Below are 109,846 nucleotides of genomic sequence, written 5' to 3'. Positions count from 1 at the left end.
GCCCTGAGTTCGCGCGACAGGGAGTGTTCCACCCTGAGCAGCCCGAAGAGCAGCAGTGCGAACGCCGCGCCGGAGATCAGCGCCAGGGCGAGCTGCCCCCAGGTCGCGGGTCCGCCGCTGCGCGCGATGGCCTGTGCGTACGCGCCGTAGACGATGCCGAGGAAGAGCGGTACCCCGATGGCGAGCGGGGAGACGCGCCGCCCGCCGCGCCCGGAGCGCACGCTGTGCGCGCCCTGAGCGGCGCGCCCGCCGTGCGCGCCCGCCGCTCCGTACGTACGGTGCGCCCCTGGCATCCAGGCCCCGGGCGTACGGGCTCCTGACGTACCGGGCGTACGGACTCCTGACGTACGGGCCTCAGGCGTACGGGCTCCTGGCGTACGGAGCGGGGCGCCGCCGTGCCGGCCGGGCAGAACAGGTGTGGCCATGACCGGGAACTCCTTCCCTCACACCCCCACGCCCCCCACTTCATCCAGAGCACACCCGCCCACCGTGCCCGTCAAGCCCGGCTTTCCTCTTATTGCCTCTCATTTCTCCCCTCTCCCTTCCTCCCGTCCCTCTCCTCACCGGGTCGGCGGCGCACCGCTCGCGCGGACCGGCCGGTCCGCGTTCCCTTGAGGGGTGCGGACCAACCGGACCTACCACCGGACCTCCCTCTCCCTGGCGCTGATCCTCCTGCTGACGGTCCTCACCCCGCTCAGCGCGTTCGCCGCCTGGTCCGATCTGGAGATCGGCGACACCCGCCGTTTCGTGGCCACCACCGCGCCGCTCGGCTCCGAGCCCGCCGTACGGGCGACCTTGGCGAACCGGATCACGGACCAGGTCATGGCGGAGATCGACAGCAGCGGATTCGATGTGGGGCCGTTCCAGGAGGACGCGCGGCGGGCGGTACGGGGTCTGCTGCACGACGCCGTGCTGTCCTTCACCGGGTCCGAGGCGTACGAGAACGCGTGGCGGACGGCCGTACGCGCCACCCACTCCACGGTGGAACAGGCCCTGACCAGCGGGCGGGGCAACGCCGTGACCCTTGATCTGGCGCCCGTGGTCCGGCAGGTGAAGGCCCAACTGGTGGCCGACGGGGTGCCGTTCGCCGATCGGATCCCCGTGAGGGACAGCCGGATCGTCGTCCTGGAGGCCAGCGGGCTCGGCGTCTGGCGCCAGGTCGCCGAAGGGCTGCGCGCCGCCGGGATCTGGCCGGCGGTCGGCACCGCGCTGCTCGCGGCGGCGACCGTACTGGCCGCCCCGGCCGGCCGTCGGCGCCGGGCGCTGACCGGTGTCGGTCTCGCGGCCGCGGCGGGCGGGGCGCTGCTGGTCGTGATCGTCGCGGTGGCGCGGGGGACCGTGCTCCAGGGCCTGCCGGCGGGCGGCGACCGGTCGGCCGGCGCCGCGTTCTACGACGCGCTGACCGGCTCGCTCCGTATCACCGGCTGGTCCCTGCTGGGCGCCGGGCTGCTGTTGGCCCTGGTCACCTGGCTTGCGGGGACCCTCGCGGGCCGCCGGGAGAGGCACCGTCAGAGCCGCCACGCCTGACTTTACTCAATCTTTATGCCGATACCACCCGGTCGAATGTCCCTTTTGTTCTGTTTGGAGCACCATGGGGATATGAGCCAGAACACAGCACAGCGGCCCCCCACCTCGGGCATGGGCACAGGCACAGGTACTGGTACTGGAATGGGCATGGGAACCACCGGCGTAGGACACGGCACCGGAGCCCATGCGGAAAGGAAGGCTGCCTGGGCAATGGGCGGTAGCCTCTTCGCCGGCGTCCTCCTGTTGGTCATGGGAGTGACGGACATCCTCCAGGGGATAGCGGCGATCAGGAGGAACGCGTTTCTCAACACCGCCGGTTACACCTACTCGTTCAACCTGACATCGTGGGGCTGGATCCATCTGGCGATAGGCGTTCTGCTCGCCCTCGTCGGTATGGCACTCCTCGCACGGTCCAGGTGGGCACGGTACCCGGCCATAGGACTCGCGGGGCTGAATCTGATCGCGCAGTTCATGTATCTGCCACACCAGCCGGTGTGGGCCGTCGTGGGCATGGCGATGTCGGCGTTCATCATCTGGGCGCTGGCCACGGATCGAAGCGCACTCGGTGCCGGAGCAGGAGCCGGATCGGGCATGAGAACCTGACGGTCCGGCACCCCCCAGGACAGAGAGTCCCGACCAACCTCGCGGGAACAGCGGTAGCCGTCGCTGTTCCCGCCTTCACGTGTGTGCGGTCTCCAGGCGTGCGGAAGGATGGTGACCTCCATCAGGCCGTGACTTCCCTCAGGCCGAGCGCGAGAGGCCCACCCCGTTGAACAGCCCGAACCGTACGGACGACGCCCCGTCACCGCCCGTCACCCGCCCCCTTATCCAGCGCCTGCTGCTCGGGGCCACCGGCCTCTTCCTCCTCGCCGCCACCGTCCTCCTCGGCTGCCGCGCCCTGGGCGGCGACGGCATCACCCCCGTACCGCAGTTCCTCGCGTTCCTGCCCTGGCTGCTCGTCCCGTCCGCCGTCGCCCTGCTCCTCACCGTGCTGCTGCGCTGGCGCGCCGGGGTGGTCTGGGCGCTGGTCGTGGTCGGCGCCGGGGGGTGGTTCCTGCGGCCTTACGACACGCAGGCCGCGTCCGCGGCCGGGTCCGGGTCCGGCCGGACCGGCGGCGCCGCGCCCGTCATGCTCAAGGTGCTGACGTCCAACGTCGAGTACGGGCAGGCCACCCGCGGCCTGATCGACGTGATCCGCCGCGAGAAGCCCGACCTCGTCTTCGTCCAGGAATGCGAGTTCCGCTGCGTGGAACTCCTCGACGAACGGATACCGGCGGCCGACTACCCGTACCGGAACGTCGTCAAGGCCAGCAGCGCCGAGGGCTCCTCGATCCTCTCCCGCTTCCCGCTCACCGACGCCGCGCGCATCCCGGGTCTCCTCGCGATGCCCGGCTCCACGGCACGCGTCGGGGACCGTACGGTGCGGCTCCAGCTCGCGCATCCGCTGCCGCCCATCCCGGGCATGGTCGACGACTGGCATACGGAACTGGGCCGTATCCGTACGTTCGCCGCCGCGCAGCAGACGGCCGGCGCGCCGCTGATCCTCGCGGGCGACTTCAACGCCACCCGCGACCACGCCGCGTTCCGCGCCGTCCTGGACGCGGGCGGGCTGCGCGACAGCGCGCTCCTGGCGGGCGCGGGCCGTACCCCGTCCTGGCCCGCCGGCCTGCCCAGACCGCTGGGCGCGCAGATCGACCACGTCCTGGTCAGCGACGACTTCTCCGTACGGAGTGCCCGCTTCCTGGACCTGGCGCACACCGACCACCGGTCGCTGCTCGTCGGCCTCGAACTCCACTGACCGCGGCTCGACGTGCGGGCGGGGCGGCCCGGCGTGACGATCGGAACATGAACGACGAACCCAATGCCGACATCCTGCGCGACATCGACACGCTCGTCGCGGAGGAGCGCGCGCTGCGCGACCGCTCGACGCGCCGGCTCGGCCTCGGGCCGGAGGAGGAGACGCGGCTGCGCGCCGTGGAGATCCAGCTCGACCAGTGCTGGGACCTGCTGCGCCAGCGCCGCGCCAAGTCGGAGTTCGGGGAGAACCCGGGCGAGGCGCGGGTACGGCCGGCGAGCGAGGTCGAGGGTTACCAGGCGTAGCCCCCGTCCCCCAGCCCCCGTCCCTCAGCCCCCGTCCCCCAGCCCCCCCGGTCCCGGCCCCCGCCGCAGTCGCAGTCGGAGGCGGGCGGAGCGCCGGGCCGGGCACCGGTGTCGGCCGCGCCGGGCCACGTACGTCACCCTGGCGCCATGGGAGAACACTCCGACCCGAGCGGTAAGCCGAGCGACGCCCCGAGCGCAGACCCGGCCCCCGCGGGCCCGGGCGCGGACTCCGCGACCCCACGCCCCCCGGCCCCGCCCTCGCCGCGCCGGCCCTCCGCGCCCCCATGGCTGCTCGCGGGCCTGCGCCCCAGCTCCGCCCCCATCCCGTGGGCCGCCGTCGCCCGTGCCTCCGTCGGCATGGCCGTCCCCCTCGCGGTGGGTTTCGCCGTCGATCAGCCCGCCTATGGGGCGCTCGCCTCGCTGGGCGCCCTGTACGGCGTCATCGGCGACACCGCCGACGCGTACCGGATGCGGATCTTCAACATCGCCGTTCCCCAGCTCTTCGGAGCCGTCGGCGTCACGCTCGGCGCGCTCGTCTTCGACCGGGGCTGGTGGGCCGTCGGCGTGCTCACCCTGCTCGCGCTCGTCTCCGGAATGATGTCCTCCATCGGCGCGGTCGCCTCGTCCTCGGGGCTCCAACTCCTCCTCTTCGCCGTCCTGGGCGCGGGGCTGGCGATGCCGGAACCCTGGTGGGTGGCGCCGCTGCTGTTCACCCTCGGCGGGCTCTTCATCCTCCTCCTGTCCCTGCTGGCCTGGCCCCTGCGCGGCCTCGAACCGGAACGCGCCGCCGTGGCCGCCACCTACCGCGCGGTGGCCGACCTCCTCGCCGCGGCGGGCCGCCAGGGAACCGGCGGCCTCCCCGGGCCGGGGCGGGACGCGTACGACACGAGGCGCCAGGCCGTCACCGACTCCCTCAACGAGGCGTACGACCTCGTCCTCGCCCGCCGCGCCCGCGAACACGGCCGCTCGGAACCGCTCGTACGGCTGCTCGCCCAGCTCAACGTCGTCATCCCGCTGGTGGAGGCCGCCCCCGCCGCCCATCTGCGCGGCCAGCCGCTGCCGGCCGCCGTGCCCGCCGCCGTACGGGAGTTGGCGGACGCGGTCGCCACGGGTCGTCCGCGCGCCACCGACGGCCCGGACGACCGCCCCCGCCCGCCCGGCGCCACCTCGGCGGAGCGCGCCGTCGACGCCGCGCTCCGCCACGCCACATCCGTCGTGCACCACGCCGAGCCCGACCCGCACAACGTCGACGACCGGCTCGGCCGCCCCGCCGCCCTCCGCGTCCGCGTCCGCCGCGCCACCCGCGACGTGCTGCTCTCCGAGGACTCCTGGCGGTACGGTCTGCGCCTCGCGCTCTGCATCGGGCTCTCCCAGGCGCTGGTGTCCCTCATCCCCGTACCACGCTCGTACTGGGTGGCCCTCACCGTCACCTTCATCCTCAAGCCGGACTACGGTTCGGTCTTCTCCCGGGCGGTGCTGCGCGCCCTCGGCACGGTGGCCGGGCTCGTCGTCGCGGCGGCGATCCTCTCGCACGTGGCGCGCGGCTGGTGGGACGTGGCGGTGATGCTGGTCATCGCGGGGATCGTGCCCGCGATGACGGCGAAGGGGTACGCCTTCCAGACGGCGGCCATCACCCCCGTCATCCTGCTCCTCTCCGACCTCCTCAGCCACGAGGGCTCCGGCCTGCTGCTGCCGCGCTTCGTCGACTCCATGATGGGGTGCGCGATCGCCCTGATCGCGGGGTATCTGCTCTGGCCGGAGAGCTGGCACACGCGGATCGGGGACCGGCTGGCGGACGCGGTCGAGGAGACGGCGGAGTACGTACGGTGCGCGTTCGCCGCGCCGCCCGACGCCGACCGTGCGGAGCGGGTGCACACGCGCCGCCGTATCTACCGTGATCTGTCCGTCGTCCGCACCGAGTTCCAGCGCGCCCTGACCGAGCCCCCGCCCACCGGCACGCGCGCCCGCGCCTGGTGGCCGCTGCTCGTCGCCGTCGAACGCGTTGTGGACGCCACGACGGCGGCCCGCGTCCGCGTCGACCACGGCGCCCCGCCGCCCGCCCCCGCCGAGATCGCCGCGATCGAGCGCCAGTTGCGCGAACTGGCGGACGGTATGCGGTCGAGCGCCGTCCTGGTGGAGGTACGGGCGGACCTCGGCGGCGACGAGAGGGGCGTACTGGCCCCGCTGCGCCAGGAGGTACGGGGCGCACGCGCCATCGCCTCCCCGCAGCGCCGCACGGGCCTCACCGGTCGCGCGCCGCGCCCCCCGGAGTGACGTCGGGCGTGACGTCGGGCGTGACCTCAGGCGTGGCCCCGGGCGGAATGCCCGGCGTGATCCCCGGGGTGGTCCCGGGCGAGACCCCCGGTGCGCTCCCCGACGGGAGCACTTCCGCCGTACCCCCGCCCGACGGCACCTTCAGCAGCGCCCAGACCCGCTTCCCCGGCCCCCGGCGCGGCGCCACACCCCAGTCGTCGGCCAGCGCCGCGACCAGGGCCAGCCCCCGCCCGGACTCGTCCTCCGCCTCAGGAACGCGCGGTCTCGGCAGGTGGTCCCCCGCGTCCTCGACCTCCACCCGCAACAGCCCCTCGGCACGGAACAGGGTGACGGCGATCTCCCGGCCCGGCGGACTGCCGTGCCGCAGCGCGTTGGTGACGAGTTCCGACAGCAGCAGGGCCGCGGTCGCGCCCGGATCCCCGGTCAACCCGACCCGCGCCCGCAGCACATGGCGCGCCCGGCCGACGCTACGGGGGTGGCTGGCGAGCCGGAAAGTGACGTATTGGCCCTGCGGATCGCGCTGTTCGTCGTCCTGCTTCATGGGGGCGTCGTGGTTCATGGGAAGGAACTTCCCCGTAACGGGACATTTACGTTTTCCAGACCGACATATCTCGCCCCAGGAGCCGCGTTTCGCCCTCCGCTCAATGGCAACGCCTGGCGCACCCGACCCATAGGGGAACGCACTTCCGGCCCTTAGGCTCTCTCAACCATGTCGCCCTCAGCGAAGCTGGTTCACCATCACGAGTTCTCTTGTCACCCCGTCAGGCAGGAGGTCTCCGGGTTCTCCGGTGACGACGAATCCGTTGCGCCGGTACAGCGCGAGGGCAGCCTCGTTGTCGGGGAACACCGCGAGCTTCAGCGCGGTGGCGCCCGACGTCCGGGCCCACGTCCGGACCGCCGCGATCAGCCGGTCCGCGACGCCGCGGCCCCTGGCGTGCGGGCTGACCCACACCGACCTCAGCTCGTATGTGCCACCGTCCCCGGGAAGGCCCGAGGCCATCCCGGCGGTCCGGCCGTCCAGCAGCGCGACGACGTTGTGGGCGGCGGGCAGCGCCAAGCGCGTACGCCACCGTTCCTCCCCGCCGCTGTGCCAGTCCGCGAGCCGGGACTTGAAGGCGTACGGCGCGTCCTCCAGCGCGGCCAGACGGACCTCCCGCCACAACGGCCAGTCGCTTGTCCTGAGAACCCGCAGGCGCACCATGGCGACGAGTCTGCCGGGACGCTCGGGGGGCGGTCCACCGCCCACCACGTACGGAATCGTCCGCGAGGAATGCCGGCCGGCGCGCTTGTCTCCGCATCCTTCGTCAGGGCCGGGTGGAGGCGCGGGCGACGGTGGTCATGGTCAGCCTCCGTGCACGGTGAGACGGTAGCCCTCGGGGCCGGTGAAGGAGAACATCGGGCCGAACGGGCTGTCCTGGAGGGGGCTGACGTCTTCCGTGTCCGCCCGCACCAGTTGCTCGCGCAGGGCGCTCGCGTCAGTGGTGCGCAGCCACAGGGCCACTCCCAGGCCGGGGCGCCCGCCGCCGTCCAGGTCGGTGCCCGGAAGCGGCTCGCGTACGGCGAACGGGACCGGGCTGGTGGTGAAGACCACCGCGCCGGGCGGCGAGGCGGGGGCTCGGCGGAGGCCGAGACGCTCCTCGAAGAAGGCGGCCGCGGCGGGCACGTCCTTCACCTGCAGAGCGATGAAATCGGGGCCTTCGACAGTGGCGGACATGAATACTCCCGTGCTTCGATACGAGGACTTGGGTGTCAGGACTTTGACATCGGTGACTGTAGGCACCGGCTCGGGCGTATGTCAAAATATTGACATGGAAGACCGTGTGCACGTGCCCTCGCCCCACCCCGCCTCCCACATCACCGAGCACGTGGGGTACCGCCTCAAGCGCGCCGCGGCCGCCCTGCGCGGCGCCATGGACAAGGCGCTGCGGGAGCAGGGCCTCACCGTCCCGCAGTACTCCTGCCTCGAACTCCTCGACGAGCGGCCGGGCCTCTCCAACGCCGACCTGGCGCGCGGCACCTTCGTCACCCGGCAGTCGGCCAATGTCGTCCTGCGCGGCCTGAAGGACGCCGGTCTCATCACCCGGGCGGACGTCACCGACCACGGCCGCGCCCTGCCCGTACACCTCACCCCGGCCGGCCGGCAGCGTCTGCACGCGGCCCGCACGGCCGTGTACGCCATCGAGGAGCGCATGATCGAGGCCATTCCCCGGCGGCGGCTAGCCGCCCTGCTCGCCGACCTCGACACCATGGCCGACGCCCTCGCCGAGTGAGGCCGGGCGGCGCTCCCGCGGGTCGTCCGGCCCGGCGGATCGCGCGTGTCCGATTCGTTCAAGAGGACGGTGACGGTGGCCCACTACCATCGCCGCCATGATCAGCACCGGTAGGGAATCACGCCACCTCGGCGTCCACATCGACCGCACCGTCGACGAGGTCTACGCCTACGCCTCGGACCCGGCCAACCTGCCCGCGTGGGCCCGGGGGCTGGGAAGCTCCATCGAGAGGGCCGGGGACCAGTGGGTCGCGCAATCCCCCATGGGGCGGGTCGTGGTGGCCTTCGTGCCCCGTAACGAGCTGGGTGTGCTCGACCACGACGTCACGCTGCCCTCCGGGGAGACCGTCCACAACCCGGTCCGTGTGATCGTCGACGGTGCCGGATGCGAAGTGGTGTTCACTCTCCGTCGGCAGCCGGGGATGGGCGACGCCGAGTTCGAGCGGGACGCCAACATGGTCGTTGCCGACCTGACCAGGCTCAAGGAGCTGCTGGAGTCCGCCCGGGACTTCTGAGCGGTCGGTACGGGCCACATGGGCCTGCGCTAACCGGAACGTAACCTTCGCAAACCTGCTCGTACTTCACAACTGGACGCCTCCCTTGTCACAGGCGTGTCTTAACGCCCCTCGGTGCGCAACGGGAACGGCGGGCGCCGGTGTCTGGAAGGGCAGGACGCCCGCTCATCAGGAGCACGGGCATATTCGGAGGAAGTCATGCGCGTTCGGAAGATCTCGGTGCTCACCCTGGCCGCTGTGGCCGTCGGCCTGTCGCTCACCGCCTGCGACCCCTCCGGCGGTTCGGACTCCGGCACCTCGGTTTCGAGCACCGCGTCGTCGGACAGCGGCAAGGACTCCACCGGGTCGCCGGACGGCTCCACCGGCGGCGCGGCGTCCGGTACGCCGAAGAAGGACGGCGTGAAGTGCACCGATCAGCTCAATTACGCGGGGGACTCGCGGTCGAACGCCGAGATCAACTCGATCGGTGAGGACACCGGCAACTGCCCTGCGCCGGAGCAGGACGGCGCCGCCGCGGGTACGTCGAAGAAGGGCGGCATGAAGTGCACCGATCAGTTCGACTACGCGGGGGACTCGCGGTCCAACGCGGAGATCAACTCGATCGGTGAGGACACCGGCACCTGCCCGCAATCGGATCAGGGCGGCGCCGCGTCGGGTACCCAGAAGAACGACGGGGAGAGCTGCACGGACCAGCTCGACTACACAGGGGACCCGCGGTCCAACGCCGAGATCAACACCATCGGCGACAAGACCGGGACCTGCCCGCCCGTCGAGCAGAAGTGAGCCGTTCGGCGGTACGCCGTTGACGCGGGAGGGCGTCTCCGGGGCCCGCCCACGCCCCGCACGCCCCCCGCGCCCCCCGCGCCTCAGATCACCGGCGGGCGGCCCAGCGCCGTCATACGCCGTACCGTCCGCCACCGGATCGGCCGGCGCGGCCCGCACGCCGTGCGCAGCCCCTCGGAGAATCCGCCGAACCAGGCGCGCAGTCCGCTCATCGACCGGGTACGCGCCACCGTGAGCAGGATCCACGTACCGAGGTAGAGCGGGACGAGGACGGCGGGGAGATGGCGGCGTGCCAGCCAGACGCGGTTGCGGGCGGTCATCCGGTAGTACTCGGCGTGCCGGGCGGGGGAGGTACGCGGATGCTGGAGGACCAGTTCCGGCTCGTAGAGGATCGACCAGCCCGAGTCCAGTGCGCGCCACGCGAGGTCGGTCTCCTCGTGGGTGAAGAAGAACGCGTCCGGCCAGCCGCCGGTCTCCGCCAGCATCGCCATGGACAGCGCGTGCCCGCCGCCGAGGAAGGTGGTCACCTCGCCGCCGCGCATCGGGTCCTTCGCGCGCAGCCGGGGGATGTGCCGCCGCGCGGTGTAGCCGGTCTCGTCCGCGATCCGGAAGCTCACGATGCCGAGCCGGGGACGCGCCTCGTACAGATCGGCGATACGGGTGAACACATCGGCCTCGACGAGCAGCCCGTCGTCGTCCAGGTCGACGAGGATGTCCACGTCACCGGCCTCGCGGAGCTTCTCCATGGCGACATTGCGCCCGCCGGAGACGCCGAGGTTCTCCGGCAGCTCGACCCCGATGACGCCCTCGGGCAGCTCCGGCAGCGGGGAGCCGTTGCCGACGACGACGATCCGGGTGGCGGCCTCCCGCTGCTTGGCCACGGAATCCAGCAGAGCCCGCAGCTCGACGGGCCGGGTTCCCATGGTCAGCACGGCCACACCCACACGCGGTCGGGACACGTCCAGATCACTCCAGCACTCGAAGGGCCGCGGAAGACAGCGGAGAACAGCGAAAGACGGACAAAGCGGAAAGGCAGTCAAGACGGCAAGGCAGTCAAGACGGAAAGGCAGTCCGTCGATGCTAACCGGCGCTCTCCATCCTCCGGACACCCGAAGATATTCCCGCGGACCCCGAAGGTTCACCTTCGCCGCACCGGAACGGGTGGTGTCGTACCGGCGGGCGCCGGGAAATGGCGTGACCTGGGGAGCGCGCGACCGCGAGACTTGGGAGGCAGGGAGAGCGAGCGCGCGTGAAGGGGACGAGGCGCTGTGCTACGGGACACATTCGACGAGGACGCCGGACGGTACGACCGGGCGCGGCCCGCCTACCCGGTCCCGCTGGTCGAGGAGCTGGCCGCGCGGGCGCGCCTCGGGCCCGGTCGGCGGGTCCTGGAAGTGGGCCCCGGCACTGGGCAGTTGACCGTACCGCTGGCCCGGTACGGCTGCTCGATCACCGCCGTGGAGCTGGGTTCGTCCCTCGCGGCGGTGGCGTCGCGCAACCTGAAGCCGTTCCCGGCCGCCGAGGTCGTGGTCGCGCCCTTCGAGACCTGGGCGCCGCCTCCGGAACCGTACGACCTGATGGTCGTCGCGACCGCCTTCCACTGGCTCGACCCCGCCGTACGGCTGGCCAGGGCGGCGGACGCGCTGCGCGACGGCGGGCTGCTGGCGCTGGTCACCACGCACCATGTGGCCTCGGAGACCACCCGGAGCGATGACGACTTCTTCGCGGACGCCCAGAAGTGCTACGACCGCCGGGATCCGGCGACCCCGCCCGGCCTGCGGCTGCGCCGCTCGGCGCTGGTCGCGACCGACACCGCGGAACTGGCCGGTTCCGAGCTGTTCGGGCCGGTTTCCGTGGCCCGCTGGACGCGGGAGATCACGTACTCCGCCGACGCCTACCTCGATGTGCTGCTGACCTACTCGGGGCACCGCGCCCTGGAGCCCGTCGCGCGCGGGTGGCTGCTGTCCGACCTCCGCGGTCTGATCGACGGCCGGTACGGCGGGCACATCACCAAGACGTACCTCCACGAGTTGATCACCGCCCACAAGGGACCCGAATTCCCCGGGAAATCCACGGTTTCCACGGGCTGAACACAGACCGCGGTCATATCCGCCGTGCCTGTGTCCACGATCACTTCCCTGTGGCACACTGCCCGCATGTCGGAGCTGGGGGGTGGGGCATGAGCGAGCCGCGGTCTGCCCCGACGATCGGACAACTCGTCCTCAGCAAGCAGCTCCAGGCGCTCCGTGAGAGAGCCGGCCTCGGCCGGTACCAGGCCGCCGGACTGCTGCGTGTCACGCCCGCCACCATCCGCCGGATGGAGATGGCCGAGGTCGGGCTCAAGATCCCGTACGTACAGATCCTGCTCACGGCGTACGGCGTGTCCGACAGTGAGGTGGAGACCTTCCTCCACCTCGCCGAGGAGGCCAACCGGCCGGGCTGGTGGCAGCGCTTCCACGACGTACTGCCCGACTGGTTCGGCGGCCATGTCAGCCTCGAAGAGGCCGCCAGGACCATCCGGTGCTACGAACCGCACTTCGTGCCGGGCCTGCTCCAGACCGAGGAGTACGCCCGGACGATCCTGACCAAAGGCGAGGTCGGGCGGAGCGATCCGGACCGGATCGACCGTCATGTCGCGCTCCGTATGGAGAGACAGACGCTGCTGACCAAACCCGGCGCGCCCGCCTTCTGGGCGATCCTGGACGAGACGGTGCTACGGCGCCGCGTCGGGACGCCCGCCGCGATGCGGGCGCAGATCGATCGGCTGCTGGAGGCGGCCGAGCGGCCCAACGTGACGCTCCAGCTGGCCGAGTTCGCCGCCGGGCACCACCCCGGCACGTACAGCCCCTTCGTCGTCTTCCGCTTCGCCGTCCCCGAGATGCCCGACATGGTGTACGTCGAGTATCTGACGGGCGCCCTCTACCTCGACGGCCGCCGCGAGGTGTCGGAGCACAAGGAGGCGATGGACCGTATGGCCGCGCACGCCGGGTCGGCGCAGCGGACCATGCGGATCCTCGCCGACTTCCGCCGGGAGCTGTGAGCCGGCGGGACCGGCCCGAGGAGCCGTTCAGCGCGGACAGCGCGGAGGGCGGTCGGACGTCAGAGCGACGTACGGTGCGCGGCCCGCGAAGACGGGGACGGCGACGGGGATATGCGCGCCGGGGGCGCGATGAGTATGTCGAAGAGAGCGCGGCCCGCGATCATGGCGTGCCGTATCGTCTCGGCGTCCCCGGGATCGGAGGCCGTCCCCGGGCTCGCGTCCGTGCCCGGGCTCGCGTCCGTGCCCGGGCTCGCGTCCGTGCCCGTACTCGCGTCCGTGCCCGTACTCGTGCCCGTGCCCGTACCGGCCTGGCGGGCCGCGGCGTCCAGCAGCCGCGCGCCTTCCACCTCTTCCGGGTGGTGCACGGACAGCGCCTCGAACTGGCGGGCACGGGACTCGGCGGGGTAACCACGGTCGATCGCGAGCTGGTTCAGCAGGACGTTCGCCTGCGCCGCGACCGCGCCGGGGCAGTCCACGAACTGCTCCTGGAGGCCGGCCCACCGCGCCCTGTACCGCGCGCGCTCAGGCTCCGACAGTTCCTTGAGGCGCAGACCGCGGAAGTGCCGCAGCCGCGCCGCCAGTTCCCGCTCGGCGGCCTTCGGGTCGCCGTGGTGGCGGGCGGTCACCCGGTCGAACTCGGGGCCGAAGCGGCGCCGTAAATCCTGCCGGAGGCCGCCCTCGCCGCCCGTCCGGTCCGAGACCGGGCGGGCGAGCAGCAGCGCGGTGATGATCGCCACCGGTACCACCAGGACGGCGAGGGTGATCACAGACATGGGTGCCGCCTTTCGCAGAGCCGCCGTGCTTTCGCTACAGAGTGTTACCGAGATCCGGGGCCGTAAACGCGTTCGGTCACGAGAGGTTGGCGCGGGGCACGAACGGATGATCGTGAAAGAGAGGGGGTTTGTCCCCCGGGCTCTCGGGCAGACGGGCTGGCGTCAGCGATTTCGACACGGTAGGGAGCGCGACATGACCGCCGACAAGAAGACCTCCGCGAAGACCGACCAGGTCAAGGGCGCGATCAAGGAAACCGTCGGTCGAGCGGTCGGCAACGAGCGGCTGACCGCCGAGGGCAGGGCCGAGCGCGCCAAGGGCGACATGCGCCAGGCGGGCGAGAAGACCAAGGACGCGTTCAAGCGATGAGCGCGCGGCCCGGCCCCTTCGGCAGAGGCGGTCGTGTGTGCAGAGTCCTCGGGCGGTGGCCCGGCCGTACGGCACTTCGGTGACCTGTACGGCCGGGCCATCGCCCTGTCGGGCCCCGGCCCCCCGGCCCTCTCACCACCCGGCCCCCGGCGCACCGTGAGAAAGGGAGGAGGGGCCCGGTCGGCTGTGCGCCGACCGGGCCCCTCCTCCCTGCGTTCGTCCGTCCCTCACCCCTCGCGGGAGGGCGGAACGTCAGTCCGTGACCTCGATACGGCCGCCCTGCGCCGCCCCGTTGGCCCCTGCCTCGGGCTTCGCCGCCGTGGCCGTGCCGGACCCGGTCGCCGCCGGGGCCGGGGTCGGGGTCGTCGTCAGGGACTTCCCCGCCGCCATGCCCTTCAGCAGCTCCGCGAGGTCGACGCCCGTGGTGGAGCTGAGGAGTTCGACGCCCTGGGCGACGTTGTCCGCGACCGTACGGGCGAGCTGGCCCGCGCCGTCCGTGGAGATGACCGTCATCTTGTCCACCGCGCTCAGCGGCTCGGACGCCTTGGCCACCACCGACGGCAGGACTTCGACGAGCATCTGGAGGACCGCCGCGTCGCCGTACCGCGCGAACGCGTCCGCCTTCTTGTGCATGGCCTCCGCCTCGGCCGACCCCTTGGCGGCGATCGCGGCGGCCTCCGACTCACCCTCGATCCGTACGGCGGCGGCGAGCGCGGCGCGGTGCGCCTTCTCGCCCTCACCGGTGAGACGGGAGCGCTCGGCGTCCGCCTCCGCCTGCTTGACCAGGGCGATACGGCGGGCCTCGGCCTCCTGCTCGGCCTGGTAGCGCGCGGCGTCGGCGGGCTTACGGACCTTCGTGTCCAGTTCGCGGTCGGTCAGCGCGGCCTGCCGCTCGGCGACCTTCTCCTGCTCCATCAGCACGTCCTGCTCGCGCGCCGCCTGGGCGAGCGGGCCCGCCGCCGCGGCCCGCGCCACGGCCTCGTCCGTCTCGGCCTTGATCTCGGCCTGCTTGAGCTGGAAGGTCCGCTGGGCGATCGCGATCTCTTCCTCGGCCTTCAGCCGCGCCTGTTCGGCGGCGCGCCGCGAGACGGCCTCCGCGATGTCGGCCTCCTGCTTGGCGCGGGCGGCCTCGGGGCGGCCCAGGTCCTCCAGGTACGAGCCCTCGGTCGTGATGTCCTGGATCTGGAAGGCGTCCAGCACCAGGCCCTGCCCGGAGAGGCTGGCCTCCGCCTCCTCCGCGACCTGGCCGGCGAAGGCCGCGCGGTCACGGATGATGTCCTCGACCGACATCCGGCCGACGATGGAGCGCAGCGCACCCGAGAGGACTTCCTGGGTGAAGCCGACAATGCCGCCCTGCTGCTGGAGGAAGCGCTGGGCCGCGGCCCGGATGGAGTCCTCCGTACCGCCGACCTTGACGATGGCGACGCCTTCGAGGTTGGCCTTCACACCGCGCAGGGTGACCGCGCCGCGTACGGCGATCGGGATGTGGCGGCTGGACAGGTCCAGGGTGAACTTCTGCTGGACGAACGGGACGACGAAGACGCCGCCGCCCACCACGACCTTCTGGCCGCTGTTGTCGATGGAGATCCGGCCTGTGTCGGGATCGGTCGACTTCTTGCCGCGCCGGCCGGTGACGATGAACGCCTCGCTGGGGCCCGCGACCTTGTAGCGCGTGATGACGACCAGTGCCAGCAGAACGACGAGTACGACGATCCCCAGCACGGCGATGACGACTGGACTCATGGGGCTCTCTCCCTTGCCTCCCGGGGGACGGCAGATCGGAACGGTTCGCACGGCGCCGATGCGGTATGTGCCGCGCGATGTACTGGGCGTGGGGAGTGTGCCGACGAGGCGCCCGGCCGGCCCCGGCGGCCGGAGTCGGACCGGCGTGCGGCGTCGGCCCGGGGTGCGGTGCCGGCCCGCGACCGGTCAGCGTTGGACCGGGCGTACGGAGACGGAACTCGCCGAGAGCGTTGCCTCCACCCAGACCTCCGTGCCGTACGCCACCGGCTCCGCGCACTTGGCGGAGAACTTCACCGGCTGCCCGCCGAGCCGCAGCAGCACCTCGCCGTACCCGGTGGCCGGAATCGCCGTGACCACCGTGCCCGACGACCCCACGAGGTCCTCGCCGCGCGGTGTGACGGACGTCTGGTCGCGCATCAGCGCCCTGCTGAACTTCCAGGTCAGCCAGCCGGCACCGACACCGGCCGCCGCCCCCACAGCGACGGCCGGGCCGGTACCGAGTTGAGTGGTGCCGAGGACGAGCGCGCCACCGAAACCGAGCATCGAGACGAACCCGGCGATCACGGGCAGCGAGAGCAGACCGTCGAAGAGCCCGTCCAGGACCCCGACCCCGTCGAAGAGCCCTTCGAGCACCCCGTCGAAGATCAGTGACAGGACGAGCAGCACGATCCCCGCGATGCCGATACCGAGAAACAAGGTCATCGGAGCAACCTCCCCCACTGGCGCGATGTCCTCGGCCAGGGCCCCATCGTCGCATGTTTGACCGGAACTCGACATTGCCGTTTTCCGGCAGTCTTAACGCGTTCTTAATGCCGGTAGCCGTGCCGTGGCCCCTCCGGTGCCCTGTCGGTGGCCGTAAGGAAACCACGAAGGTCCCGGGCGGATCACCGTTCGGTTCCCGGAAGGTCTCAGAAGGTCTTGGCCGGCCAGTCCATGAGCCTGGCCCCGATCACGGCCGTCTGCAAGGCATAACGGTGCATCGGATCGCCCGGATCGGCACCGGTGAGCCGGTGGATCCGCTCCAGGCGGTACGTCAGCGCCCGTACGCTCAGCGACAGCCGCCGCGCCGCCTCCGCCGCCACACACCCCGCGTCGAAGTAGACGGAGAGCGTATTGAGCAGCGGGCCGGCCCCGCCGCGCGCCGCCTCCAGCGGGCCGAGCGTGTTGAGCACCAGGTCCGTCATGGCCTGCCGGTCACGCGTCAGGACCGGATAGACCAGCAGATCCGCGGCGCGCAGCACCGGGCCGTCCAGATCGAGCCGTTCCGCGAGATCGAGCACGCTCAGCGCCTCCTCGTACGACTGCACCACCCCGCCCACCCCCGGCTGCGGCCGGCCGACCCCGACCCGCCCGCCGTCCGTCGCCGCGAACGCCTGCTTGGCGAAGTACGTCAGCACCTCGGCCTGGTCGCCGGGCGCGATGCACACCAGCCGCCCCGCCTTGGTCGTGAGCAGCACACTGCGGTCCCCGAACCGCCCGATCAGCGCCTGCTCCACGGAGCGCGGTACGGCGTCCTCCTCGTCGTAGGCCACCCATCCCTCCGCGACCGCCACGGCGTGCTCGTACGACAGGCGCAGCCCGAACCGCTCGGCGCGCTCCGCCAGCCGCCCCAGATCGCTGCGCCCGTACAGCAGGTCGTCGATGAACTCCCGGCGCGCGGCGGCCTCCTGGCGTACGGCGAGCCGCTGCGCCCGCTCGTACCCCTCGGCGAACGCGTCCACGGCCTGCTCGACGGCGGCGAGCACTTGGTCCGCCGCGCCGTTGTCGGCCCCGCCGGCGGGCCAGTGCGCCCGCGCCGCCGACAGATGCGCCCCGACGAGCGCCCGCAGGGCGAACCCGGCCTCGGCCGCCTGTTCCCCCACCTCACGCCGGGCCAGCAACTCCTCCCGGGTGAGCCTGCGCCCGGTGGCGGCGACGGCCACGAGGATGCGGGCGTACCCCTCCATGTACTCGTCGGGTATCCCGTGCCCTGTCACGCCTGCTCCCGGCCTGTCGACGACTTGAGGGACCGCGGAACCGGCCCCCGCCTTTCTAGCAAGGATTCCTCAAGGGTCCGTCAAGGCTTCCGTCCGCGGGACGGGGCACGAATGGGATGCACACGCACACAGGGGAGCACGAGCACACTCCGTCACACACTCACACGTACTACGGGGGGATCATGTCTGTGTTGGGTACGTCCGTCACATCGGCGCCGATGGCGGTGCCGGCGCCTGTCGAGCCGACGCTCGTCGAGCCGGTGCCGGTGGAGAACCGCCAGTGGCTGACCCTGGTGGAGCGCAAGAAGGTCCTCGCCGTGGCGCACACCGTCACGTACGCCAAGCGCCTGCTCGACGTCCTGGCGCTGCTGGAGTCGGACTTCCGCGTACAGGTGGTGTTCACGGCGCCGCCGCACGCCTTCGGCGGCGAGGTGCCGCAGTTCCTCGGGCGGCTCGGGAGCCCGCTGCTGCCGTGGGACGAGGCCACGCGGACGACGTTCGACCTCGCCCTCACGGCGGGGCCGCGCGGTGTCGAGCAGGTGCGCGGCCCGCTGATCACGCTGCCGCACGGCGCCAACTACCTGAAGCGGCTGACCGGTGGCCCGGACGCGGGCGTGGCCGGGCTGCGCCGGCGCGATCTGGTCCCGGGCGGGGTGATGCCCGCCGCCGTCGTCGTACCGCACCGCGACGATCTGCGCGAACTCCACCGGCACTGCCCGGAGGCGCTGCCGGTCGCCCATGTCGTCGGCGACCCCGTGCACGACAGGATCACGGCGAGCCTGCCGCTGCGGGCCGCCTACCGCCGTGCGCTCGGTATCGGCAAGAAGCAGAAGCTGGTGGTCGTCGTCTCGACGTGGGGGCCCGGTTCGGCGTTCGGCGGGTTCGAGACGCTGCTGCCGCGGCTGGTCGGGGAACTGCCGGCCGCGCGCTACCGTACGGCCCTCCTCGTGCACCCCAACGTCTGGTCGGGACACGGGCCGTGGCAGGTCAGGGCATGGCTGGCACGGTGCGTCCAGCGCGGGATCGGGCTGGTGCCGCCCGAGGCGGACTGGCGCAGTGTACTGATCGCCGCAGATCATGTCATAGGGGACCACGGATCCGTGACGCTGTACGCGACGCTCACGGGAGCCCCGGTGCTGCTGGCCTCCTCGCCCGAGCCGGAGATCAACCCGGAATCCCCGGCCGCCGCGCTCGCGGTCACCGCCCCCGCGCTCTCCCCGGCCCATCCGCTCGCCGACCAGCTCGACTACGCGGCGGCCGAGTACCGGCGGGACGAACACGCGGCGATCTCCGCCCGCATCACCTCGGAGCCCGGCCGCTTCAACCGGAACATGCGGCGCCTGATGTACCGGGTCCTGGGCCTCGGGCAGCCGGCGCACGAGCCGGTGACGGTCCCGCTGCCGGACCCCAGCCTTCCGGACACCTGGCGCACGGGAACGGGAGCGCGAGCGGGGTCGGGGTCTGGGTCGGGACCGGGGCGGCGGGAGGTGTCGGCGTGAGGGGCTTCGTCGCGCACTTCGTCGCCGTCGACTGGGCCGACCCGGGCGGTACGGGGCCTCGGCGGCCCGTGGACGGTACGGTGCTGGCCCTGCCCGGCCGGGCGCTCGTCGCCCGTATCGCCCCGGTGTGCGCTTCGGAGGGGCGGTGCGCCCCGCCGCTCGACGAGCATCTGGCCGTCGACGCCGAGGCCTGCCGGGATCCGCGCCGGCTGGAGTGCGCCGATGTGCTCCAGACGGGCCGGGCGCGGCCGCTCAGCGGCGCGCTGCGATGGCTCGCGGAGACCCGGGCCGCCCACCCCGGCGCCCGGCTGGTCGCGGCGCCGCTCCCCGGCGGGGGCTGGGTGGCGGCCGGGGAGCAGGACGGCGACGGGTGCGCCGTCCTCCCGCGCTGCGGCACGAACTCCCGCCGTACGCGGCCGCGGCCCAGGAACGCGAGGGCGCGGGCCGCGTCATGCGGGTCGCGCACGGCGAGCAGACCGACCCGCGCGCGGCCGAAGAGGGCGAGAGCGCCCGTGTGGTCGCCGTCCGCGAGGGCGAGTTCACCGAGCACGATCCGCGCCAGCGCCGCGCCGCGCGGATAGCCGCACCCCTCCCAGACCTCGATGGCGCGACGCAGGTACGGTGCCGCCTCGGCCGGGCGTCCCGCCTCGCGGTGGCAGGAGCCGAGGCCCAGGAGGGCCTGCCCCTCGTCCCGTACGTCGCCCGCCTCCCGCGCGGCGCCGAGGGAGGCCGTGTACCAGGCGGCCGCGTCCTCGGTCCGTCCGGCGGCGCTCAGGCCGATGGCACCCGAGTTGAGCATCTGCCGTTCGCCGTCCTTGTCGCCGGCGCGCAGGGCGGCGTCCCGGCCGATCTCATGGGCCTCGATCCACAGGTCGTAGTGGCGTAAACGGAGGAAAAGCGGCCACAGGGCATCGACCAGTTGCCAGGACATCGCGTACCAGCCGCGCTCCGCCGAGGCCCGTACGGCGGCCATCAGATTCATCCGCTGGGCGTCCAGCCAGCCGAGCGCCCCGATGTCGTCGGCGTACGGCAGCGGCAGCGGCCCCGGTTCCAGGGGCGGGTCGTAGGCGCTCCGTAAAGTGAACTGGTCTCCGCGACCGCGCGGTCGCGGGCGTGGATCCGGACCAGGTCGTGGAAGCGGCAGGTGTCCGGGCCGATGTCCTCGACCAGATTGGCCTCGATCAGTTCGTCCAGCCGCCGCTCCGCCCACTCCAGCGACTCGGCGCAGACCGCGGCGGCCGTCCACGCGTCGAAGGTACGTACGGGCAGCACCCCCAGGCGCCGGTAGAGGAACGCGGACTCGGTGGACAACACCGCGTACGACACGTCCAGAGCCTTGCGCACGGTGGTTTCCCCTTCCCCTGCCGCGTCGATCGCGGCCAGTCGGCCGGCCTCCTGGGCCAGTGCGCGGGCGAGTGTCCTCAGCGGCTGTCTGGGTCTCGACGCCAGCCGCGCGGAGGCGAGGCAGAGGGCGAGAGGCAGTCCGGCGCAGAGCGCCACCACCTGCTGGGCGGAGGGCAGTTCGTCGGCGACCCGCTCGGCGCCGATGCTCTGCGACAGCAACTCGACGCCCGCCGAGGCCCCGAGCACCCCCAGCGGATGGAACCGGGCCCCGTCGAGCCGCAGTCCGGTCAGCCGGCGGCGGCTGGTCACCACGACGAGGGTGCCGGGACCGCCGGTGAGCAGTGGTCTCACCTGGGCGGCGGTGAGCGCGTTGTCGAGCACCACGGCGATGCGCAGCCCGGCGGAGCGTGAGCGCCAGAGCGAGGCCAGCTCCGCCAGGTCGGTGGGGACCGACCGGGCGCCGAGCGCCCGCAGGAAGTGCCCCAGGATCTCGCCGGGCCGCACCGGGTCGCCCACCGAGTGGCCGCGCAGGTCGGCATACAACTGACCGTCGGCCCACCGTGATATCCGCCGGAAAGACCGGCACAGTGACGGCCGCCGCGGCCGTCACTGCCTACAGGCGCCCGATCATGATCCACTTTGACGCCCATGCCTGCCGGGACGCCGGCCCGGCAGGCCTACAGGCCCTTCGGTCCCTCCTCCACGAGGACCAGAAGGTCGTCCACCACCCCATGGCTCGCATGGGCCAGAGCCTCGCGCGGGGTGGGGCCTCCGGTGTAGCCGATGACCGGCATTCCGGCTGCCAGGGCCGCGGTGACGCCGGCCGGGCTGTCCTCGATGACCAGGCAGTCGGCCGGGGGGACGGCCAGGGTGTGGGCCGCGTGGAGGAAGAGGTCCGGCGCGGGCTTGCCGTGGGGGACGTCGTCGGCGCTGAAGACGCGGCCGGCGAAACGATTCCACAGGCCCGTGACCGTGAGCGAGTGCTCGATACGGTCGTGGCCGCCGCTTGACGCGACGCAGTACGGGAGCCGCCGGGCGTCGAGCGCGTCCAGCAGCTCCCGTACACCGGGCATGGTGAACGGGCGGGCCGTGAAGGCCTCGCGGACACGCGTGCGGTAGAGCTCCAGCCACTCCGGGCCCAGGGGAGTGCGGGCGTGGGCCCGTACCTGTTCGTAGAGGTACGGCTCGGGGCGGCCCAGGAAGCGGTCGCGCACCTCGTCGGGGGTGAGCGGCCACCCCGCCTCCGTGGCCAGTTCGGCGACGACGGCGGGACCGATGCGCTCGGTGTCGACCAGGACGCCGTCGCAGTCGAAGACGACCAGGCCGATGTCCCGCGCGGGGATCAACGGGAGCCCGCCGCGTCGAGCGAGGCGACGGCCGCCGCGACGACCGCGTCCCGCGTCATGCCCAGCGCCTTCATCGCGTCCGACGCGGACGCCGAGGTGCCGAACCCCTCGATGGTGACGGCCCGTCCGGCGTCCCCGATCAGGTCGTGCCAGCCGAAGACCGTGGCCGCCTCGACCACCACGCGGGCGCGTACGGCCGGCGGCAGGACCGTGTCGCGGTACGCGGCGTCCTGTTCGGTGAACCAGTCCTTGCACGGTACGGAGACCACCCGGGCCCCGATCCCCCGGCCGGCCAGCTCCTCCCGTGCCGCCAGCGCGAGCGCGACCTCGCTGCCGCTCGCCAGCAGCAGGACGTCCGGAGTGCCGGGCGCGTCGGCCACCACATACGCACCGCGCGCGACGCCCTCCCGTACCGCCGCAGGTTCCGTGCCCAGCACCGGCAGCGCCTGGCGGGCCAGGACGAGACCGACCGGGCCCCGGCGGCCGAGGGCGGCGTGCCAGGCGGCGGCGGTCTCGGTGGCGTCGGCCGGGCGGACCACGGAGAGGCCGGGCATGGCGCGCAGCGCCGCGAGGTGTTCGACCGGCTGGTGGGTGGGGCCGTCGGCGCCGAGCGCCACGGAGTCGTGCGACCAGACGTGGACGACCGGCAGCCGCATGAGGGAGGCGAGGCGCAGCGAGGGGCGTTCGTAGTCCGAGAAGACCAGGAAGGTCCCGGCGTAGACGGTGTCGTATCCGACGAGGGCGATGCCGTTCAGCGCGGCGGCCATCGCGTGCTCCCGTACACCCCAGTGGATGTTGCGCCCGGCGAGCCCGGAGGCCCCGGGGAGCCCGGAGGTCCCTGAGGTCCCTGAGGCCCCTGAAGTCCCGTCCTGGCCACGCTCGTTCGCCGGGAGGAAGGAGCCGCCGGACTTGATCGTCGTACGGTTCGAGTCGCCGAGGTCGGCGCTGCCGCCCCAGAGCCGGGGGAAGCGCTCCGCCAGCGCCTGGATGACCGTGCCCGACGCGTCGCGCGGGGCGATCGCGGTGCCGGGGGTGAAGGCGGGCAGCGCGGCGGCGGTGGCGGCCGGGTCGAGAGGGCGGATCGCGTGGGCGCGGGCGGCGGCGCGTTCGGGGTGGGCCAGGGCCCACTGTTCCAGCGCCTTGTCCCAGGCGCGGTGCAGCGCCGCGCCCCGCGCGAGGGCGCCCCTGGTGTGTTCCAGGACCTCCGCCGGTACGGTGAACGGCTCCCCCGCCACGCCCAACAGCGCCTTCGTGGCCGCGACTTCGGCGGCGCCGAGCGGGGCGCCGTGCGAGGCGGGGGTGTTGGTGGCGTGCGGCGCGGGCCACGCGATCTGCGACGCCAGCACGATGAGGCTGGGCCGGCCGCCGTGCGCCCCGCCGGTGGAGGCTGCGGTGAGCGCGGCGTCGAGGGCGTCGGTGTCGATGTCGCCGTCCGCGCCGAGCCCCACGCGCTGGACGAACCAGCCCTGCGCCGCGAAGCGCGCGGCCGTGTCCTCACGGGTCGTCAGATCGGTGGAGCCCTCGATCTGGATGCTGTTGTCGTCCCAGACGACCACGAGGTTGTCCAGGTGGTGGCGTCCGGCGAGCGCGCCCGCCTCGTACGAGATGCCCTCCTGGAGGTCGCCGTCGGAGCAGAGCACCCAGACCCTCCGGTCCGGGATCTCGTCGGCCGAGACCGGGCCCCCCGCCGGGCCCCCCGCCAGGTCCGTGCCGGTCAGCCGGTGCTCGTCGCGCTTGAGCGCCATCGCCATGCCCACGGCGGTGGCCACGCCCTGCCCGAGCGGACCTGTCGTCGTCTCGACCCCGGTGGTGTGGCCGAGTTCGGGGTGGCCCGGGGTCAGCGAGCCGAGCTGCCGGAAGCGCTTGAGGTCGGCCAACTCCAGTCCGTAGCCGGTGAGATGGAGCTGCGTGTACTGAAGGATGCTCGCGTGTCCGCAGGACAGGACGAACCGGTCCCGGCCCTCCCACGCGGCGTCCGCCGGGTCATGGCGTATGTGCCGCTGGAAGAGCAGATGCGCGACGGGTGCGAGGGCGAGCGCGGTGCCGGGGTGGCCGGAACCGGCGGCCTCCACGGCGTCCATGGCGAGGGCGCGCGCCACCGCCACGGCCCGGCGGTCCGCCGCGCCGAAGACGGAGGGGGCGGGGACGGAGGAGGCGGGGGAGGGCGCGGAGGGGGAGGGGGCGGTCACGGCAGCTCCTTGGAGGTCATGTCGTCATGATGACTTTGAACAACGTAACCCACCCCCGGTGACGCGCTCCTGAATCGATCGCGGCTGATCAGAGCTGATCAAGGTCGCTGTGGGCGTCCAGGGCGTAACGGGAAAATTGCCTATTGACGTCTTCTGGGGTTCTGGTCATTATGACGTCTTGACGACACTAGGGACTCGATGAGGAGACCATGGATGGCCGAGCACAAGTACGCACAGGTGCGGGATCACCTGCTGCGCAGGGTGAGCGGTCTCCCCGTGGGCGGTCAACTTCCTCCGGAGGCCGCGCTCTGCGAGGAGTACGCGGTGAGCCGCATCACACTGCGCCGCGCGGTCGAGGAACTGGTCAACGACGGACACCTCATCCGTGAGCACGGCCGGGGCACCTTCGTCACCCGGCCGCGGTACGCGCTGAAGCATCGCGAACGGTTCGTCAGCGAGGTCACCGGCTTCTTCACCCAGATGAGCAGGCAGGGCCACACGGTCACCTCCGAGGTGCTCGTCCAGAAACGGGCCCGGGCCGGCGCGCGGCTCGGCGCCGCGCTGGACATCAGCCCGGCCGCCTCGGTCGTACGGTTGGAGCGGCTGCGCCGGGTGAACGGTGTGGTGCACCACCTCGCGGAGTCGTACGTGGAGGAGGAACGGTTCGCGGACGTCCTGACCGCGGACTTCACCACCACCTCGCTCTACGCCCACCTGAGGGCGCACCACGACGTGCTGCTCGCGCGCAACGAGATCGTCGTCGGGCTGCACACGTGCGACCGGCGCGAGGCGGAGCTGCTGGAGGTCGAGGAGGGGTCGCCCCTGCTGCTCGCGACCTCACGGGTCTTCGACCTCAACAGGAAACCCGTGATCCACGGGACGTCGAAGTTCCTGCCGGAGACGGCCGAGCTGTCCTTCGACATCATCGCCGACGCCGAGTGAGCGTCCCGGCGCCGGGACGGCGCCGGGTGGCCGAGTCAAACGTACGGAGTGTGCTGCACATGCTCAGCGAACTGCTGACCGAGGAGAAGATACGTTTCTCCAGTGAGGTCCTGGACTGGCGCCAGGCCGTCACCCAGGTCGCGGAACCCCTTCTCACCGCCGGTGACATCACCCCCGGCTATGTCGACGCCATGATCGACTCGATCGCCGCGGGCGGCACGTACATCAACCTCGGGTACGGGATCGCGCTGGCCCACGCCCGGCCCGAGGCCGGTGCCGTGCGGACCGCGATCTCGATGCTGCGGCTCACCGAGCGGCCCGCCCCGCTGCTTGACCTGCCGGAGCACGCGGTCGACCTCTACTTCTGCTTCGCGGCGGCCGACACCGCCGCGCACAGCCGGGCCATGGCGTCACTGGCCCGGATCCTGTCGGACACGGAGACCCGCGAAGCGCTGCGCGACGCGCGTTCCGCGGCCGATGTCACCAAGCTGATCACTCGATTCGAGGAGCGTGCTTCGAAATGACGAAGTTCCTGGCCATGTGCAGCACCGGGCTCGGCAGCAGTTTCATGGTGCGGATGAACATCGAGGACATCGTGCGGGAGCTGCAACTCCCGGATGTCACGGTGGAACACACCGACATCAGCTCGGCCGGTCCCGAGAGCGCCGATGTGTTCTTCGTCGCCAAGGACCTGGAGGACGCCGCGCAGGGGCTCGGTGATGTCGTGGTGCTCAACAGCATCATCGACAAGGACGAGCTGCGCGACGCGGTCAAGTCCGCGGCAGGGCGGCACGGACTGCTCTGACCGCCCGTCCGTACCGTCCGTAGGCAGCTTTCGTACACAGCTCCCGTAGGGCAGCTTCCGTAGGGGCTCCCGTGGGCCCTCGGGCCACGGGATTCCCGTCCGTACCGCACCACCCGTCCCAGGAACGTCCTCGACCGGACCATGCGCCATGCGCGACACGCCATGCGCCATGCGTCCGGTGCGGCGGAGACCCACCGCCGACGTCCTGCCCCGTTGTGAGCCACCCCCCTGGTGGACCACCGCAGCGATCACAGTGACCCACCACACCGACCTCGGCTCCGCCGTGCCCGTGGAGAGGCGTTTCCGCCATGAACAGCGTTCTGAACACCCTGCTCGACATCTTCCGTGAGCCATCCGTCATCATCGGGCTGATCGCTCTGCTGGGGCTCGTGCTCCAGCGCAAGTCCCTCTCCGACACGCTCAAGGGCACGATCAAGGCATTCGTAGGATTCCTGGTGCTGGCGGCGGGCGCCGGGGTCGTTTCGGACGCCCTCACCCCGTTCGGCGACATGTTCCAGCACGCCTTCGGTGTCCAGGGCGTCGTACCGAACAACGAGGCGATCGTCGGCAAGGTCCTCACCGACTACGGCTCGCAGGCCGCGCTGATCTTCTTCTTCGGCATGGTCGTCAACGTCCTGCTGGCGCGCTTCACCCGCTTCAAGTTCATCTACATGTCCGGCCATGTCGCGCTCTACCTCTCCGCGATGATCGCCGTGATCCTCATCGCCAACGGCTTCAGCGCCTGGCAGGCCGTGCTCTGGGGCGCGATCGCCCAGGGGCTCGTCACCACCCTCTCGCCCGCGCTGGTGCAGCCGTGGATGCGACGGGTGACCAAGCAGGACAACGTCTCGCTCGGCCACACCGGTAACTTCGGCATCGCCACCAGCGGTCTGGTCGGCAAGCTCCTCGGTGACACCAAGAAGTCCACCGAGGACCTGAAGATCCCCAAGAACCTCGGCTTCCTCCGCGACACCACCGTGGTCATCGCGGTGTCGATGGGCGTCATCTACCTGCTCGTGACGCTGATCGCCGGTGCCGGGTACGTCGAGGACAAGCTGAGCGGCGGCCAGTGGTACCTGCTCTGGGCGGTCATGCAGGCCGGGAAGTTCTCCGCCGGTGTCTTCATCATCCTGGCCGGTGTCCGGGTCGTACTCGCCGAGATCATCCCCGCGTTCAAGGGCATCTCCGAGAAGCTGGTCCCCAACGCCAAGCCCGCGCTCGACGTCCCGATCGTCTTCACCTTCGCCCCGAACGCCGTGCTGATCGGCTTCCTCGCCAGCTTTGTCGGCGGTCTGATCGGCATGGGCGTGCTGGTCGCGGTCGGTGGGACGATCATCATCCCCGGCATCGTCGCGCACTTCATGACGGGCGCCGCCTCCGGCGTCATCGGCAACGCGACCGGCGGCCGGCGCGGCGCGGTGCTCGGCGCCATGACCAACGGCCTGATGATCACCTTCCTGCCGCTGCTCGTCCTGCCCTTCCTGGGCGATGTCGGCCTGGCCAACTCCACCTTCTCCGACGCGGACTTCGGCGTCTCCGGCTTCCTGCTCGGCAGCGCCGTACGGTGGGGCCACGCCGCGGTGATCGTACTGATCCTCGCCTCGCTGGTGGCGGTCTTCGTCGGCAGCGCGCTGGCCGGCCGCCGGGAAGCCGCGAAGGCCGCGGAGGCCGCCGCCGACACCGACTCGGACGACGGTACGGGTTCGGGTACGGGGGCCGGCACGGCGGAAGCGGCGCAGCAGCCCGCGCGTTGACGCCGACTGCCGGTGTGTCCGTCCGGTGACCGTCCTGTGTCCGCCCCTCCCCGGTTCAGGGGAGGGGCGGACCCCGCTTGTCAGGGCCGGGTGCCGCTCGTCTAGCCTCCCGTCCATGCTTTGGTACGAAGCGCAAGCGAACGACAACGCCTTGCTCGTCTTCGACGGCAGTGTGCTGGAGGTGTTCGGTCTCGCCGAGACCCACCGCTATCACATCTGGCAGGAGCCCCGGCTGGAGTTCAGCGACGGTGCCCGCCCCCGCGTGACGATCATCCCGCGCAAGGGACACCGCCTCTCCTTCGCGTACGACGCGCACCGGCTGGACGGGCTGCGCGCGCTCGCGGCCCGGCTGGCGAGCATCTGAGAAGAGAAGGAGAGGAGAGAAGCCGGAAAGGGGAAGAGAAACGGCCGGTCAGGCGTCGGCGTCGGCGCGGGAGGCTTCGAAGCCGCCGCGCGATGCCTCGATGTGGCCCAGGTACCGGTGGGTCCAGTCGCACATCGCGTCGACCGTCGCCCGCAGGGCCCGGCCCGGCTCGGTGAGGGTGTAGTCGACGCGCGGCGGCACGGTGGGGTGCACCGTCCGCTCGACGAGGCCGTTGCGCTCCATCATGCGCAGGTTCTGGGTGAGCATCTTGTGGCTGATGCCCTCGACCTCCTTGCGCACCTCGCCGAAGCGCAGGGTGCGCTCCCCCAGCGCTTCGATGATCAGGAACGCCCACTTGTTGGCGATGTCCGAGAAGATCTCCCGCGCCAGCGAGTCCGCGCGGGTCAGGTCCGCCTCGTCCGGCGAGCCGCTGAACTGCTTGGTCACCATCAGGTTCCCCCGTTACCGAAAAGTGCGTTCTTCCATGTCAGCGCACACTCTCCTACGGTTCCTGAGTAACCACAAGAGACCACAGAAGAGGCGGGCGGCATGGCCATCACCCTGGTGAACCCCAACGGATTGCCGGAGGTCGATCTCTACCGGCAGGTGTCGATCGCGACGGGTTCGAAGCTGGTCTTCGTCGCCGGGCAGGTCGCCTGGGACGCCGACGGGGGCACGGTCGGCGCCGGCGACTTCGCCGCGCAGGTCGAGCAGTGCTACCTCAACGTCGGCGCCGCCCTGGCCGAGGCCGGCGGCTCCTTCGACGACGTGACGAAGCTGACCGTCTACCTCGTCGACTGGACCCCGGACAAGATGCCCCTGTTCGCGGAGGGGGTCGCCCGCGCCGCCGCGAAGCTGGGGGTCACCCCGTCCGCGCCGCTCACCGGGATCGGGGTCGCCGCCCTGGCGGCGCCCGACCTCCTGGTCGAGGTCGAGGCCACGGCGGTCCTCGACTGAGCGGGCGTGAGCCGGCCGTTCCCGGCCGGCTCGTACCCCTTACGTAACCCCGTACCCCGTACCCCGTACCCCGTACCTACGGTCGCGGCTGCTGCGCCGGCGCGTCCCCGAAGTCCGGGATGGGGAGCCGTTCCCCGCCCTTCAGCGCGGACGCGTGCGCGACGATCCCCGGCAGGGTGTAGCGCGCCGCGACCCACGCGTTGACCGGCGGCAGTGTGCCCGTACCGACGGCGGTCACGAAGTCGTCCGCGAGGAAGTGGTGGCTTCCCTCGTGACCGTTGGACACGTTGGTGAACTCCTTCGGCAGCCGTGACCGGTCGTGCACCGGCGCCGAACCCGACGTGAACGCGTCCCGCAGCGCGGGCGAGACATGCGCGAGCGACGGGTCGTCGGGGGAGAGCGTCTGCTTCGGCCGGAGGTGGTCCGTGACGTCCTGGACCCCCTTCTTGTCCTGCCACACACTGACCGTGGCGAGCTGCTCCAGGCTCCCCTCCGTACCGAAGAACCGGAACCGCGACTCCCGGATGTGCGACGGGTAGCCCACGCGCCGGAACTCGTTGATACGGAACGAACCGCCGCCCGCGACCTCGAAGAGCGCGGTGGCGTTGGAGAAGTCGTTGTCGAACTGGCTGACGTCCTTGTCGAAGACGCCGTCCCCCCGCTCGTCCCTGACCCCGATCGCGGAGACGCTCACCGCGTGCGTGCGCCAGGCGCCGAGCACACCGCCCACCGAGTGGGTCGGGTAGAGCAGGGGCGGGTAGCTGGCGGTCGACTTCCAGGCCTCGCCGCCGCTGTACTGGTACGCCTCGTAGAAGCCCAGGTCCATGTCGTGGACGTAGTCGCCCTCGGCGTGGAAGATCCGGCCGAACGCGCCGTCCGCGACCTGGTCACGGGCGTACACGGTGGCCGGGTTGTACTGGCTGGTCTCGCCCATCATGTACGTCAGGCCGGTCTCCCGTACGGCGTCGATGATGGCGGCGATCTCCTCCTCGGAGATGGCCATCGGCACCGCCGAGTAGACATGCTTCCCGGCGCGCAGCGCCTTGACGACGAGCGGGCCGTGCGTCCAGCGCTGGGTGAAGACCGCGACCGCGTCGACGTCCGAGGCGAGCAGGGCGTCGAAGGACGGCAGGGTGCCGGCGAGGTCATGGTCCAGGACCAGTTTCTCGGCCCGCTCGGGGAGCAGGTCGGTCGCGAAGATGTCGCCGACGCCGGGGTGGAGCCGCCAGAGTTTCGCGAACTGGCCGGCGAACTGGCCGGCGCCGACGATGCCAAGGGAGAAGGACATGAAACACCTTTCACGGTGGTTGGTTGTGTTCACTGCCGTAATTCACTGCCGTAATTCACTGCCGAGGCCGAGGCGGGCGCTCAGCCGTCCTGCGCGAGGAGGAGGTTGATCTGCTCGTTGGTCGTGGTGAGCGTGCCCACCGGGGCGCCGTTGGCGTACACGTCCTGCATGGCGGGCCGCATGAGGGCCACCACGTCCGCCGCGTAGTTGGTGATCGGGTACGAGAACGTCGTGCCGTCCGCGACCGGCTTGGTGAAGGCGGTGACGTCGATGCCCTCCTTCCGGTACGCGGCGATCGCCGCCTCCGTACCCGCCTTGGTGGCCGGGAAGACTACGCCCTGCCGCCCGATCACCGTCTGACAGGCGTCGGAGGCGAGGTACGCCAGCCACCTCTGGGCGGCGGGCTTCTTCGCGCCGCGCTTGGTGAGGGAGTCGGCGAGTCCGTTCCGCATGGTGGCGCGCTTACCGGTGGGGCCGACCGGGGTCAGGGCGGTGCGCGCGTCGATGCCCTGGAAGCCGTAGATGGTCTTGGTCATCCAGGAGCCGTGCAGTGCGATGGCCGCCCGGCCCGAACTGAGCTGTACATCGGCCTGGTTGGACTCGGAGAAGACCTCGTACGGGGCGAGGTAGCCCTTCTTCGCGAGGCCGAAGTACCAGTCGATCGTGGACTGGAACGCCTTCTGGTCGTAGTTGTAGTGGGTCCCCCACGGCTTGTCCGTGTAGTTCCACCCGGCCGAGCCGGTGAAGGCGCTCCACTGGGTCTGGCCGTCGGCCATCCCGGCGTCGTTGCCGGCCAGCCCGTACGTCTTGACGTGGTTCTTGTCGAAGCCGGGCTGGTCGCCGCGCCGGCCCTTGGTGTCGACGGTGAGACGGGCGAGGGTCTTCTCGAAGGTGCCGCCGTCGACCGGGTTCCAGTCGAGGGTGTTCATGGTGCCGGCGGAGATCCCGGCGGCGTCGGTCTTCTTCTTGTCGTAGAACATCGCGACGGTGTCCCAGTCCTTGGGCGCGCCGTAGCGGTGGCCGTCCTGGCCGACCCACAGGGAGGCGAGGCCGGACTGGTAGTCGGAGTCCTTGATGGTCCGGGTGGCGGGCAGTTCGTCCAGTGGGGCGAGCACATCCAGGTCGGCGAACTGCGCGAACTTGGTGATGTGGTCGGTGAAGACGTCCGGCTCCGTGCCCGCGATCATGCTGGCGGTGAGCTTGGTCCAGTAGTCGTCCCAGCCGACCTGCGAGACGGCGACCCGGACGCCCGGGTTCGCCCGCTCGAACCCCTTGGCGCACTCCTGGTATCCGGGCAACTGGTTGGAGTCCCAGAGCCAGTACGAGACCGTGTCGGGCGAGGCCGAGGCGGACGAGGAGGCCCCTGAGCCGCACCCGGTGGCGAGGAGCGAGAGGGAGACGGCGCCGACGAGGGCGGCCGACGGAAGGGAGAACCGGCGGGAAGGTTTCACGGGGCTGTGCACAATCTCAACCTCTCTGTCCGACCTGGTCACTTGAGCCCGCTGAAGCCGATGGAGTTGACGATCCGCCGCGCGAAGACACCGAAGAGCAGGAGCATCGGCAGGGCGGCGACCAGCGTCGCGGCCATCAGCCCGGCCCAGTCCGTACCCGTCTGCGGGGTCTGCGAGCGGAAGACCGACAGGGCCACGGTCAGCACGCGCGAGCTGTCGCTGTACGAGACCATCAGCGGCCAGAAGTAGTCGTTCCACGCCGTGATGTACGTGAGGACGCCCAGGGTGGCCATCGGCGCGGACGCCATGGGCAGGGCGAGCCGGAAGAAGATCCGTATCTTTCCCGCGCCGTCCAGCAGCGCGGCCTCCTCCAGCTCTCGGGGCAGGTTCATGAAGAACTGCCGCAGGAAGAAGACCGCGAACGGCGTCATGAACATCGTCGGCAGCGCGATCCCGAGCAGCGTGTCCACCAGGCCGAGTTCCTTGATCAGGATGAAGTTCGGCAGCAGGGTGAAGATGGCCGGCACCATCAGCCCGGCGAGGAAGAGCCCGAAGACCTGGTCCCTGCCGCGCCAGCGCAGCCGGGCGAAGGCGTACGCGGCCATGGCAGAGAACAGCAACTGACAGATCGTCACCATTGCTGCTACGACAGTTGAGTTGAGGAGGTAGCGCCAGAAGTTCAGGGAGCCGCCCGCGCCGCCCTGGGCCAGCGCCTCCTGGGTGCTCTGCAATCCGAAGACCCGCTCGAACCCGCCCCAGCCGAAGTCCACGGGAAGGGGGTTGGCCGGGTCGGTGGTGAGCGCGGTGTTGGAGGAGAGGGCCGTCCGCGCGATCCAGTAGAAGGGCAGCAGGGTGATCAGCACGATCGCGGCCATCACCCCCCAGGCCACGACCCGTCCGGGCGACGGCAGACGGCGGCCGCGCCGTACGGATACGGCGGCGGGCACGGGTACGGACTCGGGTACGGACTCCGGTACGGACTCGGCGGGGGCGGGCGCGTCGGCCGGCGTGCGGGGGCCCATCAGCCGAGGTCCGTCTCGCCGGCCCGGGTGACCCGGTACTGGATGATCGTGATCACGCTCAGGACGGCCAGCAGCGCCACGGACATGGCGGACGCGTAGCCGAACTGGAACCGCCCGAACGCCGAGTCGTAGATGTAGAGCTGGAGAACGTTGCTGGCGTTGGCCGGGCCGCCGGGGCCCGTCGTGGCGACCGCCACGGTGTCGAAGACCTGGAACGATCCGATGACCGTCATGATCAGGACGACCGCGAGCACCGGCCGCAGCAGCGGCAGCGAGATCCGCCAGAACATCCGCAGCTCACCGGCGCCGTCCACCCGCGCGGCCTCGTACACATCGCCGGGGATGGCCTGGAGTCCGGCGAAGAGCAGCAGGGCCGTGTAGCCGACGTGCCGCCATACGTTGATCATCGCGATGCTGGGGACGACCCACTCCTCGCTCGCGAGGAAGGGGATGTGGTCGAAGCCGAGCGCCCCCAGGATCTCGTTGCCGATGCCGATCTGGGTGTCGAGGATCCAGAGGAAGACGATGCCCGCGACGACGTTCGAGACGAGATACGGGGTGAGGACGACGGAGCGCAGGAGGGAGGAGTTGGTCAGCCGCTGCATGAGTACGGCGATGCAGAGGGCGGCGACCGTCTGCACACCGATGTTGATGACGACGTACTCGACGGTGACGCGCAGGGACCCCCAGAAGATGGGGTCGTTGATCATCCGGCGGTAGTTGTCCAGCCCGACCCACTCGGCGGGCGTGAGCAGGTTGTAGCGGGTGAAGCTCAGATGGACGCCGCGCAGGGTGGGCCAGAGCAGGAAGACCAGGAAGCCGAGCAGGGCGGGGGCGATGAAGGCCGCCGCGAGGGGCCCGTCCCCGCGTCCACCGCTGCCGGTGTGCTTTCTGTTCCTGTCACCGCCCTTGCTCCGGCCGCGTGCGGCTTTCGCCAGGAGCGCGCGGCCAGGTATCGCGCGGCCAGGTGTCGCGGGGCCAGGTGTCGCGGGGCCTGGCGCCGTGGGGCCGGGAGGTGCGCCGTGTGAGGCGACCGTCATCAGAGACTCCCTTGTCCGTGACTCGTCCTCGGGGTGGTTACTTTCGTCGTGAAACAATCGCCACGTCAAGAGGTGTGCACATGTGGATCAGGGGGTCATGGATCACGACAGAGAGGCCGCGTTTCTTCCGTGGTGAAATAAAATAAGGCTGCCGAGCCTGGCTACGATGAACCGGGAGCACCGTCATGGACTCCAACGGGAGCGACAGGAACAAGGGGAACCCGCGCATGCTTGCCGCGAGTTGGTCACCGCTGAGCCCCGCCGAGCGGGCCGTGGCGATCGAGGTGCTGACGCACGGGCCGGTGTCGCGCAGCGAGATCGCGCGCAAGCTGAACCTGTCGGCGGGCAGCCTCACTCGGCTCACCAAACCGCTGATCGAGTCGGGCCTGCTGGTGGAGGACCCGGCCCCGGCCCCGGTGCCGCCGGCCGTCGGGGGCCCGTCCTCCGCCGCGCGGACCCCGCCCCCGGCCATCCGGCAGGGCAGGCCCTCCCAGCCGCTGGACATCGTCGCGGACTCCCGCTACTTCGCCGGCTTCAAGATCACGGAGGACACGGCCTACGGAGTCGTAACCACCCTCAAGAGCGAGGTCGTCGCCGCCCGCGCGCTTCCGCTGCGTACCCGCGATCCGGCCGACGTGGCCGACCTCCTGCACACGATGACCACCGGCTTCGCCGGCGACTTCCCGCGCCTCGCCGGGATCGGCGTGGGCCTCGGCGGCCATGTCGTCGGCCCCGGGTGCGCGGTCACCTCACCCTTCCTCGGCTGGGACGGCGTCCCCTTCGCCGACCTCCTCGAACAGCGCACGGATCTGCCCGTCGTGGTCGAGAACGACGTGGCCGCGCTGGTCGAGTCCGAGGCGTGGTTCGGCGCCGGCCGCGGTCTCGACCGCTTCGTCGTCCTCACCATCGGCGCCGGGGTCGGGTACGGCCTGGTCATCGGCGGCCAACTGGTCCGCTCAGGCGACGACGGCCGGGGCATCGGCCGCCGCTGGATCATCGACCCGCAGGGCCCCCTCACCCCGGACGGCGACCGGGGCAGCGCCGTCTCGCTGCTCTCCATCCCGAGCATCCGTTACCAGGTCGCGGCGGCCACCGGCCGGAACCATACGTACGACGAGATCCTCACCCTCGCCGCGGCGGGCGCCCCCCCGGCGTCCCGGGTGATCGGCGAGGCGGCCCGCGCGCTGGGCACGGTGGTGGCGCAGATCGCCAACTTCGCCATGCCGCAGAAGATCCTGCTCGCGGGGGAGGGCGTGGGCCTGGTGGCGGTGGCGAACCCGACGATCCACGAGGCGATCGCCGCCAACCGCCACCCGCTCGCGGAACCGGTCGCCCTGGAGACCAAGATCTCCGACTTCAACGACTGGGCCAGGGGCGCGGCGGTCCTGGCGATCAAAATCCTGGTCCTGGGCGGGCCGAAGCCTTAGGTGTACCGCCCCGGGAGGTTGGGGACGCGGGAAGGCCGAGGCCGGGTGCGGACGGATGTCAGTCGTCGTCGCGGCCGAGGGCGCCGGCCATGCGTTCGGCGATGGCATGCCGTAGCTCGGGGTCCAGGCGTTCGGCAGTGAGGGATTCGTACAGCCACAGGCCGTCGGCGGCCAGCCGGGCGATGAACTGGTCGAGCGTGGCGGGGTCGTCGGTGGGCAGGGCCGGTGGCGGTGGCGGTGCCCACCGTTCGATCACCGCGTTCCAGGGGGCCGCGTGTTCGGCGGTCGTCGCACCTTCGAGCATGAACAGCAGCTCGGCCCGTGTGGCGCTCTGGGTGGTGACGCGGATGTAGGCGGTGAGCCGTTCGGCGGGAGTGGCGTCCGCCGCGGGCTTCCCCGCCGCTGCCGTCATGCCCGCTTCCCACTGGTCGGCGAGGTACTGGTGGATGGCCTGGACGAGGTCTTCCCGGGAAGCGAAGTGGTAGAGGAGACCGCCCTTGGTGAGGCCGGCCTCGGCGGCGACGGAGTCGAAGGTGACGCTTTTGACGCCTTCGCGCTCCACGACGCGGGTGGCGGCTTCGAGGATCTGGGTTCGCTTGCTGGTCCGCATGGGGTGCTCCGGGGCCGGGTGTCAGTGGTGTGCTGGGGCTTCAACGGCGTGTACGGGGGCGGACAGTGCCGACCCGGGGCCATGGCGGCGCAGGAGGAGGCCCGTGGCGATCGCGCCGATGGCCATCACGGCGGTGACCACGACCATCACGCCGAAGTAGGCGCTGTCGAAGGCGTGTGAGGCGGCGGTGATCAGCGAGGGGTTGTCCTGCCCGGCCAGGGCGAGCGCGGCGTCGAGACTGTCGCGCGCCCGGTCGGGAGTCCCCGAGGGCAGGTCGACGGTCGCACTGTAGACGGCGGTCAGGAGACTGCCGAGGAGGGCGACCGCGATGAGGCTGCCGAACTCGTAGGACACCTCCTCGACGGAGGAGGCCATACCGGCCCGGCGGGCCGGGACGTTGCCCATGATCGCGCTGGAGGCGACGGACATGGCCGACCCGAGTCCGGCACCGGTGATCAGCAGCCCGGCGATGAGCAGTCCCATGCTGGTGTCGAAGCTGACCAGGACCACCACGGAACCGGCCGTGCCGAGGGCGAGACCGCCCGCGACGATGGGCAGCAGGCCGACCCTGTGCAGAACGGCACCGCCGACCATGGCCGTCGGCAGCGAACCCAGGGCGACGGCGGCGACCAGGAACCCCGCGCGCAGCGGGGTGAAGCCTTCCACGAGCTGGAAGCGCTGGGTGGTCACCAGTTGGACACCGGCGATGGCGAACATCGACAGCCCGGCGGCCAGTACGCCGGCGAGGAACGCCCGGTTGCGGAAGATCGCGAAATCCAGCAAGGGGTAGGGCAGGCGCTGCTGCCGCCGTACGAACGCCCACCCGCCCACAGCGGCCGCGAGGGCGGCTGCGGCGATGACGAGGAGGGTGGGGCCGGTCTTCGCCGTCTCCTTGATCGCGATCACCAGGCCGACCAGGGCGACGAGCGCGAGGAGCGAGGAGATCAGGTCCCAGCGCTTGGTGGGGTCCGCGTCGTTGGGGGGCGCCAGAACCAGGGTGGCGATGATCGCGGCGATGACGACCGGGACGTTGATGAGGAAGACCGATCCCCACCAGAAGCTGTTGAGCAGGATGCCGCTGACGATCGGGCCCAGCCCGCTGCCCACGATCGCCAGGCTTCCCCAGACGGCGATGGCGACGTTGCGCTCGCGCTCGTCCTCGAACGTGACCCGGATCAGGGCGAGGGTCGCGGGCATCATCGTCGCCGCACCCACCGCGAGAAACGCCCGTGCCGCGATCAGGCCTTCCGGAGTCGATGAGAACGCGGCCGCCAGCGAGGCGGTCCCGAAGACCACCAGGCCGATCAGGAACATCCGCCGGTGCCCCACCCGGTCTCCCAGCGTCCCACTGCCCAGCAGCAGCCCGGCCATCACCACCGGATAGGCGTTGATGATCCACAAGCCCTCGGAACTGCTCGCGCCGAGATCCTCCACCAGCGTCGGCAACGCCGCGTACAGGATGGAATTGTCCAACGTGATCAACAGCAGCCCCGCGCTCACCACCGTGAGCAGCAGCCGGCGCCGCTTCGTACTCAAAACCATCTCCGCACGCCTTTCAAGCGGACCCTTCTGATTCCGTAACTGTACCTTACGGAAGGTACAGTTATGAAGTCAGGGAGGCGACGGCAGACCGTTGACCTGCCCTTTTGTAACGAGAAGCCTGGCGCGGCCTGCCCGGGGTGATCCGCCAGGGCCTGCGTCTCAGTCCAGCGCCTCGATCGCCCGTACGATCAGGGCGCGCGCCTGGGCGCCGTACACGGCGAGGCCCTGAAGCTCCTCGAACGCCTGGAGGTAGAGGGCGATTTCGGACGGCTGGACGATGTTGACCTGTGCCGAGAGCAACTCCACGTTCACCAGCGTGTCGTCGAAGACGCTGAATGTCTCCTGTACCCAGAGCGGCCGACGTGGTGTGCTCATCGGGATCACGCCCAGCGATACGGAGGGAAGGGTTCCGGCGCTGAGGAGATGGCCGAGCTGGGCTGCCATGGTGTCGCTGTCGCCCAGTTGGAAGCGGAGTACGTGTTCCTCGACGAGGAGTACGAAGCGGTGCCCTGCCTCGTGGATGATCTGCGACCGCTTCACGCGGGCCGCGGCCGCCTCGGCGCCGTCGTCGGGGACATCCAGGAGGCGCGCATTCGTGCTGAGCAGAGCTTGCGCGTACCCCTCGGTCTGCAGCATGCCGGGTATCAGGCCCGTCGTGTAGACGCGGAATGCCTGGGTGGACTTGTACAGAGGTGTGTAGCTCTCCTGGATCTGGCGGAGGCCGGTACGGGCTCGGCGCCGCCACTCCATGTAGAGCGATTCCGCGTGCAGGGACGCGGCGATCAGGTCCTCCGCCTGGTCCTCGGCCGAGCAGGCCCGGCACCACAGGCGGATATCGGTCGGTGAGGGCGGAGTCCGCGCGTTCTCGACACGAGAGGTCTTCGCGTGATGCCAGCCGCACGCAGAGGCCAGCTCGGTACCCGTGAGCCCCGCGTCCCTCCTGATGCCGCGCAGCCGCCGGGCGACGTTCCTGCGGGCGGCTTGGGCGGAGGACGACGGAGATATGGGCACGGAGCTGGCCTACCGGTGTTCGTTCGTCAGCGGATCTCGTAGGTGCCGTGCGGGACGGCGCGCTCCCATACGGCTTCGAACGCGTCGACGCACTGCTTGACGACGTCCGTCCCCGACCGTAGCTCCATCCTCGGTTCGGCCCAATCCCCCTCTCCGCCAAAGTGGTTGAACATGACCTTCGCGCTGTCGAAGATCCACAGATCGCTGCCGGGAAGCAGGAGAGTGGCGGCCTTGCGCCGGGGCAGCCAGCGCACCTGCTCACCCGCGTGCACGTTGACGTCCGCCCCGGCGTGCTCGTAGCGGATGTAGTCGGTGACCGGTTCGGAGACCACACGGGCGCGCCGTACGACGACCCCGCGCGCGGTGGCCTTACCGATCAGGTCGACCCAGGGAGCCCAGTAGTCGGACCGGGGGTCGGTGTCGCGGCGGCCTGAACGCTTCCACTCGGTGAAGTCGTCGGCCTCGTCCCCGACACCGTAGACGTCGCGCATCTCCAGGTGGACGGCGGAGTGCTGGGCCGCCGCCAGGAGCTCCTTGAAGTTTGGCTTGTTCTGCGACATCGCACGCCTTCCGCGGCAGGTGGACCATGGGCGGATACTTCTTTCGGAGGTGTCCTGGCGCGGGCCCGGGGACTTCCGGGGCTCGCATGACTGTGCTGCTCAACGCATCGAGTCGTCTCCCGCGCCGGCCGGCCATCCGTGCATCGTGATGCCGAGGTCCCCTTCGAGGTACCCCAGCAGGCCGACTGCCGGGTAGGGGATCAATTCGCCGGGCAGGTCATGGACGGTGAACCACTGGAGTTGGAGGCACTTTTCCGGCTCCCGGTTGACCGGCTCACCGTCCCACTGGGTTGCTTCGAAGAAGAACCCGATCCGGTCGGGGGCGCCGTCGCCCTGGCGGTGGTGGACTGTGTGGACGAGCCGGATGTGGTCGGGGTCGACCACGGCTCCGGTCTCCTCGTACGCCTCGCGGACGGTGGCGACGGTCAGGGGCTCGCCGGGGTCGAGCTTGCCGGAGGGCGCGTGCCACTGGCCGTAGCCGTAGGGACCGCCGCGCTGGGACAGGAGGATCTTGTCGCCGTCGCGCAGGATCAGGTGCACGTCGATAACGGGGCTGCTGTGCGTCATGGTGGGTTATCCGGATTCGGGGACGGGGCAGTTGGTGGGACGGTAGCCGAGGGAATGTCGGCCGCGTGCAGAATCGCGGCGGCGGCACCCTCCGGGGTGACGGAGTCCACGTCGATGCTGACCACTCGTACCTGCATGGATTCGAGAACGAGGACCGCCTGCTCATAGAGGTCCAGCTCCCTCTGTACGTTGCCGAGGTCGTCCTCGAAGCGGTGGTGGGAGCCACGGGTGACCAGACGTCGGGCGATGGTGTCGGCCGACGCGGTGAGGATCACCGCCAGGTCGGGCAGGTCGATACCCGCGTTGATGGCCCGGATGAAGTCCAGCGGCACTCCGTCCAGGCGCTGGAGGACCAGGCTGGACGGCAGGTAGCGGTCGCAGACGACCGTTTGGCCGGTAGCCAGGCGCGGACGGATCTCCGTGGCCAGATGGTGGTTCCGGTCGGCGGCGACCAGCAGGGCCAGAGCGGGCCCCCGTACGTCGTTGGCGAGTCGGCGGGTGACTTGGCCGAGGGGACTGCTGGATGGCTCGGTGGTGGCGTGCACCGCATGACCGGCCTGCTGGAGCTGCTGGGCGAGGGCCGCGACGGTCGTGGATTTCCCGATCCCTCCTGGACCGTCCACGGCGAGGAAGAACCCGGGGGCGTTCACCGGTCGACCGCCGTGGCCTGGTTCCGGGCGTGCTGAAGGCGGGAGAGGTTGGCCAGGTGCAAGCGGATGACTGGCAGCGGGGTCTGGGAGAAGGGGATGCCGACGGAGAAGTTGAACTCGTCACGGCCCCGCATCGCCTCGTCGGCGCCGAACTCGGTCAGGTCGATGTCGTCGTATGCCTGCAACTGCTGCGGGTCGTGGCCGGCTTTGACGAGCTGGGCCCACACGGGAGAGCCGGGGTAGGGCCGGAACTCGAACACTGATGCCCTGAAACGGCCCGGCAGTCTGTCGGCCAGATCCCAGAGGCGCTGGATGTGCTCGACGGTGGCGGTGAGGTCGTCGGTGAGCTCACCCGGATACCCGAGGATGAAGTATCCCTTGACGCCGATACCGCGCTCCAGTAATCGGCGTGTCACGGAGGCCGTCATGTCGACGGTGATCCGCTTGTCCATCGCCTTGAGTACCCGGTCCGAGCCGGACTCGATGCCGAGCGCGACCTCCCGCAAGCCGTTGGCCGCGAGGGTGTCGAGCAGCGTGTCCTCCAGCCGGTCGAGGACGTTGATGCGGCCGGTGGCATCCCAGACGTAGCGTTCGCCGGTTCTGTCGGACGTGAAGGCGTCCATGGAGGTGCGGATGATGCGCTCGGCTCCGAGGAACAGATCATCGACGAACCGGTAGGCGGTCGTTCCGTAACAGGCGTTCATCTGATCGAGCTCGGCCAGGACGTTCTCCGGGGTACGGGTGCGGATCTTGATCTCCGGGTTCATGGAGGCTGCTGCTCCGCAGAACCCGCAGTCGTAGGGGCAGCCGCGCGAACCGACGATGTTGCCCTCCTTGCGGCCGTCGTCGGCCGTATAGGGATCCTGCGGGAGGAAAGCGCGATCCACGAAGGGCAGCGTGTTGATGTCCGGTGAGATCCACTCGGTGGGGTCGCCGTGGTGGATACCGACAGCGGTGGTACCGAGCAGGTGGTCGCGCCACATCACCTGCGGCAGGGCGGCCCGGCGGGTGTGGTCCTCCAGCAGGGCCGCGACGCGGGTCTCGCCCTCGCCGAGGATCAGTGCGGTCAGCCGCTCGAATCTGGGGTCGGTGAGGACGCCTTGCGGCATGGCCTTGGCGTGGTGACCGCCGACCATCACCTTGATGTCCGGATCGAGGGTGTGGGCGATCCGTGCGGAGATACCGTAGGTCGGGGCGAGCAGGTTGAACCCGGCCCAGCGCGGGCCGGCTTCGTTCACGATGCGTGCGGTCCGGTCGATGCCGAGCCCGTGTGCTTCGGCGTCCAGGAGGCCGACGTTGTAGCCGGCCTGCTGGGCGTAAGTGGCGATGTAGGCCATCCCGAGGACGGGCAGGGTGTAGTCGTTGACGCGCGGGCGCCGGGAGTAGTCCCGCAGCGGTGCGTTGACGAACACCGCGTCCAGCGGTCGGGACGGGTCGGCTCCGGCGATCAAGTCAGTCCTGTGGTGCTGTGCCTCCGTGCTGCCGGTCATCGGCATGGGTGGTCCCCCAGGTGAGTGTGAACAGGGTGAGGGCGTGCAATTGCCGGGTGTCGTCGGCCCATCGGCGCCAGGTGGTGCCGAACTCCTTCTCGGTGGTAGGCCATGGGTGATCGGGAGCGATCCGGCGGGCCCAGGTGCGTACAGCCAGGTCGTGGTGCGGGTAGACGGAGAAGTCGCCGCTGTAGTCGCTCGCCGCCGCCGAGGCAGTCCAGGGCCCGATTCGGGGTACGTCGTCCAAGGCGATGACGAGTTGGTCGGCCGTCAGGGTCCGCCAGCGTTCACCCTGATCGAGGTAGGCCGCCGCGGCAGCCTGCAATGCGGTCCGGTGGAACGCGGCTCCGACGTTCTTGAAATCCTTCTCCGCGAGGGTGAGGACGGCTTCGGGGCCGGGCACGACCGACAGCGGTCCGTGGATGGTGTTCAGGGTCGTGCCGTGGGTCTGGCACCAGGCGCGGTAAACCTTCCGGGCCTGCGCGGCCCTGACGACCTGCCGCAGAATCGCTGTACTGACGGCGTCCCACAGGGACGGGTTCGGCACTCGCAGCACCGTTCCCAGAGCTGCGAGCGGCGCGCCGAGGAGGCTTGGCAGGTGGGCCGGTAGCTCGTCTGCCCGGGTGCCGGACGTCGTCGGCTTGGTGTCTTCGCTGCCGGCGAGGTTGTCCAGACCGAAGCCGTCTTGCGGGGTGAAGGTGGCCAGCCACAGGCCCGAACCGGTGTCCATGAGACGCGTTTGCGTGCCGTCGGGTGCGGTGGTCCAGGCAGGGTGATCGGTAGTCAGAGCGACGAGTGTCACGGTTCCTCCTCGGCGATATGCACGGGCGTCAGGACAGCATGTCCCAGGGGCTCGTGGGCCGAGGCGGCTCTGTGTGACTTGGTTGACGCCGATCGTGTCGCTGAGCGGGGTCGCCCCTCCGGAGGCGACGCCGTGCCTCGCTGCGACAGCCGGCGTTGTCCGGTGGGGCCAAGGCTGGGGCCATGGCGGCGGTGCCCTTCTTCTGGGCGGTGGTACGGGAGTGGTGCGCCGCCCGGGGCGGGGGAACAGTGAGAGGCCTCGGTCGGCGACACACCGTGACCGTAGCGCTACTTACCCCACAGGATCAATGGAGCTACTCACAACGAGTGATTCTGCGGGACGGTGCGGAGGTGCCCGGTGCGGGCTTCCGTGCCGGGGTGAGGGAGGGGGCGGGTGCGCTGGATCAGGTCGTCGAACGTGCCCGTCTTCACGCCGAGAATGAGCGCCCGGAATGTGTCCGGCGTTGCGCTGATGGCCTCGTCCGGCTGCTCGCTCTCGCGTACCTGGACATCGGCCTCGGTGCGTCGGACGCTCACGCAGGAGTTCCCCGCCTGGCAGTACGACGATATTTGCCAATTGCTGTCTGACATCTTCTGTCCCCTCACATATGCGCTGCGACGGTGCGGATGAAATCGCGTGACTCGCCAGGAGAAAGCGCCTTGGCCTTCATCCGGTCCAGCAGGTTTCGGTAGTTCCGCAGTTGGGTGGGCGAATCCAGAAAATGAACACCGTGCGTCGCATCGAGCTGCACGGTGTCAAGTGACGGCACGTCGCCTTGGGCGTAGAAAATCGACTGGCCGGATCCCGCGAATCCGCCCGCGCTGAAAGGGATGACGTGAATGGCGACGTGCGGTCGCTCGCTCATGGCGAGGAGATGCTCCAGTTGGGCCCCTGCGACCTTCCGTCCGCCGAACTGCATGCGTAGTGCGGCTTCGTGGATGACCGCCTCGAACCGGGGCGGCCACTCGCGGTCCAGGACCGCCTGCCGCCGCATCCGGTGGCCGATGCGGTTTTCGAGTGCCGAACCCAGAAGTGGCGGATCGGCTTCGGTGAAGATGGCGTTGATGTGTTCCTCTGTCTGGAGGAGGCCTGGGATGTGGGCGATCTGGTACGTGCGCAGGCCGTGGCAGTGGTGCTCAAGTTCGGCGATGTCGAGAAAGTCGGCCGGCAGGGACTCGCGGTATTCCAGCCACCACCCCTTGGTGCGGTCCTCGGAAATTCTGATCAGCCCGTCGATGTATTCCTGGTCGTCGCACTCGTAGGCGCAGGCGAGAGCGCGGATCCTTTCCGCGCTGACGCCGAACCGGGCTGTTTCCATGTGGCTGATCTTTGTGTGGTCAATTCCGAGGAGCCGTGACGCTTCACGCGATGTGCAGCCGGTCCCTTCCCGCATTCGCCTGAGCTCCGCGCCGAGGCGTCGTTGCCGGGCGGTGGTGACTGTCCTGGGTGGCATGTCGCAAGTGTGCCCCTCGGGGTGAAGGGGGGTCCACAGGGATCAACCTGGCCACCTTCGCTTGTAGCTAGGTTGATCCCGGTTGCTCTATGGTCCTCGCAGCACCGCACGGCTCGCCCATCAGCCCGAAGTGCAGCCGCTCCGAGACGCTGTGAGGCGACCGTCGGACGGCCGATGCCACGCGGGGCGAGCGGCGTGCCTGTCCAACCGCGTTGGGAGAACGGTGAAATGAACGCAGTTACCGCAGCCACCACCACCACCCCGCCGGTACCGGCGTCCGCGCCCGTCGCGCAGCCGTTACCGCCCGTGCCACACGAAGGCGCGAACTACCGCCTGGGGCTGCCGAATACGGCCAACGCCCCCAGGATCGCCCGTGACTTCGTCACGTCCGTGCTCGGTGTCAGTCGGCAGGTTCCGCTCGTCGACGACGCGCGGCTGTGCGTCACCGAGATCGTCACGAACGTCCACCGGCACACCCGGACGCCCCTGATCCGCGTGCATATGACCGTCGACGCGGCGCAGGTGACCGTCTCCGTCACGGATGACGATCCCTGGGCCCTGCCCCTTCCGGGGCGCCCCGGCCCCAGTGCCGGGCCCGGGGTGGAGGGGGAACGGGAGGACGGACAGGGGATGTTCCTCGTCGCGCACCTCGCGCTCGCTTGGGGCGCGACGATCCATGGGGGGTGCTCGCCCCTGCACAAGGCGATCTGGTTCACGCTGGCCACGGCCGACGTGGCCGACGTGGCCGAAGCGGTCGATACGTGAGGTGGCCCGTGCCGGCGGGTGTGCCCTGGGACTTGGTGATGGCCGGGGTCTGGCTGGGGGTGGTCGCGGGTGGGCTGGTCCTCTGCTCGGGCCCGCCAGGTCCGGACGCCGGTGTGGACGAAGCGGCCGACCGGGAGATGCTTGGCCTCCCGTGTGCCGATGAGTGACGATCCGATCGTCCTCGCCGAGCAGGGGGCGGGAGCGGGCCGGGGACCGGTCCGGGGCGTGGCGGCGTCGGCGGGCGGGGTGTCGCGTCTGTATGGCGTCGAGGCCGGGTACGCGTTGTGTCTGGCCCGTGCCGGGTTGGAACGGATCGCGTCGGACGTCGGCGATATCCGTACCGGCGCTGAACCGGCCGGGAAACCGAGAGGGAGCGAACGCGTGACGCCCACCGCACAGGACGGACTGCTCTTCGGGGTCTACCCGGGTTCCGTCGCCGGGGACGACGCCGGGGGGCCGGCCCAGGGGCCGCCCGATGATCCGGGGCGGGTGCTGAGTGCGCTCGACGGTCTCCAGGGCCCGCCAGGACGCCCGTTCCTCGTACGGGCCTACACGGCGTTCGACGACACCACCCGGCTCGGCGCCCCGCACGCGACCGTGACACCGGCCGAGGCGCGCCGGTACGCCGTACGCGGGCGCCGTCTGGATCTGGTGGCGCAGTACCGGTCGTCCGCCGGGGACGTCGACGGCTACTGCGCGTTCCTGCGTGAACTGGTCGAGCAGTACGGCGATGTCACCGGCACGCTACAGGTGACGGAGGAGCCCGACGTCACCTCGGTGCCGACGCTGGACGGCGCCTGCCCGCAGGTGCGCGAGGCGATCGTCCGGGGGGTGTCCGCAGCCAAGGCGCGGGCCCGCGAACTCGGCTTCGCACGGCTGCGGGTCGGCTTCAACACCACGCCTCTCCTCGGTCCGGCCGCCTCCTTCGTCACCGATCTGACCGGCCGGGGCGGGGAGCGCTTCCGCGCCGATCTGGACTATGTGGGGCTGGACTTCTTCCCCGACGTCTTCCAGCCGGTCGCCCTGTCCGAGCTGGCCGGCGCCGTCGAGGGGCTGCTCCGCCACCACCGGGACGCCGTGCTGACCCCGGCCGGGCTGGGACACGTACCGCTGCACATCACCGAGCACGGCTGGCCCACCGGGCCCGGCCGGCCCCCCTACCGGCAGGCCGATGTCGTCGGGACCGTCGTCCGGGTCGTCGCCGCCGAGGCGAAGCGCCTGCGGCTGAGCGGCTACACGCACTTCGCGCTGCGCGACGCCGACAGCGCGAAGCCGGGCCTGTTCCACAGGTTCGGGCTCACCACCGACGACTACGCCCCCAAGCCCGCGTACGACACCATGAAGGTGCTCGTCGACCGCTTCAGCGTTGCCGCCGATTCGCCGTGACGGCCACGGGCCCGGGTGACTACCGGGTCTCCGTGGGCTGCGGGGGCAACGGGGACAGCGCCGTCTTCAGGTCCGCCCTTCTGCGGATGCCGAGTTTCCGGTATGTGCTGGTCAGATGGGTCTCCACGGTGCGCTTGGCCAGGTGCAGCAGTTCGGAGATCTCCGCGTTGGTGCTGCCGTCCGCCGCCAGCGCCGCTATCCGGCGCTCGCTCGCGGTGAGGGAGCGCGTGCCGGTGAGCGGGGCGTTCCTGCGGCGGGCGCCGCTGGCTTGCAGCGCCGCCTCCGCCGAGGCCATCAGGCGCGGCGCCATGAGGCGTTCCGCCGTCGCGGCCGCCTCGCGGAGCAGCGGGCGGGCCCGGCCGGGGCGGCCCGCCGCGGTGAGCTGGCGGCCGTGGGCGACGAGGGCCTGGACGAGTTCGGTGTCCAGCGGGGTGTTGCGCAGGGTGTCGACGGCCTCGCCGGTGAGTTCCAGGCCGTGCCGGCCGCCGGTGGCCGCGCCCAGCACGCGCAGCGTCCGGCCCCGTACGCGCGGGGTGTTCCACACGGTCGCGTACCGGTGCTCCACCTCGGCGAGGGCCAGCGCCTCCTGCGGCTGCCCCAGCGCGAGATGGCACTCGGCGGCGGCCGAGCGCCACGGTGTGACGATCGGGCTCTCCACGTCCCGGCCGTGCTGGCGTCTGCCGCACTCCAGGAAGTCGGCGAGCGCGCCCGCCGGGTCGCCGTCGGCGGCGCGCAGGACGCCGCGCGCGTACAGGAAGCGGTTGAGTTCCCAACTGTCGTGGGCCTCGCTGACGTCGACGCCCTCGACCAGCCGCGCGGCCTCCGCCGTACGGCCGAACTCGACGAGCGCCAGCACCCGGTGGGCCAGGAAGTTGCTGGGCCCCGCACGCGGGGTGTCCTGCGGGGGCGGGGCCACGCCGACCGTCTCCTCCAGCACCCGGGCGTACTGGCCGCGCGCGGCGGCGCTGTCCAGCCGTACGTTCAGCAGGGAGCCGTGGATCGGGTGCAGCGACGACAGCCGGTGCTCCGTCAGCCCGGCCCTGACCAGCCGTTCCGCGTCGTCCGACGCGTCCGCCCACTGGGCCACGGCGGCCGCCGTACCCAGCAGGTACGGCACCAGCAGCGGATCCTCCGGGGCCGTCAGCAGCCGCCGGATCTGCTGGGAGGCCCAGTCGGCGGAGATCAGCCCGGCCGTCGCCTCGTACCGGATGAGCAGGGTCCGTACGGCCGGACTCATCCGTTCCGGGAAGCGCGCCGCGGTCTCGCGCAGCCGGGCGTAGACCTCGCGCCGTATCTCCGGGTCGTGGTCGGCGAGGAGCGCGGACGCGCTCTGGACGGTACGGGCCAGGACCGGTTCGTCCTCCAGGGGGCCCAGGCCGCCCAGGACGTCGAACGCGGCGCGCGGCTCGCCCCGGTGGGCCAGCGCCGTGCCCAGGCTGACCGCCGTCATGACGCGCTCCCTGGGCTGCTCCTGGAGGCGCAGCGCCTCGGCGAGCCGGGATATCCCCGCCGACCGTACGGTGGTGAACTCCAGGGCGCCGAGTTCGGCCAGGACCGCGGCCCTGCGCTCGCGCGGCAGCGGTTCGTCGAGGGCGCGGCGCAGACAGGCGACCGCCTCGCCGGTCCTGCCCTCCCTGACCGCGACGGACGCGGCGTCAAGCAGGGTCTGCGGCACCCATGCCGTGCCGTCCGGCGGGGTACGCAGCAGATGCGCGGCCACCGCTGTGACCCGGTCGCCCCGGCGGCGGCGCAGCTCGGCGGCGCGGCGGTGCACGGCCTGGCGGTGCGAGCGCGGCCAGCCGTCGAGGACGGCCTCGCGCAGCAGCGGGTGGGCGAAGCGCGGGCCGCCGTGTACGGGGTCGCGGCGCAGGACGCCGAGCCGGATCATGGCGGTGAGCCAGCCGGCGACGCGGGAGGGGTCGGCCCAGGTCACCTCGGCCAGCAGGCTGCCGAGGTCGTCCTCCTGGAGGGCGGCACCCACGGTGGACGGGGAGGGGGAAGGAAACGAGGAGGGGGCGGGCGCCCGGCCGTTCCGTTCACGCGCGTCCTCGGACGCGGCGGTGCCGCAGTGCGCGTCCTCCAGTTCCGCGAGCGTCCTGGCCACGGTCGCCGTACCGGGGCCCGCGCTCTCCAGCCACCACGAGACGGCCGCCACGAACGCCCCCGGGTACAGCTCGGCGCAGCTCGTCGGCAGCCGTACGCCGTGCCCGGCGCCGAGGTCCCCGTCGGGGAACACCGCCCGCAGATCGTCCAGCAGGGCCCGCAGCAGCAGGGGGTTGCCCGCGCCCGCCCGTACGCATCCCTCCACCCACGCGTCGGAGACGGCCGGCGTGTACGCGCCGCCGCGTATCAGCGTCTCGGCCGCGGCGCGGCTCAGCGGAGCCAGCGCGTGCGAGCCGACCACGGCGGGCGGCAGGGCGTGCGCCAGCCCCGGTGACGGCGGCGCGACATCGTACTGACCGCGTTCGGTCACCACCATCAGCACCCGCAGCCCGGCCATCCTGCGGGCGCCCTCGGTCAGCCAGCGCCGGGAGGACTGGTCGGCGAGATGGACGTCGTCCACGGCGACCAACAGCGGCTGTTCCGCCGCGTACCCGCGCAGCCGTTGCCACAGCCGGGCGGAGGACACCGGCACCGGGGCGCCGTCCTCGGGGCCGAAGTCGCCGGACGGGCAGAGGAGTTGCCGTACGAGAGCGAACGGGCCCCCGGCCCCGTCGGCGGAGGCGTGCGCCCGCAGCACCCGCATGCCGAGCTGCCCGCCCAGCTCCGCGGCGGCTTCGAGCAGCGCGCTGCGCCCCGTACCGGTGGGCCCGCGGAACACGACCAGCCGGCCGGAACCGTCCAGCGCGCGCCCTGCTTCGCGGGCGAGCAGGTCGAGTGCGGCTTCGCGTTCGAGCAGCGCGGGAAGGGTGGAGGGGTGAGAATGCAGAGGTGGGCGCATGAGTGGGGGTGGGGGTGTCCTCGGGAACGGGGTGGTGGCGTGGTCCGGACAGGCGCCCGGACCGGCGCCCCGATACGCGTTCGATGCCGCGGTCATGGATAACCTCCCGCCGATCTCGTGGTCGGTCTCGTGGTGGGCCACGGTTGTGGCCTCCGCACTGACAGAGGGACGGTGGGAAGAGATTGTTCCGCTAACGCAAGGACGTAAGGGAATGGTTCTCCGTACCCCGGCCAGGATCCCGGTCGAGGTCCACGCATCGGACCCGCTGTCCCTCGCCGGAGCCGCCAGCCAACTCCGCAGGCAGCCGGAGATAGAGCTGGTCGAGGAGGCCGCCGGACGGCCGGGAACGGTCGCGGTCCTGCTCGCCGAGGCGCTGGACGAACCCACCTTGTCCCGGCTGAGGCGGCTGATCAGGGCGGACGGCACCCGGGCCGTCCTCGTCACCAGCGTGATCCGCGAGGCGGAACTGCTCCAGGTGATCGAGTGCGGCGTCGGAGCCATCGTCTGGCGGCGCGAGGCCACCGGCCACCGCCTCCTCCAGGCGGTCCTGGCGGCCTCCCGCGGCGACGGCGACCTGCCGTCCGACCTGCTGGGACGGCTGATCGCCCAGGTCGGCACGTTGCAGCGAGGCACGACGAACGTGCCGGGCGCCCCCGCGTCGGGTCTGTCCCCGCGCGAGGTGGACGTCCTGCGACTGGTCGCCGAGGGTATGGATACCGGGGAGATTGCCAGCAAACTGTCGTACTCCGAACGCACCGTCAAAAATGTCATGCACGGTCTGACGACCCGTTTGCAACTCCGGAACCGCGCCCATGCCGTGGCCTATGCCTTGCGGGAAGGCTACATCTGATGGATGGGACCTGAGTCAAGGTTCTCGGGGGCAGAGGAGCCTGCCCCTTGATCGTCCCGCCCGTGCCTCGTGAAGCGGATGCTCCACGGTCCACGATCGTCTGGGGTGTGTCGTGCTGTCACACCGGCGCGCCGAGGGGGACACGGGATCGAGGGTGTACGGGACATCGCCGCGGGCCCGCGCCCGTGACCGACCGACCCGCGTGCCCGCACCCCGCGGGTCCCACGAGGCCCACGGGCCCCTGGGACCCCGCGACCGCCCGGTTCTCCACGAGTGCCGGACCCCCCCAGTGACCGACCGATCACCCATGACCGAACCGTCACCCCTGAGTGACCGACCGGCGACGATGTCGATGTGAAGGGCTGCGACCGTGATCCACGAGGTGGACGATGTCCTCAAGCGCCTGCTGACCGGCGGCGCCCTCGCGGGGTCCGGCGTCGAGGTCGCCTTCGACGCCCCGACCCGTGACTGGGCGGCCCGCCAGAACGCGCCGATCATCGACGCGTACCTCTACGACATCCGTGAGGACACCCGGCGGCGCGAGCGCGGCGCCGCGGCCGTACGCGACGACCGGGGCATCGTCCTCAAGCGGCGTGAGGCGCCGCGCTGGTTCCGGCTGGCGTATCTGGTCACCGCCTGGACCAAGCGTCCGCAGGACGAACACCGGCTGCTCTCGGCCGTACTGGCCACGCTGCTGCCCCGCGAACTCCTCCCGCCGCACGAACTGACCGGCTCGCTGGCCGAGCTGGGGCTCACCGTTCCGGTCTCCGTCGCGGGCCTGCACACCGAGGCACGCTCGCTCGCCGACATCTGGTCGGCGCTCGGCGGCGAACTCAAGCCCTCGCTCGACGTGGTGATCACCGCGCCCTTCCCGTCCGCCCCGGAGTACGCCGTCGGCCCGCCGGTCACCGAGGGCGCGGGTGTACGGGTCCGGGCCGTGGACGGCTCGCTGGAGGACAGCCGCGAGCGGTTCCACCTGCCCCGGCACCTGGCCGCGGGCAAGGGCAAGGGCATGGGAGCCGGTATGGGCATGGGCAAGGGCAAGGGCAGGACGGCCGGCAAGAGCGGCGGCCCGGGCGCGGGCACGGGCCCGGGTACGAAGGAATGACGGAATGAACGAGGCAACTCCGCTGCTCGAACGGCTGACCGGGCTGCGTGAGCGCGTGGCGCGGCTGGTCGAGCACCGCAGCGCCGACGACCCGACGGCCGGGGACCCGATGCGGGGTCTCTATCTGCCGGAGGAGGCGATCTGGCGGCTGCTCTCCCTGCCTCCGGCGACGCCGGACACGGTGGATGCCGCGTACGCGACCCATGCCGTACATGCCGGACGTGAGGCAGACGGGGCGGACGGGTCGGACGGGGCGGACGGGTCGAATGCGGCCGGTGCGAGCCACACGGCCGGCCCGGTTGGTGCGGTGGACCGGCTCCAGCGCCTCGCCCAGCGGCTGCGCCTCAGCGAACTCGACACCGGGATCCTGCTGATCGCCCTCGCGCCCGACCTCGACCGGACCTTCGAGGCGCTGTACGGCTATCTCAACGACGACGTCAGCCGCCGCCGGGCGACCACCGGGCTCGCGCTCGACCTGTCCGGCGTGCCCGCGCACGCCGCCGTGGGACGGGCCAGGTTCCACGCCTCGGCGCCCCTGGTCACGCTGGGGCTGCTCGTCGTGGAGGAGCCCGAGCGGCCCTTCCTCAGCCGCGCCCTGCGCGTGCCCGAGCGGGTGGTGGCCCATCTGCTGGGCGACGACACCACGGAAGCGGCGCTGGACGGAACGGTCAGGCCGCTCCCGGACGCCGGGACGCGGGCCCTGTCCGCCGCCGGGAGCGACGGGCTGGTCCCCCTGCTGGCCGCGCGGCTCGCGGCCGGACCCTGCACGGTCTATCTGCGCGAACACCGTGAGGGCGACGGGCTGAGCTGTGCCACCGCCGCCCTGGGCGCGGCCGGGATCGGCGCGCTGCACCTGACGCCCGGGGCCGGGGACCGGCCGCAGGGCGAGCGGCCGCACGGGGACCACACGCCGAGGCAGGACATCCCGTACGCGGAGGTGCTGCGCGAGGCGCGGCTGTCCGGCCGCGCCGTCGTGGTCACCTCGCTGCCGGAGAGGCCGCAGGAGCTGATCCGGGCGCTGTCGGCCAGTGATGTGACGGTTCTGCTGGCGGGGACCCGTCCGTACGACCCGCACTGGTGCGACACCGGGGCGCCGGGCGGCGAGCCGCTGGTGCTGGACGCGCCCCGGCAGCGGGCGGGCAACCTGGAGGCGTGGACGGCGGCGCTGGGCGGCTCCCCGGAGGCGGGGGGCGGCACGGAGCCGGGCTTCGACCTGACGCCGGTCGTGGCCGCGTACCGCCTCGGGCACGAGGGCATCAGCCGCGCGGCCCGCGCGGCGCTGGATCTCGCGGCCTTCGACGGTACGCCGCTGTCGGCGGCGCACGTACGGCTCGCCGCCCGCCAGCAGTCCGCGTCCGGCCTGGAACAGCACTCCCGCCGGATCCGCCCCGATGTCACCTGGGACGACCTCGTCCTGCCGGAGAAGCCGCTGGCGCAACTGCACGAACTGGCCGTACGCTCCCGCAACCGCGAGCGTGTCCTCGGTGACTGGCGGCTCAGCGCGGGCGGCGGGCGCGGTCGTGGTGTGCTCGGGCTGTTCGCGGGCGGATCCGGTACGGGCAAGACGCTCTCCGCCGAGGTGGTCGCCGCCGAACTGGGCCTGGACCTCTACGTCGTGCAGCTCTCGTCGATCGTGGACAAGTACGTCGGCGAGACGGAGAAGAACCTGGAGCGGATCTTCACCGAGGCCGACCGTACGGACGCGGTGCTGCTCTTCGACGAGGCCGACGCCGTCTTCGGCAAGCGCTCGGAGGTGAAGGACGCCCACGACCGCTACGCCAACATGGAGAGCGCGTATCTGCTCCAGCGGCTGGAGTCGTTCGACGGGATCGCGCTGCTGACGACCAATCTGCGGGGCAACATCGACGAGGCGTTCACCCGGCGGCTGGACCTCGTGATCGACTTCCCGTTCCCCGACCAGCCCCAGCGTCTCGCGCTCTGGCGCCACAGCCTCGTGCATGTCCCGTGCGTCGACGACATCGATCCGTCGGCGTGCGCCAGGGACTTCGAGCTGGCGGGCGGTTCGATCCGCAGCGCGGTCGTCACGGCCGCGTACGCGGCGGCCGGGCGGGGCGAGCCGGTGACCAACGCCGATCTGCTGGCGGGCGCGCAGCGCGAGTACCGCAAGGCGGGCCGGCTGGTGCTGGACGACGTGGACTGGTAGACGACCGAGCCCCGGCCCCGTCTTCCGCACGGGGCCGGGGCCGGAGTCGGACCCGTCACTCCATCGGACCCGTCACTCCATCGGACCCGTCACTCCATCGGGGCCGGCAGCCAGCCTTCGGCCGATACGGTGCCCGGCTGGTCCTGGGCCTTGACCCAGCCCGCCTTCCACTGGTTGAGCGTGAGCTCGTTGACCGTCCCGGTCTGCTCGGACTTGAACAGCGACTGGTACGACTTGATCCAGGTCGCGAGGTTCTTGGTCGCCGGCTGTTCCAGCGGTGTCCCGCCCCGGAGTTGGACGATGTTGGCCCGCGTCAGTTCCTCCGTCGTGCGCAGATCCGCCGCGTCGATCTCCTCGTTGTTGGCCCAGATCATGATGTTCCGCACCCACGGCACCTCAAGGTCGGGCTTGCCCTCCTCCAGCGGCACGGACGTCTTCCCGACGAAGTGGGCCGCCAGGAGCGCGGTCATCGTGGTGCGGCCCAGGTTGCCGAGCCCGTCCGTCTTCTCCAGCCTGCTGAAGTCCCCGTACTTCGTGTCGTTGGACTTCTGGAAGCACCTCAGCGCCTCCTCGGTGGCCGCGTCGAGCTTGCCGACCGTGTAGTCACCCGTCAGCTTGCAGTCGCTCGCGCCCTTGGCCAGCCGTACCTGCGCGAACTGCACGAAGAGATTGGGCTTGTGCTCCGAGGTGATGGGGAGAGGTCCCCCCGCGGGTTCCTCCTCGGAGGCGCCGGAATCCTCCTCCTTCTTCTCCTCCTTCTTGTCCCCGTCCCCGCCGCCCGACTTCGGCTGCTCGTCGGCCGCGTCGTCCTTCGGCGGCGCCTCCGGGAGCTTCGGCGCGGGCTCGTCCGGCAGCACCTCCGCCACCGGCTGCTGGATCTTCTCCTTCGCGAGGGAGCGGACCTGCGGCTTGTAGGCGAACCAGAGCACGAGACCCGCGATGGTGAGCGCGAGTATCAGGCTCAGCGCCGTCATCATCCAGTACGGCAGCACGCCGCGCTGCTCGTACGTCCCGTTCGCGGCCAGGGGATCGTGCCCCGAGCGGCGCACCGACAGTTCGTACGGCCTCTGCTGCTTGTGCCCCGCCCAGATGGTCTGGCGGGGCTTGAGCGTCGCGTCGACGAAGGCCGCGCGGCCGGGCTCGATCTGGACGTTGGAGGGGACGATCTCGTACGAGAGCTCGTTGCTGCTGTCGCCGGCGATCGACGCGGTGAGCTTGGTGTTGCCGAGGTTGTCGACGGCCAGCCGGGGCCGGCCCCTGAAGCGCCCCTTGACGGTGTGCGGGACCAGTTCGGCCCGTACCTCCATGAACGGCGTGAAGGTGATGTTGCCCTCGGCGACCGTGGTGGCGTCCGGGTGCTCGGTGGGCATGACCCGTACACCGAACGGATGCGGCCCCGCCGTCGAGTCCGGCGTACGGGGCGGGGCGAACGTCAGCTCCACGACCCCGGTGGTGCCCGGGAAGAGCCGGAGCGAGGGGGGCTCCACCGTCACGTACGGGGCGACGTCCCCGACCGTCTCGAAGCGGTACTCGTCGACCACGTCACCGGTGTTGCGCAGACGCAGTCGTACGGCGGTGCTGCTGCCCGGGTCGACGGTGGTCGAGGCGGGCTCCAGAGCTGTCCAGATGGTCACCCTGCGGACGCTAGTGGCCCCGGGGAAGAAACGGTCAGAAGCCACCGGGTACCACTCCTGCCCGAAGAGGCCGCCGCGGCTGCCCTCGGGGCCTTCCGGCAGGTCCGGGCGGCGGAACGTGCCCACCGCGCACCCCCGGAGCACGCCGGGGCAGGCAGGGACGACGGTACGGAGAGTCCGTCCGGTTGCCCGAAGAGGCAGGCTTCACGGTCCTTCGCCCTTGCGGGGCGGGGCTCCGTCGCCTCGTGTTCACACCCTTCGCGGGTGGTTCACGCCGCCGAGGGCAGAAAACATGCCCTCGGTCAGGTACGGCAGGACGTTTCAACCGGCGGCTACCGGCCTGAGAGTGAGATGACGACTTGTCTTGTACCCCGAGGAGAGCAGAGCATGCCGTCTTACCTGTCGCCGGGCGTATATGTGGAAGAGGTGGCCAGCGGCTCGCGTCCGATCGAGGGTGTGGGCACCTCCGTGGCGGCCTTTGTCGGGCTGGCGCCGGAAGGACCGCTCAACGAGCCGACGCTGGTGACCAACTGGACGCAGTACGTCGCGTCCTTCGGTGAGTTCACCGACGGCTACTACCTCGCGCACTCGGTGTACGGCTTCTTCAACAACGGTGGAGCCGCCGCCTACGTCGTCCGTGTGGGCGGCGCGCGAGGCGGAGTGTCGGGCGCGCCCGCGGAGGGCACCGACTCCCTGGGCGGCCAGCGCGGCCGGTCGGCCGTCGGCGCCGCCGGCGCCGGGCCCGCCGCCCTGCCGGCCGCGGAGCCCACGGCGCTCGGCACCTTCAAGGTGTCGGCCGTCTCGCCCGGCGAGAGCGGTTCGCTCAGCGTCGAGGTCGCCGACGCCGAGGGCGAGGGCCCGGCCGAGCGTTTCCGGCTGATCGTCAAGGACGGCGCGAAGCCCGTCGAGACCTTCGACGTCTCCGCCAAGAAGAGCGCCCGCAACTACGTGGTCACCCAGGTCAAGGAGCGCTCCAAGCTGATCTCCGTGGTGGAGGGCGCCGCTGCCTCGCAGCTCGCCCGCCCGGAGAACCAGACGGTCGCCCTCGCGGCTGCGCCCGCCCCCGCCGCGGCCCCCGCGGTTCCCGAGGCGCTGGAGGCCGAGAACGTCGGCGTCGCCCACTACCTCGGCGACTCCGCGGACCGTACCGGCTTCGGTGGTCTTGAGGCGGTGGACGAGGTCTCGATGGTCGCCGTCCCCGACCTGATGTCCGCCTACCAGCGCGGTGACATCGACCTGGAGTCCGTCAAGGCCGTCCAGCTCGGGCTGATCGCGCACTGCGAGATGATGGGCGACCGCCTCGCCATCATCGACCCGCCGCCGGGCCTCAACGCCCGCCAGATCCGGGTGTGGCGCCAGGAGACGTCCAACTACGACTCCAAGTACGCGGCGCTGTACTACCCGTGGATCAAGGCCTTCGACCCGGCCACCGGCAAGACGCGGCTCATCCCGCCGAGCGGTCACGTCGCGGGCATCTGGGCCCGTAACGACTTCGAGCGCGGTGTGCACAAGGCCCCCGCCAACGAGGTCGTACGCGGCGCGGTCGACCTGGAGATGCAGGTCACCCGGGGCGAGCAGGACCTGCTCAACCCGCTCGGCATCAACTGCATCCGCTCCTTCCCCGGCCGCGGCATCCGCGTCTGGGGTGCGCGTACCCTGTCCTCCGACCCGGCCTGGCGCTACCTCAACGTCCGCAGGTACTTCAACTACCTGGAGGAGTCCATCCTCATCGGTACGCAGTGGGTGGTGTTCGAGCCGAACGACCACGCGCTGTGGGCCCGTATCCGCCGCAACATCTCGGCGTTCCTGATCACCGAGTGGCGCAGCGGCGCGCTCTTCGGCGCCACGTCGGAAGCGGCGTACTACGTGAAGTGCGACGAGGAGACCAACCCGCCGGAGTCGGTGGACCTCGGACGTGTGATGTGCGAGATCGGCGTCTCGCCGGTCAAGCCGGCCGAGTTCGTGATCTTCCGGCTGGCGCAGATCTCCGGTGCCGGGAGTGAGCTGGAGGAGTGACAGGCGGCTCCTGTGCCGGCCGGCGGTCCTCCGCCGGCCGGCTCGCCTGACGAGCAGAAGCGGTAGCACCGGCGGCGGCGCCAGCAGCGATCACGGCGCCGCCGCCGGTAACAGGAAGCGCGACGGCGTAAGCGGTGGCGGCAGCTAGTAGCGGTAGCGGTAGCAGAAGGAGCACGCTCCATGAGTCTTCAGCCTCATGACTCTTTTACTTCACACAACTTCGGTCTGCAGATCGACGGCGTTCTGGTCGAGTACCTCCAGGAGGCGACCGGCCTGACGATGAAGCAGGACGTCATCGAGAGCAAGTCGAACACGGCTCAGGGCCAGGCGACCACCTCGAAGGCGCCCGGTGTCCAGGTCGCGGGCGAGGCCACGGTCGTCCGCGGTATGACGATGTCCGACGCCTTCGACACCTGGATCAAGGACTCGATCCGCGGTGACATGGGGTCGGCCCGCAAGAACGCCACCATCGTGGTGATGGACTACCAGAACAACCCGGTGCGGCGTTACAACATGCGCAACGCCTGGTGCTGTGCCGTCGAGGGCAGCGCCCTGAAGGCCGGCGAGGCGGGCACGCTCACCGAGACCGTCACGATCACCTACGAAGAAATGACGATCGAGTAATGCGTCGAGGGGTACCGACCAAGTCCGCTCCTGGGGACGCGGTTGCGGCACCGGAGGCGGCGGAGACGCCGGCCCCGGTGCCGGCCCCGGTGCCCGCCCCGGCACCGGCACCGGAACCCGCCGTCCGGCGGGAGCCTGAAAGGGAGCGGATGCGCACGGAGTTCGCGTTCGAGTTGCCGCGCGGATACGTGGACAGCGAAGGCGTCGTGCACCGTGACGGGACGATGCGCCTGGCCACGGCTCGGGACGAACTGATTCCGCTGCAGGACCTGCGGGTCCAGCAGAACCCCGCGTATCTCTCCGTCGTCCTGCTCGGCCGGGTCATCACCCGGCTGGGCGGGGTGCCGATGGTGCACGACGGGGTGGTGGAGAACATGTTCGCCTCCGACCTCGCCTTCCTCCAGGACTTCTACCGTCAGATCAATGCCGAGGGCCACACGAGGGCCGGGGTCAACTGCCCGCACTGCGAGCAGCCGTTCGAGGTCGAACTCGGCGGGAGCCGCCTGGGGGAATCGTGACGTACGCGACCGACCGCATCCATGAGGAGGTCGCGTACATCGCCTACCACTTCCACTGGAGCCTGGAGGACATCCTGGACCTCGAACACCGCGAGCGTCGGCGGTACGCCGAGCAGATCGCCACGCTGGTGACGCGCGCGACGGGGGAGCGGTAATGGGCATGTTCGACCGGTTCAGGGGCCGGGGCCGTGGCGGCTCCGGTACCCGTGCCAGTGCTGTGGGCGGGGCCGGGGACGGCGCGGCGCCGTCGCCGGCTCCTGTCGCTGTTCCCGCGACCGCTCCGGATGCCTCGGGCTCCGGGGCGGGCGCGGAGCCCGGTTCCGGGGCCGGTGGTTCCGGTTCCGGCCCGGCCGCTGCCTCCGGGATGTCCGCCGGAGGGCGGGGCTGGGCCGCGCTGCCGCCGATCCAGCGCGCCCCGGCCTCGCACGCCGTCGCGTCCGCCACCTTCTCGGGGACGCTGGCCACCTGGCAGAACCCTTCCTTCACGGGGACGCTCTCGCACGCCGTCCTCGACAGTGCGCCGACCGGTCTGATCCGGGACGCCCTGACCCCCGCGTCGGGGTCCAGGTCCGGTGGGCTCGGCGAACCCTCGCTGTCGCTGCCGGTCGCCGTGGTCGACGACACGGTCGCGGACACCGCCGCCGGTCCTGAGGCGAGTGGTGCGGGTGCGGGCGGTGCGGGTGGTGCGGGTGGTGCGGGTGCTTCCCGTACGGTCCCCACGGTCCAGCGCGCCACCGGCCCGAGGGTCGCGCCCGTACGGCCCCGCCCGGCCGCCGGCTCCGCCTCCGCGCCGGTACAGCGCGCCGCCCTGACCCGGGCCCCCGCGCCGCGTACGGCGCAGCGCCGGGTACTCCCTGCTGCCGCGCCCCGTACGGCGGCTCCGCGTACGACCGCGCCGCGTACGGATTCCCCGCGAGCGGATTCTTCCGCGCGTACGGATTCCGCGCGTACGGCCGGGGCGCGTACGGCCGGGGCGCCTACGGAAGCGCCGCCCACGGCCGCTCCTCGCACCGCGACTCCTCCTGCGGCAGCCTCCACACCGCCGGTGGCCGCGCCTGCTCCGGCACCCGCTCCGGCTCCCGCGCCTGCCGCTGCTCCTGTTCCGTCCGCGTCCGCTCGGCCTGCGGCCGTGTCCGGGCCTGCCGTGTCCGGGCGTTCCGTGTCCGGGCCTGCCGCAGCGTCGCCCGCTTCTCGTACGAGCCCGGCTCCCGTGCCCGTGACGGCTCCTCCGGCCGCGCCTGCCGCTCCGGCGCTCCCTGTCGCGGGGCCGCCGACCGCGTCCGCTCCCGCTCCTTCTGCTCCTTCCTCTTCAGCTGGTCCGGCTGGTCCGGTCGCCCCGGTGCAGCGCGCCGTCGCGCCCGGTGCGAAGCGGTCCGGCGGTGAGCCCGAGGGCGACGCGGGCAGCGGTTCCGGCGGTGGATCGGCGCCGGTCGTCCCGCCGGGCCCCGGGCCCGGGCCCGCTGGGCCGCAGGGTGCGACGGGCCCGGCCACGCCTCCGGCCGCCCCGAAGCCTCCGGCACCGGCACCGGCTCCCGCCCGTGGCGGCCCCGGCCGGTCCACGCCGTCGGCGCAGCCCGCTCCTCCGGTGGCCCCGGCGCCCGTTCAGCGCAGCGCGGCGCCCCGTGGCCCCGGCGGCCGTACGACTCCGCTGGGCGCGCCCAGCGCGGGCCCTGCCGTACCGCCCGCCTCTCCGGCCCCGTCCGCTTCCTCGTCCTCGTCCTCGTCTTCTGGGGCTACGGGCTCTTCGGGGTCTGCTGGGCCTTCGGGCGCGACGCCGCCGCCCCGCCGTTCCCTGCTCGGCGCCCCGATATCCGGCACGCCCGATGCGGGGCGACCGCCGGTCGTCCAGCGGGCTTCGCGGACGCCGTCCGCCCAGCGGCTCACCGCCCCTGGCGCATCCGGCTCCTCCGGTACCGGATCGGCCTCCGCCTCCGCCTCCACCACCGGTACCGGTGCCGGTACGGGCACGCCGAGCCCCGCGGCTCCGGTCCGTCCCGCTGCGAGCGGGCCGTCTCCCGCCGCGCCCGGCCCGCGTACCTCCGGCGGAAGCCCTCCGGTGCAGCGGCTCGCCGCGCCCCACGCGTCCACCGGCGGGCCGGGCCCCGTGCCGCCGGTCGCCGGTTCCGGCGGTGGCGCCGCGCCGGTGCGGCGGTCCGCCGCCGCGCCCACCGGTGACGGAGGCGCTTCGCGCACCGGCCCGGCACCGGCACGCCCGGCACCGGCGGTCCGCCCCGGCCTGGCCGCGCCCACCGGCCCTTCGGTTCCTGCGGGTTCCGCTGCGCGCGCTCCCGGTCCGTCCGGGCCGTCCGGCGGGTCGGCGAGCGCTCCGCCGGTGCAACGGCTTTCCACCAACGCGCCTTCGCCCTCACCTTCGCCTTCGCCTTCGCCTTCGCCTTCTCCGTCACCTTCCGCTCCGTCAGTAAGCGCGGCGAGCCCGGCGCGGCCCGCGGCGGCTCCCGTACCTCCTTCGGCTCCCGCGCCCGTGAGCGGCGTGCCCTCGCCGTCCGCGCTGCCGGTGGCACCTGCTCCGTCCGCGCCCTCCGCGCCCTCCGCGCCCTCCGCGCCCTCCGTGCAGCGGGCACCGGCGCAGGGGACTCCGGCGCAGGGGACTCCGACTCCGTCCGTCACCCGTGTGTCGGCCGAGGCGCCCTCGGTGCTCCGGCCGGGGCCCGCGCCCGCCGCTCCGCTGGTGGGTTCCAGCCCTCCGGTGACCGCGGGACGTTCCTCCGGGGCGGCGCCCGTCTCCCGTACCGCGCCCGCCGCGCCCCGTCCGGCCGGGACCCCGTTGCGGCGGCTGCCCGCTGCTCCGGCCGCCACCGGCTCCGGTTCCCCCGTACAGCGGGCCGTGGCCCCCGCGCCCGGCGGCGCGTCCACGGCGCCGGGCCCGCGTCCGTCCGCCGGACCTGGGCGGCGGCCGACTGGACCCGCCACGGGGACCGGCACCGGCACCGGCATCGGCGCGGCGCCCGTCGCGGGTCCCGCAGGCGGTCCGGCCGCGGGTCCGGATGCCGCCGTACGGCCGCTGCTGGCCGCGCAGCCCCGTACCGGGCCGCTGACCTCAACGGCTCCCACGGCCTCCGCGTCCCTGGTCTCTCCGGTCTCCCCGGTCTCCCCGGCGCCGGTCGCGCCGGCCGCCGTTCCGCTGCGCCGTACCGCACCTACCGGCGCGGCCGACCCGTCAGGCCCGGCCGGTCCGTCAGGCCCGGTGTCCGGTGGCGCCGTCCAGCGCGCCGCACTGAAGTCCGCCACCGGGCAGCCCGCCGTGCAGCGCGCCGCCGCCCCGCGCCCCGCGCGGCCCGGCCCGCACACTCCCGTCCAGCGTTCCGCGCACCACACCGGAACCGGCACCGGTGGCGGCCCGCCCGCGCCGGCTCCCGTACGGCCCTCCGTACCGGCGCCCCCGGCGTCCCTGGTGCCGCCGGTGCCCCCCGCACCCCAGGCACCCCAGGCGCCCCAGGCACCCCAGGCGCCCCAGGGGCGCACCGCCGCCGCGCCGGACGGACCGCCCGTACAACTCAGCACGGACGGCCTGAAGTTCACCGGTGTCGCCCCGGCCTTCCCCGTCGTCCAGCGCTCGGCCTCGGCCTCGGCACCGGGCTCGGCACCGGCCTCGGCTCCCGCACCGATGCCGCCCGCCCCGGGCGGGTTCGTCCGTACGCCGGTGATGAGCGCCCCCGGCGCCCCCGGCGCCCCGGCCCCCGGCGCGCCCACTCCCGGCAGCGACCCCACCGCGCCCCCCGCCGGGCCGGGCCCGGTCGTGTCCCTCGCTCCCGCCGCGCCCCGGCCGCCCGTGGATCTCCCCGTGCAGCGGGCGCCCGCGACCCCGTCCGTGGCGCCCCCGGCCGTCCAGCGGGCCCTCCGGCCCGCCGCGGCGCCCTCGCCCGTCACGGCGTCCGCGCCGCGCCGCGCCACGTCCGTCGCGGTACAGCGGGACACCGGGAGGCACTCCGTGTCCCGTGGGAAGGGCGGCGGGGCCGCCGGACGGGCGTCGACGAGGCACCTGGCCTCCTCGGACCAGGGCTCCTCGGGCCAGGACTTCACGACGACGTCGACACCGCCCTCCGTGACCAGCCAGTTCAAGCCCCGTGAGCTGAAGGAGGATCAGATGGCGGAGCTGGTCCACCGGCTGATCGGGCCGCTGACCCGGCTGATCCGTACCGAACTGCGGCAGGACCGCGAGCGGATCGGGAAGCTGCGCGACCCACGCCACTGACGTCCTGACCCGCCCCCACCGACCCCGCTCCCGCACGCGTACCGCAGGAAGGCCCACTGGATGTCCCAGGAGCTCGATCCCGGCACCACCATCTTCTTCCACCTCTCGATCGACGGTGAGAGCCTGGGCACGTTCAACGGCTGCGAAGGTCTCTCCTCCCAGGTCGAGATCGAGCAGCGGCAGGAGGGCGGCAACAACAGCTTCGTCTGGCAGTTGCCGACCCGCATCAGCTACTCCAACATCACGCTGACGCGCCCGCTCCGCCCGGAGACGTCGAAGGTCGCGGCCTGGATCTCCTCCGTCACCACCGGGGTGACCCGGCCGACCGCGCAGATCGTCGCGCTGCGCGCCAACGGTTCGATCGTCGCCCAGTGGGGGCTGCTCGACGTCCTTCCGGTGAGCTGGCGCGGGCCGTCCTTCGACCCGAACAGTCCCGCCGTGGCGACGGAGGTCCTGGAGATCGCGCATCACGGCTTCACGGAAGCCGGGGGAGAGGGGTAACCGATGGACCTCAGCAGCTTCGGTATCGGTGACAGCCTGGTACGGGCCACGCTCGCCATCCACCAGCCGCCGATCGGCAGCAGCACCAAGCCCGGTGCGCTGATGAAGACGTTCGACTTCGACTTCAACCCGTCCCAGCTGTCGCTGACCCGGCGGGCGAACTGGAAGACCACGCCCACCGCCGCCGTACGCGACGGCGCGGTCCCGGAGTTCATGGGGCCCGAGCCCCGGGAGATGACGGTCGAGATCTTCCTCGACCGCTCCGACGACCCGGACAGCAACGACGTGCGCAAGAAGGTCGAATCGCTCTTCTCCTGCTGTGAGACGACCACCGCCAGCATCGCGGCGAAGCAGCCCTCCACCCCCTGGGTGATCTTCGAGTGGGGCGCCTTCTCCACCGCGCGCTTCAACGCGTACGTCAGTTCGGTGGAGGCCTCGTACACTCTCTTCAACACCACGGGGATGCCGATCCGCGCCACCTGTCAGGTGAGCCTCCACGAGATCCCGAGCGACACCCTCGGCCAGAACCCCACCTCGGGTGCGCTCACCTCCCGGCGGGTGCACCGGGCGGTGGCGGGCGACTCGCTCCAGTCGCTCGCCTGGCGGGAGTACGGGGACGCCACCGCGTGGCGCACGATCGCCGAGGCCAACGGCATCGACAACCCGTCGGTGCTGACCCCCGGCACCGAACTGATGCTGCCGGCGGGCGAGGAGGAAGAAGCCTGATGCCCGAGATCGGTTTCTCCTCGATCCTCTACGTGAAGATCGCGGGCAAGAAGCTCAAGTCTCCCGAGGACAAGCAACTGGTGGGCGGCTGGGTCGATTTCGGCGCCGGAGTGCCGGGCGCCTTCCAGCTCACCTTCCGTGACCACAAGAGGAAGCTCCTCGGCGATCTGAACGCCAAGATCGGGGAGCGGGTGGTCATCGCGCCCGTCACGGACGGCGACGGTGCGCAGAACCCGCTGATCACCGGTGAGATCACCGCCCTGGAGACGGACTACGACGCCTCCGGTACGTTCACGGTCATCCGGGGCTACGACAAGGGCCACCGCATGTTCCGGCACCGGCGGGTGAAGGCGTACTTCAACAAGTCCGCCAGCGACATCGCGCAGGAACTGGCCCGCAAGAGCAATGTCCCGCTCGGCAAGGTCGAGTCCTCCGGCGCCAAGTACGAGTTCATCAGCCAGCCCAATGTCACGGACTGGGAGTTCGTGCAGCGGCTCGCGGACGAGGCCGAGATGGTGATGTACATCAGCTCGGAGGGCAAGCTCCAGTTCGTCAAGAGGAAGCCGGCCGCCTCCGCCCCGGCGGTGAGCACCCCCAGCGACAAGAGCCCGTTCGTCCTGGCGGGCGGGGTGGAGATCCTGCGCTGCCGGTCGGCGGTCACCTCGGCCGACCAGGTCGCCGAGGTCGAGGTTCGCGGCTGGAGCGTCAAGGACAAGCGGGAGGAGGTGAGCACGGCTCCCGCCCTGGAGAACGACGGCTTCAAGATCGGTACGACCCCGGCCCAGGTCACGTCGCGCTTCGGCGGGGCCCGGCTCGTCGCGACCGACCAGCCCTACGACAGCAGGGCCGAGACCGACAAGGCGGCCAAGTCGCTCTCCGACGACGTCACCTCCTCCTTCGCCGAGGTGGACGTCATGGCGCGCGGCAACCCCGAGCTGCGTCCCGGAATCCCGGTCACCCTCGCGGACGTGGGCGAGCCCTTCGAGGGCAAGTACACGGTCACCGGGGCCCGCCACACCTTCGGCGACCAGGAGCACTACCTGACGCACCTGACCGTCACCGGGCGCCAGTGGCGCTCGCTGTTCGGGCTCACCTCCGGCGGGGGAGGGGGCGGCGGGGACACGTCCCGGATACCGAGCGTCGCCAACGCCCTGGTCACCAACATCAAGGATCCGCTCAAGCAGGGGCGGGTCAAGCTGAAGTTCCCGTGGCTGGACGACACGTACACCACCGACTGGGTCCGCACGGTCCAGTTCGGCGGGGTGAAGGGCGGCGGTCTCATCGGCCCGGACGTCAACGACGAGGTGCTGGTTGCGTTCGACCGCGGCGCCCTCGACCACCCGTTCGTGATCGGCGGCCTCTACAACGGCCAGGACAAGCCCGGCCCGGTCGCGGAGCCGCCGTACGACGCGACGCGCGGCAAGGTCACCCGGCGCACCCTGGCCGACCGCAGCAACAACCGTCTCGACCTGCTCGACCAGAGCGTGGGCAGGAAGCGCGGGGTGCGGCTCGCCACCGGCAACGACAGGCTCACCATCAACCTGGACCGGACGAAGACCGAGATCACCGTGGACAGCGCGGGAAAGGTGACCATCAAGGGATCCACGTCGGTGTCCGTCAAGGCGGGCACCAATCTGTCCCTGACGGCGGGCGGGAGCCTGTCGATCAAGAGCGGCGGGGTGATGAGCATCATGGCCGGCGGCCCGCTCAACGTCAGGGGCACCGCGCTGTCCCTCCTCGGCACGGCCGCGGTGACCGTGAATTCTCCGTCAGCCATCACGATCGGCTCCGCCATCAGCATCGGTCTGAACGCGCCCCTGGTCACCTCCAAGATGAAGCCGATCCTGACCGTAGGAGGCGTCTGATGGCCGAACAGTTCGTCGGCTCCGGCTGGGCCTTCCCCATGCGCATCAGCCCCACCGGTGGCATCGCCATGGTCAGCGGGGAGCGCGAGGTCGAGGAGGCCATCCGGCTCGTCCTCGCCACCGCGCCGGGCGAGCGCCCGATGCGGCCCGAATTCGGCTGCGCCATCCACGACATGGTCTTCGCCCCGGTCAACGAGGCCACCGCGGGCCGGATCCAGCACGAGGTGTACTCCAGCCTCGACCGCTGGGAACCGCGCATCGAGGTGGAGGACGTCACGGTGACCGCCGGTGAGGAAGAGGGCGTGCTCTACATCGACGTGCGCTACGGGATCCGGGGCACCAACAACCCCCGCAGCCTCGTCTTCCCGTTCTATGTCATCCCCTCCCACGACGGACCCGAGGGGTCCGGCCCGTCCGACGCACACATTGGAAACGACCGCTGATGGCCCTCCCCTCACCCAACCTCGACGACCGCCGCTTCCAGCAGTTCGTGGACGACGCCAAGCGGTACATCCAGCAGCGCGCCCCCGAGTGGACCGACCACAACGTCTCGGACCCGGGAGTGACCCTCGTCGAGACGGTCGCCCACATGGCCGACCAGATCGTCTACCGGCTGAACCGGGTGCCCGAGAAGAACCACCTCGCGTTCCTCGACCTCATCGGGATCACGCTCTTCCCGCCGTCCGCGGCGCGCGCCGATGTCACGTTCTGGCTGTCGGCGCCGCAGCCGCAGCCGCTGGTCGTGGGGACGGGCACCGAGGTCGCCTCGTCCCGCGCCCACGACGACGATTCGGTCGTCTTCGCCACCGAACGCGAACTCACCGTGGTCCCGTGCGAGTTGTCGTACCTGGTCACGCAGCGGGAGGGCGACCAGCCGGTCGAACACACCTCGGACCTCGCCGAGGCCAACGACGTGCACTGCTTCGGGGAGTCCCCGCGCCCCGGCGACCGCGTGCTGTTCGGGCTCAGCGCCGCCGTACCGGAGTGCGCGGTCGTCATCGAACTCGACAGCCAGGTGGACGGTGTCGGTGTCGACCCCCGCCAGCCCCCGCTGGTCTGGGAGGCGTGGACGCCGGACGGCTGGGTCGCCTGCGAGATCGAACGGGACACCACCGGTGGCCTCAACCGCCCCGGCGAGGTCGTGCTGCACGTCCCCGGCGGCCACGCCCTCTCCCGTACGGCGCGGCGCGAGGCCGGATGGCTGCGCTGCCGGGTCACGGAGCCGCTCCAGGACCAGCCGTTCTACACCAACTCGCCCACCATCCGCTCCTCCGAGGCGTTCACCATCGGCGGCACCACGAGCGTCGTGCACGCCGAGACGGTGCGCGACGAGGCGCTGGGCGAGGCCACCGGGCTGCCGGGGCTGCGGCTGCGGCTGGCCCGTACGCCCGTCGTCGGCGATGTGCCCCCGCTGCTGCTCCAGGTCGCCGAGCGCGACGGCTGGACCGACTGGGAGAGCGTCGGCCACTTCGCCGCCTCCGGCCCCGACGACCGGCACTTCACGCTCGACGCGACGACCGGCGAGATCGTCTTCGGCCCCGCCGTGCGCGAGGCGGACGGCACCCTGCGCCAGTACGGGGCCGTCCCGCCCAAGGGCGCCCCGATCAGGGCGAACCGCTACCGTACGGGCGGCGGCAAGGCGGGCAATGTGGCGCGCGGCGCGATCCGGCTGCTGCGCGACTCCGTCCCGTACGTCTCCGAGGTGATCAACCGGGAGGCCGCGCGGGGCGGTGTCGACGGCGAGAGCGTCGAGGAGGCGAAGCTCAGGGCGCCGATCGCGCTCAGCGCCCAGGACCGCGCCGTCACCCTGCGGGACTACGAGGAACTGGCCCGGCGCGCCGCGCCCGAGACCGCCCGTATCACCTGCCTGGAGGCGGAGCCGGACGAGCACGGGGCGCACGCCGTACGGGTCCTGGTGGTGCCGCAGGCCGTCTCGGACCTGGGCGGGCGGCTGCGGTTCGAGCAACTCGTCCCGAGCGACGACCTGCTGGCGCGGATCACCCGCTATCTGGACGAGCGGCGCCTGATCGGCACCCGGCTGGCGGTCGGCCCGCCGTACTACCAGGGGGTGACCGTCGTCGCCACGGTGCACGCCTTCCGGGGCACCGACACCGACCGGGTACGCCGGCAGGCGCACGACGCGCTCTACCGCCACCTCGACCCGCTGACCGGTGGCGCGCACGGCACGGGCTGGCCGTTCGGGCGTCCGGTGCAGGCGGGCGAGATCTTCGCGGTGCTGCAACGGGTGCCGGGCGTCGAGCTGGTGGACGAGGTGCTGCTGCACCCGGCGGACCCGCTCAGCGGCAAGCGCGGGGACCCGACGGAGCGGATCGACCTCCAGGCGCCGGCGCTGGTCTTCTCGTTCGACCACCGTGTCCGGGTGATCGGCGACGCGTCGTGAACGGCGACGGCCTCGCGGGGACGTCCACGCGTGGCTCGGTGGACGGTCTGGCCTCGTCGGCCCCGCTGGGGATGATGCTCCCCGCCGTCTTCGCGGACGACGACCTGGCGCAGCGTTTCGTGGCGGGCCTGGACGAGGTGCTGGCGCCGTTCCACAACGTCCTGGACTGCCTGGACACCTACTTCGTCCCGTCCCTGGCCCCGGCCGACTTCACCCGCTGGCTGGGGAGTTGGGTGGGTGCGGAGACCGGGAGCTACGATGCCGCCCTCGCTTCGGGCGACCTCCCCGATCCGGAGACCACGGCCGCACTGCGCGCCGCCGTCGCCGCGGCCGTACGCTTGCACCGTATCCGCGGCACACGGCGCGGGCTGGCGGAGGCGATCCGGCTGGTCTTCGGCGTGGAGCCGGAGATCACCGAGAGCGGCGCGGCCACCTGGGAAGCGCGCCCGCTGGGAACGGTCCCGGGCGAGCACAGACCCGCACTGAACGTCACCGTACGGCTGCCCAACCCGGGCCCGGCCGACGCGCACCGGCTGGAACGCCTGGTCGCGGCGGCCCGCCCCGCCCATATGCCTTACACGGTCCAGGTGACCGTCGCCGAAAGGACGTCCGACAGGTGACCAGCCAGACTTCTTCCTCGCCATCACCCTCGCCATCGCCAGGCTCGCAGGAGCCCGCGAACACCGGGCAGAGGGCGGCCAATTGCGCGGAGTGCGGTACGCGTCCTGATCCGGGCGAGTCGTTCTGCGACGGCTGCGGGGCAGTCCTGAACTGGACGCCACAGCCGGCGACCGGACGGTCGGCGGCTGCTCCGGCGACGGGGGCAGCGGCGGACGCGGCGCCCGAACCCGCCCGCGCCGAGCCCGAGGAGCCACAGGACAGGACGCCTCGGAACCAGGCGCCGCAGGACGGGACGCCGGACGGCAGGACGCCGCAGGACCCGGCACCGGACGTCCGCTCGCCGGGCGCTCCGGCGCCGCGTGGGCACGTACCCGACATCACGGATCAGGACGTGGAGGAGACGGACACGACGCCCACGATCCCGACCCGCTCCCAGCAGCCGCCGTCGGCCACCCCGGCCCCGGCGGCGAGTTCGTCCTCCGCCGACGACGCGGCACGGGCGAGGGCCCTCCTCATACCCGTGGCCGACCCGAACGGGCCCACGGCCACGCCGGACGTGGCGCCGGTCCTGCCGGGCCTCCCCGCCGCCGCCCGCCCCCGCGTCAACGCCCCCAACGCGGAACCGGCCGACGAGACCGGCCCCCCGTGCCCCTGGTGCTCCACCGGCAACCGGCCCGACCGCCACTTCTGCCGCCGCTGCGCCATGTCCCTCACGGACCGCACCGACGTCGCCGACGCGCCCCGCCCCTGGTGGCGCCGTATGTGGTGGGGGGCCGGCGAGCGCCCGGCCCCGTGGGCCGGCGACCGCCCCGGGCTGCGGCGCGGAATCGGCCAGATCTTCCGCTGGATCGCCGGCGCGCTCGCGCTGGGACTCCTGGTGTTCGGGTTGTTCAACATCGATACGGCGTGGAACGCCACCCGCGACCACTTCGCCAAGCGCGCCCAGGTCAGCCCGGACTCCATGGCGGCGTCGCGCTCCTTCAAGGACCACGATCCGCAGAAGGCCTTCGACAAGATCAGCAACTCGTGGTGGGGCCCCGGTATCTCGGGCACCGCCGAGGACGAGTGGATCGAGGCCCGCTTCTCGGAGCCCACCCGTCTGCTGGACCTGATGATCACCTCGGGCATCTCCGCACGGTCGACCGACCTGACGGAGGCCGCGCTGCCGCACCGGATCGACGCGGTGGTCACGAAGGCCGACGGCACGAAGTTCACCCGTCATATCGTCCTGGACCAGATGAGCGGCGCCCAGCGCCGTAAGTTCCGCGTGGGCGAGGTGACCAACGTCCGCTTCATCATCCGCTCGGCGTACGGGGTCAGCGACGACAAGCAGGTCTCGATCGCGGAGATCGAGTTCTTCCGCCGCTCGTCGTCGAACGACGGCTGAGCCGACGGCGTACGCACAGGCCCCCCGCACCGGCGATCCGGTACGGGGGGCCTGTGCGCTGGTACGGCGCGGGCCGGGCGCCGCCTGCAAGGGCTACTCTTCCTCCCACTGGCCGGGCATCGACAGGTCGGGATCCGCACCCTGAGCGACCCGGCGGCCGTTGTCGGCCGACTGGAGCTCGAAGGGGTCACCCGGGTCGGAGACCTTGTTGCCCGACCCGTCGTCGCTGCCCGCCACCTCGCCCTGCGTCTGCTGCCGCACATGGTCGAGTTCGTGGAACATCGTCTCGTCGTCCACCGTCGGCGACCCGAGCACGATGTGGTTCTCGATGGTCATGGCACGGGCGCCGAATTCGGCGCTGGCCCGCTGGGCGATCTCGTCGTTGTGCACCCGCACGTTTCTGAACGGCATGTTGTACGCCTTCTCGGCCCTGCTCTGGATGCGCGGACTCAGACTCAGCCCGCCGGATCCGGTCACCTCGGCCAGCGACACCCGCCGCTGCACCGTGGCCTGTTCCGCCGCGGGGTCCACCCGCCGCTGGGCCGTCTGGTCCGCGTGGGAGCAGCCGGAGCTGTGCTCGTGCCGCTCTTCCTCGATCGCCCTGGACACCGCCGCGTTCCCCGCCGAGCGCTGGAGGGCGAGCAGTCCCGCCGCCGGGCCCGCGAGCGACGACCGCTGGGCGACCCGCCCGGTCTCCGGCCGGTGGCTCCCACCCCGGTCGTTCCCCTGGTCCTGAACGCGCATGGACGATCCTTTCAGCGACGGACACGTGGCATCCCACCACGGTGCGGGACCGGACGCGGGCGGCGTAAGGGACTTGGGGGCAGCACCAGGGGCAGAGGTGCGGCCCGCGCCGCGTGGCTCCGGCCGGCGCAGCCCATCCCGTCCCTACCCGGCAAGGGGTACCTGGCCGCCCAGCCGCTCCACCGCCGTGCGCCACGCGTCGGTCACCGCCCGGCGGGCCTGTTCGGCGGCGGCGACCGGGTCCCCGGTCAGCGTGACCGGCGCCCCGACGTGCACATGGAGCGCGGGCCGCCGTACGGGCGCGGTCAGCACCCCGGCGAGCTGCTTCCCCGCGTTCCCCGAACTGACCCGCCGCGCCCCGGCCTGCCCGAGCGGCACGACCGGCGCCCCGCTCCCACCCGCGAGCCGGGCGATCCCCAGCCGGAACCGCTCGGGCGCCGCCTCCCCGGAACCGTCCCGCTTCGGCAGCCCGCCCTCCCCGTAGATCAGCACGACCCGCCCGTCCCGAAGGGCCGCCCGCGCCCCGGTCAGCGCGTCCCCGGCCCGGGGATCCCGCCGGTACACCGGTACGTACCCCTCCCGTACGAGCGCCGCCCCGAGCCCGGGTATCCGCCACAACCCGGCGGCGGCCAGCACCACGGGCTCAACTCCCAGCCGCCGCAGGGCCGCCAGCACCAGGGCGGGGTCGAAGAGGCTGGTGTGATTGGCCGCGACGATGCTCCCGGGCGCGGGCCCGCACCCGTCCCCGGCGGCGGTCGTGACGGTGAGCGGGCCGAAGACGGGCACGAGGCGGTGGGCGATGCTGCTGAGCACGTACGGGTCCTCCGGATCGGCGGTGGGGTCGGGCAACCAGGCCGATGGTCTCGCGCAGAGCCCGTACGCGCGTGAGTAGCCGTACTCATCACCCGGCCCGCGCGTCCCGCGCGAACCCGCCGCCCGCGCCGGTTCCGGCCCACGACAATGTCCCCGAACGCCCTGACGACCCAGCCCGCTTCAACCGGAGAGAGCACCCCATGAAGATCCACCTCACCAGCGTCTTCGTCGACGACCAGGACAAGGCCCTGCGCTTCTACACCGACGTGCTGGGCTTCGTGAAGAAGCACGACGTCCCGATGGGCGAGGCCCGGTGGCTGACCGTGGTCTCACCGGAGAACCCCGAAGGCACCGAACTGCTGCTGGAGCCCTCCGGGCACCCCGCGGTGCGCCCGTACAGGACGGCACTGGTCAACGACGGCATCCCGGCCGCCTCCTTCGCCGTGGACGACGTACAAGCGGAATACACCCGGCTGCGCGAACTCGGCGTGCACTTCACCCAGGAGCCCCTGGAAATGGGCCCGGTGACCGTCGCGGTCCTGGACGACACCTGCGGCAACCTCATCCAGATCGCGCACGGCGGGTGAGTGGGAACCCCTGATACGCCTGCACAGTGCCGGTCACAGCCTGAACAGCGCGGCCGCCCGATTGGTGCTCCCGGTCGCCGTATCGTGCTCCTGACAGTGTTCCGCAAGGCGAGGATGCGCGAGACGGCAGAAGTGGAACGCGCGCAGGCCGCCCAAACCGCAAAGGAGGAACTGCGATGAACCACGCCGAGTGGAAGACCCGCCGCCACCGCAAGCTCCAGGGCGAAGTGGCCGAGGACAACCCCGAGTACGATCGCCTCTACGAAGAGGCCGAACTGGCCCATGACCTCGGCCAGATGGTCTATGACCGGCGCGTCGCTCTCGGTCTGTCCCAGAACGAACTCGCCGAACGCTGCGGCATGAAGCAACCCCAGATCTCCCGCATCGAAGGCGGCGGCACCGTGCCCACCATCCCCCTTCTCCGACGCCTGGCCCGTTCCCTCGACGCCGACCTGACGATCAACCTCGCCCCTCACGGCAACGCCGCCTGATCGAACGGAGACGTTCGTGTACCGGTAGTCCCGTCACGCGGGACTACCGATACGCGAAGGTCACTGGTCCGGGGCACGGTTCGGCGGGGTGCCGAAGATCTGCCGGAAGAGGGCCGGCTCGTCCAGGGCTCGCAGCTCGGCCCGAAGCAACTCGGCTCGCACGGCGTCGAGTTCCGCGCGCATCGCCTCGCGGTGACGCCACAGGGCGATGCGACGCCGCAGGAGTTCCCGCTCCGACGCCCCGTACACCGGATCCGCGTACAGCGCCCGCGCCTCACGCCACAGGCTCCCGCGCCGCCGGCTGAAGAACCGCACGGGCCCGCTGAACTGCCCCCGCAGCCCCCACCACAGCGCGCCGGCCTCCCACGTGGCCCGCAGCCACGCCCGTACGGCGCCCGCGCCCGGTACGGGCGTCACCGCGCACCCGGGAGGCGAGGAAGAAGGGCTGGTGGCAGCTCTACAGCGACATTCCGCACTCGACCTACATCGGGTTGGAGGCGGAGGCCGAGTCCATCCTGACCTACGAGAACGTGATCCCCGGGCTGTTCCAGACTCGTCGGTACGCCGAGGAGATCAATCTGGGTACGGTGCCGGGGCTGTCGGACGAGGTTCAGGAGCAGCGCGTTGACGTAAGGATGCAGCGTCAGCAAGTGCTGGCGGGGAACAGCCCACTTGAAGTTCGCGCCGTGCTCGACGAGTCGGCGCTGCGCCGGATGGTCGGTGGGGTGGACGTGATGCGTGAACAGTTGGAGAGGCTGCTGGAAGTTGCGGAGCTGCCCAACGTCATCCTCCAGGTGATCCCCTTCTCCTGCGGCGCTCACCCTGGGACAATGGTGGGACCGTTTATTGTCTTGCGGTTCCCGCATCCGGAAGACCCCGACGTGGTGTACACCGAGGGCAACACCGATTCGTATCCCGCAGATATCCAGCGGTACGAGGTGCTGTTCGACTACGTCCGAGCCAACGCTATGAGTGTCGCGGACTCGTTGGCGATGATCCGGAGCATGGTGAACGAGCTGTGAGTTACGAAGGAGGCAAGGGCATGGACCTTGCCCACGCCCACTGGCGCAAGTCCCGCTGGAGCCAGGGTGACGGTGCGTGCGTCGAGGTGGCCGACGGCTTCCCCGGGGTCGTTCCCGTCAGGGACTCCAAGGCCCCGGACGGCCCGGCGCTCGTCTTTCCGCTGACCGCGTTCGGGTCGTTCGTGGCGGCCCTTTGCCGGGGCGATCTCGGATACCGCGCATGAGCGCCGGCTCGAAGTTCGTTACCGCCCACTGGGTCAAGTCTTCTTACAGCGACGCCAGCGGCGGACAGTGCGTCGAGTTCTCTCGCGGTTTCGCCCCCGCCCTGGCGGGCGGCATCGTCCCCGTACGGGACAGCAAGGCCCCCGAAGGGGCCCCGCTCGTCTTCCCGGCCGAGGTCTTCGCCTCGTTCGTCGGTGCCGTTCAGGCAGGCACCTTCGGCAGCCGCTGATCAGGAAGAGTCGGCGCCACGGGCTTGGGCTGGTAGCCCAGGCGGCCTCGGGTGGTGATGAGCAGGATGACGGCCACCACGCTTGAGGCGATCAGCGAGATGCGGCTGGCTCCGGCGTGGTCGAAGTCGATCGTCGGGAACATGTCGGACGCCGCCAGGGAGGCGAAGCTGTTGATGCCTACGTGGAGCAGGAGTGCCATGGGCATGCTCTCGCCCGTCCGGTTGAACACCCAGGTGATCACCAGGCTGATGGTCGTCGCGGCCAGCACGAACTCGGCGATGCCGAGCGCGCTGATGTGCGGGTAGCCGCCCCACTCGCTGAAGAACAGCGGCAGGTGCCACACGCCCCACAGCGGACCCAGGATCAGCGTGCCCACCAGCGGTCCGAACCGGTCCTGGAGGCGCGGGAGGGCGAAGTCCCGCCAGCCGGGCTCCTCCGAGAGGCCTGTCGTGACGATCTGGATGAGCAGCATGGGGAGGTACGCGGCCACCACCGTCGCCGAGGGGAACCGGATGTCGCCGCCGGACAGGGGGAGCGTGGCGAGGATGAGGGCCGCGGGTACGCCCAGGATGATCCCCGCGTACCAGCGCCAGCTCACCCGCCACTTCGTGAGCCGGCCGACCCACTGCCTGATCCCTTCCCGGCCCTCCGTGGCCACGGTGACGAGGAACGCCGCCGTGATCGGGCCCAGGTAGGCGCCGGGCAGGACGCCCAGGAACTGGGTGGTGCCGAGGAGCGCCGGGAAGCGGAAGTCCAGGACGCCGAGTCCCGTCTCCGAGAGGATGTACGGGGTCCAGGCGAGCCAGCTCAGCAGCATCGCCCCGGCGAAGAACCAGAGCATGGGGTGGCGCCTGATCGCGCCCCGGATCCCGGTGTCGGGGATGGCGGGCGGGGGTGTGGTGACGCGTGGGCGCTCGTGAAGGGACACGGTGCTCCTCCGGTGCGAAGGTCGGTTTTCGGTGTGATCAGCACACCAAAAGCCGGGTAGGGAGGTCACTCCCGCTCACTGCCGAACGAGGGTGGAGTCCGCTCCACCCCGGACCGATGAGTTCCGCCGCTCCGCGTCGTCTGTATCTCGGGAACGTCCTCCTCCCGCGCCCGGGGGGAGGCCCGAAACGAGAGGGGGCCGGGAGCGTGCACACCATGCCCGAGGAGAACGTGAGCGCCACCCTGACCGTCGCCGCGCCCACCGCGACGGTGTTCGCGGTGCTGGCGGACCCGACGACCCATGCCGCGATCGACGGCACCGGCTGGGTCCGGGAGGCCGCCGACCGGGCACCGCTGACCGAGGTGGGGCAGGTCTTCCGGATGGACATGTACCACCCCGGCCATCCGAACGGTCGTTACCAGGTGGCCAACCAGGTGCGGTGGCTCGATCCGCCGCGCGCCATCGGCTGGCTGACGGGACAGGAGAAGGACGACGGGCGCCTGGAGTTCGGCGGCTGGACCTGGCGTTACGATCTCGCGCGGCTCGGTCCGGCCGAGACCGGGGTCACGCTGACCTACGACTGGTCGGCGGTCCCGCCGTCCGTCCGGGAGTACATCCGGTTCCCGCCGTTCGGCCCCGAGCACCTCACCAACTCGCTGCACCACCTGGCGGAGCTCACCGTACCGACGTCCGGGGGCCGGACGCCCGCCGGGCCTGACGGCGTCAGATGAAGAGGAACGCCGCCGCCGTCGAGGCGCCCAGGGCCGTACCCGCGAGCGTCTGCGCGACCGTGTGGTATGTGAGGGCCACGCGGGACCAGCAGACCGCCGCCACCAGCGTGTACGCCACCAGCCACCACGGGGAGTGCGCCGCCGCGAGCAGGGCCACGACGCCGGAGGCCACCGCCGCGTCCACCGAGATCTTCCACACCGTGTTGACGGCCAGAAGCCCCACCGTCATGACCCAGAGGGCGAGCATCGTCGCCAGGATGCCGGTCGGCGCGCCGCCCAGGAGCATCACGGCCGCCCCGGTGCCGATCGAGCCCAGGATGACCAGGAAGATCGGCGCGCGCTGGGTGCGGTCGGCGACGTGACGGTCGCCCCACGCGCCGCGCTTGACGCGCCATTGGATGTAGCCGGCGGGTATGAGCCCGGCGCACAGCGCCGCCAGCAGCCCCCAGGGGATACCGGTCCAGTCGCCCGCCGTCGCCAGGCCGATGCCGGGGCCGGCGGCCAGGATGAGATTGCGGGGCTGAAGTACGTTCGTGACCGTGCGGGCCCACCGCGTCCTCGTGGCGGAGCCGGCGGGAGCCGTGTGGCCCGCGGGAGTCGCGTGCGTCGGGTCAGGGGTGGTGTCGGAGGTCATGCCGGTTGCTCCATGGACGCGGGCACGCGCCGCGGCTCCACCGGCGCGGCCGGACCGGCGGCCGGGGCCGCCTCGATACAGTATGCGGCGGCCCGTGGGCCGGCCCGCTCCGGGGTACGGGGGTCCGCCGCGCCCGCTACCGCTCCGGCCCCGGCTCCCGCCGCGCCGCCCCCGTGTCCTCCAGGAGGGAGAGCGCGAACGCCAGCAGTCCGGGCGGGAGTCCGCCGTCCTCCGGGCCCGGCGCGCCCGGCCCGCTGATCTCTCCCGTACGCCGTCGGGCGAGGAACCGCAGGCCCGCGACGACCTCGTCCACGATCTCGGACTCCTCCTTGAAGAACCGCCAGTCGACCCCGAAGCCGAGCCCGAGCGCCCGGAGGATGTCCTCCGAGGGGTGGGTGACCTTTCCGGCCAGGATGTTGGAGAAGTAGCTGTGGGAGAGGGAGCCGCCGCGCTCCTTGACGAGATCGGAGAAGAACCGGCCGGAGATCCGCCGCCCCGGGAAGGTCGTCTCCACCATGTACTCGACCTTCTGCCGCAACGTCCGTACGTCAGGGGCCGTACCGTCCTGCTGCCCGGCGGCCCGCCGCTCGGCGAGCGCGGGGCCGGTCGAGCGCTGCTCGGGGACCACCGGGTCGGCGGGGTGCTGTTCCGGGGCCCGCTCCTCGTCGCCGTCCATTCAGCCGGCCTCCCCCACGTCCACGTCCACGCCCACCTACGGCTCGGGTCAACGGGGTCGTACTGTAACCGACCCTGACCTGGTGAGGTACCGCCGACGGCGAGAAGTGGAACGTCTTGATCCACGGTCAGATCCGGGCTTGCGCACACCATCCACGGCGCTGTTGACTCGAAAAACATGGGCAGGGGACCGCGCGGGGAGCCCCCTGTCCGTGAGGCCGTCCCGGGCGCGCAACGGCCCCGGTCGCCTGGGGCGTTCCGGGGCCGTAGAGCTTTGGGCAGAGGTGTAGCCCTTCGCGACGGGGGATGCACGAAGGGCTACGCAGCCCATTATGACACCTTGTCAGAGCGTTCGACAGCCGACCGGCCAAAGAGTGTCCGTTTTCCCAGCTCAGCGGCATCGCATCGATTTTGGACGCGCCCTGGACGCGCCCTGGGCGGGCTCTCGGCCGCCGCCGTCAGACCACCGCGTTCAGAGGAGCCTCCCCGCGCAGCACGCGCACCACATCGGTGGCGACGGCGGTGCCCATCGCCCGGTTGGCCTGGTCGCTGAACGCCGCGCAGTGCGGGGTCAGTACGACGCCGGGCGCGTCCAGGAGCCGGTTGCCGACCGGGGGTTCGCTGCTGAAGACGTCGATGCCGGCCCCGCCGAGGTGCCCGCTGTGCAGCAGATCGGCGAGGGCGTCCTCGTCCACCAGACCGCCGCGCGCCGTGTTGAGCACCAGTGCGCCGGGGCGCAGCGCCGTCAGCTCCCGGCGCCCGAGCAGCGGGCGGTCCGACATCAGCGGCATGTGCAGCGTGACGGCATCGCTGGCGGCGAGGAGTTCGTCGAACGGTACGGAGCGGACCCCGGCCGCCGCGAACACCTCGGCGGGCAGGTGCGGGTCGTACGCGACGACGTCCATGTCGAAGCCGTGGGCGCGGCGGGCGACGGCCTGGCCGATCCGTCCGAAGCCGATGACGCCGAGCGTACGGCCGCCCAGCTCCGGGCCGAAGAAGCGGTCCCAGCGGCCCCCGGTGACCGCCGCGTGCGCCGGGACGATCTTCCGCGCGGCGGCGAGCAGCAGCGCGAAGGTCAGATCGGCGACGGCGCCGGTGTTGGTGCCGGGCGCGTTGACCACGCGTACGCCCCGCTCCCGTGCGGCGTCGAGGTCGATGTTGTCCGTGCCGACGCCGTGCTTGGCGACGACCCTGAGCCGGGGCGCGGCGGCCAGCACGGCCTCCGTCACCGTGTCGAGGCCGACGACCAGGGCCGCCATGTCCCGTATTTCGTCAGTGAGTTGGGCCTCGCCGAGGGGGTGTGTGGAGGCGCTGCGGCGAGCGGCGGCGCCGGCGGCTTCGAAGACCTCCCAGGGGGCGCGGGAAGTCTGGCCGAAACTCGGCGTCGTCACGAGGACGTCGCCGAGGGGCCCGGGGTGCCCGAGGGGCCCGGGGTGCGCGGTGGCGCCTTCCGGCTCGCGGCCCGCGTGCGGCTCTTCCGTACTCATCGCGTACTCATTCCCTGTTCTCCGTAGTTCCGCTGCGGCTCTTCCATCGGTCCGGCCGTCAACTCGTCCGCTCGTCCACCGGTCAGCCGACTCCCAGTCCGAAGACCTCCAGCACCGAGTAGACGCCCAGGACGCCGATGGCCGTACTGCTCGCCACGAGGGCCGCGTTGAGGCCCTTGCTCCGCTTGAAGCGTGCGTCCACGTCGGCCGCCCGCAGGTGCCACACCGCGATCACCACCGCGAGCAGGAAGATCCCTCCCGCGATCCCGCCGATCTGGACCATCAGCACCGGTGACTGGATGAACAGGTAGAAGGAGGCCCACAGCGGCGGCAGCGCCACGGTGAGGATACGGATCGTGCGCCTGCGCGCCCGTACGTCGGTCCAGTCCACCACGCCGAGCAGGCCCAGGGTGTTCGTCCACAGCCTGGGGACGCTCGCGGTGGAGCCGACGAGGGTCGAGAAGAGTACGGCGATGGCGCCCGCGAGGAAGAGGTAGTGGGCCCAGGGGCCGAGGGTGTCGGTGTAGATGCGCGAGAGGGTGGTGATCATCTCGTTGCCCTGCGGGACCAGGCCCTGCGGGTGCAGCACGGCCGCGCCGATGACGTAGAAGGAGAGCGTGCACAGGGTGCACACGCCCCAGGAGACGAGCGCGTCGATCCGCATCACCCTGATCCACCCCTCGGCGCGCCGGGCGCGTTCCTCGGTGCCGTCGTCGGGGCCGGTCCAGCGCGCGTACCCCTTCTCCAGGCACCAGTAGGTGTACGTGGTCATCTCGTCGGCGCCGACCCCGGTGATGCCGAACATGGCGATCGCGAAACCGACCGTCCCGGCCGGGATGGCGAAGGTCAGACCGGAGGCCAACTCGGCGCCACCGTACGAGAAGTCGGTCCAGGGCAGGCCGAGCGCGAGGCCCACGGTGACGAGGGTGAAGACGACGACCGTGACGAAGGCGGTCTTCTCGACGGAGCTGTAGCGGCCCGAGTACATCAGGGCGACCACGACCGCGACGATGATCACGGTCCAGACGGTCAGCGAGGTGGTGGAGAGGGCGGCGCCGCCGATGGGCAGAAGGATGCTGCACGCCGCCGCGGTGCCGCCGATCAGCCCGCCGCGCTGGAGCATCTTGGCGAAGTCCATCAGGATCCACAGCACGTTGATCCAGCCGACCCCGGCGCCCGGCCGGCCGCGTCCGCCGAACCTGGGCCCGACCTGCGCGTAACCGGAGAGCGCGGTACGGCCGGTGAGGATGGTCCAGCGGGCCAGTTCGATCTGCACCCAGACCTTGACCAGGGCGCTGATGACGACCAGCCACAGCAGGACGAAGCCCGCCTTCGCGCCGAGCGCGGTGGTGGTGATCAGCTCGCCGGAGCCGACCACGGCCGCGGAGAGCACCATGCCGGGGCCAAGACGCCTGACCGTGCCGCGGAATCCGGTGGGCGGATCCAGCGCGTCCGAGGGATGCAGCGCGTACGGATCCTCGGGCGCGGCCGAAGCCGCCGGCGCCGCCGCTTTCGTTTTCGCCGCTGCCGGTGTCGCCGGCGTGCTCCGTGTCGTCATGCTTCTCCCGCCTCAGCGCCCGCCGTTGGGCGCGACCCGCCACCATTCCATTTGCGTGTTGCGTGCAGAACGCTGACATGGCTGCGCGTTACGCGCAAGAGTCTGTACGGTGTCTTCTGTGCGGCGGGGATAACCTGTCCGGTGACCCGGGTGACCAGAGGATGGCGACGATGGATCCGCAGAACGCCCCGCAGGGCCCGCACGACGACGCCGGCCCCGGCCTTCCCGACCCGGCACCCGGCCCCGAGCGGCTGCGCGCTGCGGACCGCCGCGAACTGATCCTGCGGATGGTCGCCGCCGACGGCACCGTAGCGGTGGAGGAGTTGGCCCGTACCCTCGCGGTCACCCCGTCCACGATCCGCCGCGATCTGGCCCAGCTCACGGAGCAGGGCAAACTGGCCCGTACCTACGGCGGGGCCATCACCCCCGGTCATACGCCGGAGCCCTCCCTCGACCAGCGCTCGGGGCTCGCGGTCGCGGAGAAGGACCGGATCGCACGCTGGGCCGCTGCGCGGATCGCGCACGGCGATACGGTCATCCTCGACGCGGGCACGACGACCGGCCGGCTCGCCCACCATCTGCGCGGGCGGAGCGAACTCACCGTCATCACCAACGGGTTGACCACCCTGGTCGAACTGGCGGAGGCGGACGGCGTCGAGGTCATCACCCTCGCCGGCACCCTCCGCCATGTCAGCCACGGCTTCGTCGGCCCCCTCGCCGAACTCGCCCTGTCCCGGCTCACGGCCGACAAGGTCTTCCTCGGCGCGGACGGTCTGGACGCGAAGCTCGGGATCTGTGAGGCGAGCCTCCAGCAGACCTCGCTGAAGGAGCTGATGGCCGCGCGCGGGGCGGAGCTGTACGTCCTGGCGGACAGCAGCAAGTTCGGCCAGCGCCCGTTCACGGCCTGGGCGCCCCTGGACCGGGCCTGGACCCTCGTCACCGACACCGGTGCGACAGAGGAACAGCTCGCGCCGTTCCGGCAGTTGGAGCACGTCACCGTCGTCACGGTCTGAGCCGGTTGGCGACGGCTAGCTGATCAGGCCCTTGTCGCGGAGGTAGGGGAGCGGCGAGATGTCCGAGCCGAAGTCCGGGCCCGTACGGATCTCGAAGTGGAGGTGCGGGCCGGTGACATTGCCCGTGGCGCCGGACAGGCCGATGACGGTGGAGCCCTGCACGCGCTGGCCGGCGCTGACCCGTATCTCGGAGAGATGGGCGTACTGGCTGTACGTGCCGTCGTCGTGGCGGATGACGATCTGGTTGCCGTAGTCGCCGCCCGGCCCCGCGGTCGCGATCACACCGGGACCGATCGCCTTGACCTCGGTGCCCGTCGGCACGATGAAGTCGATGCCGGTGTGCAGACCGGTGGACCAGGAGGAGCCCTGCTGGTGGTACGGGGCGCCCGCCGGGCCCGTGACGGGCAGGGTCCAGCTCCCGGGCAGCGAACCCCCGGCCGGGACGATCATGTAGGCGGCGGACTTCACGACGCCCTTGACGTACTCGTACGTCGCCCCGTCCGCCCAACTGGCGCGCGGCACACCGCGGTACGTCTCCACGGTGTCCCACCCCGCGTGGTACGCGGCCAGGGCCACCTCGATCGGCTTGCCGCGGTACTCCGGGTGTTCCTTCGCCTTCGCGAGGAGCTTGCACATCGCCCGGCCCTGCGACGGTATGGCGTCCGCCGGGTCCCAGACGTCCGCCGTGCCGTCCTCGTTGGCGTCGTACCCCTCGGCCTCCCAGTCGGCGGGCCGGAACTGGGCGATGCCCTGGGCCGGGGGGCGGTCCCCGGACTCGACCGACTGGGCGCGCGCCTGGAAGTTGCTGCCCTGCTTGAGCTGCGCCGCCAGCACGGTGGCCGGCAGCTTCTGGTCGCAGTCGGCCGCCGCGTCCAGGATGAGCTGCCCGTACTCGGGAGGCACACCGCCGTCACCGGGCTTCAGCTCGGTCGACATCGGAGCGGGCGCGCCGAGGTCGGCCTCCTCGCCGTCGTTGACCGACGAGATCAGCAGAAAGCCGAGTCCGACGGCGACGGGGGTCATCACCAGCCCGGCCATCACCGGGACGACCCAACGCGCGTTCCCCACCGGTTCCCCCAGTTCGGGTGTTCGAAGTCCCGACGGCGCACGACCCTATGCCATCGGCCCGCCGACGACGGCGGCGGGCCGGGCGGCGGTCAGCCGGCGACCATACGGAAGGCCGTGTCGGCCCAGTAGAGGCGGCTGTTCTCGTACGGGTCCAGAAAGAGCTGGAAGTTACGGTGGCGCACGAAGCGGCCCCGGTAGTTGACGGACTCCAGCATGATCGTGCCGTTGCCGAGGGCGCGCGGGCAGAAGGTGGCGTCCTTGCGGAAGGTGCTGCCGCCGTCGTCGGTGTCGGCACGCAGCCGGAACTGCGCGTGGCGCAGATAGCGGCCCTTGCCCAGGGTGAAGGAGTAGCAGGTGGAGTCGGCGAGGCCCGCCGTCACGGTGAAGGCCGCGGCGCCGCGGCTGACGGCGTCGAGGTAGCCGCCGCCGTTGTCGCGTATGTGCCAGTAGCGGTCCGGGTAGTTGACGGCCTGCATGGCGGCCTTGCGGGTGGGCGCGGTGGTGGGTCTGCCGACCGAGCCGCCTTCGCCGCCTCCGCCGCCCGCGCCGCCGTTCCCCTTCCCGTTCCCGTCGGGGGCGCCGCCCGGGCCCGGCCCTGGGGCGTCCGTGGTACCCGTACCCGACCCGGATCCCGCGCCGTCCTTCCCGTCCTCGTCGGGGCCGTCCGGGGACGGGGCGGGCGCCTCGCTGCTCGCGGCGCGCGGGGGTTGGCCGTTCGCGGCCTCCTCGTGCCCCGCCTCCGAGGCGGCGGACTCGCCCTCGGACAGGGAGCCCGCGGAGTCGCCGCCGTCGCCCGGGTTGCCCTCCGGGCGCTCGGGGAAGCCGCGCAGCCCGGGGGCGCTCGCACCGGTGATCGGCGCCGCGGCCTCCCCGGCCTGCCGGTCCGGCTCACCGGCGACGACGACGAGCGTGGCACCACAGGCGAGCGCGGCCACCCCGGCCAGCACCGTGAACCACAGGGAGCGCGTGCGCGGCTCGGGCTCCTCGTACGGCAACGGCCCGCCCGCCGGCCCGGCCGCCCGGGGACCGGGCGGGGGACCCGGCGGAGGTACGGGCAGCAGCGCCGAGGGCCCGACCGAACTCCCGGGCCGGCTGAGGCCGATGGGCGGCCCCTCGGGAGGGAGCCGGCCGGGGAGGCCCTTGAGCCGGCCGGGGTTGGTGCCGGAGAGGCGCCCGGCGGCGCCGGGGCCCCCGGCACCTTCGGCGAAGAGTTCGAGATCCGAGGGATCGGGCCCGGCGGGCGACCCGGCCGCTCCCATGACCGCGAGTTCCTTGCCCCGGGCGGGTGGCTGCGCGGCGTGGGGCGGCTGTTCGGTGGGGGGAGCTTGCTCGGTGTGGGGCGGTCGCTCCGGCGCGGGAAGGCCGCCCCGGGGCACCGGAACGGCGTTCGGCGGGCCTTCGGGAGGTGCCTGGTCGGTGGGCCGAGTGGGGTCGGCGCCGCTCATCTCTGACATGCGCAGGTTGCCTCCAGCGTCGCCCGCGGGGACGGGTGTACGCGGATCCGTGATCGCGATCTGGGGGATCGGTGATCGGTCGGCACAAGAGGAAGGGGGCGTCGCGGGGGACGCGGGTGGCCGAACGGGGCCATGGGCGGGGTGCGTTGAGTGTGGAGACTGTGATGCTGGTGGTGTGACAAGTGGAAGAGTAGTGGACCAAGTGAGCTTTGCGTAAAGGCTGTCGGCGCCGGATTCGACCCCGTAAACGAGGCGGGGACAGTTTGGCGTGATACCTGGCCCCGCACTGGTGCGCGCTCTCTCCGCGCCGTCCGCCTCTTCGCCGCGTCCGGCCTCGGACGGAGATGGTGACACCGACGGGACGGGCGCGCCCCGCGATCACTCGGATATGGCGGAATTCGTACGCTCCCGAACGCGCCCCGACGCCCGCCGATGCCTGCCCCGGTCACACGCGATGCGGCGGCGCGCTGAACCCCCCGAAGTCTTCGAGGCTCTCGGGATCCCCAGGGCCGCCCGACCCCCCGAGGTCGCCCAGCCCATCCAGTCCATCCAGACCGTCCACCCCATCCACCTCGTCCACCCCATCCACCTCGTCCAGCCCGTCCAGCCCACGGAGCCCATCCAGGCCCCCCAAGTCCTCCAGGCCACCAAGGCCCCCCAAGCCCCCCAAGCCCCCCAGTCCATCCAGATCCCCGGGCCCCGGGTGGTCTCCCTCCGCGCCCGGGAGCGCCTGCTCCGTCCAGATGCACTTGCCCGTGGCCGTGTACCGCGTCCCCCACCGCTGCGAGAGAGCGGTGATGAGCTGGAGCCCCCGTCCGCCCTCGTCCGTCGCCGAGGCGCGCCGTATCCGGGGCGTGGTCAGACTGCCGTCACCGACCTCGCAGACCAGTTCCGCGCTGCGCAGCAGCCGGAGCCGTACCGGCCCCTTGGCATGCCGTACGACATTGCCCACCAATTCGCTGACCAGCAGCTCCGTGGTCGTCGCCAGTTCGTCCAGGCCCCAGGCCGCGAGCTGTTCCCGGACGTGTTTGCGGGCCTCCCCCGCCGCCTGCGGGTGCGAGGGGAGCGGCCAGGAGGCCATGTGGTCGGTGGCGAGCGCGTGGACGCGGGCGACCAGGAGCGCCGCGTCGTCGGAGGTGGGCTGGTCGGCGGGGAGGAGCCCGGCCGTGAGGGTGTCGCAGAGCTGGTCCAGATCGGCGGTGGGGGAGGTGTCGGCGGTACGGAGCAGTTCGGCGAGGGTGGCCATGCCCTCGTCGATCTCGCGGCCCGACGACTCGATCAGGCCATCCGTGTAGAGGACGAGCAGCCCCTCCTCGGGGATCGTCAGCTCGGCCGTCTCGAACGGCGGTTCCGCCGCGCCGAGCGGCGGGGCGAGGGCCAGTTCGGGGAAGTGGACGGTGCCGTCGGGGTGGACCACGGCGGGCGGCGGGTGCCCGGCGCGGGCGAAGGAGCAGATCCGGGTGGTCGAGTCGTACAGCGCGAACAGGCAGGTGACGAACGAGTCCTCGCCGAGAGTGCCGACGATCTCGTTGAGATGGCTCATGATCTCGTCGGGCGGCATCTCCAGGGCGGCCAGGGTGTGGACGGCCGTACGGACCCGCCCCATGGTGGCCGCCTCCGGCAGCCCGTGGCCCATCACATCGCCGATGACCAGCGCGACCTGCCCGGCGGAGAGCGGGATGATGTCGTACCAGTCGCCGCCCACGTCCATGCCCTGCCCGGCGGGCAGATAGCGCGCGGCGGCCGTGCACGCGGGCAGGTCGGGGAGGGTACGGGGGAGCAGTCCGCGCTGGAGCTCCTGCGACCGGGTGTGCTCGGCGTCGTACAGCCGGGCCCGTTCCAGCGCGTGCGCGACGAGGGCGCTGATCGCGATGAGCAGCGTACGGTCCTCGTCGGGCAGGCGGTGCGCCCGGTCGAAGGCGAGCACGCAGACGCCGAAGGTGTGTCCCGAGGCGATCAGCGGCAGGAACGCCCAGGCCCGTTTGGCGGCCTCGGACGGGCGGTGCCGCATGTCCGGGTAGCGGGCCACGAACTCGTCGGCGGAGGAGATGAACAGCGGCTTCCCGTTCAGGATCGACTCCCAGATGGGGCCGCCCCGTACCGGCGTGGAGCGGACGATCACATCGACGAAGTCCAGCGGATAGCCGACCGACCCGATGCACGACAGCCGGTCGCCGCCGGCCTCCACGGCGAGCACGATCAGCCCGCTCGCGCCGAACGGCCGCAGCACCCGCCGCGCCACGGCGTCCACCACGTCCCGCGAGGTCGTCGCCCCGGCGAGGGCGGTCGTCAGCTCCGCGATCCGGGCGGCCCGCTCGGCGGCGGCCCGCTCGGTGGCGTCCTGCTCGGCCTGATGGCGGCGGCGTTCCGTGACATCGGTGAAGTAGAGCGTGACGCCGTCGGGCACGGGGACGAGCCGCAGGTGGTAGCTGCGGTCGTTCTCGGGCGTCCGTACGTCGAAACCGGCGGGCCGGCCCACCGCGGCGGCCTCCCGGCAGCGGGACTCCAGGCCCGGCACATCGCGTAGCGAGGGCAGCTCCCACAGCGGGTGCCCGAACAGCTCCTCCTCGGAGGAGCCGAGGGCCTGCTCCGCCGCCAGGTTGACGAAGGTGATCCGCCAGTCGTCGTCCACGGCGAGGAAACCGTCGCTCATATGGCGCAGGGCGCGGCTGAGGGCGTCGCGGGCTGAGGGCGACTCGTTGCTGTCCCAGGCGCGGCCGACCATCCGCACCGGCTCGCCCCGCTCGTCCAGTACGGTCCTGCCGCGCGCCTGCGTCCAGCCGTAACCGCCGTCAGGGCGCCGGACCCGGTACTCGGCCTCGAATACGGTCCCGTTGCGGATCGCCCGCTCGGCGGCGGCGAGGGTCCAGGCCAGGTCGTCGGGGTGGACGACCTTCATCCAGCTCTCGATGCGGGGAACGAAGTCGGCAGGGTCGGTGCCGTAGATGACCATGGCGGCGTCGTCCCAGGCCAGCTCGCCGGTGTGGATGTTCCAGTCCCAGGTGCCGACCTGGACGGCCTTCAGCGCCTGCCGCAGCCGCGGCCCGCTCATCTCCTCGCCGGGCGGCCGGGCCCGCGCGGGCGGCGGCGCCTGGCCCATCCGCTCCTCGGCCCAGGCGACGACCGCCCGCAGGAACTCCCACTGCGCCTCGGTCGGCCTCCCCTGGTCCCCCATGACAAGGGTGAGCGCGCCGACCGTACGGTCTCCACCCGACACCGGCACCGCCGCGAGCCCGGCCCCTGGCCACCCGTCCCCGCCCCCACCGGGCACCCACACCCCGGCGCCCCCGCCCTGCCGCACGGCGAGCGCGGGCGCGGTCGGCCCTTCCTGGTCGATGATCTCCCAGGGCCGCACCAGATGCGGGGGCAGCCCGGTCGAGGACACGAGCCGCAGCGCGGACATCGGCCCACGCAGATGCACGGTCCCGCCCAAGCCGTCCAGCTCGGCCACCGAGTGCTGGAGGGCGAGCCGGAAGATCTCGCTCTCCGTGACGCCTTGGTCCACGGTGGCCAGCAGATCCAGCCGCGCTTTCATTACTTAAGGCTACATGTTATGTATGTGTGATTCATCACTTATTGCACCCATTGGTGTGCGGAACGGGGTCACGGGCCCTTGCCCCGCGGGTACGACAGCCGGGCACGGCCTCCGGCTGCGGCCGGCCGACTGCGGCGCCTACCCCAGGGCCTCGATGGCCCGCACGACGAGCGCCCGCGCGGCCGGCCCGTACACGGCCATGCCGCGCAGTTCCTCGAACGCCTTGAGGTACAGGGCGATCTCACCGGGCTGGGTGATCCGAATGCGCGCGGAAGCCAACTCGACCGATACGAGCGTGTCGTCGTACACGTGAAAGGTTTCGCGCGGCCATTGCTTCTGCCGGTCCGCCGCTGCGGGGATGATGCCGAGCGACACAGAAGGCAGCGCGCCGGCCGTCAGCAGATAGCCGAGTTGCGCGGCCATCGCGTCGGTGTCACCGATCCGGTAGTGCAGCACGGCCTCCTCCACGACCAGGACAAACCGGTGTCCTGGTTCGTGGACGATCCGGGAGCGCTCGACCCGGGCGCGTGCCGCTTCCGCGCTGTCATCGACCGGAAGTTCCCGGAAGGCGGCATCGAAACCCAGCACCGTCGCCGCGTAGCCCTCGGTCTGCAACAGGCCCGGCACGAGGGTGGAGGAGTACACGCGGAACAACCGGGTGTCCCGGAAGAGCCGCACCGACCGGTTCTGTAGCTGCTCCAGACCGCCCCGCATCCGGTCGCGCCACTCGACGTACAGAGACTCGGCGTTGAGGGACTGGACGATCAAGCCCTCCACCTGATCGTCCGCCCGGCAGGCGCGACACCACAGACGGATGTCCTTGGCGGAGGGAGCGGTACGGGCGTTCTCGATGCGGGAGGTCTTCGAGTGGTGCCAGGCGCACCGCTGGGCCAAATCGGCAATGGTCAGCCCCGCCTCTTTGCGCAGATCGCGCAACTGCCTGGCGACAGCCTCGCGTGCGGCCTGCGCGGACGAGGACGGAGATATGGGCATGGGCTGGACCTCGGCAGATGCTTGCCGCTACCGGATCTCGTACGCCTCATGCGGTACGGCGCGCGCCCATACCGCCTCGAAGGCTTCGGTACACAGCTTCACAGCCGCCGGGTCGTCGGAATCCTGTGGACCGCCGGAGCCACCGTCACCGGTGAAATGGTTCCAGCGGATGAGCCGGTCGTCGAAGAGCCAGAAGTCGTTGCCCGGCAGAGCGATGTCCGAGGCACGCCTGCGCGGCAGCCATCGCACCTGTTCTCCCGCAGCGACGTTGGTGAAGGTGCCGGAGTGCTCGAAGCGAATGTACGCGCTCACGGGTTCGGACACGATGCGGGCCCGGCGTACGACGACACCTCGCGACACCGTCTCCTGGATGAGGTCGTGCCACGGCCGCCACCAGGACGCTCGGTTCGCCGGGTCGTGACGGAAGCCGCCCTTCCAGTCGGCGAATGCGGTCTTCTCGCTCTCCACGGCGTAGTTGTCGCGCATTTCCAGGTGGACCGCGGAGCGGACGCAGGACGCGATCAGTGCATCAAACGGCGTCGCGCTCGATCGCATCGCACGCCTCCCTGATCATGTGCACCATCCGAGCCGGAATCCGGACCACGGCCTCGTGATCCGGGACGCCCTTCGCATGCCCGGGAACTTCCGTGGCGGCACATTCCGCGGTGAGTTCCTGGCCCGGCTTCCGCCCCTGGAAGATGAGCTCCCGGTTCGCGTGGTCCACCCAGATCGTGGCGCTCTCCTCGCTACCGGTGTTCGGGTCGATCCCGATGAACAGTAAGGGCACGTCAACCTCCGTCTGGTTGTGCGGTGATGTGCGACGCCTCGATCGGCGCCGGGCCACAGCCTAGGGCCGCCCAGTGGCCGTTGCCCAACGATGACGGGTATCACCGCACATATCTGCACATCGGTGGACCACGCCCATACCCGGCTCCTACGGTCTGGCCCACGCGCGGCACCCGGCCTGCCCCATGCCCCGGCCGGCTACGCCTCCGTAGCCCCGGCTTCGGTCGCCCATTCCCTGGCAGGAGTGCGGCCGAAGCGGGTTGGCGCGCCACCCCTCCCGAAGAAGGGATCGGCCACATGTCCAGAAGTCACGCACCGCGGCGCCTGGTTGTCCAGGGGGACCCGGACAACACCGATATCGAGGACGGCGACGGAGGCGGGTCGAACCCGTCCTCCGGGTGCGGCGACAGCCTGAGCGCATAGGCACGTACGGGCGAGGCGGCTCCGTGCCGGGGGCATCCCGGACGGAGCCGCACGTTCACTCGATGGAGCGGGGAGAGAGCATTGGCGCGCGTCGTGGCGGGCGAGGGCAGAGTGACCGTACTGCCGCTGCTGCATACATGGCCGGACGGGTACGGCGTCGTCGCGTACACGACCACCGGGCACTACGGGAGCACAGCGGTGGTCGGGTACGTACCCGTGCCGGGTGTGCCTGATCCGGTGCTGGCGGACGTGGCAGCGCGGCACGGGCCGACGCGGTTGTACGGGTCCGCGGACGGCGGTCGGTTCGCGGAGGCGTGCTGGTTGATCTGCGTCGGGTGGAGCGGGCGCAGCGTACCGAAGCCCGGAACCCTCGAACTGCGCTGCGCCGCCTGGTCGCTGGAGGTGGACAGCTCGACGGAGCTGGCCCGGACGATGTACGGGCACGACGCCCTATACACCGGCCGCTTCCTGCTGACCGCCCCAGACCTGATGGCCCGCGCCCGTGCCGTACTCCCCGGCGCGACCGTGGGTCAGCGGATCCCGTAGCGCGGGTGCGGGATCGCACGCTGCCACACGCTGTCGAAGGCGGTGGCGCACACCTCGACGGTAGCGGCATCGTCGGTGATCTCGTCCTCCACCAGGTCACCGTCGCCCGAGAAGTGATGCACCCGCAACAGTCGACCGTCGAACAGCCAGAAGTCGTTCCCGGCCAGCGCGAGATCGCTTGCCTGCCTTCGTGGCAACCATCGCACTTCCTCTCCGGCCGCCGTATTGGCGTGGGTGACGTAGTGCTCCCAACGGATGTACTCGGTCACCGGCTCGGAAACGACCCGCGCGCGGCGGACCGTCACGCCTCGGGCGACGGCATCGGCGATCTGCTGATGGAAGGGCAGCCACCATGACGACCGGTCCGACCAGTCGACCCGGCTCCCCTTCCGCCACTCCTCGAAGCGCGGGTTGCTGAAGTACGTGTCGCGCAGCTCCAGATGGACGGCTGACCGCTTGGCACCGGCCAGCAGCTCACGAAAGGGCGGCACGCTCGGCGGCGTCACATGCCTCCCCAACTGGGTCCCTGCTTCAGGTCTGCCACGAATGCGGACCACGGGGTAGTCGCGAAAAGGAGTATTGGCCCGCGCACTGCCTTGCTGTCCCGCACCGGGACAACATCGGTGCTGTCAAGTGCCGCTTCTACGCAGGCCGACTGTCCGTTGCTGTGGCTGGACTTGATCCACACCACCTCAGCCAGGTCAATCCCGTCCATAGCTCCCTACCATTTCGGAGATCAGGCGTCGTGAAGCCTCATCGTTGAGTGCGGTGCTCCAGATGCTCTCGAATACGTTGTTGTACTGGGCGACCTCATGGGGCTTGTCGAGGTAGAGGTCCCCCGTGTAGCCGTCCGCGTAAACGGTGGGTGGCTCGCTCTCACTGCCGTCCGAATTGAGTGGGAACCGCAGAATCCCGAACGGGCCGGACATGACACCCAAGTGGAGCCCGGCGCTGAACGGGACCACACGAATGGTCACGTTGGGTAACTCGCCGACGTCCAGCATGTGCTTGAGCTGCCCCGCCATCACTGAGTGACCGCCGACCGGGCGTCTCAGTACCGCTTCGCTGAGGCCGACGTTGAACGTGGCCGGCTCGGTTGTCCTGGTGAGCAATCCTTGTCTGGCGGTACGCAGGTGGACGCGCCGTTCGATCTCGTCGTCCGCTTCGTCAGGGTTGTGCGTACCCATGATGACCCGGGCGTAGTTCATGTCCTGAAGCAGGCCGGGCACCAACTCGTTCTCGTACCAGTCGATTGCCGATGCGGCCTCCTCCAATCCGATGAAGAGGTCGAAGCCTTCCGGGATCACATCCCCGTAGGCGTGCCACCAGCCCTTCGCCTTGGTCTCTTTGGCCAGTCCCATGAGGGCTTCCGTGAGGTCGTTCGGTGCGCCGTAGACCTTGCACATCGTTTCGACATCGTGGCTGCGCAGAGACGTCTGGCCCGTCTCGATGCGCCACATCTTCGCCTCGGACCACTCCAACTTCCGGGCGGCAGCGCGGACGGTCAGTCGGGCCCTGTTGCGGAGATCCCGTAGATACCGGCCGAGTTGGCGGCGCGGAACTGTTGATCCGCTTGATCCCTCCACCATGAGTAACTCCTTCTCAGCGCTCAGTCTGAAGTACTTCGTCACTCGAAATGCAAGCATCGGTGCGCCTATTCCGCAATGCAAGTCATTTGTTCGAACACTCGATGTGAGGAACCAGAAAATGAAGTCTTGCAGAATGACATCTGCGGTGCGCATGCTGGGTTTCCGCTCGACTCGGAACCGAGCTGAGCAGTCGTCTTCAGGGTGTGACGGCGCGCTGTGTCGGTCGTCGTACTGATCGGCGGACGCCTGAGGCAGTCCATCTGCGGATGGCGAAACGAGTACCCCCGCGACCAGGCGAGGTCCGGGGGCGTGGTCAACGCTTCGAAGGAGCGTCAACAATGAGCAAGTCTATCGGCCGCCTCCGTGGCCTGCTGTTGCGAGGCTTATTCCCGCACGTCGGGCGTGAAGGACCTTGGGCGGCACCCCAGATGTCATGGTCTGGCCAGGACACCGCAATGGCCGGTTCGGCCGTCGTCTTCGGCCTCGGGTGTCTCACCGAGCCCGGTGGTAGGCACCTCCCGTTGCCAAAGCCCTACCGCCGCGCCGAGTTCGAGCGCTGGCAGCGCGCCGAGCGGCGGTTGCGGCTCGGGCAGCTCCGGATCGGCGTTCAGGGCGGGAAGGTGGCCTGATGGTGCACGTCCAGGATCCGGACGGCCGTGCCGTGGTGCTGCGGTGGAATCGGCATCCGTCGTCCGTGGGGCCGGCGCGGCTGGAGTTGCGTAAGGCCCTGGCCGGTTGGGGGTTGAGCAGGCTGGAGGACTCGGCCCTGCTGATCCTGTCCGAGCTGCTGACCAACGCGGCGCGGCATGCCCGGGTTTCGCCGGGGCGGGAGATCGAGACCCGGTATCTCGCGGCGCCCGAAGGCCTGCGGATCGAGGTGCATGACGCCTCGTGCGTGCCGCCGCAGCCGAAGGCGCCCGATCCGGACGCGTGCGAGGGGCGGGGGCTCGTCATCGTGGAGGCGCTGGCCGATCAGTGGGGTGTCGGCGAGCGCGAGGGCGGGGTGGGCAAGGTCGTCTGGGCGACCCTGGCGTCGCCGCAGGCCGATTACGGTGGCGGTGGCGGTGGCGGTGGCGTTCCGCGCGGTCGCTGAAGTGGCCCCGGGGTTGTCGGCCGGGCCTGGGCAGCGGCCGGACGCGGCCCCGGGTCGTCCACACCGTGCGGAAGGCGGGCGACAGCACCGGGAAGCCGGAGGCGTTCGACCAGCCTGAACCGGGCGGTGCCGCTGACCGGGCCGGAGGACGGCGGCCGACGACGGTGACAGGGCATGCGGCACGCCCGGCCTCGGTGTGGGAGCCCGACTTCGGTGACAGGAAACCGCGCCTCGCGCAGTCGAGCGTCACGAGCTCGACGCGGGTTGGCCGCGTACGGCCTTGGCGTCGCCGCGTGATGCGAGGTCGAGGAGTACGCCTTCGCCGCGCAGCTCCCTGGCGACGGCCCCGGTACCGTCCGGCATCAGTTCGGCGCGCGCCGGGAGGGGCAGCCGCCCCAGTCGGCGGACGGCTCGTCGGGGCGCGAGGCGACGGGGGCGAACTGCTGATCGGCCCGGACGAGTTGTACGGGCGGGCCGCGCCCACCCGGCTTCTTCCCTGACTGGCGGGGACGGGGCCCGGAGGCCGCGCGAGCGGAAAATCCGGTGGGCTTTGAACCGGGCCCGGTCGCCGTACGTATGGGAGGAGGGCCCTCTGATGCCCGGGCTCCGGCGCTGGCGATGTCGTAGACGTCGTACCGGTACGACCTTGGGGGCCACGGATGAAGCACGCGCGACGCCACCTCCGGCGGATCACGCGACTCGCCGCCGTCGGCGGGCTGGTCTGCGGTGGGCTGCTGGTCTCGAACGCCGTGGCCGACGAGCCGGCCGGCCGCGCGGCGGGGGCCGGGAGCGCGGCCGTCGGTGAGGTGGGGACGGGGCTGGTGGCGAAGCTCGGTGCCTCCCGTACCGCCGGTACCTGGATCGCCGCCGACGGGCGGCCGGTCGTCGCCGTGACGGACGAGGACGCGGCGGCCGAGGTACGGCGCGAGGGAGCGCGGGCCGAGGTGATGCGTTACAGCATGCGCGACCTCGCCTCCGCCACCGAGGCGCTGGCCGAGGCGCCCCGGGTCCCGGGGACCGCGTGGGCCGTGGACTACGCCGCCAACCGGGTCGTGGTGCAGGCCGACAGGACCGTGTCCGCCGGTGACTGGTCCCGGATGACCGAGGTCGCGGACGGGATCGGCGGCTCCGTGGAGATGGAGCGGACCACGGGGGAGTTCGTCACGAAGGTGAACGGCGCCGCGCCGATCTTCACCAACAGCGACCGCTGTTCCGTCGGCTTCAACGTGACGGACGGGCAGAACGACTTCGTCCTGACGGCCGGGCACTGCGGCCCCGCCGGCACCACCTGGTTCCAGGACTCCGGAGGCACCTCGCCGGTCGGCTCGACGGTCGCCACGACGTTCCCCGGGAGCGACTTCTCCCTCGTGCAGTACGAGAACCCGGCCGCGTTCGACGGCACGAGCACCGTCGACATCGGGGACGGCCGGGGCGTACAGATCATCGGCGCCGCCGACCCCGTCGTCGGCCAGCAGGTGTTCCGCAGCGGCAGCACCACGGGGTTGCGCTCCGGGCAGGTGACGGCGTTGAACGTGACGGTGAACTACCGCGAGGGCACGGTGACCGGTCTGATCCAGACCACGGTCTGCGCCGAGCCCGGGGACAGCGGCGGCCCGCTCCTCGCGCAGGGGCTGGCGCTCGGTGTGACCTCGGGCGGCAGCGGGGACTGCACCGTCGGCGGGACGACGTTCTTCCAGCCGGTGTCGACGGCGATGGCGGCCCTCGGGGTACGGCTCGCGGGCGTCGAGGCCGGTGGCGGCAACGAGACGGCGACGGGGAGCGGCGACGGGACGGTGGACCAGGCCGTACCCACCCCCGCGGGGGCGGCGGGCGGCGGCGTTCCCGCGGGCAACGGGTCCGGAGCCGGAGTGGGAAGCGGAACGGGGACGGGCGCGGGTGTTGGTGTCGGGACGGGCTCGGTGAGTTCGATCGTGGACTACCGGACCCTCGTACCCGGGCTGGTGATCATCGCGTTGAGTCTGCTGGGGCTGACGATGGCTCAGCGGATGTGGTCGGACAAGGCCAGCTATCGCGACCAGTACGCGCAGAGTTGGGGCTGACGACCCCTGCCGTTGCTCTACGGTCCGATGGCCGGGGCGCGTCGGAGGGGCGGCCGAAGGGCGCCGACGGGGCCATCGGAGGGGCGCCGAATACCGCGTCTATACCGCGCTTTCGGCTGCCCTGCGCGGGTATTCGACGGTAAGTGAATCATGTCCCAATGGGACATTTGGGGTGTACGATCGACCCCATGAAGGTGATGAGGTGACCCGGCAGGAGCCCGCCCCGACCGACGCCCCCGTCGAGGACGGCCGGCAGCGCAAGGCGCGGCGCACCCGGGAAGCGCTCGGTTCGGCAGCCGCCGATCTCATGCTGGAGCGCGGGCCTGCGGAGGTCACCGTCGAGGCCATCGCCGAGCGCGCCGACGTCACCCGCCGTACGTTCAGCCGCCACTTCAGCGGCAAGGAGGACGCGGCCGTCGAGTCGACCCGGGGCGACGGCGAGCGCATCAACGACGCCCTGCGCGCCCGGCCGGCCGGCGAACCGCCGCTGGTGGCCTACCGGTCGGCCGTCCGTGAGTGGCTGTTCGACGAGGAGCGCCCGGGTGTGCACCGGCGCGCGCGCGGCCGGGCGCTGTTCGCCCTGATCGACCGCGAGCCCGCGCTGTTCGCCGCGTACGAGCGGGTACGGATCGAGGCCCAGGAGGAGTCCGTACGGATCCTCGCCGCCCGGCTCGGGGTGGACCCGGACCGGGATCCCCGCCCCGCGGTGGTCGTCGGGGCCGGTGCCGGGGTGCTGATCGCCGCACTCCGGATGTGGGCGCGCGGTGCGGACGGCGACCCCGAGGGGCTGCCCGTACTGGTCGAGCGCGCGTACGACGCACTGGGCGGGGAGGCCGCGGCGAGGAAGCGCGGCCCCGTGGGGGAATCCCCTTACCCGGGCGGCGAAAATTGTTTCTCCTTGACCCGTTCGAGGTACTGAGGCCGTCTCGGGCTCGGTCCGAGGCCGCCCGCGGCGGGGCCCGGCCGTCCGACTGGACGCCGGGCCCGCGGACATCAGCGAGTTGAAGCGGCTCCCGCGGCGCGGTGCCCGCCTCGCGCACGAGCAGTTCGACGGGGTCGTCTGCGACGCCCTCGACGAGCGCGCCCTCATCACCTGGCTCGGCGAGCCCGCACGAACCGGCGCTCCCGGGCCGGGGCAACTGGCCCGGTTGCCAGAGGAGTTCACCGCCGATTTCGACCGGCTGTACGCCCCGCCGCCGGCCCCGGCCTCGTCGGGCGCGGGATCATGGGATGTGTTCGAGCCGACGCGCACGCCCATCCCGCGCAGCAGGTCCAGGCTCCTGCGGTACGCGGGGTGCGCGGCCAGGGCCGTATTGACGTACGGGAGTACGGCGGTGGGGACACCGGAGCCGTACGCCTCGCACAGGATGCCCAGCGCCAGCGTGTCGGACATCCCGGCCGCCCACTTGTTGATCGTGTTGAAGGTGGCCGGGGCGACCGCGATGGCGTCGGCGGGCGGCAGCGGGCGCGGATCGCCGGGCGAGCGCCAGGCCGAGCGGATCGGGTAACCGGTCCTGGCTTCGAGTGCCGGGGCATCGAGGAAACCGAGGCCGTACGGGGTGGCGACGAGGCCCACGTCCCAGCCCGCCTTCTGGTCACTCACGTGGGAACTCCCCCTTCACGGCTGCCAAGACGCTGTTCAGGCAGGGTACGGCGACGGACGCGGGCCGGATCCGGGCGCACGGCCCCGGGCTCCCGGTCCCCCGACGACACCGGGGCGGTGGCCGGCATACCCGGGCCCGGGTGTGCCGTAAGGGCAGTCATTTTGCCCTCCCGTCGTACCCGGCGCCTCTTCCGGAACGCCGGGAGTCGCGGAGAATAGGGTGGCAACCTCCTGCCCTGTGGAAGGAACCCGCCGTGCACAGCCGTGACGCACATACCTCACACGACCCGAGCCACGCGCGCGGCCGCGGGGCAGACCGCCCGTTGGCGCGTACCGGCGGCCCGGAGTCCCCCATGCACTCCTTGCAGAACTCCGCGGGAAACAAGTTGGTGCTGCGCGCGATGTCCACCCCGGAGGCCGGGGACCGGCAGCACGCCGGGCCCGCGACGCCCCTGCAGAGGGCGATGGGCCCCGCGCAGCCGGTGCAGAGGGCGACGGGCCCCGCGCAGCCGGTGCAGAGGGCGGAGCTCAAGAACACGCCCGTGGGCGAGGCGGGGGGCTTCGGCGGCTCCCTCGACGCGGACGATGTCCGGCTGCTCGGCGAGGCCGCGGGCCGGGTCCACGAGATCATGGCGAAGGCGCAGGGCGACGGCAAAGAGGTGCTGCTCTACATCGGCGTCGGCACCGGCAACCCCTCGGCCGCCTGGGGCAACCCCACCAGTGGCGGCGTCGGCGGGATAACCGAGCAGGACCAGCAGTCCCCGGGCTTCCTCGACGCGGCGGGGGCGGCGGGCTACACGGTCATCGCCGTCAACTTCAATGTCGGGGACGGGAAGGCGATCTCCGAGTCCGGTGGCAACGGCCCCGTGGTGAAGCTGTCGGTGCCCGCCCGCTTCCCGCTCGACGCGGACGGGAAGAAGATGGCGGAGGCGCCCGTGGGGATGCTCCACGCGGCTGCCGGAGCGGCCAGCCGCTTCGCCATCATGAACGCCGTCACGCAGGCCGACTACCAGCCCCTGATCGACCTGGCGACCGCCAAGAAGAACGGGCAGTCCGCCTACTTGAAGTCGTACATGCAGGACGGCAAGACCAGTGCCTTCTCCCCGATGACCAAGAAGAAGGGGATGCAGTCCGAGGGCGGCAAGTTCGCCTCCATGGGTGAGGTCTTCGCCGCGGACCAGGAGTAGGACGGCCGGTCGGCCGGCGACGGCCCCTGGTGAGGGGAAGGCGGCCCGGTCCCACGCGAGGGGCCGCAGGAGCCTGTGCGGTCGGAGGGCGACCGGGGGCCGACCCGGGACTGGTCCGGACCCGGGGGCCGACCCGGGACTGGTCCGGACCCCGGTCCGGGAGTGGTTCGCCCCCGGTCCGGCCCCGACCCTGACCCGATCGCGACCCCGACGCCGACCCCGACCGCCTCACACCTCCGGCGGCCCGGAGGGGACGGGATGGACCTCGACCGGCTCGTTGGCCGGTGCGCCGTCCGGGCCCGGTGCCGCGGAGACCTGCGCGGCGAACTCGACCGCCCGCGCCTTGTCCTTCACGTCGATCACCCAGTAGCCGGCCAGGATCTTCTCGGCCTGGAAGTGCGGTCCGTCCGTCACGACCGGGTCGCCGTCGTTCCGCGCGCTCACGGATGTGACCAGGGAAGGCCCGCCGAGCCCCTCGGCCTGCACGAACTCGCCGTTCTTGACCAACTCGTCGTTGAGCCTGCCCATGTGCGCGACCATCGCGCGCAGGGCGTCCGGCGTGTACGAGGCCATGTCGGCGTCCCAGGTCTCACGGTTCCCGAAGAGCTGCACCATGTACTTCATGTCGTGACTCCCTTGTTCCGTCCGGGGTGTGTGAGGGGTTGACCGTCCCCGGCCCCGGAACTCATCGCACCCCGCCCCCGGAACCAAGAGCCGTGGCCTCCGCCCGCGAGGCCGGATTTCCCGTGACCAGGTTTCCGTCGCGGACGACATGGGGTGCGAAGGGCTCGCCCGACTCGTACCGCGCCCCGCGCTCGCGCAGCGCCTCGTCCAGGAAGAAACGGCACGGTGGCCGCCGGCCCCGCCGCCACCACATTTCGTGACCGTCCACCGCCTGGGATCCTTCACCACGGCGGCCCAGCGGCTCGAACCGTCCCAGCGCACCGTGACCCACCAGATCCGCCTCGCCACGTACCCTCTGATCGCGTACGCCGAGTCCCTGCCGATCATCCGCCGTTACTGGCTCACGGTCTTCGGGTTACGGCCGACCGCGACGCCCTCCCTCGTCGTGGCGGATCTGCGCGGGGCGCTCGCCGCGGTCAAGTCCTCCGCCGGAATCTCCGTACTCCCCAGCTGTCCGGCCGCCGAGGAACTGGTGCGCGGCGAGGTCGTCAAGCTGCTGGAGCCCGAACTCCCGCCCACCAACACCTTCTACCTCGCCACGCGGGACGGGGACCTGACCCGTACGGACCTGTCGCTGCTCCATGGCCAGCTCCTGGTGAAGGCCCGCCTGTGGATGTGACGGCCGTTCCCCGCACCCCCCTGTTACTCTTCGCTGCCAATTGATAGCTCTGCGTTTTCGAGGGGAGTGTGTGTGAAGGTCGCCTGCGTCGGCGGCGGGCCCGCCGGACTGTACTTCTCGATCCTGATGAAGCGGCAGGATCCGTCCCACGAGATCACCGTCCACGAACGGAACCCGGCCGGTTCGACCTACGGATGGGGGGTGACCTACTGGGGCGGCCTCATCGAGAAACTGCGCGCCCACGACCCCGAGTCCGCCCGCACCATCAGCGAGCGCTCGGTCCGCTGGAGCGACGGGGTCGCGCACGTGGACGACCTGACCACCGTCCACCACGGCGACGAGGGCTTCGCCATCGGCCGCCGCGAACTGCTGGACATCCTCGCCGAGCGGGCCCGGGAGCTGGGCGTACACATCGTGTACGAGCACGGGATCACCGCGGGCCCCGACGATCCCGAACTGGCCGGTGCCGACCTGGTCGTGGCCTGCGACGGTGTGAACAGCGGCCTGCGCGAACGGCACGCGGGGCACTTCGGTACGGAGGTCACGGCCGGCCGGAACAAGTACGTCTGGCTCGGCACCACCAAGGTCTTCGACTCCTTCACCTTCGCCTTCACGGAGACCGAGCACGGCTGGATCTGGGCGTACGGCTACGGGTTCAGCGCCCGGCACAGCACCTGCATCGTCGAGTGCTCCGAGGCGACCTGGACGGGGCTCGGACTCCATGAGACGAGCGAGGCCGACACCCTGGCCCTCCTGGAGAAGCTGTTCGCCGTACCGCTGGACGGACACGGCCTGATCGGCCGGGCGGACTCCGACGGCGGCCCGGCGCAGTGGCTCACCTTCCGCACCCTCACCCACCGCACCTGGTCCCGCGGCCGCCTCGTCCTGCTCGGCGACGCCGCGCACACCACGCACTACTCCATCGGCGCGGGCACCACCCTCGCCCTGGAGGACGCCATCGCCCTGGCGGGCGCCCTGCGCGACCACCCGGAGCTGCCGTCCGCACTCGCCCGCTACGAGCGCGAGCGCCGGTCCGCCCTCCTCCCCGTGCAGAGCGCGGCCCGCTACAGCGCACGGTGGTACGAGAACCTGCCGCGCTACATCCACCTCCCGCCCGCGCAGATGTTCGCCCTCCTCGGCCAGCGCCACTCCCCGCTGCTGCCGTACCTCCCGCCCGCGCTCTACTACCGGCTCGACCGCGCGGCGAGCCGCGTGACAGCCCTGCGCGCCCTCAAACGCCGCCTGGGCCCGAGGCTCGCCCGGGTGCTCGCCCGCGCTCAGCAGGTCGTACGGAAGGGCAGACCGGGCAGGTAGGTGCGCCGGCCCGCCCGGGGCAGCTCGATTTTGGTCGTGCTCAGCGCGCCCGGCACGAAGGTCTGACCGAGTTCCAGGTGCTGGAGCGTGCGGTGTACGACGTGTCGGGCTTCAGCCCCGCGGGCGCCACCATCACCATCGCCGATCCGGTACACCGGGGCGAACCCGGTCCCGGACAACGAGCAGGGCTGGAAGGACGTGTTCCAGGTGCGGCGCGGCGAAATGGTCAAGGGCATGGGCCAGTTCACCGGGGCGCACGGCCGGTTCATGTACCACTGCCATCTGCTGGCGCACGAGGACCGGGGCATGATGCGGCCGTTCACCGTCATGCCCCGGGAGGTGCTGGCCTTCGACCATCACCAGCCGGGTCACGGCGGCCACTGACAAGGACGCGCACACCGGATCCCGCCCTGCGCCGGGCGCTGCTGCCCACCCCCGTGAGGCAGCGGCGCCCGGCGCTTTCGCGGCCCCGGGGCCGTTGTCGTCGTACCGGCGAGGTCGATCCTGTAGGTGAGGCGAGCGGAAGTCAACTATCGTGGATTAATGAGTGAGATGGAGAGGGAAGTTCCGTGCCTGTTGGGTCGTTTGCCCCGGTTTTTCACAACGATCGTGTAAATCGATCGAGTAGCGTGATCCCCGTCGAAGGCGGAAGAGTTCTATAGTCCGATCCATGGCCACCACCGATTCTCCACACTCAGAAGCGTCGGCCCCCCGTCCCGGCGAGGGTGGGGAGGCGGCGTCGTCGGAGCCGATGGACTTCGCGGCCCGCTTCCGGCGAGTGATCTCGGTGATATACCCGAAGGACCTGGGCCGCCCGTGGCGCGACTCGGAGATCGCCGAGGGGACGGGCCTGAGCGGTACGTACATCGGGAACCTCCGCAAGGGCACGCAGAAGCCCAGCCTGGAGAACGCGGTGAAGATCGCCAAGTTCTTCGGTGTCCCGCTGGACTACTTCAGCGACTCCGCCACCGCCCAGGCCGTGGAGCGTGACCTGCGGAAGATCGAGGCGCTGCGGGACGCCCGGGTGGAGCGCATCGCGATGCGGGCGGCCGGACTGCCTCCCGCGATGCAGGACGCCGCGCTGACGGTGGTGGAGCAACTGCGCAAGGCGGTCGGACTGCCCCATGGCCACCCGGAGGGTCGTTCCGACGACCGTCCCGACAGCCGTTCCGAGGAGTGACCGACAGCGGGCGAACCCCTCTGGGACACTGGCGTCTTGCCGGAAAGGGCGCCGACGCCGAGGCCGATGGGGAGAGCGTGGGAGATCTGGGGCGCACCCGCCGCCGCATGCGGGCCATGGTCAGGGAGCTGGACCTGCCGCGGACCCGCACCGTCGAGGAGCTGTGCGCGGCGGTCGCGGAACGGACCGGCCGCCCGGTCGAACTGGTCCCGCGCCGGATGCGGGTGGGGGAGCCCTCCGGGTTCGTCGAGCGCCGCGCGGACGCCGACCTCGTCCACTTCGAGCAGGAGACCTCGTCCCTGCACCAGGCCCACATCATCTGCCATGAACTCGCCCACCTCCTGTGCGGCCACCTCGCGGAGGCGCCGACCGCCGAGGAGGAGACGGCCGGGGTGGATCTGCCCACCCTCGACCCCGACCTCGTCAGGCTGGTCCTCGGCCGCTCGCACTACGACGAGGCGGCCGAGGAGGAGGCGGAGATCCTGGGCGCCGAGCTGACGCGTACCCTCGTACTGGCCCCCGGCGCGGGGACCACATCCCAACTGGCGCCGGCGATGGAACACCGCAAAGGACAGCATGTCTGACATACGGGGACGGGATGTCACGTATAGCTGACCTGTCCCACATCTCCGCGGCCGGCCCGGCCCTCGGGGCGCCGCAGATACCTGACGCGCCGTTCAACGTCGTCTATCTCGGTATCGGTACGGTGGCCTGGGTCGTCGCCGCCCTGAAGATACGGGCCTGGCGCCGCGACCCGAGTCCGGGACTGCTCGTCGTCGCCCTGTCGATCGCCTCCCCCGCGACCGCGTTCGTCGTCGCCGCCCCGGTCGTCTACCGGCTGGTCGACCGGATCGCGCACCGCCCCAATCTGGCCACCCTCTTCGTCTATCTCGGCATCATGGGGTTCTCCGCCGCCGCCGTGGTGCTGGCGCGGATGTGGACCGCGCCGGAGGACCGCGTCGAGGCGCGGGTGTGGGACGAGGCGGCCGTGGAGGCCTGGCGCCCGGTACAGGTGCGCCTCACCGTCTTCGCCGTCCTGGTCGCCACGATGATCGTGCTGTTCTTCGCGGGCGGGGCCGCCCGCCCGGAGACCCCGCTCACTTTCGACACCACCTTCGCCACGATCCCGTCGATCGCGTTCTTCCTCGTTCTCTACCAGGGCCTCTTCGGCTTCGCGCTCATCGACATCGGCCGCGTCTGTCTCCGGCACGCCGCCGGACTGCCGGACGGGCCGCTGCGCCGGGGCATCCGGCAGCTCGCGGTGGGGGCCTTCGTCGCCTGCGGATACGGGGTCAGCAAACTCGTCGCGATCGGCGCGGCCGCCGCCGGGACCACCGGCACGGAGTGGCTGAGCACCGCGCTCGGCCCCGCGTTCGCCGCGCTCGGCGCCGTCCTCATCACCAACGGGTTCGCCGGGCCGGCCGTCGCCGCCTGGATCCGCAGGCGGCGCGACTACCAGGCCCTGCGCCCGCTGTGGGACCTCGTCTACCGGGCGGACCGGCGCCTGGCCCTGGAGGCGCCGCCCTCGGCATGGACCGAGCGGCTGGCCGTACGCGACCTGGAGTGGCGCACCGCGCGGCGCGGACTGGAGATACGGGACGGCCAGTTGACGCTGCGCCCGTGGGTCACGCCCGCCGTGGTCCCCGCCGCCACCGCGCTCGCCGAGCGGGCCGGTCTGGACGACGCGGAGCGGGCCGCGCTGATCGTGGCGACCGCCCTGCGCTGCGCCGTCGAGGCACTGAACGCGGGGACGCCGCCGCGCCCCCGCGAGGACCAGACCCCGCTGCCCGGGCTGGACGCGGAACCGGTGGAGGAGCGGGCGCATCTCGTACGGGTCGCCCGCCATCTGTACGCGCCGCTGACCGGTGAGGCGCTGGCCGCCGCCACGGCGACGGAGTGAGGGGCCGACGGAGTGAGGGGCCGACGGAGATGACGGAGATGACAGAGACCCACGAGACGGAGACCCGCGAGACGGACGGGGCGCAGGGGCCGGGAGAGACCTCGGGGACGCGGGACGCCTTCGCGCGGCTCGTGCTGGAGACGATGCCCGAGGAGTCCCGGCTCGGGCTCACCCTGGGCTTCGTCCGTACCTTCGGCATCCCCGGCATCGCCCGGGTGCTGCACGCCACGGGCCGGATGACCCATGAACCGCGCGTCCGGGCCAAGGCGACCGGGGTGTCCATGTTCGCCCTGATCGGCCAGGGGGTGGAGAGCGCGGAGGGCCGGCGGATCGTCGCGGGGCTGCGCCGGATCCACGACCGGCCCGACATCACGCCCGAGCTGATGCGGTACGTCCTGGCCTGCTTCACCATCTGCCCGCTCCGCTTCATCGACGACCACGGCCACCGCGCGGTGACGGACGAGGAGCGGGCGGCGGCGTACGCCTTCCACGTCAGCCTGTCCGACGCGCTCGGCCTGTCCGACGACGCCGACGACACCGGCGAGGGAACGGAGGGCCCGGGTCCGGACGGCGCGGGGATGGCCGGTGTCGAGCGCTGGATGCGCGCGTTCGAGAGCCGGCACTTCGCGCCGAGCGCCGAGGGCGGCGCGCTCTGGGCGGCCACCAGCCAGGGGCTGCTGGCGGCCCGGCTGCCCCGGCCGCTCGCCGGACTGGCCCCCGCGGTGGCCGCCTCGCTCCTGGACGCGCCGCTGCGTACGGCACTCCACGTACGCCGCGCTCCCGCACCCGTACGCGCCCTGGTCGCGGCGGCCCTGCGCGCCCGGGCCGCCGCCCGCCGGCGTCGTACCGCCCGTGGCCCGGCCTGACGGAGCTGACGGAGCTGACGGAACCGGCGGACCTGATGGACCGGACGGAGCCTACGGTCCCGACGGAGCCGAGGAGTTGGCGGGCCGGACGGTGCGGTGGGCGGGGAAGCCCACCGCGCCGCCCGGGCCGCGTCCCCGGCGCGGGTCAGGACGCCGTGCAGGCCCCGACGGTGGGCGCCGACCACTCCCCGTTCGCCAGGACCGTGAAGCCGAAGCTGGTCGCGGCCCCGGCCGCCAGCGTGCCGTTGCCGTTCGGCTTCATCGTCATGACGTTCCCGCCGCTGTCCCAGGCAGGGGTGCCGTTCCAGGTCGTGGAGACCTTCTGCGGCGCGCGTACGGTCACGTTCACCGTCCAGCCGCTGATGGCCGAACTCCCCGCCGTCACCGTGACCTTGCCGTTGAAGCGGTCGCCCCACCGCTCCGTCTCGGAGTACGTGGCGGTGCAGGCCTGACCGCCGCCCCCGCCGCCTCCTCCGCTGCTGGAGCCGCCGAGCGCCGTCAGTACCGAGGTGTACGCGGGCTTCTTCGCGTAGTTGCCGTCGAACAGCAGCGGCGTACCGCTCGCCCGCCACGAGTACTTGTCCGTCACGCCCCACACCGTGATGCCGGTGCAGCGGGAGACCGCCAGGCACGCCTGGACGACGCGTCGGTAGCTGTCCGCCTGGGCGGTGCCGGAGCCCTCGATGTCCAGCTCGGTGATCTGCACGTCGACGCCGAGGTTGGCGAAGCGCTGGAGGTTCTGCTGATAGTCGGCCGGCACCGGGGACTGGGCGTTGAAGTGCGACTGGAAGCCGACGCAGTCGATGGGCACACCGCGCGCCTTGAAGTCGCTGACCATGGCGTAGACGGCATTGCTCTTCGCGTTCTGACCGTCGGTGTTGTAGTCGTTGTAGCAGAGCTTGGCGGCGGGGTCGGCGGCCCGAGCGGTGCGGAACGCCTCCTCGATGAACCCGTTGCCGAGCTTGTCCTGGAACGGCGAGCTGCGCCGGGCGCCCGAACTGCCGTCCTGGAAAGCCTCGTTCACCACGTCCCAGGAGTGGATCTTCCCCTTGTAGTGCTGGGCGACCTGCGTGATGTGGTTGTTCATCGCCGTCCGCAGATCGGCGGCGGCCAGCGAGCCGACCCAGCCGGGGAGCTGGGAGTGCCACACCAGTGTGTGGCCCCGGATCTTCATGCCCCGGCTCTGCGCGTGGCTGACGATCTGGTCGGCGGCGCCGTAGTTGAACGAGTTGCGGGCGGGTTCGAGGGCGTCCCACTTCATCTCGTTCTCGGGCGTGACGCTGTTGAACTCCTGGTTCAGCGTGTTCACGTACCCCGATTCGCCGAGGTGGTTCGCGGCGACGGCGGTACCGAAGTACCGCCCCTTCTCCGCCGCCGACGCGCCGAGCGTCGTCGCGGCGCTCGCGGACGGGGCGGAGGCGAGGACGGCGACCACGACGGTGGCGGCCAGCAGTGCGGTCGGGCGTGCCACGGCGAGCAGACCTCTGTTCTGCAACGTACCGATCACGCTTCCTCCTTGGAGGTTGTCGAAACATGCGGCTCCCCGGGAGGCCCCCACAACCGGCCCGAGACGGTTGGCGCTTTCGTAAAGTCAAGCAAAACTTTCGAAACGCGCAAGGGGGTGCGACGGAGTTGCGTGCGGAGGTCGCGCGCGGGTCGGCACGAGCGGGGCCGGCCGGTCCCTGTCAGCCGGTGGCGGAGGGCCGTCCGAGCGCCGGACCGAGCCGGGTGGCGATGTCGGTGAGGATCTGGACGTAGTCGTCGTGGCCGAAGGTGAACGGCAGGGCGAACGCCACCTCGTCGACCTCGCGGAACGCGGCGTGGGCGTGCAGCCGTTCGGCGATCTCCGCCGAGGACCCGACCAGATCGGGCGCGAACATCAGACGCGCGGGGCCCTGCGGAGCGGTGGTGCGCGGCAGCCGCGCCCGTGCGTACTCCTCGTACTTCGCGCGCTGCGCCGGCGAGGCGCTGTCCGTCGGGATGACGACGAGCCCCTGTGAGACGCGGGCGCGTTCGCCGTCGGGGTGGTGGGCGCGGAAGGCCCGGATGTGCGAGAGCTGGATCCCGGCGAAGTCCAGGGGCTCTCCCGCCCCCGACCGCGTCCCGGTCCCCGGTCTCGTCCCCGTCTCCGCCGCCTGCTCGGGCTCTTCCGCCTTGACCACGCTGCTGGTCAGGAAGTTCATGGCGTTCTCACCGGCCCACCGGGCCGACCGCAGGCTGCCGCCGCCGTACCACATGCGCGCGCCCAGGCCGGGGGAGTGCGGCTGGACCCGGTCGGAGAAGGACTCGAAGCCCTGGACGCCGCTGAAACCGGAGGCGCGCTCGCCGCGTACGAAGTCCAGCAGCCGCCGCACACGGGTGTGGCCGAAGTCCTCGGCCTCGGCGGTGTCCGGGTAGAGCGCGTCCTTGACGTGGTCGTAGTTCATCGGCGGGCCGACGCTGACCCCCGGGTTGAGCCGGCCCCCGGAGAGGATGTCGACGGTCGCCAGGTCCTCGGCCAGCCGCAGCGGATTCTCCCAGCCCAGGGGGATGACCGCGGTGCCCAGCTCGATCCGTGAGGTGCGCTGCGAGGCGGCGGCCAGCAGCGCCACGGGCGAGGAGATGCCGTACTGGAGGTGGCGGTGGCGCACCCAGGCGCTGTCGAACCCCAGCCGCTCGCCCAGCTCGATGATCTCCAGCGTCGACTCGTGTCCCGGGCGGGGATCGGCGCCGTCGAACAGTCCGATCGTCAGGAATCCCAGCTTCCGTAGCTTCATGCCGGGCCGAACGCCGGGGCGGCCCCGATTCATTCCGAACCGCGGCTCTGTGTCATCAACTGCCGGTCTCGTAAGGGGTGTTGACGCTTCGCATACGATCGTCCGCGTGTGCGCAAACATCATGGTCGCCGAAGACGACGCGAAGCAGGCCGAACTGGTGCGCCGCTACCTGGAGCACGAGGGGCACGCGGTCACGGTCGTCGAGGACGGCCGTGCGGCGCTGGAGGGGGTCCGGCACAGGGCGCCCGACCTGCTCGTCCTGGATGTGATGATGCCCCGGACCGACGGCCTGGACGTGGTACGGATCCTGCGCGCCGAGGGACGGGAGGTGCCGGTGCTGATGCTGACGGCCCGTTCCACCGAGGACGATCTGCTGCTCGGGCTGGATCTCGGCGCCGACGACTACATGACCAAGCCGTTCAGCCCGCGCGAGCTGATGGCCCGCGTCCGTACGCTGCTGCGCCGCCACCGGCGCTCCGGGGCGCCACCGGACTCCGGTTCCGGACCTGCTTCCGGTTCTGGTCCCGGCCCTGGTTCCGGCCCTGGTTCCGGTTCCGGTTCTGCTTCCGGTTCCGGGCCCGCACCGGTGCCCGCGCCCGCTGTCGAGGCCGAGGACGAGGTGCTGTCGGTGGGCACCCTCCGGATCGATCCGGCCCGGCACGAGGTGTCCGTCGGGGGGACGCCGGTCGTCTGCACGCCCGGTGAGTTCCGTATCCTCGCCGCGATGGCGGCCGAGCCGGACCGGGTCTTCACCCGGCAGCGGCTCCTGGAGGAACTGCACGGCTTCGCCACGTACATCAGCGGGCGCACCGTCGACGTACACGTCATGCATCTGCGCAAGAAGATCGAGCGTGCCCCGCGGCGGCCGGCCCGGCTGCTCACCGTGTTCGGCGTCGGCTACAAGCTGACCGACCCCGCGAAGAACGGACGCCATGACCCCTCGTGAGAAGCGCACCGCCGCCCGCCTGCCGCTCCGCAGAAGCGTACTCGGCCGACTGCTCACCGTGTCGGCGCTGGTGGCCTCGTGCTCGGTCGCCGCCACGGCCTGGCTCGTCGTGCAGACGACCTCGGTCGCGATCCGCCAGGAGCAGGGGCAGAACCTCAGCGTCGACGCCACCATCTACAACACCCTGATGGGGTACGCGGCCACCCACCCGAGCTGGGAGGGGGTGGACGCCACGGTGCGGAAACTGGCCGAGGACTCAGAGCGCCGGATCACGCTCACCACCCAGGACCGGCGCCCGCTCTCCGACTCGGCCGCCGCCGGGGCCGGTTCGGATTCCGGGGCCGGTCCGGGTTCCGGTTCCGGGTCCGGTTCGGGTTCCGGCCCGTCCGCCGGGGCGTCCGTCGATCCGCTGCCGTCGCAGGCGTCCGCGGTCGTCGATCCGCTCGCCGTCGACACCGCGCTGGTGCCCGACGCGCCATCCGGGGACGCGGACCGCGTCGATCCGCGCGCCGTCGGGCCGTTCCTGCTGCCCGGGAAGGAGCGCGAGGGCCTGCGTCAGATCGCCCTCAGGCAGGTGGAGTGCCTCAACAGCGTGGGCATCGCGGCGGACATCGTCGACAGCCCGAGCGGACGGCCCCGTATCCACTACGTCAGCAGCAGCGACGCCGACCGCACCATGGACGTGAAGTGCCTGGCGAGCGAGCCGGAGGCGCCCACCCTGACCGAGAAGAAGGCCCTCGACGCGCTCAACCGACTGGCCGACGCCTGCCTGAAACGCCAGGACAGGACCGGCGTGAAACTGAACCTGGACCTGTCCTGGCAGCGGGGGTACGCGGAGGGCGCGGACGGTGCCTATCCGGCCGCGGACCCCGTGGACGAGTCCGGCGCCGAGAGGGCCACCGATCGGGAAGCCGCCGCGCGGCAGGCCACCAAGCGGGAAGAGGCCGAGAGGATGGCCCGGGCGAAGGCGGAGAAGGCCGGGGCGGCGGCGGCCTACGGGTACCAGGTGCCGACGGCCGAGGTCCGCAACAGCAAGTACGACCGGGCCATCGCCTCCTGCGTCGGCAGCGCCCGCCGCGAACAGCTCACCGGCTATGTCGCCGCGCCCGCCCTGCTGTTCATCGGCGGCCCGCGCGCCGTCAGCGTGCCCGGGTTCGACCTCTCGCCGAAGAACACCGCCCGTATCGCCGGGGTCGCGGCCCTCGTCCTCGCCCTCACGGTCGGCGCCTCGGTGATCGCCGGAACCCGGTTCGTCCGCCCGCTGCACGCGCTCACCGGCGCCGCCCAGCGGATGCGGGACGGCCTCGACTCGGCGCCGGTGCCGGTCGGCGCGGACAACGAGATCGGCCGGCTGGCCGCCGCCTTCAACGACATGGCCGCGCACCGCGCCCAGTTGGAGGCCCAGCGCAAGGCGATGGTCAGCGACGTCGCCCATGAACTCCGTACGCCGCTGAGCAACATCCGCGGCTGGCTGGAGGCGGCACAGGACGGACTGGCCGAACCCGACCCGGCGTTCGTCGCCTCGCTCCACGACGAAGCGGTCCAGCTCCAGCACATCATCAACGACCTCCAGGACCTGGCGGCGGCCGACGCGGACGCGCTCCGGCTGCACATGGAGCCGGTACGGATCGACGACCTGCTCGGCCAGGTCGCCACGGCGCACCAGGGCCTGGCCGAGACCGCGGGCGTCACGCTGGCGCTCGCCCCGGCGGCGTCCGGCGCCCCGAGACCGCCGCTGCTGGACGCCGACCCGGTGCGGCTGCGCCAGGCCGTCGGCAATCTGGTCTCCAACGCGGTACGGCACACCCCGCCCGGCGGGCGGGTGACGCTGCGCTCGTACGTCACCGATCCCGCGCACCCCGGCGGGGAGGTGGCCGTCGAGGTCGCCGACACCGGGACCGGTATTCCGGCCGCCGATGTCCCGCATGTGTTCGACCGTTTCTGGCGTGCGGAGAAGTCCCGTAACCGGTCCACCGGCGGCAGCGGCCTCGGCCTGGCGATCGTCCTCAAGCTCGCCGAGGCCCACGGCGGCACGGCGGGTGTGGCGAGCACGGAGGGGAAGGGCTCGGTCTTCACACTGCGGCTGCCGGCCGCGCCGGAGACCGGCCCGGGCGCAGGGACCGGTGGGGCGGGGGAGACGGCAGGGGCTGACGGGACCGCCGTACGGCCCTGATGCGATGACTATGGCGTCCTGACAGGTTCTTCACATGTGGTCGACAGGCTGGCGTCATGCCCGGAACCTGGTGCGACTCGGCATCCAGGTCACCACCCACACCGGGCCGGAACTGGAGCGACCCATGTCTCGTCATCTCCGCCTGCGTTTCGCCGTACTGACCGCTGTCGCGGCCGGCGCGCTGCTCGTCCCGGCCACCGCGGCCGTCGCCTCCGACCAGGTTCAGGCCTCGGTGCCGAACGCGGCGGCGACCGAGAAGCCGGAGGACAAGTCCGCGGACGCGACGGACAAGGCGGCCGAAGCGGACAAGAACGGGGCGGCCCAGAAGGCCCAGGACGTCAAGCGGGCCGAGGCGGCCAAGCGGGCCGAGGCCGCCAAGCAGGGCGGGAAGGACACGCTCCCGCGCGGCGGCGTCGCCGCGGGCGACGCGCCCACCGACGACACCGCGAGCGAGAAGGCGAAGCGGGCCGAGGACCTGAAGAACGGCGCGGCCAGGAAGGCCGAGGCCGTCAGGAAGGCCGAGGCCGCCAAGCAGGCACCGCGCGGCGGCGTCGCGGCGGGCGAGGCCCCGGCCGGATCCGCCACCGGTATCGCCCCCCTCGCCGGTACGGCGGCGGGCACGCTGCTGCTCGCGGGCGCCGGTACGTTCGTCCTGCGCCGCCGCTCCACCGCGCGCGCCAACGGCTGACCCCCGACACGGCACACCGCACCTCGCGCGGCACACACCGCGCACCGC

General features: G+C 71.6%; 110 protein-coding genes and 3 pseudogenes (1 of these 113 running past the window's edge). 59 read left to right on the top strand and 54 right to left on the bottom strand.

The features are described from left to right. Positions 1-425, bottom strand: partial view of a hypothetical protein gene (locus ACIQ7D_RS06670; protein ID WP_403934270.1) — the 5' portion only. It extends 151 nt beyond the left edge of the window; 425 of the gene's 576 nt are visible here — the first part of the coding sequence; the start codon lies at positions 423-425; the stop codon falls past the left edge of the window. 193 nt (positions 426-618) lie between these two features. Here ACIQ7D_RS06670 and ACIQ7D_RS06665 point away from each other — a divergent pair, with 193 nt between their 5' ends. The 5 genes from ACIQ7D_RS06665 (at position 619) to ACIQ7D_RS06645 (ending at position 5,901) form a co-directional block, all read left to right on the top strand. After that, complete coding sequence (locus tag ACIQ7D_RS06665) at positions 619-1,527, top strand: hypothetical protein (RefSeq protein WP_403934268.1); 909 nt, start codon at positions 619-621, stop codon at positions 1,525-1,527. A gap of 210 nt (positions 1,528-1,737) precedes the next feature. Next, a complete protein-coding gene (locus tag ACIQ7D_RS06660; RefSeq protein ID WP_403934266.1) occupies positions 1,738-2,130 on the top strand; it encodes a hypothetical protein in 393 nt (130 codons plus the stop codon). Positions 2,131-2,296: 166 nt separating this feature from the next. Further along, positions 2,297-3,325: an endonuclease/exonuclease/phosphatase family protein gene (locus ACIQ7D_RS06655; RefSeq protein WP_403934264.1), complete on the top strand. Its 1,029-nt coding sequence runs from the start codon at positions 2,297-2,299 to the stop codon at positions 3,323-3,325. Between the two features lie 47 nt (positions 3,326-3,372). Next, entirely contained in the window at positions 3,373-3,627 is a 255-nt protein-coding gene (locus ACIQ7D_RS06650; RefSeq protein WP_403934262.1) for a DUF2630 family protein, read from the top strand. A gap of 147 nt (positions 3,628-3,774) precedes the next feature. After that, positions 3,775-5,901, top strand: coding sequence for an FUSC family protein (locus ACIQ7D_RS06645; protein WP_403934260.1), 2,127 nt, complete (start codon positions 3,775-3,777; stop codon positions 5,899-5,901). On the opposite strand, the gene ACIQ7D_RS06640 is transcribed toward ACIQ7D_RS06645, so the two are convergent. The 3 genes from ACIQ7D_RS06640 to ACIQ7D_RS06630 all read right to left on the bottom strand — a co-directional run bounded on the left by ACIQ7D_RS06640 (position 5,870) and on the right by ACIQ7D_RS06630 (position 7,615). Further along, on the bottom strand, positions 5,870-6,460 hold the full coding sequence (locus ACIQ7D_RS06640) for an ATP-binding protein (protein WP_403934258.1): 591 nt from the start codon (positions 6,458-6,460) through the stop codon (positions 5,870-5,872). The two genes, ACIQ7D_RS06645 and ACIQ7D_RS06640, sit on opposite strands and share 32 nt — an antisense overlap. 159 nt (positions 6,461-6,619) lie before the next feature. Beyond that, the gene (locus ACIQ7D_RS06635; protein ID WP_403934256.1) at positions 6,620-7,102 is read right to left on the bottom strand and encodes a GNAT family N-acetyltransferase; all 483 of its coding nucleotides are present in this window, start codon (positions 7,100-7,102) and stop codon (positions 6,620-6,622) included. A gap of 141 nt (positions 7,103-7,243) precedes the next feature. After that, entirely contained in the window at positions 7,244-7,615 is a 372-nt protein-coding gene (locus tag ACIQ7D_RS06630) for a VOC family protein (RefSeq protein ID WP_403934254.1), read from the bottom strand. A gap of 94 nt (positions 7,616-7,709) precedes the next feature. On the opposite strand from ACIQ7D_RS06630, the gene ACIQ7D_RS06625 reads away from it, so the two are divergent. The 3 genes from ACIQ7D_RS06625 to ACIQ7D_RS06615 all read left to right on the top strand — a co-directional run bounded on the left by ACIQ7D_RS06625 (position 7,710) and on the right by ACIQ7D_RS06615 (position 9,468). Further along, positions 7,710-8,171 (top strand): MarR family winged helix-turn-helix transcriptional regulator, encoded by a 462-nt coding sequence (locus ACIQ7D_RS06625; RefSeq protein WP_403934252.1) that lies wholly within the window; start codon positions 7,710-7,712, stop codon positions 8,169-8,171. 97 nt (positions 8,172-8,268) lie between these two features. Beyond that, positions 8,269-8,685 (top strand): SRPBCC family protein, encoded by a 417-nt coding sequence (locus tag ACIQ7D_RS06620; RefSeq protein WP_403934250.1) that lies wholly within the window; start codon positions 8,269-8,271, stop codon positions 8,683-8,685. Positions 8,686-8,883: 198 nt separating this feature from the next. Continuing rightward, a complete protein-coding gene (locus ACIQ7D_RS06615; RefSeq protein ID WP_403934248.1) occupies positions 8,884-9,468 on the top strand; it encodes a hypothetical protein in 585 nt (194 codons plus the stop codon). An 83-nt stretch (positions 9,469-9,551) separates the two neighbouring features. Here ACIQ7D_RS06615 and ACIQ7D_RS06610 read toward each other — a convergent pair whose 3' ends face one another. Further along, a complete protein-coding gene (locus ACIQ7D_RS06610; protein WP_403934246.1) occupies positions 9,552-10,427 on the bottom strand; it encodes a glycosyltransferase family 2 protein in 876 nt (291 codons plus the stop codon). Between the two features lie 309 nt (positions 10,428-10,736). Between ACIQ7D_RS06610 and ACIQ7D_RS06605 the strand changes: the two genes are divergently transcribed. Continuing rightward, a complete protein-coding gene (locus tag ACIQ7D_RS06605) occupies positions 10,737-11,558 on the top strand; it encodes a class I SAM-dependent methyltransferase (RefSeq protein ID WP_403934244.1) in 822 nt (273 codons plus the stop codon). An 89-nt stretch (positions 11,559-11,647) separates the two neighbouring features. Then, positions 11,648-12,508 carry a helix-turn-helix domain-containing protein gene (locus tag ACIQ7D_RS06600; RefSeq protein WP_403934242.1) on the top strand — a complete coding sequence of 287 codons (861 nt, stop codon included), beginning with the start codon at positions 11,648-11,650 and terminating at the stop codon, positions 12,506-12,508. 59 nt (positions 12,509-12,567) lie between these two features. Here the strand turns inward: ACIQ7D_RS06600 and ACIQ7D_RS06595 are convergent, their stop codons facing one another. Beyond that, positions 12,568-13,281, bottom strand: a complete 714-nt coding sequence (locus tag ACIQ7D_RS06595) for a hypothetical protein (protein ID WP_403934240.1) — start codon at positions 13,279-13,281, stop codon at positions 12,568-12,570. Positions 13,282-13,474: 193 nt separating this feature from the next. Between ACIQ7D_RS06595 and ACIQ7D_RS06590 the strand changes: the two genes are divergently transcribed. Further along, positions 13,475-13,648, top strand: a complete 174-nt coding sequence (locus ACIQ7D_RS06590; RefSeq protein WP_403934238.1) for a CsbD family protein — start codon at positions 13,475-13,477, stop codon at positions 13,646-13,648. A 252-nt stretch (positions 13,649-13,900) separates the two neighbouring features. Here ACIQ7D_RS06590 and ACIQ7D_RS06585 read toward each other — a convergent pair whose 3' ends face one another. The 3 genes from ACIQ7D_RS06585 to ACIQ7D_RS06575 all read right to left on the bottom strand — a co-directional run bounded on the left by ACIQ7D_RS06585 (position 13,901) and on the right by ACIQ7D_RS06575 (position 17,367). Next, positions 13,901-15,391 (bottom strand): flotillin family protein, encoded by a 1,491-nt coding sequence (locus ACIQ7D_RS06585; protein ID WP_403934236.1) that lies wholly within the window; start codon positions 15,389-15,391, stop codon positions 13,901-13,903. Between the two features lie 186 nt (positions 15,392-15,577). Continuing rightward, positions 15,578-16,093: a hypothetical protein gene (locus tag ACIQ7D_RS06580; RefSeq protein WP_403934234.1), complete on the bottom strand. Its 516-nt coding sequence runs from the start codon at positions 16,091-16,093 to the stop codon at positions 15,578-15,580. A 206-nt stretch (positions 16,094-16,299) separates the two neighbouring features. Continuing rightward, positions 16,300-17,367 carry a PucR family transcriptional regulator gene (locus ACIQ7D_RS06575; protein WP_403934232.1) on the bottom strand — a complete coding sequence of 356 codons (1,068 nt, stop codon included), beginning with the start codon at positions 17,365-17,367 and terminating at the stop codon, positions 16,300-16,302. Positions 17,368-17,585: 218 nt separating this feature from the next. Between ACIQ7D_RS06575 and ACIQ7D_RS06570 the strand changes: the two genes are divergently transcribed. Beyond that, the gene (locus ACIQ7D_RS06570) at positions 17,586-18,866 is read left to right on the top strand and encodes a hypothetical protein (RefSeq protein ID WP_403935028.1); all 1,281 of its coding nucleotides are present in this window, start codon (positions 17,586-17,588) and stop codon (positions 18,864-18,866) included. A gap of 544 nt (positions 18,867-19,410) precedes the next feature. Here ACIQ7D_RS06570 and ACIQ7D_RS06565 read toward each other — a convergent pair. From ACIQ7D_RS06565 to ACIQ7D_RS06550, 4 genes and pseudogenes are all read right to left on the bottom strand, one after another. Beyond that, positions 19,411-19,665, bottom strand: a pseudogene (locus tag ACIQ7D_RS06565) (tetratricopeptide repeat protein); the annotation flags it as partial. 179 nt (positions 19,666-19,844) lie between these two features. Beyond that, positions 19,845-20,753, bottom strand: a complete 909-nt coding sequence (locus ACIQ7D_RS06560) for a hypothetical protein (RefSeq protein ID WP_403934230.1) — start codon at positions 20,751-20,753, stop codon at positions 19,845-19,847. 134 nt (positions 20,754-20,887) lie between these two features. Beyond that, positions 20,888-21,556, bottom strand: coding sequence for an HAD family hydrolase (locus ACIQ7D_RS06555; protein WP_403934228.1), 669 nt, complete (start codon positions 21,554-21,556; stop codon positions 20,888-20,890). After that, positions 21,553-23,745, bottom strand: coding sequence for a transketolase family protein (locus ACIQ7D_RS06550; protein ID WP_403934226.1), 2,193 nt, complete (start codon positions 23,743-23,745; stop codon positions 21,553-21,555). The genes ACIQ7D_RS06555 and ACIQ7D_RS06550 overlap by 4 nt, the downstream gene beginning before the upstream one ends. A 213-nt stretch (positions 23,746-23,958) precedes the next feature. Between ACIQ7D_RS06550 and ACIQ7D_RS06545 the strand changes: the two genes are divergently transcribed. From ACIQ7D_RS06545 to ACIQ7D_RS06525, 5 genes are all read left to right on the top strand, one after another. Next, the gene (locus ACIQ7D_RS06545; protein ID WP_403934224.1) at positions 23,959-24,687 is read left to right on the top strand and encodes a GntR family transcriptional regulator; all 729 of its coding nucleotides are present in this window, start codon (positions 23,959-23,961) and stop codon (positions 24,685-24,687) included. A gap of 26 nt (positions 24,688-24,713) precedes the next feature. Beyond that, positions 24,714-25,211: a PTS sugar transporter subunit IIA gene (locus ACIQ7D_RS06540; RefSeq protein ID WP_384922662.1), complete on the top strand. Its 498-nt coding sequence runs from the start codon at positions 24,714-24,716 to the stop codon at positions 25,209-25,211. After that, positions 25,208-25,492 carry a PTS sugar transporter subunit IIB gene (locus ACIQ7D_RS06535; RefSeq protein ID WP_384922659.1) on the top strand — a complete coding sequence of 95 codons (285 nt, stop codon included), beginning with the start codon at positions 25,208-25,210 and terminating at the stop codon, positions 25,490-25,492. The genes ACIQ7D_RS06540 and ACIQ7D_RS06535 overlap by 4 nt, the downstream gene beginning before the upstream one ends. Positions 25,493-25,800: 308 nt before the next feature. Further along, positions 25,801-27,246: a PTS ascorbate transporter subunit IIC gene (locus tag ACIQ7D_RS06530; RefSeq protein ID WP_403934221.1), complete on the top strand. Its 1,446-nt coding sequence runs from the start codon at positions 25,801-25,803 to the stop codon at positions 27,244-27,246. Positions 27,247-27,361: 115 nt separating this feature from the next. Beyond that, positions 27,362-27,610 (top strand): hypothetical protein, encoded by a 249-nt coding sequence (locus ACIQ7D_RS06525; protein ID WP_403934219.1) that lies wholly within the window; start codon positions 27,362-27,364, stop codon positions 27,608-27,610. Between the two features lie 48 nt (positions 27,611-27,658). On the opposite strand, the gene ACIQ7D_RS06520 is transcribed toward ACIQ7D_RS06525, so the two are convergent. Continuing rightward, positions 27,659-28,060 carry a winged helix-turn-helix transcriptional regulator gene (locus ACIQ7D_RS06520; RefSeq protein ID WP_403934217.1) on the bottom strand — a complete coding sequence of 134 codons (402 nt, stop codon included), beginning with the start codon at positions 28,058-28,060 and terminating at the stop codon, positions 27,659-27,661. A 99-nt stretch (positions 28,061-28,159) separates the two neighbouring features. Here ACIQ7D_RS06520 and ACIQ7D_RS06515 point away from each other — a divergent pair, with 99 nt between their 5' ends. Then, positions 28,160-28,567 carry a RidA family protein gene (locus ACIQ7D_RS06515; RefSeq protein ID WP_403934216.1) on the top strand — a complete coding sequence of 136 codons (408 nt, stop codon included), beginning with the start codon at positions 28,160-28,162 and terminating at the stop codon, positions 28,565-28,567. A gap of 76 nt (positions 28,568-28,643) precedes the next feature. On the opposite strand, the gene ACIQ7D_RS06510 is transcribed toward ACIQ7D_RS06515, so the two are convergent. From ACIQ7D_RS06510 to ACIQ7D_RS06495, 4 genes are all read right to left on the bottom strand, one after another. After that, entirely contained in the window at positions 28,644-29,855 is a 1,212-nt protein-coding gene (locus tag ACIQ7D_RS06510; protein WP_403934214.1) for a Gfo/Idh/MocA family protein, read from the bottom strand. An 80-nt stretch (positions 29,856-29,935) separates the two neighbouring features. Continuing rightward, complete coding sequence (locus ACIQ7D_RS06505) at positions 29,936-31,306, bottom strand: extracellular solute-binding protein (protein WP_403934212.1); 1,371 nt, start codon at positions 31,304-31,306, stop codon at positions 29,936-29,938. Between the two features lie 38 nt (positions 31,307-31,344). Beyond that, complete coding sequence (locus ACIQ7D_RS06500; RefSeq protein ID WP_403934210.1) at positions 31,345-32,328, bottom strand: carbohydrate ABC transporter permease; 984 nt, start codon at positions 32,326-32,328, stop codon at positions 31,345-31,347. Then, positions 32,328-33,368, bottom strand: coding sequence for a carbohydrate ABC transporter permease (locus ACIQ7D_RS06495; protein WP_403934208.1), 1,041 nt, complete (start codon positions 33,366-33,368; stop codon positions 32,328-32,330). The genes ACIQ7D_RS06500 and ACIQ7D_RS06495 overlap by 1 nt, the downstream gene beginning before the upstream one ends. 185 nt (positions 33,369-33,553) lie before the next feature. Between ACIQ7D_RS06495 and ACIQ7D_RS06490 the strand changes: the two genes are divergently transcribed. Beyond that, positions 33,554-34,795, top strand: coding sequence for an ROK family protein (locus ACIQ7D_RS06490; protein ID WP_403934206.1), 1,242 nt, complete (start codon positions 33,554-33,556; stop codon positions 34,793-34,795). A gap of 58 nt (positions 34,796-34,853) precedes the next feature. Here the strand turns inward: ACIQ7D_RS06490 and ACIQ7D_RS06485 are convergent, their stop codons facing one another. From ACIQ7D_RS06485 to ACIQ7D_RS06440, 10 genes are all read right to left on the bottom strand, one after another. Further along, on the bottom strand, positions 34,854-35,405 hold the full coding sequence (locus ACIQ7D_RS06485) for a TetR/AcrR family transcriptional regulator (RefSeq protein ID WP_403934204.1): 552 nt from the start codon (positions 35,403-35,405) through the stop codon (positions 34,854-34,856). Between the two features lie 21 nt (positions 35,406-35,426). Continuing rightward, on the bottom strand, positions 35,427-36,947 hold the full coding sequence (locus tag ACIQ7D_RS06480) for an MFS transporter (RefSeq protein ID WP_403934202.1): 1,521 nt from the start codon (positions 36,945-36,947) through the stop codon (positions 35,427-35,429). Between the two features lie 159 nt (positions 36,948-37,106). Next, complete coding sequence (locus ACIQ7D_RS06475) at positions 37,107-37,958, bottom strand: helix-turn-helix domain-containing protein (RefSeq protein ID WP_403934200.1); 852 nt, start codon at positions 37,956-37,958, stop codon at positions 37,107-37,109. Between the two features lie 26 nt (positions 37,959-37,984). Next, positions 37,985-38,518 (bottom strand): DUF6879 family protein, encoded by a 534-nt coding sequence (locus ACIQ7D_RS06470; protein WP_403934198.1) that lies wholly within the window; start codon positions 38,516-38,518, stop codon positions 37,985-37,987. A gap of 99 nt (positions 38,519-38,617) precedes the next feature. Beyond that, complete coding sequence (locus ACIQ7D_RS06465; protein ID WP_403934196.1) at positions 38,618-39,085, bottom strand: NUDIX domain-containing protein; 468 nt, start codon at positions 39,083-39,085, stop codon at positions 38,618-38,620. Beyond that, a complete protein-coding gene (gene tmk, locus ACIQ7D_RS06460; RefSeq protein ID WP_403934195.1) occupies positions 39,082-39,735 on the bottom strand; it encodes a dTMP kinase in 654 nt (217 codons plus the stop codon). Before tmk ends, ACIQ7D_RS06465 begins: the two co-directional genes overlap by 4 nt. Beyond that, positions 39,732-41,225, bottom strand: a complete 1,494-nt coding sequence (locus ACIQ7D_RS06455; RefSeq protein WP_403934194.1) for a B12-binding domain-containing radical SAM protein — start codon at positions 41,223-41,225, stop codon at positions 39,732-39,734. Before ACIQ7D_RS06455 ends, tmk begins: the two co-directional genes overlap by 4 nt. Beyond that, on the bottom strand, positions 41,188-42,027 hold the full coding sequence (locus tag ACIQ7D_RS06450) for a hypothetical protein (protein ID WP_403934193.1): 840 nt from the start codon (positions 42,025-42,027) through the stop codon (positions 41,188-41,190). Before ACIQ7D_RS06450 ends, ACIQ7D_RS06455 begins: the two co-directional genes overlap by 38 nt. A 317-nt stretch (positions 42,028-42,344) precedes the next feature. Further along, a complete protein-coding gene (locus ACIQ7D_RS06445; RefSeq protein ID WP_403934191.1) occupies positions 42,345-42,617 on the bottom strand; it encodes a DUF397 domain-containing protein in 273 nt (90 codons plus the stop codon). Between the two features lie 11 nt (positions 42,618-42,628). Further along, positions 42,629-43,480, bottom strand: coding sequence for a helix-turn-helix domain-containing protein (locus ACIQ7D_RS06440; RefSeq protein WP_403934190.1), 852 nt, complete (start codon positions 43,478-43,480; stop codon positions 42,629-42,631). A 228-nt stretch (positions 43,481-43,708) separates the two neighbouring features. On the opposite strand from ACIQ7D_RS06440, the gene ACIQ7D_RS06435 reads away from it, so the two are divergent. After that, positions 43,709-44,245, top strand: a complete 537-nt coding sequence (locus ACIQ7D_RS06435) for an ATP-binding protein (RefSeq protein WP_403934188.1) — start codon at positions 43,709-43,711, stop codon at positions 44,243-44,245. Between the two features lie 405 nt (positions 44,246-44,650). After that, positions 44,651-45,631, top strand: a complete 981-nt coding sequence (locus ACIQ7D_RS06430; protein WP_403935025.1) for a hypothetical protein — start codon at positions 44,651-44,653, stop codon at positions 45,629-45,631. A gap of 19 nt (positions 45,632-45,650) precedes the next feature. On the opposite strand, the gene ACIQ7D_RS06425 is transcribed toward ACIQ7D_RS06430, so the two are convergent. Further along, positions 45,651-48,572 carry a LuxR C-terminal-related transcriptional regulator gene (locus ACIQ7D_RS06425; protein WP_403934186.1) on the bottom strand — a complete coding sequence of 974 codons (2,922 nt, stop codon included), beginning with the start codon at positions 48,570-48,572 and terminating at the stop codon, positions 45,651-45,653. A 211-nt stretch (positions 48,573-48,783) separates the two neighbouring features. Between ACIQ7D_RS06425 and ACIQ7D_RS06420 the strand changes: the two genes are divergently transcribed. The 3 genes from ACIQ7D_RS06420 to ACIQ7D_RS06410 all read left to right on the top strand — a co-directional run bounded on the left by ACIQ7D_RS06420 (position 48,784) and on the right by ACIQ7D_RS06410 (position 52,694). Beyond that, positions 48,784-49,422: a LuxR C-terminal-related transcriptional regulator gene (locus ACIQ7D_RS06420; protein ID WP_403934185.1), complete on the top strand. Its 639-nt coding sequence runs from the start codon at positions 48,784-48,786 to the stop codon at positions 49,420-49,422. A gap of 370 nt (positions 49,423-49,792) precedes the next feature. Further along, complete coding sequence (locus tag ACIQ7D_RS06415; RefSeq protein ID WP_403934183.1) at positions 49,793-50,530, top strand: DUF4255 domain-containing protein; 738 nt, start codon at positions 49,793-49,795, stop codon at positions 50,528-50,530. 4 nt (positions 50,531-50,534) lie between these two features. Next, positions 50,535-52,694 (top strand): ATP-binding protein, encoded by a 2,160-nt coding sequence (locus ACIQ7D_RS06410; RefSeq protein WP_403934181.1) that lies wholly within the window; start codon positions 50,535-50,537, stop codon positions 52,692-52,694. Between the two features lie 89 nt (positions 52,695-52,783). Here the strand turns inward: ACIQ7D_RS06410 and ACIQ7D_RS06405 are convergent, their stop codons facing one another. Next, positions 52,784-54,328, bottom strand: coding sequence for a hypothetical protein (locus ACIQ7D_RS06405; protein WP_403934179.1), 1,545 nt, complete (start codon positions 54,326-54,328; stop codon positions 52,784-52,786). Positions 54,329-54,715: 387 nt separating this feature from the next. Between ACIQ7D_RS06405 and ACIQ7D_RS06400 the strand changes: the two genes are divergently transcribed. The 4 genes from ACIQ7D_RS06400 to ACIQ7D_RS06385 all read left to right on the top strand — a co-directional run bounded on the left by ACIQ7D_RS06400 (position 54,716) and on the right by ACIQ7D_RS06385 (position 57,641). Then, on the top strand, positions 54,716-56,344 hold the full coding sequence (locus ACIQ7D_RS06400) for a phage tail sheath family protein (RefSeq protein ID WP_403934178.1): 1,629 nt from the start codon (positions 54,716-54,718) through the stop codon (positions 56,342-56,344). Between the two features lie 180 nt (positions 56,345-56,524). After that, positions 56,525-56,968 (top strand): phage tail protein, encoded by a 444-nt coding sequence (locus ACIQ7D_RS06395; RefSeq protein WP_384925390.1) that lies wholly within the window; start codon positions 56,525-56,527, stop codon positions 56,966-56,968. Continuing rightward, positions 56,968-57,486: a hypothetical protein gene (locus tag ACIQ7D_RS06390; RefSeq protein ID WP_385080702.1), complete on the top strand. Its 519-nt coding sequence runs from the start codon at positions 56,968-56,970 to the stop codon at positions 57,484-57,486. The genes ACIQ7D_RS06395 and ACIQ7D_RS06390 overlap by 1 nt, the downstream gene beginning before the upstream one ends. Further along, positions 57,483-57,641 carry a DUF6760 family protein gene (locus tag ACIQ7D_RS06385; RefSeq protein ID WP_329824309.1) on the top strand — a complete coding sequence of 53 codons (159 nt, stop codon included), beginning with the start codon at positions 57,483-57,485 and terminating at the stop codon, positions 57,639-57,641. Before ACIQ7D_RS06390 ends, ACIQ7D_RS06385 begins: the two co-directional genes overlap by 4 nt. A 1,447-nt stretch (positions 57,642-59,088) precedes the next feature. On the opposite strand, the gene ACIQ7D_RS06380 is transcribed toward ACIQ7D_RS06385, so the two are convergent. Further along, a complete protein-coding gene (locus tag ACIQ7D_RS06380; RefSeq protein ID WP_403934177.1) occupies positions 59,089-59,679 on the bottom strand; it encodes a hypothetical protein in 591 nt (196 codons plus the stop codon). Between the two features lie 514 nt (positions 59,680-60,193). Here ACIQ7D_RS06380 and ACIQ7D_RS06375 point away from each other — a divergent pair. From ACIQ7D_RS06375 to ACIQ7D_RS06340, 8 genes are all read left to right on the top strand, one after another. Continuing rightward, a complete protein-coding gene (locus tag ACIQ7D_RS06375) occupies positions 60,194-61,699 on the top strand; it encodes a hypothetical protein (protein ID WP_403934176.1) in 1,506 nt (501 codons plus the stop codon). A gap of 60 nt (positions 61,700-61,759) precedes the next feature. Continuing rightward, on the top strand, positions 61,760-62,200 hold the full coding sequence (locus ACIQ7D_RS06370; protein WP_384925401.1) for a phage tail protein: 441 nt from the start codon (positions 61,760-61,762) through the stop codon (positions 62,198-62,200). Positions 62,201-62,203: 3 nt separating this feature from the next. After that, entirely contained in the window at positions 62,204-62,926 is a 723-nt protein-coding gene (locus ACIQ7D_RS06365; protein WP_403934174.1) for a LysM peptidoglycan-binding domain-containing protein, read from the top strand. Continuing rightward, a complete protein-coding gene (locus ACIQ7D_RS06360; RefSeq protein ID WP_403934172.1) occupies positions 62,926-64,791 on the top strand; it encodes a VgrG-related protein in 1,866 nt (621 codons plus the stop codon). The genes ACIQ7D_RS06365 and ACIQ7D_RS06360 overlap by 1 nt, the downstream gene beginning before the upstream one ends. Next, entirely contained in the window at positions 64,791-65,234 is a 444-nt protein-coding gene (locus tag ACIQ7D_RS06355; RefSeq protein ID WP_403934171.1) for a GPW/gp25 family protein, read from the top strand. Before ACIQ7D_RS06360 ends, ACIQ7D_RS06355 begins: the two co-directional genes overlap by 1 nt. Continuing rightward, positions 65,234-67,192 (top strand): putative baseplate assembly protein, encoded by a 1,959-nt coding sequence (locus ACIQ7D_RS06350; protein WP_403934169.1) that lies wholly within the window; start codon positions 65,234-65,236, stop codon positions 67,190-67,192. Before ACIQ7D_RS06355 ends, ACIQ7D_RS06350 begins: the two co-directional genes overlap by 1 nt. Before the next feature lie 71 nt (positions 67,193-67,263). Continuing rightward, positions 67,264-67,812 (top strand): phage tail protein, encoded by a 549-nt coding sequence (locus ACIQ7D_RS06345; protein ID WP_403935022.1) that lies wholly within the window; start codon positions 67,264-67,266, stop codon positions 67,810-67,812. A gap of 392 nt (positions 67,813-68,204) precedes the next feature. Further along, entirely contained in the window at positions 68,205-69,200 is a 996-nt protein-coding gene (locus ACIQ7D_RS06340) for an NADase-type glycan-binding domain-containing protein (protein ID WP_403934167.1), read from the top strand. 93 nt (positions 69,201-69,293) lie between these two features. Here the strand turns inward: ACIQ7D_RS06340 and ACIQ7D_RS06335 are convergent, their stop codons facing one another. Both ACIQ7D_RS06335 and ACIQ7D_RS06330 read right to left on the bottom strand, forming a co-directional pair. Next, positions 69,294-69,944, bottom strand: coding sequence for a DUF4157 domain-containing protein (locus ACIQ7D_RS06335; RefSeq protein ID WP_403934165.1), 651 nt, complete (start codon positions 69,942-69,944; stop codon positions 69,294-69,296). Between the two features lie 144 nt (positions 69,945-70,088). After that, the gene (locus tag ACIQ7D_RS06330; protein ID WP_403935019.1) at positions 70,089-70,757 is read right to left on the bottom strand and encodes a lysophospholipid acyltransferase family protein; all 669 of its coding nucleotides are present in this window, start codon (positions 70,755-70,757) and stop codon (positions 70,089-70,091) included. A gap of 200 nt (positions 70,758-70,957) precedes the next feature. On the opposite strand from ACIQ7D_RS06330, the gene ACIQ7D_RS06325 reads away from it, so the two are divergent. The 3 genes and pseudogenes from ACIQ7D_RS06325 to ACIQ7D_RS06315 all read left to right on the top strand — a co-directional run bounded on the left by ACIQ7D_RS06325 (position 70,958) and on the right by ACIQ7D_RS06315 (position 71,835). Then, a complete protein-coding gene (locus tag ACIQ7D_RS06325; RefSeq protein WP_403934163.1) occupies positions 70,958-71,344 on the top strand; it encodes a VOC family protein in 387 nt (128 codons plus the stop codon). A gap of 66 nt (positions 71,345-71,410) precedes the next feature. Then, positions 71,411-71,524, top strand: a pseudogene (locus ACIQ7D_RS06320) (type II toxin-antitoxin system RelE/ParE family toxin); the annotation flags it as partial. Then, positions 71,521-71,835, top strand: coding sequence for a helix-turn-helix domain-containing protein (locus ACIQ7D_RS06315; protein WP_403934161.1), 315 nt, complete (start codon positions 71,521-71,523; stop codon positions 71,833-71,835). The pseudogene ACIQ7D_RS06320 and the gene ACIQ7D_RS06315, both read left to right, overlap by 4 nt. A gap of 60 nt (positions 71,836-71,895) precedes the next feature. Here the strand turns inward: ACIQ7D_RS06315 and ACIQ7D_RS06310 are convergent, their stop codons facing one another. Then, on the bottom strand, positions 71,896-72,252 hold the full coding sequence (locus ACIQ7D_RS06310; protein WP_403934159.1) for a hypothetical protein: 357 nt from the start codon (positions 72,250-72,252) through the stop codon (positions 71,896-71,898). A gap of 74 nt (positions 72,253-72,326) precedes the next feature. Between ACIQ7D_RS06310 and ACIQ7D_RS06305 the strand changes: the two genes are divergently transcribed. From ACIQ7D_RS06305 to ACIQ7D_RS06295, 3 genes are read left to right on the top strand one after another with little or no spacing between them, the layout of a single operon-like run. Then, the gene (locus tag ACIQ7D_RS06305) at positions 72,327-72,857 is read left to right on the top strand and encodes a DUF5753 domain-containing protein (RefSeq protein WP_403934158.1); all 531 of its coding nucleotides are present in this window, start codon (positions 72,327-72,329) and stop codon (positions 72,855-72,857) included. Positions 72,858-72,877: 20 nt separating this feature from the next. Further along, a complete protein-coding gene (locus ACIQ7D_RS06300) occupies positions 72,878-73,081 on the top strand; it encodes a DUF397 domain-containing protein (protein ID WP_403934156.1) in 204 nt (67 codons plus the stop codon). Then, positions 73,078-73,308: a DUF397 domain-containing protein gene (locus tag ACIQ7D_RS06295; RefSeq protein WP_403934154.1), complete on the top strand. Its 231-nt coding sequence runs from the start codon at positions 73,078-73,080 to the stop codon at positions 73,306-73,308. The genes ACIQ7D_RS06300 and ACIQ7D_RS06295 overlap by 4 nt, the downstream gene beginning before the upstream one ends. On the opposite strand, the gene ACIQ7D_RS06290 is transcribed toward ACIQ7D_RS06295, so the two are convergent. Then, positions 73,281-74,237 (bottom strand): CPBP family intramembrane glutamic endopeptidase, encoded by a 957-nt coding sequence (locus ACIQ7D_RS06290; protein ID WP_403934152.1) that lies wholly within the window; start codon positions 74,235-74,237, stop codon positions 73,281-73,283. The two genes, ACIQ7D_RS06295 and ACIQ7D_RS06290, sit on opposite strands and share 28 nt — an antisense overlap. A 215-nt stretch (positions 74,238-74,452) precedes the next feature. On the opposite strand from ACIQ7D_RS06290, the gene ACIQ7D_RS06285 reads away from it, so the two are divergent. Then, positions 74,453-74,968 carry a polyketide cyclase gene (locus ACIQ7D_RS06285; protein WP_403934150.1) on the top strand — a complete coding sequence of 172 codons (516 nt, stop codon included), beginning with the start codon at positions 74,453-74,455 and terminating at the stop codon, positions 74,966-74,968. Here the strand turns inward: ACIQ7D_RS06285 and ACIQ7D_RS06280 are convergent. From ACIQ7D_RS06280 to ACIQ7D_RS06265, 4 genes are all read right to left on the bottom strand, one after another. Then, the gene (locus tag ACIQ7D_RS06280; protein ID WP_403934148.1) at positions 74,961-75,602 is read right to left on the bottom strand and encodes a hypothetical protein; all 642 of its coding nucleotides are present in this window, start codon (positions 75,600-75,602) and stop codon (positions 74,961-74,963) included. The genes ACIQ7D_RS06285 and ACIQ7D_RS06280 overlap by 8 nt on opposite strands. 136 nt (positions 75,603-75,738) lie before the next feature. Next, complete coding sequence (locus tag ACIQ7D_RS06275; RefSeq protein WP_403934147.1) at positions 75,739-76,278, bottom strand: hypothetical protein; 540 nt, start codon at positions 76,276-76,278, stop codon at positions 75,739-75,741. A gap of 457 nt (positions 76,279-76,735) precedes the next feature. Next, positions 76,736-77,764, bottom strand: coding sequence for a phosphoglycerate dehydrogenase (locus tag ACIQ7D_RS06270; protein WP_403934146.1), 1,029 nt, complete (start codon positions 77,762-77,764; stop codon positions 76,736-76,738). Positions 77,765-77,846: 82 nt separating this feature from the next. Beyond that, positions 77,847-79,322, bottom strand: a complete 1,476-nt coding sequence (locus tag ACIQ7D_RS06265) for an Nramp family divalent metal transporter (RefSeq protein WP_403934144.1) — start codon at positions 79,320-79,322, stop codon at positions 77,847-77,849. A gap of 170 nt (positions 79,323-79,492) precedes the next feature. Between ACIQ7D_RS06265 and ACIQ7D_RS06260 the strand changes: the two genes are divergently transcribed. Then, entirely contained in the window at positions 79,493-80,335 is an 843-nt protein-coding gene (locus ACIQ7D_RS06260) for a DeoR/GlpR family DNA-binding transcription regulator (RefSeq protein ID WP_403934142.1), read from the top strand. A gap of 15 nt (positions 80,336-80,350) precedes the next feature. On the opposite strand, the gene ACIQ7D_RS06255 is transcribed toward ACIQ7D_RS06260, so the two are convergent. From ACIQ7D_RS06255 to ACIQ7D_RS06230, 6 genes are all read right to left on the bottom strand, one after another. Next, positions 80,351-81,403 (bottom strand): peptidoglycan DD-metalloendopeptidase family protein, encoded by a 1,053-nt coding sequence (locus ACIQ7D_RS06255; RefSeq protein WP_403934140.1) that lies wholly within the window; start codon positions 81,401-81,403, stop codon positions 80,351-80,353. A gap of 89 nt (positions 81,404-81,492) precedes the next feature. Beyond that, a complete protein-coding gene (locus ACIQ7D_RS06250; RefSeq protein WP_403934138.1) occupies positions 81,493-82,857 on the bottom strand; it encodes an AbfB domain-containing protein in 1,365 nt (454 codons plus the stop codon). 445 nt (positions 82,858-83,302) lie between these two features. Then, positions 83,303-86,392, bottom strand: a complete 3,090-nt coding sequence (locus tag ACIQ7D_RS06245; RefSeq protein WP_403934136.1) for a SpoIIE family protein phosphatase — start codon at positions 86,390-86,392, stop codon at positions 83,303-83,305. A 138-nt stretch (positions 86,393-86,530) separates the two neighbouring features. Beyond that, on the bottom strand, positions 86,531-87,385 hold the full coding sequence (locus ACIQ7D_RS06240) for a helix-turn-helix domain-containing protein (protein WP_403934135.1): 855 nt from the start codon (positions 87,383-87,385) through the stop codon (positions 86,531-86,533). Between the two features lie 27 nt (positions 87,386-87,412). Beyond that, the gene (locus ACIQ7D_RS06235; RefSeq protein ID WP_403934133.1) at positions 87,413-87,940 is read right to left on the bottom strand and encodes a DUF6879 family protein; all 528 of its coding nucleotides are present in this window, start codon (positions 87,938-87,940) and stop codon (positions 87,413-87,415) included. Then, positions 87,915-88,172: a hypothetical protein gene (locus ACIQ7D_RS06230; protein ID WP_403934132.1), complete on the bottom strand. Its 258-nt coding sequence runs from the start codon at positions 88,170-88,172 to the stop codon at positions 87,915-87,917. The genes ACIQ7D_RS06235 and ACIQ7D_RS06230 overlap by 26 nt, the downstream gene beginning before the upstream one ends. Before the next feature lie 503 nt (positions 88,173-88,675). Here ACIQ7D_RS06230 and ACIQ7D_RS06225 point away from each other — a divergent pair. Then, on the top strand, positions 88,676-89,140 hold the full coding sequence (locus ACIQ7D_RS06225) for a hypothetical protein (protein WP_403934130.1): 465 nt from the start codon (positions 88,676-88,678) through the stop codon (positions 89,138-89,140). Here ACIQ7D_RS06225 and ACIQ7D_RS06220 read toward each other — a convergent pair. Genes ACIQ7D_RS06220 through ACIQ7D_RS06210 form a run of 3 tightly spaced genes read right to left on the bottom strand, consistent with a single transcriptional unit; the run spans position 89,125 to position 90,729 of the window. Further along, positions 89,125-89,646: a DUF6879 family protein gene (locus ACIQ7D_RS06220; RefSeq protein WP_403934128.1), complete on the bottom strand. Its 522-nt coding sequence runs from the start codon at positions 89,644-89,646 to the stop codon at positions 89,125-89,127. The genes ACIQ7D_RS06225 and ACIQ7D_RS06220 overlap by 16 nt on opposite strands. Further along, a complete protein-coding gene (locus ACIQ7D_RS06215) occupies positions 89,643-89,855 on the bottom strand; it encodes a DUF397 domain-containing protein (protein WP_403934126.1) in 213 nt (70 codons plus the stop codon). The genes ACIQ7D_RS06220 and ACIQ7D_RS06215 overlap by 4 nt, the downstream gene beginning before the upstream one ends. After that, positions 89,842-90,729, bottom strand: a complete 888-nt coding sequence (locus ACIQ7D_RS06210) for a helix-turn-helix domain-containing protein (RefSeq protein ID WP_403935016.1) — start codon at positions 90,727-90,729, stop codon at positions 89,842-89,844. Before ACIQ7D_RS06210 ends, ACIQ7D_RS06215 begins: the two co-directional genes overlap by 14 nt. Before the next feature lie 628 nt (positions 90,730-91,357). Between ACIQ7D_RS06210 and ACIQ7D_RS06205 the strand changes: the two genes are divergently transcribed. The 3 genes from ACIQ7D_RS06205 to ACIQ7D_RS06195 all read left to right on the top strand — a co-directional run bounded on the left by ACIQ7D_RS06205 (position 91,358) and on the right by ACIQ7D_RS06195 (position 94,801). Then, positions 91,358-91,822, top strand: a complete 465-nt coding sequence (locus ACIQ7D_RS06205) for an ATP-binding protein (RefSeq protein ID WP_403934124.1) — start codon at positions 91,358-91,360, stop codon at positions 91,820-91,822. Positions 91,823-92,481: 659 nt separating this feature from the next. Then, positions 92,482-93,882 carry a S1 family peptidase gene (locus ACIQ7D_RS06200; protein WP_403934122.1) on the top strand — a complete coding sequence of 467 codons (1,401 nt, stop codon included), beginning with the start codon at positions 92,482-92,484 and terminating at the stop codon, positions 93,880-93,882. Positions 93,883-94,084: 202 nt separating this feature from the next. Continuing rightward, positions 94,085-94,801, top strand: a complete 717-nt coding sequence (locus ACIQ7D_RS06195; RefSeq protein WP_403934120.1) for a TetR/AcrR family transcriptional regulator — start codon at positions 94,085-94,087, stop codon at positions 94,799-94,801. Between the two features lie 267 nt (positions 94,802-95,068). Here ACIQ7D_RS06195 and ACIQ7D_RS06190 read toward each other — a convergent pair. Next, positions 95,069-95,476, bottom strand: a pseudogene (locus ACIQ7D_RS06190) (flavoprotein); the annotation flags it as partial. 362 nt (positions 95,477-95,838) lie between these two features. Between ACIQ7D_RS06190 and ACIQ7D_RS06185 the strand changes: the two are divergent. Next, positions 95,839-96,672, top strand: coding sequence for a hypothetical protein (locus tag ACIQ7D_RS06185; protein ID WP_403934118.1), 834 nt, complete (start codon positions 95,839-95,841; stop codon positions 96,670-96,672). Between the two features lie 228 nt (positions 96,673-96,900). On the opposite strand, the gene ACIQ7D_RS06180 is transcribed toward ACIQ7D_RS06185, so the two are convergent. Next, on the bottom strand, positions 96,901-97,296 hold the full coding sequence (locus tag ACIQ7D_RS06180) for a YciI family protein (RefSeq protein WP_403934116.1): 396 nt from the start codon (positions 97,294-97,296) through the stop codon (positions 96,901-96,903). A 61-nt stretch (positions 97,297-97,357) separates the two neighbouring features. Beyond that, complete coding sequence (locus ACIQ7D_RS06175; RefSeq protein WP_403934114.1) at positions 97,358-97,564, bottom strand: hypothetical protein; 207 nt, start codon at positions 97,562-97,564, stop codon at positions 97,358-97,360. On the opposite strand from ACIQ7D_RS06175, the gene ACIQ7D_RS06170 reads away from it, so the two are divergent. Together ACIQ7D_RS06170 and ACIQ7D_RS06165 are read left to right on the top strand one after the other, a co-directional pair. After that, on the top strand, positions 97,553-97,975 hold the full coding sequence (locus tag ACIQ7D_RS06170; RefSeq protein WP_403934112.1) for a LysR substrate-binding domain-containing protein: 423 nt from the start codon (positions 97,553-97,555) through the stop codon (positions 97,973-97,975). The genes ACIQ7D_RS06175 and ACIQ7D_RS06170 overlap by 12 nt on opposite strands. Before the next feature lie 72 nt (positions 97,976-98,047). After that, positions 98,048-99,289 carry an FAD-dependent monooxygenase gene (locus ACIQ7D_RS06165; protein WP_403934110.1) on the top strand — a complete coding sequence of 414 codons (1,242 nt, stop codon included), beginning with the start codon at positions 98,048-98,050 and terminating at the stop codon, positions 99,287-99,289. Here the strand turns inward: ACIQ7D_RS06165 and ACIQ7D_RS06160 are convergent. Further along, complete coding sequence (locus ACIQ7D_RS06160) at positions 99,253-99,525, bottom strand: hypothetical protein (RefSeq protein WP_403935115.1); 273 nt, start codon at positions 99,523-99,525, stop codon at positions 99,253-99,255. The genes ACIQ7D_RS06165 and ACIQ7D_RS06160 overlap by 37 nt on opposite strands. Here ACIQ7D_RS06160 and ACIQ7D_RS06155 point away from each other — a divergent pair. The 5 genes from ACIQ7D_RS06155 to ACIQ7D_RS06135 all read left to right on the top strand — a co-directional run bounded on the left by ACIQ7D_RS06155 (position 99,488) and on the right by ACIQ7D_RS06135 (position 103,235). Beyond that, complete coding sequence (locus ACIQ7D_RS06155; protein ID WP_403934109.1) at positions 99,488-99,673, top strand: multicopper oxidase domain-containing protein; 186 nt, start codon at positions 99,488-99,490, stop codon at positions 99,671-99,673. The genes ACIQ7D_RS06160 and ACIQ7D_RS06155 overlap by 38 nt on opposite strands. 286 nt (positions 99,674-99,959) lie before the next feature. Beyond that, entirely contained in the window at positions 99,960-100,469 is a 510-nt protein-coding gene (locus ACIQ7D_RS06150; protein WP_403934107.1) for a helix-turn-helix domain-containing protein, read from the top strand. Positions 100,470-100,546: 77 nt separating this feature from the next. After that, positions 100,547-101,053, top strand: a complete 507-nt coding sequence (locus tag ACIQ7D_RS06145) for a hypothetical protein (RefSeq protein ID WP_403934105.1) — start codon at positions 100,547-100,549, stop codon at positions 101,051-101,053. A 14-nt stretch (positions 101,054-101,067) separates the two neighbouring features. Then, the gene (locus tag ACIQ7D_RS06140) at positions 101,068-102,369 is read left to right on the top strand and encodes an MAB_1171c family putative transporter (protein WP_403934103.1); all 1,302 of its coding nucleotides are present in this window, start codon (positions 101,068-101,070) and stop codon (positions 102,367-102,369) included. A gap of 38 nt (positions 102,370-102,407) precedes the next feature. Next, positions 102,408-103,235, top strand: a complete 828-nt coding sequence (locus ACIQ7D_RS06135) for an oxygenase MpaB family protein (RefSeq protein ID WP_403934101.1) — start codon at positions 102,408-102,410, stop codon at positions 103,233-103,235. Between the two features lie 145 nt (positions 103,236-103,380). Here ACIQ7D_RS06135 and ACIQ7D_RS06130 read toward each other — a convergent pair whose 3' ends face one another. Both ACIQ7D_RS06130 and ACIQ7D_RS06125 read right to left on the bottom strand, forming a co-directional pair. Further along, a complete protein-coding gene (locus tag ACIQ7D_RS06130) occupies positions 103,381-104,688 on the bottom strand; it encodes an endo-1,4-beta-xylanase (protein WP_403935014.1) in 1,308 nt (435 codons plus the stop codon). A 232-nt stretch (positions 104,689-104,920) separates the two neighbouring features. Continuing rightward, positions 104,921-105,991, bottom strand: coding sequence for an LLM class flavin-dependent oxidoreductase (locus ACIQ7D_RS06125; RefSeq protein ID WP_403934099.1), 1,071 nt, complete (start codon positions 105,989-105,991; stop codon positions 104,921-104,923). A 121-nt stretch (positions 105,992-106,112) separates the two neighbouring features. Here ACIQ7D_RS06125 and ACIQ7D_RS06120 point away from each other — a divergent pair, with 121 nt between their 5' ends. The 3 genes from ACIQ7D_RS06120 to ACIQ7D_RS06110 all read left to right on the top strand — a co-directional run bounded on the left by ACIQ7D_RS06120 (position 106,113) and on the right by ACIQ7D_RS06110 (position 109,798). Beyond that, positions 106,113-106,937, top strand: a complete 825-nt coding sequence (locus ACIQ7D_RS06120) for a response regulator transcription factor (protein ID WP_403935011.1) — start codon at positions 106,113-106,115, stop codon at positions 106,935-106,937. Next, complete coding sequence (locus ACIQ7D_RS06115) at positions 106,924-109,110, top strand: sensor histidine kinase (protein ID WP_403934098.1); 2,187 nt, start codon at positions 106,924-106,926, stop codon at positions 109,108-109,110. The genes ACIQ7D_RS06120 and ACIQ7D_RS06115 overlap by 14 nt, the downstream gene beginning before the upstream one ends. A gap of 124 nt (positions 109,111-109,234) precedes the next feature. Then, positions 109,235-109,798 carry a hypothetical protein gene (locus tag ACIQ7D_RS06110; protein ID WP_403934096.1) on the top strand — a complete coding sequence of 188 codons (564 nt, stop codon included), beginning with the start codon at positions 109,235-109,237 and terminating at the stop codon, positions 109,796-109,798. Positions 109,799-109,846: the final 48 nt, after the last annotated feature.

Source organism: Streptomyces sp. NPDC096310 (genome assembly GCF_044763125.1).
Classification (GTDB): domain Bacteria; phylum Actinomycetota; class Actinomycetes; order Streptomycetales; family Streptomycetaceae; genus Streptomyces.
The sequence above is the reverse complement of the archived record's forward strand: the minus strand, read 5'-3'. Positions and strand labels throughout refer to the sequence as shown.

Coding starts and splice junctions, on each gene's coding strand:
- ACIQ7D_RS06660 (WP_403934266.1), top strand. CDS start 1,738: ATGGGCGGTAGCCTCTTCGCCGGCGTCCTCCTGTTGGTCATGGGAGTG.
- ACIQ7D_RS06650 (WP_403934262.1), top strand. CDS start 3,373: ATGAACGACGAACCCAATGCCGACATCCTGCGCGACATCGACACGCTC.
- ACIQ7D_RS06645 (WP_403934260.1), top strand. CDS start 3,775: ATGGGAGAACACTCCGACCCGAGCGGTAAGCCGAGCGACGCCCCGAGC.
- ACIQ7D_RS06640 (WP_403934258.1), bottom strand. CDS start 6,460: ATGAACCACGACGCCCCCATGAAGCAGGACGACGAACAGCGCGATCCG.
- ACIQ7D_RS06635 (WP_403934256.1), bottom strand. CDS start 7,102: ATGGTGCGCCTGCGGGTTCTCAGGACAAGCGACTGGCCGTTGTGGCGG.
- ACIQ7D_RS06630 (WP_403934254.1), bottom strand. CDS start 7,615: ATGTCCGCCACTGTCGAAGGCCCCGATTTCATCGCTCTGCAGGTGAAG.
- ACIQ7D_RS06625 (WP_403934252.1), top strand. CDS start 7,710: ATGGAAGACCGTGTGCACGTGCCCTCGCCCCACCCCGCCTCCCACATC.
- ACIQ7D_RS06620 (WP_403934250.1), top strand. CDS start 8,269: ATGATCAGCACCGGTAGGGAATCACGCCACCTCGGCGTCCACATCGAC.
- ACIQ7D_RS06615 (WP_403934248.1), top strand. CDS start 8,884: ATGCGCGTTCGGAAGATCTCGGTGCTCACCCTGGCCGCTGTGGCCGTC.
- ACIQ7D_RS06600 (WP_403934242.1), top strand. CDS start 11,648: ATGAGCGAGCCGCGGTCTGCCCCGACGATCGGACAACTCGTCCTCAGC.
- ACIQ7D_RS06595 (WP_403934240.1), bottom strand. CDS start 13,281: ATGTCTGTGATCACCCTCGCCGTCCTGGTGGTACCGGTGGCGATCATC.
- ACIQ7D_RS06590 (WP_403934238.1), top strand. CDS start 13,475: ATGACCGCCGACAAGAAGACCTCCGCGAAGACCGACCAGGTCAAGGGC.
- ACIQ7D_RS06585 (WP_403934236.1), bottom strand. CDS start 15,391: ATGAGTCCAGTCGTCATCGCCGTGCTGGGGATCGTCGTACTCGTCGTT.
- ACIQ7D_RS06580 (WP_403934234.1), bottom strand. CDS start 16,093: ATGACCTTGTTTCTCGGTATCGGCATCGCGGGGATCGTGCTGCTCGTC.
- ACIQ7D_RS06570 (WP_403935028.1), top strand. CDS start 17,586: ATGGCGGTGCCGGCGCCTGTCGAGCCGACGCTCGTCGAGCCGGTGCCG.
- ACIQ7D_RS06545 (WP_403934224.1), top strand. CDS start 23,959: ATGGCCGAGCACAAGTACGCACAGGTGCGGGATCACCTGCTGCGCAGG.
- ACIQ7D_RS06535 (WP_384922659.1), top strand. CDS start 25,208: ATGACGAAGTTCCTGGCCATGTGCAGCACCGGGCTCGGCAGCAGTTTC.
- ACIQ7D_RS06530 (WP_403934221.1), top strand. CDS start 25,801: ATGAACAGCGTTCTGAACACCCTGCTCGACATCTTCCGTGAGCCATCC.
- ACIQ7D_RS06525 (WP_403934219.1), top strand. CDS start 27,362: ATGCTTTGGTACGAAGCGCAAGCGAACGACAACGCCTTGCTCGTCTTC.
- ACIQ7D_RS06520 (WP_403934217.1), bottom strand. CDS start 28,060: ATGGTGACCAAGCAGTTCAGCGGCTCGCCGGACGAGGCGGACCTGACC.
- ACIQ7D_RS06515 (WP_403934216.1), top strand. CDS start 28,160: ATGGCCATCACCCTGGTGAACCCCAACGGATTGCCGGAGGTCGATCTC.
- ACIQ7D_RS06510 (WP_403934214.1), bottom strand. CDS start 29,855: ATGTCCTTCTCCCTTGGCATCGTCGGCGCCGGCCAGTTCGCCGGCCAG.
- ACIQ7D_RS06500 (WP_403934210.1), bottom strand. CDS start 32,328: ATGGGCCCCCGCACGCCGGCCGACGCGCCCGCCCCCGCCGAGTCCGTA.
- ACIQ7D_RS06495 (WP_403934208.1), bottom strand. CDS start 33,368: ATGACGGTCGCCTCACACGGCGCACCTCCCGGCCCCACGGCGCCAGGC.
- ACIQ7D_RS06490 (WP_403934206.1), top strand. CDS start 33,554: ATGGACTCCAACGGGAGCGACAGGAACAAGGGGAACCCGCGCATGCTT.
- ACIQ7D_RS06485 (WP_403934204.1), bottom strand. CDS start 35,405: ATGCGGACCAGCAAGCGAACCCAGATCCTCGAAGCCGCCACCCGCGTC.
- ACIQ7D_RS06480 (WP_403934202.1), bottom strand. CDS start 36,947: ATGGTTTTGAGTACGAAGCGGCGCCGGCTGCTGCTCACGGTGGTGAGC.
- ACIQ7D_RS06470 (WP_403934198.1), bottom strand. CDS start 38,518: ATGTCGCAGAACAAGCCAAACTTCAAGGAGCTCCTGGCGGCGGCCCAG.
- ACIQ7D_RS06465 (WP_403934196.1), bottom strand. CDS start 39,085: ATGACGCACAGCAGCCCCGTTATCGACGTGCACCTGATCCTGCGCGAC.
- ACIQ7D_RS06455 (WP_403934194.1), bottom strand. CDS start 41,225: ATGACCGGCAGCACGGAGGCACAGCACCACAGGACTGACTTGATCGCC.
- ACIQ7D_RS06445 (WP_403934191.1), bottom strand. CDS start 42,617: ATGTCAGACAGCAATTGGCAAATATCGTCGTACTGCCAGGCGGGGAAC.
- ACIQ7D_RS06440 (WP_403934190.1), bottom strand. CDS start 43,480: ATGCCACCCAGGACAGTCACCACCGCCCGGCAACGACGCCTCGGCGCG.
- ACIQ7D_RS06435 (WP_403934188.1), top strand. CDS start 43,709: ATGAACGCAGTTACCGCAGCCACCACCACCACCCCGCCGGTACCGGCG.
- ACIQ7D_RS06425 (WP_403934186.1), bottom strand. CDS start 48,572: ATGCGCCCACCTCTGCATTCTCACCCCTCCACCCTTCCCGCGCTGCTC.
- ACIQ7D_RS06420 (WP_403934185.1), top strand. CDS start 48,784: ATGGTTCTCCGTACCCCGGCCAGGATCCCGGTCGAGGTCCACGCATCG.
- ACIQ7D_RS06410 (WP_403934181.1), top strand. CDS start 50,535: ATGAACGAGGCAACTCCGCTGCTCGAACGGCTGACCGGGCTGCGTGAG.
- ACIQ7D_RS06400 (WP_403934178.1), top strand. CDS start 54,716: ATGCCGTCTTACCTGTCGCCGGGCGTATATGTGGAAGAGGTGGCCAGC.
- ACIQ7D_RS06395 (WP_384925390.1), top strand. CDS start 56,525: ATGAGTCTTCAGCCTCATGACTCTTTTACTTCACACAACTTCGGTCTG.
- ACIQ7D_RS06390 (WP_385080702.1), top strand. CDS start 56,968: ATGCGTCGAGGGGTACCGACCAAGTCCGCTCCTGGGGACGCGGTTGCG.
- ACIQ7D_RS06370 (WP_384925401.1), top strand. CDS start 61,760: ATGTCCCAGGAGCTCGATCCCGGCACCACCATCTTCTTCCACCTCTCG.
- ACIQ7D_RS06365 (WP_403934174.1), top strand. CDS start 62,204: ATGGACCTCAGCAGCTTCGGTATCGGTGACAGCCTGGTACGGGCCACG.
- ACIQ7D_RS06360 (WP_403934172.1), top strand. CDS start 62,926: ATGCCCGAGATCGGTTTCTCCTCGATCCTCTACGTGAAGATCGCGGGC.
- ACIQ7D_RS06355 (WP_403934171.1), top strand. CDS start 64,791: ATGGCCGAACAGTTCGTCGGCTCCGGCTGGGCCTTCCCCATGCGCATC.
- ACIQ7D_RS06350 (WP_403934169.1), top strand. CDS start 65,234: ATGGCCCTCCCCTCACCCAACCTCGACGACCGCCGCTTCCAGCAGTTC.
- ACIQ7D_RS06345 (WP_403935022.1), top strand. CDS start 67,264: ATGATGCTCCCCGCCGTCTTCGCGGACGACGACCTGGCGCAGCGTTTC.
- ACIQ7D_RS06335 (WP_403934165.1), bottom strand. CDS start 69,944: ATGCGCGTTCAGGACCAGGGGAACGACCGGGGTGGGAGCCACCGGCCG.
- ACIQ7D_RS06325 (WP_403934163.1), top strand. CDS start 70,958: ATGAAGATCCACCTCACCAGCGTCTTCGTCGACGACCAGGACAAGGCC.
- ACIQ7D_RS06315 (WP_403934161.1), top strand. CDS start 71,521: ATGAACCACGCCGAGTGGAAGACCCGCCGCCACCGCAAGCTCCAGGGC.
- ACIQ7D_RS06300 (WP_403934156.1), top strand. CDS start 72,878: ATGGACCTTGCCCACGCCCACTGGCGCAAGTCCCGCTGGAGCCAGGGT.
- ACIQ7D_RS06295 (WP_403934154.1), top strand. CDS start 73,078: ATGAGCGCCGGCTCGAAGTTCGTTACCGCCCACTGGGTCAAGTCTTCT.
- ACIQ7D_RS06285 (WP_403934150.1), top strand. CDS start 74,453: ATGCCCGAGGAGAACGTGAGCGCCACCCTGACCGTCGCCGCGCCCACC.
- ACIQ7D_RS06280 (WP_403934148.1), bottom strand. CDS start 75,602: ATGACCTCCGACACCACCCCTGACCCGACGCACGCGACTCCCGCGGGC.
- ACIQ7D_RS06275 (WP_403934147.1), bottom strand. CDS start 76,278: ATGGACGGCGACGAGGAGCGGGCCCCGGAACAGCACCCCGCCGACCCG.
- ACIQ7D_RS06270 (WP_403934146.1), bottom strand. CDS start 77,764: ATGAGTACGGAAGAGCCGCACGCGGGCCGCGAGCCGGAAGGCGCCACC.
- ACIQ7D_RS06265 (WP_403934144.1), bottom strand. CDS start 79,322: ATGACGACACGGAGCACGCCGGCGACACCGGCAGCGGCGAAAACGAAA.
- ACIQ7D_RS06260 (WP_403934142.1), top strand. CDS start 79,493: ATGGATCCGCAGAACGCCCCGCAGGGCCCGCACGACGACGCCGGCCCC.
- ACIQ7D_RS06250 (WP_403934138.1), bottom strand. CDS start 82,857: ATGTCAGAGATGAGCGGCGCCGACCCCACTCGGCCCACCGACCAGGCA.
- ACIQ7D_RS06245 (WP_403934136.1), bottom strand. CDS start 86,392: ATGAAAGCGCGGCTGGATCTGCTGGCCACCGTGGACCAAGGCGTCACG.
- ACIQ7D_RS06240 (WP_403934135.1), bottom strand. CDS start 87,385: ATGCCCATATCTCCGTCCTCGTCCGCGCAGGCCGCACGCGAGGCTGTC.
- ACIQ7D_RS06235 (WP_403934133.1), bottom strand. CDS start 87,940: ATGCGATCGAGCGCGACGCCGTTTGATGCACTGATCGCGTCCTGCGTC.
- ACIQ7D_RS06215 (WP_403934126.1), bottom strand. CDS start 89,855: ATGGACGGGATTGACCTGGCTGAGGTGGTGTGGATCAAGTCCAGCCAC.
- ACIQ7D_RS06210 (WP_403935016.1), bottom strand. CDS start 90,729: ATGGTGGAGGGATCAAGCGGATCAACAGTTCCGCGCCGCCAACTCGGC.
- ACIQ7D_RS06205 (WP_403934124.1), top strand. CDS start 91,358: ATGGTGCACGTCCAGGATCCGGACGGCCGTGCCGTGGTGCTGCGGTGG.
- ACIQ7D_RS06200 (WP_403934122.1), top strand. CDS start 92,482: ATGAAGCACGCGCGACGCCACCTCCGGCGGATCACGCGACTCGCCGCC.
- ACIQ7D_RS06185 (WP_403934118.1), top strand. CDS start 95,839: ATGCACTCCTTGCAGAACTCCGCGGGAAACAAGTTGGTGCTGCGCGCG.
- ACIQ7D_RS06180 (WP_403934116.1), bottom strand. CDS start 97,296: ATGAAGTACATGGTGCAGCTCTTCGGGAACCGTGAGACCTGGGACGCC.
- ACIQ7D_RS06160 (WP_403935115.1), bottom strand. CDS start 99,525: ATGCCCTTGACCATTTCGCCGCGCCGCACCTGGAACACGTCCTTCCAG.
- ACIQ7D_RS06150 (WP_403934107.1), top strand. CDS start 99,960: ATGGCCACCACCGATTCTCCACACTCAGAAGCGTCGGCCCCCCGTCCC.
- ACIQ7D_RS06140 (WP_403934103.1), top strand. CDS start 101,068: ATGTCACGTATAGCTGACCTGTCCCACATCTCCGCGGCCGGCCCGGCC.
- ACIQ7D_RS06135 (WP_403934101.1), top strand. CDS start 102,408: ATGACAGAGACCCACGAGACGGAGACCCGCGAGACGGACGGGGCGCAG.
- ACIQ7D_RS06125 (WP_403934099.1), bottom strand. CDS start 105,991: ATGAAGCTACGGAAGCTGGGATTCCTGACGATCGGACTGTTCGACGGC.
- ACIQ7D_RS06120 (WP_403935011.1), top strand. CDS start 106,113: ATGGTCGCCGAAGACGACGCGAAGCAGGCCGAACTGGTGCGCCGCTAC.
- ACIQ7D_RS06115 (WP_403934098.1), top strand. CDS start 106,924: ATGACCCCTCGTGAGAAGCGCACCGCCGCCCGCCTGCCGCTCCGCAGA.
- ACIQ7D_RS06110 (WP_403934096.1), top strand. CDS start 109,235: ATGTCTCGTCATCTCCGCCTGCGTTTCGCCGTACTGACCGCTGTCGCG.